Source organism: Mycobacterium intermedium (genome assembly GCF_002086275.1).
Lineage (GTDB): Bacteria > Actinomycetota > Actinomycetes > Mycobacteriales > Mycobacteriaceae > Mycobacterium > Mycobacterium intermedium.
Window position 1 is genome coordinate 1 of record NZ_MVHT01000008.1, and the last position, 114,588, is coordinate 114,588.

General features: G+C 66.2%; 96 protein-coding genes, 1 tRNA gene, 6 pseudogenes and 1 riboswitch. Of the genes and pseudogenes, 54 read left to right on the forward strand and 49 right to left on the reverse strand.

The annotated features are described in order from the left end of the window. Together pks2 and BST27_RS04645 are read right to left on the reverse strand one after the other, a co-directional pair. Positions 1 to 4,691 (reverse strand): sulfolipid-1 biosynthesis phthioceranic/hydroxyphthioceranic acid synthase (pks2, locus tag BST27_RS04640; RefSeq protein ID WP_083148394.1); only part of this gene is annotated, 4,691 nt, incomplete at its 3' end. A gap of 374 nt (positions 4,692 to 5,065) precedes the next feature. Next, complete coding sequence (locus BST27_RS04645) at positions 5,066 to 5,443, reverse strand: hypothetical protein (RefSeq protein ID WP_069422574.1); 378 nt, start codon at positions 5,441 to 5,443, stop codon at positions 5,066 to 5,068. 489 nt (positions 5,444 to 5,932) lie between these two features. Between BST27_RS04645 and BST27_RS32295 the strand changes: the two genes are divergently transcribed. Continuing rightward, positions 5,933 to 6,190 carry a hypothetical protein gene (locus tag BST27_RS32295; protein ID WP_170062268.1) on the forward strand — a complete coding sequence of 86 codons (258 nt, stop codon included), beginning with the start codon at positions 5,933 to 5,935 and terminating at the stop codon, positions 6,188 to 6,190. A gap of 125 nt (positions 6,191 to 6,315) precedes the next feature. Here the strand turns inward: BST27_RS32295 and BST27_RS34940 are convergent. The 4 genes and pseudogenes from BST27_RS34940 to BST27_RS34950 form a co-directional block, all read right to left on the reverse strand. After that, positions 6,316 to 6,690 (reverse strand): annotated as a pseudogene (locus BST27_RS34940) (acyl carrier protein); the annotation flags it as partial. Next, positions 6,609 to 6,833 carry an acyltransferase domain-containing protein gene (locus BST27_RS34945; RefSeq protein WP_372515539.1) on the reverse strand — a complete coding sequence of 75 codons (225 nt, stop codon included), beginning with the start codon at positions 6,831 to 6,833 and terminating at the stop codon, positions 6,609 to 6,611. The gene BST27_RS34945 and the pseudogene BST27_RS34940, both read right to left, overlap by 82 nt. Before the next feature lie 28 nt (positions 6,834 to 6,861). Beyond that, positions 6,862 to 7,266, reverse strand: a pseudogene (locus BST27_RS33510) (beta-ketoacyl synthase N-terminal-like domain-containing protein); the annotation flags it as partial. Then, a pseudogene (locus BST27_RS34950) lies at positions 7,173 to 7,415 on the reverse strand (beta-ketoacyl synthase N-terminal-like domain-containing protein); the annotation flags it as partial. The pseudogenes BST27_RS33510 and BST27_RS34950, both read right to left, overlap by 94 nt. A gap of 66 nt (positions 7,416 to 7,481) precedes the next feature. On the opposite strand from BST27_RS34950, the gene BST27_RS04655 reads away from it, so the two are divergent. From BST27_RS04655 to ileS, 5 genes are all read left to right on the forward strand, one after another. Further along, entirely contained in the window at positions 7,482 to 9,230 is a 1,749-nt protein-coding gene (locus BST27_RS04655; protein WP_069422578.1) for an AMP-binding protein, read from the forward strand. 26 nt (positions 9,231 to 9,256) lie between these two features. Continuing rightward, the gene (locus tag BST27_RS04660) at positions 9,257 to 9,832 is read left to right on the forward strand and encodes a carboxymuconolactone decarboxylase family protein (protein ID WP_069422577.1); all 576 of its coding nucleotides are present in this window, start codon (positions 9,257 to 9,259) and stop codon (positions 9,830 to 9,832) included. A gap of 266 nt (positions 9,833 to 10,098) precedes the next feature. Beyond that, entirely contained in the window at positions 10,099 to 11,223 is a 1,125-nt protein-coding gene (locus BST27_RS04665) for an NAD(P)H-dependent flavin oxidoreductase (protein ID WP_069417041.1), read from the forward strand. A 105-nt stretch (positions 11,224 to 11,328) separates the two neighbouring features. After that, positions 11,329 to 11,498: riboswitch (M-box (ykoK) riboswitch) on the forward strand. Between the two features lie 294 nt (positions 11,499 to 11,792). Continuing rightward, a complete protein-coding gene (locus BST27_RS04670; protein WP_069417042.1) occupies positions 11,793 to 12,032 on the forward strand; it encodes an Rv1535 family protein in 240 nt (79 codons plus the stop codon). A 381-nt stretch (positions 12,033 to 12,413) separates the two neighbouring features. Beyond that, positions 12,414 to 15,551, forward strand: coding sequence for an isoleucine--tRNA ligase (gene ileS, locus BST27_RS04675; protein ID WP_069417043.1), 3,138 nt, complete (start codon positions 12,414 to 12,416; stop codon positions 15,549 to 15,551). Positions 15,552 to 15,962: 411 nt separating this feature from the next. Here ileS and BST27_RS04680 read toward each other — a convergent pair whose 3' ends face one another. Beyond that, positions 15,963 to 16,403 carry a class I SAM-dependent methyltransferase gene (locus BST27_RS04680; RefSeq protein WP_069417044.1) on the reverse strand — a complete coding sequence of 147 codons (441 nt, stop codon included), beginning with the start codon at positions 16,401 to 16,403 and terminating at the stop codon, positions 15,963 to 15,965. A gap of 47 nt (positions 16,404 to 16,450) precedes the next feature. Here BST27_RS04680 and BST27_RS04685 point away from each other — a divergent pair, with 47 nt between their 5' ends. Further along, the gene (locus BST27_RS04685; protein WP_069417045.1) at positions 16,451 to 17,890 is read left to right on the forward strand and encodes a DNA polymerase IV; all 1,440 of its coding nucleotides are present in this window, start codon (positions 16,451 to 16,453) and stop codon (positions 17,888 to 17,890) included. On the opposite strand, the gene BST27_RS04690 is transcribed toward BST27_RS04685, so the two are convergent. After that, a complete protein-coding gene (locus BST27_RS04690) occupies positions 17,846 to 18,781 on the reverse strand; it encodes an asparaginase domain-containing protein (protein ID WP_069417224.1) in 936 nt (311 codons plus the stop codon). The two genes, BST27_RS04685 and BST27_RS04690, sit on opposite strands and share 45 nt — an antisense overlap. 74 nt (positions 18,782 to 18,855) lie before the next feature. Here BST27_RS04690 and lspA point away from each other — a divergent pair, with 74 nt between their 5' ends. Continuing rightward, complete coding sequence (gene lspA, locus BST27_RS04695) at positions 18,856 to 19,500, forward strand: signal peptidase II (protein ID WP_069417046.1); 645 nt, start codon at positions 18,856 to 18,858, stop codon at positions 19,498 to 19,500. Between the two features lie 14 nt (positions 19,501 to 19,514). Beyond that, on the forward strand, positions 19,515 to 20,426 hold the full coding sequence (locus BST27_RS04700) for an RluA family pseudouridine synthase (RefSeq protein ID WP_069417225.1): 912 nt from the start codon (positions 19,515 to 19,517) through the stop codon (positions 20,424 to 20,426). 1 nt (position 20,427) lies between these two features. On the opposite strand, the gene BST27_RS04705 is transcribed toward BST27_RS04700, so the two are convergent. From BST27_RS04705 to BST27_RS04715, 3 genes are all read right to left on the reverse strand, one after another. Beyond that, positions 20,428 to 21,198: a class I SAM-dependent methyltransferase gene (locus BST27_RS04705; RefSeq protein ID WP_069417047.1), complete on the reverse strand. Its 771-nt coding sequence runs from the start codon at positions 21,196 to 21,198 to the stop codon at positions 20,428 to 20,430. A gap of 19 nt (positions 21,199 to 21,217) precedes the next feature. Next, positions 21,218 to 21,829 carry a lysozyme inhibitor LprI family protein gene (locus BST27_RS04710; RefSeq protein WP_069417048.1) on the reverse strand — a complete coding sequence of 204 codons (612 nt, stop codon included), beginning with the start codon at positions 21,827 to 21,829 and terminating at the stop codon, positions 21,218 to 21,220. Between the two features lie 79 nt (positions 21,830 to 21,908). After that, the gene (locus BST27_RS04715) at positions 21,909 to 22,331 is read right to left on the reverse strand and encodes a group I truncated hemoglobin (protein WP_069417049.1); all 423 of its coding nucleotides are present in this window, start codon (positions 22,329 to 22,331) and stop codon (positions 21,909 to 21,911) included. Between the two features lie 184 nt (positions 22,332 to 22,515). Between BST27_RS04715 and BST27_RS04720 the strand changes: the two genes are divergently transcribed. The 5 genes from BST27_RS04720 to BST27_RS04740 all read left to right on the forward strand — a co-directional run bounded on the left by BST27_RS04720 (position 22,516) and on the right by BST27_RS04740 (position 29,681). Next, entirely contained in the window at positions 22,516 to 23,544 is a 1,029-nt protein-coding gene (locus BST27_RS04720; RefSeq protein ID WP_069417050.1) for an SDR family NAD(P)-dependent oxidoreductase, read from the forward strand. A gap of 4 nt (positions 23,545 to 23,548) precedes the next feature. Beyond that, positions 23,549 to 24,352: an SDR family NAD(P)-dependent oxidoreductase gene (locus BST27_RS04725; protein WP_069417051.1), complete on the forward strand. Its 804-nt coding sequence runs from the start codon at positions 23,549 to 23,551 to the stop codon at positions 24,350 to 24,352. A gap of 71 nt (positions 24,353 to 24,423) precedes the next feature. After that, on the forward strand, positions 24,424 to 24,861 hold the full coding sequence (locus tag BST27_RS04730; protein ID WP_069417052.1) for a type II toxin-antitoxin system Rv0910 family toxin: 438 nt from the start codon (positions 24,424 to 24,426) through the stop codon (positions 24,859 to 24,861). Positions 24,862 to 24,953: 92 nt separating this feature from the next. Beyond that, positions 24,954 to 28,526, forward strand: a complete 3,573-nt coding sequence (gene dnaE / locus BST27_RS04735) for a DNA polymerase III subunit alpha (protein ID WP_069417053.1) — start codon at positions 24,954 to 24,956, stop codon at positions 28,524 to 28,526. 144 nt (positions 28,527 to 28,670) lie between these two features. Beyond that, on the forward strand, positions 28,671 to 29,681 hold the full coding sequence (locus BST27_RS04740; RefSeq protein WP_170062269.1) for a helix-turn-helix transcriptional regulator: 1,011 nt from the start codon (positions 28,671 to 28,673) through the stop codon (positions 29,679 to 29,681). 75 nt (positions 29,682 to 29,756) lie between these two features. On the opposite strand, the gene BST27_RS04745 is transcribed toward BST27_RS04740, so the two are convergent. Continuing rightward, a complete protein-coding gene (locus BST27_RS04745) occupies positions 29,757 to 30,062 on the reverse strand; it encodes a YdhR family protein (RefSeq protein ID WP_069417055.1) in 306 nt (101 codons plus the stop codon). 1 nt (position 30,063) lies between these two features. Then, complete coding sequence (locus BST27_RS04750) at positions 30,064 to 30,678, reverse strand: carboxymuconolactone decarboxylase family protein (RefSeq protein WP_069417056.1); 615 nt, start codon at positions 30,676 to 30,678, stop codon at positions 30,064 to 30,066. A gap of 469 nt (positions 30,679 to 31,147) precedes the next feature. Here BST27_RS04750 and BST27_RS04760 point away from each other — a divergent pair, with 469 nt between their 5' ends. Next, positions 31,148 to 32,443, forward strand: a complete 1,296-nt coding sequence (locus tag BST27_RS04760; RefSeq protein WP_197518046.1) for a lipase family protein — start codon at positions 31,148 to 31,150, stop codon at positions 32,441 to 32,443. Between the two features lie 176 nt (positions 32,444 to 32,619). Here the strand turns inward: BST27_RS04760 and BST27_RS04765 are convergent, their stop codons facing one another. Together BST27_RS04765 and BST27_RS04770 are read right to left on the reverse strand one after the other, a co-directional pair. Further along, a complete protein-coding gene (locus BST27_RS04765; protein WP_079219787.1) occupies positions 32,620 to 34,587 on the reverse strand; it encodes a PE domain-containing protein in 1,968 nt (655 codons plus the stop codon). A 198-nt stretch (positions 34,588 to 34,785) separates the two neighbouring features. Then, a complete protein-coding gene (locus BST27_RS04770; RefSeq protein ID WP_069417060.1) occupies positions 34,786 to 35,631 on the reverse strand; it encodes a class I SAM-dependent methyltransferase in 846 nt (281 codons plus the stop codon). Between the two features lie 116 nt (positions 35,632 to 35,747). Between BST27_RS04770 and fadD11 the strand changes: the two genes are divergently transcribed. Next, positions 35,748 to 37,574: a fatty acid--CoA ligase FadD11 gene (gene fadD11 / locus BST27_RS04775; protein WP_069417061.1), complete on the forward strand. Its 1,827-nt coding sequence runs from the start codon at positions 35,748 to 35,750 to the stop codon at positions 37,572 to 37,574. A 14-nt stretch (positions 37,575 to 37,588) separates the two neighbouring features. Further along, positions 37,589 to 39,490, forward strand: coding sequence for a lysophospholipid acyltransferase (locus BST27_RS04780; RefSeq protein ID WP_139805013.1), 1,902 nt, complete (start codon positions 37,589 to 37,591; stop codon positions 39,488 to 39,490). On the opposite strand, the gene BST27_RS04785 is transcribed toward BST27_RS04780, so the two are convergent. After that, positions 39,462 to 39,671 carry a hypothetical protein gene (locus BST27_RS04785; RefSeq protein WP_069417063.1) on the reverse strand — a complete coding sequence of 70 codons (210 nt, stop codon included), beginning with the start codon at positions 39,669 to 39,671 and terminating at the stop codon, positions 39,462 to 39,464. The two genes, BST27_RS04780 and BST27_RS04785, sit on opposite strands and share 29 nt — an antisense overlap. 108 nt (positions 39,672 to 39,779) lie before the next feature. Between BST27_RS04785 and BST27_RS04790 the strand changes: the two genes are divergently transcribed. Next, entirely contained in the window at positions 39,780 to 40,217 is a 438-nt protein-coding gene (locus BST27_RS04790; RefSeq protein WP_069417064.1) for a nitroreductase family deazaflavin-dependent oxidoreductase, read from the forward strand. Between the two features lie 44 nt (positions 40,218 to 40,261). Continuing rightward, complete coding sequence (gene ilvA, locus BST27_RS04795) at positions 40,262 to 41,551, forward strand: threonine ammonia-lyase (RefSeq protein ID WP_069417065.1); 1,290 nt, start codon at positions 40,262 to 40,264, stop codon at positions 41,549 to 41,551. Positions 41,552 to 41,629: 78 nt separating this feature from the next. On the opposite strand, the gene BST27_RS04800 is transcribed toward ilvA, so the two are convergent. Next, positions 41,630 to 42,286: a pyridoxamine 5'-phosphate oxidase family protein gene (locus tag BST27_RS04800; protein WP_069417066.1), complete on the reverse strand. Its 657-nt coding sequence runs from the start codon at positions 42,284 to 42,286 to the stop codon at positions 41,630 to 41,632. A gap of 40 nt (positions 42,287 to 42,326) precedes the next feature. On the opposite strand from BST27_RS04800, the gene BST27_RS04805 reads away from it, so the two are divergent. From BST27_RS04805 to BST27_RS04815, 3 genes are all read left to right on the forward strand, one after another. After that, positions 42,327 to 43,652, forward strand: coding sequence for an aminotransferase class I/II-fold pyridoxal phosphate-dependent enzyme (locus BST27_RS04805; RefSeq protein ID WP_069417067.1), 1,326 nt, complete (start codon positions 42,327 to 42,329; stop codon positions 43,650 to 43,652). Between the two features lie 359 nt (positions 43,653 to 44,011). Next, positions 44,012 to 44,398: a hypothetical protein gene (locus tag BST27_RS04810; RefSeq protein ID WP_139805014.1), complete on the forward strand. Its 387-nt coding sequence runs from the start codon at positions 44,012 to 44,014 to the stop codon at positions 44,396 to 44,398. Further along, positions 44,395 to 44,787 (forward strand): hypothetical protein, encoded by a 393-nt coding sequence (locus BST27_RS04815; protein WP_069417069.1) that lies wholly within the window; start codon positions 44,395 to 44,397, stop codon positions 44,785 to 44,787. The genes BST27_RS04810 and BST27_RS04815 overlap by 4 nt, the downstream gene beginning before the upstream one ends. 407 nt (positions 44,788 to 45,194) lie before the next feature. Here the strand turns inward: BST27_RS04815 and BST27_RS04820 are convergent, their stop codons facing one another. The 7 genes from BST27_RS04820 to BST27_RS04850 form a co-directional block, all read right to left on the reverse strand. After that, on the reverse strand, positions 45,195 to 45,626 hold the full coding sequence (locus BST27_RS04820) for a hypothetical protein (protein ID WP_079219786.1): 432 nt from the start codon (positions 45,624 to 45,626) through the stop codon (positions 45,195 to 45,197). 65 nt (positions 45,627 to 45,691) lie between these two features. Further along, positions 45,692 to 47,443 carry a malto-oligosyltrehalose trehalohydrolase gene (gene treZ, locus BST27_RS04825; RefSeq protein ID WP_069417226.1) on the reverse strand — a complete coding sequence of 584 codons (1,752 nt, stop codon included), beginning with the start codon at positions 47,441 to 47,443 and terminating at the stop codon, positions 45,692 to 45,694. After that, positions 47,436 to 49,733, reverse strand: coding sequence for a malto-oligosyltrehalose synthase (treY, locus tag BST27_RS04830; protein WP_069417071.1), 2,298 nt, complete (start codon positions 49,731 to 49,733; stop codon positions 47,436 to 47,438). Before treY ends, treZ begins: the two co-directional genes overlap by 8 nt. A gap of 3 nt (positions 49,734 to 49,736) precedes the next feature. Further along, entirely contained in the window at positions 49,737 to 51,917 is a 2,181-nt protein-coding gene (gene glgX, locus BST27_RS04835; RefSeq protein ID WP_069417072.1) for a glycogen debranching protein GlgX, read from the reverse strand. A gap of 36 nt (positions 51,918 to 51,953) precedes the next feature. After that, a complete protein-coding gene (locus tag BST27_RS04840) occupies positions 51,954 to 54,119 on the reverse strand; it encodes an acyltransferase family protein (protein WP_069417073.1) in 2,166 nt (721 codons plus the stop codon). A gap of 108 nt (positions 54,120 to 54,227) precedes the next feature. Then, the gene (ripD, locus tag BST27_RS04845) at positions 54,228 to 55,229 is read right to left on the reverse strand and encodes an NlpC/P60 family peptidoglycan-binding protein RipD (protein WP_069417074.1); all 1,002 of its coding nucleotides are present in this window, start codon (positions 55,227 to 55,229) and stop codon (positions 54,228 to 54,230) included. 347 nt (positions 55,230 to 55,576) lie between these two features. Next, positions 55,577 to 56,035, reverse strand: coding sequence for a hypothetical protein (locus BST27_RS04850; protein WP_069417228.1), 459 nt, complete (start codon positions 56,033 to 56,035; stop codon positions 55,577 to 55,579). Positions 56,036 to 56,116: 81 nt separating this feature from the next. Here BST27_RS04850 and BST27_RS04855 point away from each other — a divergent pair, with 81 nt between their 5' ends. The 4 genes from BST27_RS04855 to BST27_RS04870 are packed head-to-tail and all read left to right on the forward strand — an operon-like array spanning position 56,117 to position 59,776. Then, on the forward strand, positions 56,117 to 57,421 hold the full coding sequence (locus BST27_RS04855; RefSeq protein ID WP_069417227.1) for an adenosylmethionine--8-amino-7-oxononanoate transaminase: 1,305 nt from the start codon (positions 56,117 to 56,119) through the stop codon (positions 57,419 to 57,421). Between the two features lie 6 nt (positions 57,422 to 57,427). After that, positions 57,428 to 58,582, forward strand: coding sequence for an 8-amino-7-oxononanoate synthase (locus BST27_RS04860; RefSeq protein ID WP_069417075.1), 1,155 nt, complete (start codon positions 57,428 to 57,430; stop codon positions 58,580 to 58,582). 10 nt (positions 58,583 to 58,592) lie between these two features. Then, complete coding sequence (gene bioD / locus BST27_RS04865; RefSeq protein ID WP_069417076.1) at positions 58,593 to 59,267, forward strand: dethiobiotin synthase; 675 nt, start codon at positions 58,593 to 58,595, stop codon at positions 59,265 to 59,267. Continuing rightward, positions 59,267 to 59,776: a 2'-5' RNA ligase family protein gene (locus BST27_RS04870; protein ID WP_069417077.1), complete on the forward strand. Its 510-nt coding sequence runs from the start codon at positions 59,267 to 59,269 to the stop codon at positions 59,774 to 59,776. The genes bioD and BST27_RS04870 overlap by 1 nt, the downstream gene beginning before the upstream one ends. 4 nt (positions 59,777 to 59,780) lie before the next feature. Here BST27_RS04870 and BST27_RS04875 read toward each other — a convergent pair whose 3' ends face one another. The 5 genes from BST27_RS04875 to BST27_RS34425 form a co-directional block, all read right to left on the reverse strand. Further along, a complete protein-coding gene (locus BST27_RS04875) occupies positions 59,781 to 61,478 on the reverse strand; it encodes a PE family protein (RefSeq protein ID WP_069417078.1) in 1,698 nt (565 codons plus the stop codon). A 49-nt stretch (positions 61,479 to 61,527) separates the two neighbouring features. Continuing rightward, positions 61,528 to 62,886 carry a hypothetical protein gene (locus tag BST27_RS04880; RefSeq protein ID WP_069417079.1) on the reverse strand — a complete coding sequence of 453 codons (1,359 nt, stop codon included), beginning with the start codon at positions 62,884 to 62,886 and terminating at the stop codon, positions 61,528 to 61,530. Continuing rightward, the gene (locus tag BST27_RS04885; protein ID WP_069417080.1) at positions 62,883 to 63,242 is read right to left on the reverse strand and encodes a hypothetical protein; all 360 of its coding nucleotides are present in this window, start codon (positions 63,240 to 63,242) and stop codon (positions 62,883 to 62,885) included. The genes BST27_RS04880 and BST27_RS04885 overlap by 4 nt, the downstream gene beginning before the upstream one ends. Positions 63,243 to 63,246: 4 nt before the next feature. Next, entirely contained in the window at positions 63,247 to 65,031 is a 1,785-nt protein-coding gene (locus BST27_RS04890; protein WP_069417229.1) for a hypothetical protein, read from the reverse strand. Between the two features lie 127 nt (positions 65,032 to 65,158). Continuing rightward, positions 65,159 to 65,284 carry a hypothetical protein gene (locus BST27_RS34425; RefSeq protein WP_264000801.1) on the reverse strand — a complete coding sequence of 42 codons (126 nt, stop codon included), beginning with the start codon at positions 65,282 to 65,284 and terminating at the stop codon, positions 65,159 to 65,161. Positions 65,285 to 65,565: 281 nt separating this feature from the next. Here BST27_RS34425 and bioB point away from each other — a divergent pair, with 281 nt between their 5' ends. From bioB to BST27_RS04905, 3 genes are read left to right on the forward strand one after another with little or no spacing between them, the layout of a single operon-like run. Continuing rightward, positions 65,566 to 66,618 carry a biotin synthase BioB gene (bioB, locus tag BST27_RS04895; RefSeq protein ID WP_069417230.1) on the forward strand — a complete coding sequence of 351 codons (1,053 nt, stop codon included), beginning with the start codon at positions 65,566 to 65,568 and terminating at the stop codon, positions 66,616 to 66,618. Positions 66,619 to 66,643: 25 nt separating this feature from the next. Then, on the forward strand, positions 66,644 to 66,871 hold the full coding sequence (bsaP, locus tag BST27_RS04900) for a biotin synthase auxiliary protein BsaP (RefSeq protein WP_079219785.1): 228 nt from the start codon (positions 66,644 to 66,646) through the stop codon (positions 66,869 to 66,871). A 26-nt stretch (positions 66,872 to 66,897) separates the two neighbouring features. Further along, the gene (locus BST27_RS04905; RefSeq protein ID WP_197518050.1) at positions 66,898 to 67,575 is read left to right on the forward strand and encodes a DUF2567 domain-containing protein; all 678 of its coding nucleotides are present in this window, start codon (positions 66,898 to 66,900) and stop codon (positions 67,573 to 67,575) included. 10 nt (positions 67,576 to 67,585) lie between these two features. Here BST27_RS04905 and BST27_RS04910 read toward each other — a convergent pair whose 3' ends face one another. From BST27_RS04910 to BST27_RS04925, 5 genes and pseudogenes are all read right to left on the reverse strand, one after another. Beyond that, positions 67,586 to 68,929 carry a lipase family protein gene (locus BST27_RS04910; RefSeq protein ID WP_069417081.1) on the reverse strand — a complete coding sequence of 448 codons (1,344 nt, stop codon included), beginning with the start codon at positions 68,927 to 68,929 and terminating at the stop codon, positions 67,586 to 67,588. Positions 68,930 to 69,174: 245 nt separating this feature from the next. Then, positions 69,175 to 70,308, reverse strand: coding sequence for a hypothetical protein (locus BST27_RS04915; RefSeq protein WP_232007110.1), 1,134 nt, complete (start codon positions 70,306 to 70,308; stop codon positions 69,175 to 69,177). A gap of 192 nt (positions 70,309 to 70,500) precedes the next feature. Then, positions 70,501 to 71,139 (reverse strand): annotated as a pseudogene (locus tag BST27_RS34955) (hypothetical protein); the annotation flags it as partial. Positions 71,140 to 71,250: 111 nt separating this feature from the next. Then, positions 71,251 to 71,520 (reverse strand): annotated as a pseudogene (locus BST27_RS34960) (PE family protein); the annotation flags it as partial. Positions 71,521 to 71,673: 153 nt separating this feature from the next. Next, a complete protein-coding gene (locus BST27_RS04925) occupies positions 71,674 to 72,393 on the reverse strand; it encodes an NUDIX hydrolase (RefSeq protein WP_069417083.1) in 720 nt (239 codons plus the stop codon). A 47-nt stretch (positions 72,394 to 72,440) separates the two neighbouring features. Between BST27_RS04925 and nadA the strand changes: the two genes are divergently transcribed. Genes nadA through nadC form a run of 3 tightly spaced genes read left to right on the forward strand, consistent with a single transcriptional unit; the run spans position 72,441 to position 75,945 of the window. After that, positions 72,441 to 73,499 carry a quinolinate synthase NadA gene (nadA, locus tag BST27_RS04930; RefSeq protein ID WP_069417084.1) on the forward strand — a complete coding sequence of 353 codons (1,059 nt, stop codon included), beginning with the start codon at positions 72,441 to 72,443 and terminating at the stop codon, positions 73,497 to 73,499. Continuing rightward, complete coding sequence (locus BST27_RS04935) at positions 73,496 to 75,088, forward strand: L-aspartate oxidase (protein ID WP_069417085.1); 1,593 nt, start codon at positions 73,496 to 73,498, stop codon at positions 75,086 to 75,088. The genes nadA and BST27_RS04935 overlap by 4 nt, the downstream gene beginning before the upstream one ends. After that, complete coding sequence (gene nadC / locus BST27_RS04940; protein ID WP_069417086.1) at positions 75,088 to 75,945, forward strand: carboxylating nicotinate-nucleotide diphosphorylase; 858 nt, start codon at positions 75,088 to 75,090, stop codon at positions 75,943 to 75,945. The genes BST27_RS04935 and nadC overlap by 1 nt, the downstream gene beginning before the upstream one ends. 95 nt (positions 75,946 to 76,040) lie before the next feature. Here nadC and BST27_RS04945 read toward each other — a convergent pair whose 3' ends face one another. Further along, positions 76,041 to 76,625, reverse strand: a complete 585-nt coding sequence (locus BST27_RS04945) for a TetR/AcrR family transcriptional regulator (RefSeq protein WP_069417087.1) — start codon at positions 76,623 to 76,625, stop codon at positions 76,041 to 76,043. A 40-nt stretch (positions 76,626 to 76,665) separates the two neighbouring features. Here BST27_RS04945 and BST27_RS04950 point away from each other — a divergent pair, with 40 nt between their 5' ends. Further along, entirely contained in the window at positions 76,666 to 77,694 is a 1,029-nt protein-coding gene (locus BST27_RS04950) for a zinc-dependent alcohol dehydrogenase (RefSeq protein WP_069417088.1), read from the forward strand. A gap of 43 nt (positions 77,695 to 77,737) precedes the next feature. On the opposite strand, the gene BST27_RS04955 is transcribed toward BST27_RS04950, so the two are convergent. Continuing rightward, positions 77,738 to 78,151, reverse strand: coding sequence for a nitroreductase family deazaflavin-dependent oxidoreductase (locus BST27_RS04955; protein WP_069417089.1), 414 nt, complete (start codon positions 78,149 to 78,151; stop codon positions 77,738 to 77,740). 61 nt (positions 78,152 to 78,212) lie between these two features. Here BST27_RS04955 and hisD point away from each other — a divergent pair, with 61 nt between their 5' ends. Genes hisD through hisI form a run of 8 tightly spaced genes read left to right on the forward strand, consistent with a single transcriptional unit; the run spans position 78,213 to position 84,652 of the window. Beyond that, the gene (hisD, locus tag BST27_RS04960; protein ID WP_069417090.1) at positions 78,213 to 79,556 is read left to right on the forward strand and encodes a histidinol dehydrogenase; all 1,344 of its coding nucleotides are present in this window, start codon (positions 78,213 to 78,215) and stop codon (positions 79,554 to 79,556) included. Beyond that, a complete protein-coding gene (locus tag BST27_RS04965) occupies positions 79,553 to 80,707 on the forward strand; it encodes a histidinol-phosphate transaminase (RefSeq protein WP_069417091.1) in 1,155 nt (384 codons plus the stop codon). The genes hisD and BST27_RS04965 overlap by 4 nt, the downstream gene beginning before the upstream one ends. Then, positions 80,704 to 81,336: an imidazoleglycerol-phosphate dehydratase HisB gene (gene hisB, locus BST27_RS04970; RefSeq protein WP_069417092.1), complete on the forward strand. Its 633-nt coding sequence runs from the start codon at positions 80,704 to 80,706 to the stop codon at positions 81,334 to 81,336. The genes BST27_RS04965 and hisB overlap by 4 nt, the downstream gene beginning before the upstream one ends. Further along, the gene (gene hisH / locus BST27_RS04975) at positions 81,333 to 81,953 is read left to right on the forward strand and encodes an imidazole glycerol phosphate synthase subunit HisH (protein WP_069417093.1); all 621 of its coding nucleotides are present in this window, start codon (positions 81,333 to 81,335) and stop codon (positions 81,951 to 81,953) included. Before hisB ends, hisH begins: the two co-directional genes overlap by 4 nt. 2 nt (positions 81,954 to 81,955) lie before the next feature. Beyond that, positions 81,956 to 82,690 carry a bifunctional 1-(5-phosphoribosyl)-5-((5-phosphoribosylamino)methylideneamino)imidazole-4-carboxamide isomerase/phosphoribosylanthranilate isomerase PriA gene (gene priA, locus BST27_RS04980; protein WP_069417094.1) on the forward strand — a complete coding sequence of 245 codons (735 nt, stop codon included), beginning with the start codon at positions 81,956 to 81,958 and terminating at the stop codon, positions 82,688 to 82,690. Positions 82,691 to 82,696: 6 nt separating this feature from the next. Then, positions 82,697 to 83,512, forward strand: coding sequence for an inositol monophosphatase family protein (locus BST27_RS04985; RefSeq protein ID WP_069417095.1), 816 nt, complete (start codon positions 82,697 to 82,699; stop codon positions 83,510 to 83,512). Position 83,513: 1 nt separating this feature from the next. Further along, positions 83,514 to 84,308: an imidazole glycerol phosphate synthase subunit HisF gene (gene hisF, locus BST27_RS04990; protein WP_069417096.1), complete on the forward strand. Its 795-nt coding sequence runs from the start codon at positions 83,514 to 83,516 to the stop codon at positions 84,306 to 84,308. Then, positions 84,305 to 84,652, forward strand: coding sequence for a phosphoribosyl-AMP cyclohydrolase (gene hisI, locus BST27_RS04995; protein WP_069417097.1), 348 nt, complete (start codon positions 84,305 to 84,307; stop codon positions 84,650 to 84,652). Before hisF ends, hisI begins: the two co-directional genes overlap by 4 nt. A gap of 261 nt (positions 84,653 to 84,913) precedes the next feature. Here hisI and BST27_RS05000 read toward each other — a convergent pair whose 3' ends face one another. Next, positions 84,914 to 86,440 (reverse strand): serine/threonine-protein kinase, encoded by a 1,527-nt coding sequence (locus BST27_RS05000; RefSeq protein WP_069417098.1) that lies wholly within the window; start codon positions 86,438 to 86,440, stop codon positions 84,914 to 84,916. 255 nt (positions 86,441 to 86,695) lie between these two features. Next, positions 86,696 to 87,151, reverse strand: a complete 456-nt coding sequence (locus tag BST27_RS05005; RefSeq protein ID WP_069417099.1) for a peroxiredoxin — start codon at positions 87,149 to 87,151, stop codon at positions 86,696 to 86,698. A 54-nt stretch (positions 87,152 to 87,205) separates the two neighbouring features. On the opposite strand from BST27_RS05005, the gene BST27_RS05010 reads away from it, so the two are divergent. From BST27_RS05010 to BST27_RS05060, 11 genes and pseudogenes are all read left to right on the forward strand, one after another. Then, positions 87,206 to 88,747 carry an anthranilate synthase component I gene (locus tag BST27_RS05010; RefSeq protein WP_069417100.1) on the forward strand — a complete coding sequence of 514 codons (1,542 nt, stop codon included), beginning with the start codon at positions 87,206 to 87,208 and terminating at the stop codon, positions 88,745 to 88,747. Continuing rightward, positions 88,737 to 89,405, forward strand: coding sequence for a TIGR02234 family membrane protein (locus BST27_RS05015; RefSeq protein WP_069417232.1), 669 nt, complete (start codon positions 88,737 to 88,739; stop codon positions 89,403 to 89,405). Before BST27_RS05010 ends, BST27_RS05015 begins: the two co-directional genes overlap by 11 nt. A gap of 79 nt (positions 89,406 to 89,484) precedes the next feature. After that, positions 89,485 to 90,303, forward strand: a complete 819-nt coding sequence (gene trpC, locus BST27_RS05020) for an indole-3-glycerol phosphate synthase TrpC (RefSeq protein ID WP_069417101.1) — start codon at positions 89,485 to 89,487, stop codon at positions 90,301 to 90,303. A gap of 33 nt (positions 90,304 to 90,336) precedes the next feature. Beyond that, on the forward strand, positions 90,337 to 91,635 hold the full coding sequence (gene trpB, locus BST27_RS05025) for a tryptophan synthase subunit beta (protein WP_069417102.1): 1,299 nt from the start codon (positions 90,337 to 90,339) through the stop codon (positions 91,633 to 91,635). Further along, positions 91,629 to 92,441 carry a tryptophan synthase subunit alpha gene (gene trpA, locus BST27_RS05030; RefSeq protein WP_139805015.1) on the forward strand — a complete coding sequence of 271 codons (813 nt, stop codon included), beginning with the start codon at positions 91,629 to 91,631 and terminating at the stop codon, positions 92,439 to 92,441. The genes trpB and trpA overlap by 7 nt, the downstream gene beginning before the upstream one ends. Then, positions 92,438 to 93,284, forward strand: a pseudogene (gene lgt, locus BST27_RS34965) (prolipoprotein diacylglyceryl transferase); the annotation flags it as partial. The gene trpA and the pseudogene lgt, both read left to right, overlap by 4 nt. A gap of 1,248 nt (positions 93,285 to 94,532) precedes the next feature. Next, complete coding sequence (locus tag BST27_RS05040; protein WP_079219509.1) at positions 94,533 to 94,970, forward strand: DUF2752 domain-containing protein; 438 nt, start codon at positions 94,533 to 94,535, stop codon at positions 94,968 to 94,970. Between the two features lie 78 nt (positions 94,971 to 95,048). Continuing rightward, positions 95,049 to 96,053 carry a phytanoyl-CoA dioxygenase family protein gene (locus BST27_RS05045; protein WP_232007111.1) on the forward strand — a complete coding sequence of 335 codons (1,005 nt, stop codon included), beginning with the start codon at positions 95,049 to 95,051 and terminating at the stop codon, positions 96,051 to 96,053. Positions 96,054 to 96,219: 166 nt separating this feature from the next. Further along, entirely contained in the window at positions 96,220 to 97,638 is a 1,419-nt protein-coding gene (gene pyk / locus BST27_RS05050; protein ID WP_069417105.1) for a pyruvate kinase, read from the forward strand. Beyond that, complete coding sequence (locus tag BST27_RS05055; protein WP_069417106.1) at positions 97,639 to 98,502, forward strand: acyl-CoA thioesterase II; 864 nt, start codon at positions 97,639 to 97,641, stop codon at positions 98,500 to 98,502. It abuts the gene before it with no gap. 89 nt (positions 98,503 to 98,591) lie between these two features. Further along, on the forward strand, positions 98,592 to 99,992 hold the full coding sequence (locus BST27_RS05060) for a bifunctional lysylphosphatidylglycerol flippase/synthetase MprF (RefSeq protein WP_069417107.1): 1,401 nt from the start codon (positions 98,592 to 98,594) through the stop codon (positions 99,990 to 99,992). Here BST27_RS05060 and cydC read toward each other — a convergent pair. The 8 genes from cydC to BST27_RS05095 form a co-directional block, all read right to left on the reverse strand. Further along, complete coding sequence (cydC, locus tag BST27_RS05065; RefSeq protein ID WP_069417108.1) at positions 99,967 to 101,616, reverse strand: thiol reductant ABC exporter subunit CydC; 1,650 nt, start codon at positions 101,614 to 101,616, stop codon at positions 99,967 to 99,969. The two genes, BST27_RS05060 and cydC, sit on opposite strands and share 26 nt — an antisense overlap. After that, positions 101,603 to 103,210, reverse strand: a complete 1,608-nt coding sequence (gene cydD / locus BST27_RS05070) for a thiol reductant ABC exporter subunit CydD (RefSeq protein ID WP_372515540.1) — start codon at positions 103,208 to 103,210, stop codon at positions 101,603 to 101,605. The genes cydC and cydD overlap by 14 nt, the downstream gene beginning before the upstream one ends. A gap of 71 nt (positions 103,211 to 103,281) precedes the next feature. Further along, positions 103,282 to 104,322 carry a cytochrome d ubiquinol oxidase subunit II gene (gene cydB / locus BST27_RS05075; RefSeq protein WP_069417110.1) on the reverse strand — a complete coding sequence of 347 codons (1,041 nt, stop codon included), beginning with the start codon at positions 104,320 to 104,322 and terminating at the stop codon, positions 103,282 to 103,284. A gap of 16 nt (positions 104,323 to 104,338) precedes the next feature. Then, positions 104,339 to 105,796, reverse strand: coding sequence for a cytochrome ubiquinol oxidase subunit I (locus tag BST27_RS05080; RefSeq protein ID WP_069417111.1), 1,458 nt, complete (start codon positions 105,794 to 105,796; stop codon positions 104,339 to 104,341). 95 nt (positions 105,797 to 105,891) lie between these two features. Next, a complete protein-coding gene (locus BST27_RS05085; protein ID WP_069417112.1) occupies positions 105,892 to 106,479 on the reverse strand; it encodes an HdeD family acid-resistance protein in 588 nt (195 codons plus the stop codon). 65 nt (positions 106,480 to 106,544) lie between these two features. After that, the gene (locus BST27_RS05090) at positions 106,545 to 107,897 is read right to left on the reverse strand and encodes an adenylate/guanylate cyclase domain-containing protein (RefSeq protein WP_069417113.1); all 1,353 of its coding nucleotides are present in this window, start codon (positions 107,895 to 107,897) and stop codon (positions 106,545 to 106,547) included. Between the two features lie 265 nt (positions 107,898 to 108,162). Beyond that, on the reverse strand, positions 108,163 to 108,399 hold the full coding sequence (locus BST27_RS31225) for a hypothetical protein (RefSeq protein ID WP_139805016.1): 237 nt from the start codon (positions 108,397 to 108,399) through the stop codon (positions 108,163 to 108,165). Then, positions 108,372 to 108,448: transfer RNA gene (locus BST27_RS05095), tRNA-Leu, on the reverse strand. Before BST27_RS05095 ends, BST27_RS31225 begins: the two co-directional genes overlap by 28 nt. 103 nt (positions 108,449 to 108,551) lie before the next feature. On the opposite strand from BST27_RS05095, the gene BST27_RS05100 reads away from it, so the two are divergent. Then, on the forward strand, positions 108,552 to 109,172 hold the full coding sequence (locus tag BST27_RS05100; RefSeq protein ID WP_139805017.1) for an ANTAR domain-containing response regulator: 621 nt from the start codon (positions 108,552 to 108,554) through the stop codon (positions 109,170 to 109,172). A gap of 279 nt (positions 109,173 to 109,451) precedes the next feature. Here BST27_RS05100 and BST27_RS05105 read toward each other — a convergent pair whose 3' ends face one another. Beyond that, the gene (locus tag BST27_RS05105; RefSeq protein ID WP_069417115.1) at positions 109,452 to 110,657 is read right to left on the reverse strand and encodes a lipid-transfer protein; all 1,206 of its coding nucleotides are present in this window, start codon (positions 110,655 to 110,657) and stop codon (positions 109,452 to 109,454) included. Further along, positions 110,654 to 111,094, reverse strand: coding sequence for a Zn-ribbon domain-containing OB-fold protein (locus BST27_RS05110; RefSeq protein ID WP_069417116.1), 441 nt, complete (start codon positions 111,092 to 111,094; stop codon positions 110,654 to 110,656). The genes BST27_RS05105 and BST27_RS05110 overlap by 4 nt, the downstream gene beginning before the upstream one ends. 134 nt (positions 111,095 to 111,228) lie before the next feature. On the opposite strand from BST27_RS05110, the gene polA reads away from it, so the two are divergent. Further along, positions 111,229 to 113,892 (forward strand): DNA polymerase I, encoded by a 2,664-nt coding sequence (gene polA, locus BST27_RS05115; protein WP_139805021.1) that lies wholly within the window; start codon positions 111,229 to 111,231, stop codon positions 113,890 to 113,892. 31 nt (positions 113,893 to 113,923) lie between these two features. On the opposite strand, the gene BST27_RS05120 is transcribed toward polA, so the two are convergent. Then, the coding region (locus tag BST27_RS05120) for a YncE family protein (protein WP_139805018.1) at positions 113,924 to 114,588 on the reverse strand (665 nt) is incomplete at its 5' end.

Sequence of the window (114,588 nt, forward strand, 5' to 3'; positions counted from 1 at the left end):
TTGTCCCCGGCCTTGATCCGGGCCAGGTCCTGCAGCCCGTACCAAGCGGTCGCCGTCGCGGTGGTCACCGCCGCGGCGTCGCCGTCGCTGAGGCCCTCCGGCAACTTGGTGGCCAGCCGCGCGTCGCAGGTGAGGAACGTGGACCAGCAGCCGTTGGGGGACAGCCCGCCGACGTGGTCGCCGACCTGGAGATCGGTCACGTCGGGCCCCACCGCGGTCACCACACCCGCGAAGTCGGTGCCCAGCTGCGGTTGCTTGCCGTCGACGGTCTTGTACAGGCCGAAGGTCACCAGAACGTCGGCGAAGTTGATGCTCGACGCGCTGACCGCCACCTCGATTTCGTTCGGACCCGGCACAACCCGGTCGAACGCGGTGAATTCCAGCGTCTGCAGGTCTCCCGGGTTACGGATCTGCAGCCGCATGCCGTCCTGGTCGTGCTCGACGATGGTGGTGTGGCGCTCCTCTGGGCGCAGCGGCGCCGGGCTAAGCCGCGCGGTGTACCACTCGTCGTTACGCCACGCCGTCTCGTCTTCATCGGACTCGGCCGCCAGCAGGGGGCGCGCCACCTGCTCGACGCCGGTCTGCTCGTCGACGTCGATGTGGGTGACCTTCAAATGCGGATGCTCGGCACCGATCACCCGCAACAGACCGCGTAACCCACCCTGCTCGAGGTTGACCTGATCCTCGGAGACCACCTGCTGTGCATTGCGGGTCACCACGTACAACCGCGGCACCTGGCTCGAGATCTCCGGCAGTTCCCGCGCGATACGCACCACGTGCTCGACATATTCACGGCCACGGGTCGGTACTGCCGACGCATCGCCATCCTTGGTGCTCGGCGGTGGGGTAAGCACGACGATCCCAGTGAAGCCACCGGCCTCGAGCTCACTGCGCAGCTTGGCGGCACGCTCGGCATGGTCGTCCTGGAGAGGCCAGGACAAGGTGAAGGACTGCGCGTCGTGCACCTTCAACGCGTCGGTCAACTCGGCAGCGGCCAGGTCCGCGGCGTCGCCGGTGCTGATCAACAGCCACGTCCCCGCCTCGGCGTGGGCCGTTTCCGGCAGTTCGCGCTGGTGCCACTCGATGGTCAACAGCCGCTCGTTCAATATCCGGTTCCGCTCGGCGTCGGGGGACGCGCCGGTCCCCAACTGCAGCCCGCGGACGGTGAGCACGACAGCGCCGTTTTCGTCCAGGATGTCCAGGTCTGCTTCCACACTCGAGCCCGCCCCCGAGCCGGCTCCGTTCACCGTGGTCAGGCAGTACCGGGCGGTGCGCGGCGGGCCGTAGACGCGCAGCCGGCGTACGCCGAGGGGCAGCATCAGGCCGCCGCCGCCGGCGTTGCGGACGATCGGATGCGCGGCCACCGACTGGAAACACGCGTCCAGCAACGCCGGGTGCACGCCATAAGCGCCCTGCTGGGCGCGGATCGAGCCCGGCACGCCCACCTCTGCGAGCACGGTGCTGCCACCGGACTCCGGAGCGGTGTGCGTCGTTCCCAGCCCGCCGAACGCCGGACCGTACTGAATTCCGTGCTGGTCGAACCCCTGGCGGAGGTCATCGCCGTCGATGGGTTCGGGGTGCTCGGCCAGCAGGGCGGCGATGTCGTGCGCCGCCGGCTGCTCGCGGTCGTCTTCCGGGATCTCATGCAGCGACGCGGACGCCCGACGCAGGCGTTCGCCTTCCTGCTCGGTCTCGACCGCGAACGTGACTACACCGGGTGCCTCAACGGTCGCCGACGCGGCAACGGGGGTCTGCTCGTCCAGCAACAGCAGCTGTTCGAAACGGACATCGCGGATCTCCGAGGCGTCACCGAAGACTTCGCGGGCCGCGGCCAACGCCATCTCGCAGTAAGCGGCGCCGGGAAGCGCTGCGGCACCGTGGATTTGGTGATCGGCCAACCACGGCAGCGCGTCGGTCCCCACCTCGCCCTGCCACACGTGCCGTTCCGGCTCCTCGGCCAGCCGCACATGCGCGCCCAGCAAGGGGTGCACGGTGATGGTGGAGGTGCCGTAAGTCCGCGACTCCTGGTTGGCGTCGGGATTCAGCAGCAGCTGACGCTGGGTCCAGGCCGGCAGTGGTGCATCGACCAGTCGGCCGGTGGGGTAGAGGACCGAGAAGTCCACTGCGGCGCCGGCCGCGTACAGGTCACCTATCACGCCGCGCAGCCCATAGGGCAGCGGCTGCTCGCGGCGCATGCCCGCCAGTGCCACGGCAGACATGTCCAGGCTGCGGGCGGTCTGACTGACGGGGTGGGTCAGCAGCGGGTGCGGGGTCAGCTCGGTGAAGACGCGGTAGCCGTCCTCCAAGGCGGCCTGCACCGCCGCGGCGAACCGGACCGTGTGGCGCAGGTTGTCCGCCCAGTAGTAGGCGTCGCAGTAGGGCTCTTCCCGCGGGTCGAACGACGTCGCCGAGTAGTAGGGGACCTCCGGTTCCAGCGGGCTGAGGTCTTCCAGCGCCTCGGTCAGGTCATCGAGGATCGGCTCCACCTGCGGCGAGTGCGAGGCCACATCCACGGCAACCTCGCGGGCCATCACGTCGCGCTCTTCCCAGGCCTTCACGAACTGGCGAACCGTCTCGGTGGCACCGCCGATCACCGTCGACTGCGGCGATGCGACCACCGCGACCACGACGTCGTCGACGCCGCGGGCCATCAATTCCGTGATCACCTTTTGGGCGGGCAGTTCCACCGACGCCATGGCGCCGGCGCCGGAGATGCGCGTCATCAGCTTGGAGCGCCGGCAGATCACCTTCACGCCGTCTTCGATCGACAGGGCACCGGCCACCACAGCGGCGGCGGACTCGCCCAGCGAGTGGCCGATCACCGCACCGGGCGTCACGCCGTAGGCCTTCATGGTCGCCGCCATGGCGACCTGGATGGCGAACAGCGTCGGTTGCACCCGGTCGATACCGGTGACCACCTCGGGAGCGGTCATCGCCTCGGTCACCGAGAACCCGGACTCCGCGGCGATCAGCGGCTCGATCTCGGCGATGGTCGCGGCGAACACCGGCTCGTTGGCCAGCAGGTCCGCGCCCATGCGGGCCCACTGCGAACCCTGCCCGGAGAACACCCACACCGGGCCCTTGTCGTCCTGCCCGACCGCCTCTGGGTGCGGGACCTCGCTGCCGGCGACCTCGCGCAGAGCCGCTACCAGGTCTTCCCGCGTGCTGGCCAGCACGGCGGTGCGCACCTGCCGGTGCCCGCGCCGCAGGGCCAGCGTGTAAGCCAGGTCGCGGAGCGCAAACTCGGGGCCCTGTGCCTCGACCCAGTCGGCGAGCCGCGCGGCGGTCCGGCGCAGTGCGTCCTCCGAGCTGGCCGACACCGGGAACACCAGGCCGCCCTCGATGCCCGCACCCGTCGAGGCGTCGCCGGCGTCTTCGGCTGGCTCGGGGGCCTGCTCTAGCACGGCGTGGGCGTTGGTGCCCGACATGCCGTACGAGGACACCGCTGCCCGGCGCGGCCCGTTGTCGCTGGGCCACGGCGTAAGCTCCTGCGCGACAAAGAGATTCGTCTCGACTTCGGCCAGTTCATCGGGCAGCTTGGTGAAGTTGGTGTTCTTCGGGACCTCACCGTGCTGCAGCGCAAGAACGGCCTTCAACAGGCCGAGCGCGCCCGAGGCCGACTGGGTGTGCCCGAAGTTGGTCTTCAGCGAACCAAGCACGCAGGGGCCGTCGGTGCCGTACACCTCGGCCAGGCTCTTGAATTCGATCGGATCGCCAATGGGGGTACCGGTGCCATGCGCCTCGACCATGCCCACGGTGGCCGGGTCCACGCCACCGGCGGCCAATGCCGCCCGGTACGCCGCGACCTGCGCCGGGCCCGACGGTGTCGCGATGTTGACGGTGTGGCCGTCCTGATTGGACGAGGTGCCGCGAATGATGGCCAAGATCCGGTCACCGTCGCGCTGGGCGTCCTCCAAACGCTTGAGCATCACCACGACGCAGGCCTCGCCCATGACGAACCCGTCGGCCGCGACGTCGAATGCGTGGCAGCGACCGGTCGGCGACCCCATACCCAGCAGCGACCCGGAGACGAATCGGCGCGGGTCCTGCGTCAACGAGACGCCGCCTGCCAGGGCAACCTCGCATTCGCTCTCATGCAGGCTCCGGCAGGCCAGGTGGACAGCGGTAAGGCCAGACGAGCACGCGGTGTCGATGGTCATCGCCGGGCCGTGCAACCCCAGCGCGTAGGAGATGCGACCGGAGGCGAAGCTGTAGTTGTTGCCGGTGAAGCCGTAGGGTCCGTCCAGCGCGTTGGCGTCGGCGGTCCGCAACGTGTAGTCGCCGTTGGTCATCCCGACGAACACACCGGTCTGCGACTCGGTCAGCTTGCTCGGGGTGCACCCGGCGTGCTCGATCGCTTCCCAGGAGGTCTCCAGCAGCAACCGGTGCTGCGGGTCCAGTGCGGTCGCCTCCTGCTCGCTGATCCCGAAGAAGTCCGAGTCAAAGCCGCCGATGTCCTCGAGGAAGGCGCCCCATTTCGATACCGACCGACCGGGCACGCCGGGCTCGGGGTCGTAGTACTCGTTGACGTCCCAGCGGTCGGCGGGAACCTCCGTAACCAAGTCGTCGCCGCGCAGCAACGCCTCCCAAAGCAGCTCGGGGGAGTCGATGCCCCCCGGCAGCCGGCACGCCATACCAATGACAGCAACCGGAGTTACGCGCGAATTATCCACGGTGGTTCTTCTCTCCATAAAAACTTCGGGTTCTTATCTCTGGCGTCGAGCTCGTATTAACGCTTCGAGGATCATGGCCGATTTGGTCACGTGTGCGGGCGAAAACCGCAGCAACCGGCACACACAACCCATCGACCCCCATCGAAGCCAATCAGTAGTTCTTGGCGTCATCAGAGCCTAGCGGCTTGGCTACCCGCGCGTGGAAAAATCGTGCGTACGTACAAAAAAACTTGCTGACAACGGCGGATGCGGCACCCGGGTGCACGGTGTGACGAATTCGTCAGTTAGCTACATAAACGCACCGTAAGGGCTGTTTTCGGCGATTCCAGGGAAAGCGGCAAGTCGCCGAGTGCCCGGCGGTCGAAAAACGGCTTCCCTACCTGACCGTCGGGTCAAGGAAGTGTCTGAAGAGGAGTCCGAACGTGCGGGACGGCAACGTAGTCCGGCGGGACGGTACGGCCCTCGGCGACGCGGGCGTAGACCGATTTCATCACCTGCAGGTACTGCGTCACCGATTCGTGCGCGATCGGATTGTTGGAAAACGACGCTGTGACGGTGGTCTCATTCTGAAATTTGTTGACCCACATGCACACCCATGCGGCTATCCGGCCATCGCTGAAGGCCTGCAGGTTCTTGCGTTCCAGATGCATGGCGATTACGGCGGAGAGTGGGGGCACGCCGGCGTCGAGGAATGACAGCATGGGGAAGCCACCGCCGGGCGGAGTCTTGGGGAGCCAGGGCGCCAACTCCAGGACTCGCTCGAACGGCACCTTGGCCGACTGCGAGTTGTCGTCGAAGGACCGCTGGGCGCTCCGCGCGGTCTCGGCGAAGGACGGGTGCCGGTCGGGTCACCGCGTGGTAGGTCGCCGAGCCGGTGAGTTCGTATTCGGTAGAGGCCGCGCACGCGAACACTCCGCCGCTGAACCGGGCGCTCGCACTGTTACACGCGGCCTCGGACCGGTCGGTTTGGCGGGCATCCATGAGCTGCAGCGACAACAACTTCCCGGTGGCCGCCAACGTGGTGTCGCCAAGCGGCAACGGGAAGGACGGCAGGGTGCCGTCGTTGGACTTGAAGAACTCGAGCCACCGCTGTTTCTCCGGGATTGCAGGGTCAGGGCGTAGGTATACGCGCGCTCGCGCCGGCAGTAGTCGTCATAGCTGCCCGGCGCGGGCAGCGGAATGGGCCCGGCACCGTCCATGAGCGCCTCATACATGGACTCGATCTCCCAGAACACGGCGCTGATGAACATCGCGTCCACGTGGCGATGATCCACGCTGATGCACACGGTGAAGTGGTCGTCACACTGAATGACGGCGAACCGGAAGCAATCCCACTGCAACGGGTCCGGCGTGGCCAGTATGTGGTCCTGCCACTGCTTGGTCGTCATCTGGCCGTCCTCAACCGGAATCAGCTCAATATCAGCGGGATTGGTGATCGTGTGCCGGACGATGTGCGCGTCGTCGGTGAGTTCGAACCAGCTGCGGTACGTGTCGTGCCGGGCGCAGATGTGAATTGATGACGTACGTCATCGCCCGAATGTCGCACTGGCCTCGGATGTCCAAGGCAGCCACCACAAGTCGCGACATGTCGATACCGCGGGCCGCCTGGTTGCGATAGCCGCGCGGGTGGCGCGCCTGGATATAGCTTGGCGGCATGCAGGCGCACCCCCGTTTCGGTCTCGATACGGGTGCGCAATTCGAGGTTGCCCAGCGAGTCGAGGCCGTACTGGGACAGCGGGCGGTCCGGGTCGACCGTGCGCCGCAAACACAGGCTGACGTGGTCAGATATCAGCCGCCGGAAGCGGGTGGGCCACTCGTCGAGCGGGAGTTCTTCGAGTTCGGCACGGAATTTGGTGTGGCCGGACGGGTTTTGGTCCGCGCAACCCGACCCGGAGCGGAACGCGGCGGCGAAAGCACTGCGCTGCGCCAGTGCGGTCAGCCAAGGCGAGCCGAGGATCGGGATATACCCGCTATGAGCGCGGTTGTGGCGCAACAGGGTTTCGAAGGCATGGGCGCCTCGGTGAATACCGGTTCGGTGGCCAATAGGTCCGCGCCAATGCCCGCCCATTGCGACCCCTGTCCAGAGGAAACCCACACCGGGCCGCGGTCGTCCTGTCCGACGGCAGCGGGATCCGCGAAGTCCCATCGAGTAGGCCACACGTCCGGAGGTCATGCTGTACGCGGTGCCGGTGACCGCGTATGCGTCGCCCCGGGCTCCGGCTTCGCCGGTGACAAAGGCGTAGTCGTCGTGGCAGACGCCGACGAACACACCCGTCAGCGAGCCGGCCAGGGAGGCCGGAGCCTGGCCGGCTTGCTAGACGGCCTCCCACGACGTCTGCATGAGCAGGCGGTGCTGGGGGTCGATCGCCGTGGCCTCGCGCTCGGTGATGCCGAAGAATTCCGGGTCGAATCCGGCGACGTCGTCGAGGAACCCACCCCAGCGCGACACCGAGCGCTGCCGCACACCCGGCTCGGGGTCGTAGTACTCGTCGGCGTCCCAGCGGTCGGCCGGAATGTCCGGATCAGGTCGTCGGCCCGCAGCACGGACTCCCACAACCTTTCGGGGGAATCGACACCGCCGGGGAGCCGGCACGCCATGCCGATGACGGCCACCGGCGTGACGGGCGTCCGATTCACGGCGAACGCGCCCCTTTCCAACGTTGTTTCAAGGTCGCGAGGGTTCAAGCCATCTTCCGTCGTCAGGACCACCCGCAGGGGACCAACGCGCCGCGGGTTCTGCATCGATCAGGCCAGCTTCGTTTGCCAACCGGAGCCGCGGAGACAGCGAAGCCGGTAGTGTTGCTGCACGTGGTCAGCTCCTCCATTCCCGCTGTGCTGCGCGAACGCGCCAGCCTGAACCCCAACGACACAGCCATCACGTACGTCGATTACGAGCAGGATTGGGACGGCGTTGCCGAGACGGTGACGTGGTCGCAGCTGTATCGGCGGGTGATCAATGCCGCTGAACAGATCAGGCTCACCGGATCGGTCGGCGATCGTGCGATCATCCTGGCGCCGCAGGGCCTTGACTACATCGTCGGGTTTCTCGCCGCGATGCAGGCCGGACTCATCGCCGTCCCGCTGTCGGTTCCGTATGGCGGCGCCCACGACGAGCGGACGATTTCGGTGTTGGCCGACACATCGCCCACCGTCCTGCTCACCACGTCGGCCGTCACCGACAACGTCGCCCCGTACGCACAGCCGCAGTCCGGGCAAGTCGCGCCGGCGCTGATTGAGCTTGATTTGCTGGATCTGGAATCGCGGCAGCGGCCCGGCCCTGGGTCACGTTGGCCCGGCAAGGATGCGCCCGAGATTCAGTACCTGCAGTACACGTCGGGATCCACTCGGACGCCGGCCGGCGTGGGGATCGCAAACAAGAATGTCTTCACCAACTTCACGCAGATGATCGCCGACTTCTTTCGTGTCGAGGGCGGCGTCGTCCCATCGGACCTGACCATCGTGTCGTGGCTGCCGCTGTATCACGACATGGGTCTGTTGCTGGGATCCATCATGCCGATCCTCATCGGCGTGCCCACCGTGCTCACCAGTCCGGTGGGCTTCCTGCAGCGTCCGGCCCGCTGGATGCACCTGATGGCCAACAAGCCCTGTGTGGTGTCCGGCGGACCGAACTTCGCCTTCGAGCTGGCGGTGCGCAAGACGTCCGACGACGATATGGAGGGTTACGACCTCAGCGGGGTGCACAGCGTGCTCAACGGCAGTGAGCGTGTGCAGCCCGCTACCCTCAAGCGCTTCGCGGATCGGTTCGCCCGCCACAACTTCCGTCCCGAGGCGCTGCTGCCCGCGTACGGCATGGCCGAGGCCACCGTGTACATCGCCTCCCGCAAGGTGGGGGAGCCACCCAAGATCGAGTACTTCGAATCGGAGAAACTGCCTGCCGGGCAAGCGATTCGGAGCACGAACGGTAGCGGCACCCCGCTGGTCAGCTACGGCAAGACGGAGACGATGCTGGTGCGCATCGTCGATCCGGACACCCGGATCGAATGCCCGGAGGGCTCCGTCGGTGAGATCTGGGTGCAGGGCGACAACATCGCATCCTGCTACTGGCAGAAGCCCGAGGAGAGCGAAAACACCTTCGGCGCAAGGATTGTCAATCCTACGGAGGGCACTCCGGAGGGTCCCTGGCTGCGGACCGGAGATTCGGGTTTCCGTTCCGACGGGGAGCTGTACATCATCGGGCGCATCAAGGATCTGCTGATCATCTACGGGCGCAACCATTCTCCCGACGACATCGAGGCAACGATTCAGGAGATCACCGCGGGCCGCTGCGTGGCGATCGGGGTGCCGGACGGTGGCGTCGAGAAGCTCGTCGCCATTGTCGAAGTCAAGAAGCGGCCCGACTCCGACGACGCGCTGGACAAGTTGCGCCTGATCAAGCAGGACGTCAACGCCGCCATCTACAAGTCGCACGGTCTGAGCGTGGCCGATCTGGTGCTGGTATCGCCCGGTTCGATTCCCATCACCACCAGCGGCAAGGTCAGGCGGGCTCAGTGCGTCGAGCTCTACCGACAACGTGAGTTCACACGCTTGGACGTGTGACCGGCCCTTCCGCACGGAGTGTCCCCATGACAGAACCGCCTCGCGTGCCCCTACTGCCGGTCGACGAGGCCAAGGCCGCCGCCGACGAAGCCGGCGTGCCCGACTACATGGCCGAGTTGAGCATCTTCCAGGTGCTGCTGAACCACCCGCACCTGGCCCGAAGCTTCAACGACATGCTGGCCACCATGCTGTGGCACGGTTCCCTTGATTCGCGTTTGCGCGAACTGGTGATCATGCGGATCGGGTGGCTCACCGAGTGCGACTACGAATGGACCCAACACTGGCGCGTCGCGTCCCGACTGGGGGTGTCGGCCGAGGATCTGCTCGGCGTGCGGGATTGGCAGCATCACAACGCATTTGGCCCCGTGGAACGGGCGGTGCTGGCCGCCACCGACGACGTGGTGCGCGACGGTTCCATCGGGCCCGAGAGCTGGAGCGCGTGTGAGCGTGAATTGGGTGGCGACACAACGGTTCTCATTGAACTCACGACCGCCATCAGCGCGTGGCGGATGGTGGCGTCGATCCTGCACAGCCTGAAGGTCCCGTTGGAAGAGGGGGTGTCCAGTTGGCCCCCGGACGGACAGGGGCCGCAGCGCCAGTAGGTCGCGTCGGCGTTGGCGGTGCGTGTGGGGCGCATTCCACCGGTCGTGTTGATTCTGCGTGTGGGGCGGGAAAGTGCGAGTAGATGCCGCCAATTTCGCAGTGTCACTGCCGCCTGCCCGGGTGGTCGTGTTGATTCTGCGTGTGGGGCGGGGAAGTGCGAGTAGATGCCGCCAAAAGCGCAGTGTCAATGCAGCGTGCCCAGGCAGTGTCGGCGTAAATAGGGGTCGGTTGCGGCTACTCGCGGGGCTGCCGTACCGTCGGCGAAATGCGGACCAGAGTCGCCGAAATGCTTGGTGTCGAGTTCCCGATCTGCGCCTTCAGCCACTGCCGCGATGTGGTGGCGGCGGTGACCAACGCCGGAGGTTTCGGCGTCCTGGGCGCCGTCGCGCACAGCCCCGCGCGGCTGGAGAGCGAGTTGACCTGGATCGAGGAGCAGACCGGCGGCAAACCCTACGGAGTCGACCTGCTGTTGCCTCCCAAGTACGTCGGCGCGGAAAAGGGCGGCATCGAGTCCCAGCAGGTCGAGGAGCTGCTGCCGCCGGAGCACCGCGCGTTCGTCGACGACCTGCTGTCCCGCTATGGCGTGGCAGCCCAACCCGAAGGTCGTCGCACGCTGGCTCCCGGTGGGCTCAACATCTCACCCAAGGGCTATGAACCGCTGCTGGACGTGGCTTTCGCCCACAACATCCGACTGATCGCAAGCGCACTCGGGCCGCCGCCGCAGGACCTCGTCGACCGCGCCCACGGTCAGGACGTACTGGTGGCCGCGTTGGCAGGCACGACGCGGCATGCGCAACGCCACGTGGCCGCGGGCGTAGACCTGATCGTCGCGCAGGGCACCGAGGCCGGCGGCCACACCGGCGAGGTCTCGACGATGGTGCTCGTTCCGGAGGTGGTGGATGCCGTCGCTCCCACACCGGTACTGGCTGCCGGCGGGATCGCCCGGGGTCGTCAGATCGCCGCGTCTCTGGCGCTGGGCGCCGAGGGGGTGTGGTGCGGGTCGGTGTGGCTGACCACCGAAGAAGCCGAAACACCTGACGTCGTCAAGGACAAATTCCTGGCAGCCAGCTCGTCGGACACGGTGCGGTCGCGCTCGTTGACGGGTAAGCCCGCGCGCATGTTGCGCACGGCGTGGACCGACGAGTGGGAGCGGCCCGACACGCCCGCGCCGCTCGGAATGCCGCTGCAAAACGCGCTGATCAATGAGCCGCAACTGCGGATCAACCAGGCGGCCGTACAGCCGGATGCCAAGGCTCGAGAGCTGGCGACCTACTTCGTCGGGCAGGTGGTCGGGTCGCTCGACCGGGTGCGTAGTACCCGCTCAGTCGTGCTGGAGATGGTCGAGGAATTCATCGACACGATCGGAAAACTCGACGGTCTGGTCGAATAAACGCCTGGTCAAGCCAGCTCAGTCGGTACGGCGTGGGCGTGAAAAAGGCGACACGCGGCCCGGGCTGGTTGACCTACTCGAGCCGGTGGTGCATGATCGGGCGGGTATGCACCTCGTTAGGTGAGGCGGCTACACGAACATAGGCCACTGACCCCGAACGTCGAAAGACGCCCCGGGTCAGGACAGCTCCTCCCGGATTAAGGGTTGAGCCCAGGTGGCTTCCGGATTGCCGGACACGTCGTGTAGTGCCGAAGCTCTGACGAGAGGGGTGCGGTTTTTTCGGCGCCGTTGTTGGAATGCCGGAATTTTCGTACTCCGTCGTGCACTGTAGATCGTGCGGGTAACCGCGCGCGGTAGTGACCGAAGGGAGGTGAGGGACGCATGAGTTCCAGTGACAGTCCGGGTCGATATCCGGACGTTTCGTCCCGAACCGGTCTTCGGCGCGACGTTCTCAGCTGAGCCGTCACACCTCCTTCGCCTTCGGCGGAACGGACCGGAACGGGACGGGACCACACCAGTTCGCTTGTCCTCGTTTGATTTCCGTCTGCAATCCTGCTTAGGAGGCGATCATGACCGCTGCTCTCTGCAACGACGAAGTTGGCGCCGTAACCACCGCACCGCAGTTGCACCTCGTGCGCGACGACTCCCCGATCCAGGCCGCCCCGAAGAAGGCATCGCGCCGGGTCAACACCCAGCCGTTCGGCGGTGGAGACCCACTGGTGGAAGGCGCCGCGCGCTTGCTGTGCGTTCCGCTGCGGCACGTGTACGCCGCGCTCTGGCGCATCGGTGTGCTCGAAGTCCAGGCCTGAAGGTAGGCGAGTCTTCATGGATACCGAGCCAATCTCGGCTCCAAGGGGCTACCCGACGGCAGACGTGCTGACCAGCGTCTGCGGCCAGGTAGCCCCTTGGGGCCGGCCGGCGCCGTGAATCGGATTTGCGGCGCTTCGTAGAATCTCTACTAGCACCACAACATCGGCGACGATCCGGCCATCACCGGGGAGCCTTCGGAAGAACAGCCAGTTGGCCCAGTAGAACCGAACGGGTTGGCCCGTCACAGCCTGACTTCGAGTGGTCACGCAATTGCGTGGCAAGCGGGGTGGTACCGCGGCGTTCGCGCACCAGCGCAGCGTCGTCCCCGTGCCTGACGTGACAACGCGCGCAAGCGCCGTAAGGCACAGGAGACGACGCACGTGACCGACAGTCCGCACCTCGGGGGCGCACCCAGGACGTACCCGAAGCAAGCCGGCGGGGCGCCCGACTTTCCGGCGCTCGAACTCGAGGTGCTCCAGTACTGGTTCGACGACGACACATTCCGCGCCAGCATCGCCCGGCGGGACGGCGCCCCGGAATACGTGTTCTACGACGGGCCGCCGTTTGCCAACGGGCTGCCTCACTACGGCCACCTGCTCACCGGCTACGTCAAGGACATCGTGCCGCGCTACCGGACCATGCGGGGTTACAAGGTCGAGCGTCGCTTCGGCTGGGACACCCACGGGTTGCCCGCCGAACTGGAAGTCGAGCGCCAGCTGGGCATCACCGACAAATCCCAGATCGATGCCATGGGCATCGCCGAGTTCAACGACGCCTGCCGCAAATCGGTGTTGCGCTACACCAACGAATGGCAGGAATACGTGACCCGCCAGGCCCGTTGGGTCGACTTCGACAATGACTACAAGACGCTCGACATCAGCTACATGGAGTCGGTGATCTGGGCGTTCAAACAGCTGTGGGACAAGGGCCTGGCCTACGAGGGCTACCGGGTGCTCCCGTACTGCTGGCGTGACGAGACCCCGTTGTCCAACCACGAATTGCGGATGGACGACGACGTCTACCAAAGCCGCCAGGACCCCGCGCTCACGGTCGGGTTCAAGGTGGCCGGCGGTGACCTGGACGGTGCCTACCTGCTGATCTGGACGACGACGCCGTGGACGCTGCCGTCCAACCTCGCGGTGGCGGTCAACCCTGAGGTGACGTACGTCCAGGTTCGGTCCGGCGATGACCGTGTCGTGTTGGCCGAATCGCGGCTGGCCGCGTATGCGCGGGAGCTCGGTGAGGAACCCGAGGTTCTCGGCACCTACCGCGGCGCGGATCTGCTGGGCGTTCGTTATCTGCCACCGTTCCCGTTTTTCATGGACACGCCCAACGCTTTTCAGGTGCTGCCGGGCGACTTCGTCACCACCGAGGACGGTACCGGCATCGTCCACATGGCACCGGCCTACGGCGAGGACGACATGGTCGTCGCCGACGCGGCCGGAATCGCGCCGGTCACGCCGGTGGATGCCAAGGGCCGCTTCGATGCCACGGTCCCCGACTACCAGGGCCAACACGTCTTCGACGCCAACCCGCAGATCATCCGCGACCTGAAGACCCGCAGCGGCCCGGCGGCGGCCAACGGCGCGCTGTTGATCCGTCACGAAACCTACGAGCACCCGTATCCGCACTGCTGGCGGTGCCGTAACCCGCTGATCTATCGCGCGGTGTCGTCGTGGTTCGTCGCGGTGACCCGGTTCCGCGACCGCATGGTGGAGCTGAACCAGCAGATCACCTGGTACCCCGAGCACGTCAAGGACGGCCAGTTCGGCAAGTGGCTGCAGGGCGCCCGGGACTGGTCGATCTCCCGAAACCGCTACTGGGGCACGCCAATCCCGGTGTGGAAGTCCGACGACCCCGCCTATCCGCGGATCGACGTCTACGGCAGCCTCGACGAGTTGGAACGCGACTTCGGGGTGCGGCCGGACAACTTGCACCGGCCGTTCATCGACGAACTCACCCGTCCCAACCCGGACGACCCCACCGGCAAGAGCACGATGCGCCGGATCCCCGACGTGCTCGACGTGTGGTTCGACTCGGGCTCGATGCCGTACGCCCAGGTGCACTACCCGTTCGAGAACGAGGACTGGTTCGACAGTCATTACCCCGGTGACTTCATCGTGGAGTACATCGGCCAGACCCGCGGCTGGTTCTACACGCTGCACGTGCTGGCGACCGCGTTGTTCGACCGGCCGTCGTTCAAAACCTGTGTGGCGCACGGCATTGTGCTGGGTTCCGACGGGCAGAAGATGAGCAAGTCGCTGCGCAACTACCCGGACGTGTACGAGGTGTACGACCGCGACGGCGCCGACGCCATGCGCTGGTTCCTGATGGCCTCGCCGATCCTGCGCGGCGGCAACCTCATCGTCACCGAGCAAGGCATCCGCGACGGTGTGCGCCAGGTGCTCCTGCCGTTCTGGAACGCCTACACCTTCCTGGCCCTGTATGCGCCGAAAGTCGGTACCTGGCGGGTGGATTCGACGCATGTGCTGGATCGCTACATCCTGGCCAAGCTGGCGGTGTTGCGTGACGATCTCACCCAGTCGCTGGAGGTCTGCGACATCTCCGTGGCCTGCGAGCAGCTGCGTCAGTTCACCGAAGCGCTGACGAACTGGTATGTGCGGCGGTCCCGTTCGCGGTTCTGGGAAGAAGACGCCGATGCCATCGACACCCTGCACACCGTGCTGGAGGTCACCGCGCGGCTCGCGGCGCCGCTGCTGCCGTTGATCACCGAGATCATCTGGCGCGGTCTGACCGGTGGGCGTTCGGTGCACCTGACGGATTGGCCCGAGGCGTCCGAGTTGCCCGCCGATGCCGAACTGGTGGCCGCCATGGACCAGGTGCGTGAGGTGTGCTCGGCGGCGTCGTCGCTGCGCAAGGCCAAGAAGCTGCGGGTGCGCCTGCCGCTGCCGAAACTCACGGTGGCGGTGGAAAACCCGGAGCGGCTTGCGCCGTTCACCGACCTGATCGGCGACGAGCTGAACGTCAAGCACGTCGAACTGACCGACGCCATCGACACCTACGGCCGTTTCGAGCTCACCGTGAACGCGCGGGTGGCCGGGCCGCGGCTCGGCAAGGATGTGCAGGCGGCCATCAAGGCGGTCAAGGCTGGCGAAGGCGTGCTCAATCCGGACGGCACCTTGACCGCGGGGCCCGCGGTGTTGCAGCCCGAGGAGTACAGCTCCCGGTTGGTGGCGGCCGATCCGGAGTTCACCGCCGCGCTGCCCGGTGGCGCCGGCCTGGTCGTCTTGGACGGCACGGTGACTCCCGAGCTGGAGGCCGAGGGCTGGGCCAAGGACCGCATCCGCGAGCTGCAGGAGCTGCGTAAGTCGACCGGACTCGACGTCTCCGACCGCATCCGCGTGGTGATGTCGGTGCCCGCCGAGCGGGCGGACTGGGCGCAGACGCATCGCGAACTCATCGCCGGCGAGATCCTGGCCACCAGTTTCGAATTCGGTGAGCCGGTCGATGCGGCCGAGATCGGCGACGGGGTGAAGGTGAGCATCGTCAAGGTGTGAGCGGTCGGCCTTGGCCGGGGTGGGGCGTTTCGTCCCAGCCGTTACGCAGGTCGGGTTGTGCGCGGTCTGTTGCCGCCGGGTCCGCGGTAAATCACATTTGTCACTTGCGTCTCCGTTCCGGGCGGGTGGCTTCGTGCCCGGCTTGGAGCGACAGGCGCGCGGTCTGTTGCCGCCGGGTCCGCGGTAAGTCACATTTGTCACTTGCGTCTCCGTTCCGGGCGGGTGGCTTCGTGCCCGGCTTGGAGCGACAATGCTTGTTTCCCAACGGGTGTCGCTGCAACCTGGGCAACAGCGCACATGGTCCGGCCTAGAGATCAGAGTGACGCCTGTGACAGCGCGGCGGAACCCGCCCGTCGCTGCCGAACCCGGGCGTCGCCGCCGAACCCCGCCCGCGTCCCGACGCGCCGCCCGCTACGGTTTGACCGCGCGCCACCGCTGCTCGCCGTGCTTGACCTCAACCTCGACATCGACAAATCCGGCCCGCGCCAACCGATCCGGCAGCAGCTGCGGGTCTAGCGGGTTGCAGGTGTCTCGAAAGTGCGCGATGCGGAAGGGGATCGAGTCCACGCCGTCGCTACCTGCGAAGATGCCGCCCGGTTGCAGCACCCGGAACGCCTCGGCGAACAACTGATTCTGCACCGGTGGCGTGGGCACGTGATGCATCATGGTGAAGCACACCACCGAGCTGAAATCCGCTGTGGGAAGGCCGGTATCGGCACCGTCGCCATGGATGATGCGGGCCCGGTCGCCGTACTTGGACTGCAGCCGCTGAGCCAGGGCCCCCTGCGGCTCGACCGTCTTCGCCCAATACCCGGAGCTGCAACACAACCGGTGGCAGATGTTCATTGCCATACGGCAAAACCCTAGGCCACGAGACCAGGGTCCTAGTATCGGCAGTTGTGGAGTCCCGTTGGGTGCTGCACCTGGACATGGACGCGTTCTTCGCCTCCGTCGAACAGCTCACCCGCCCCACCCTGCGGGGGCGGCCCGTGCTGGTCGGCGGCCTGGGCGGACGGGGTGTGGTCGCCGGTGCCAGCTACGAAGCGCGGGTGTACGGCGCACGGTCGGCCATGCCCATGCACCAGGCGCGCCGCCAGATCGGCGTGACGGCGGTGGTGTTGCCGCCCCGCGGGGTCGTGTACGGGTTGGCCAGCCGGCGGGTCTTCGACGCGGTGCGCAGCATGGTCCCCGTTGTCGAGCAACTGTCCTTTGACGAGGCATTCGGGGAGCCGCCCCAGCTCGCCGGGGCATCGGCCGACCAGGTCGACGAGTTCTGCGAGGAATTGCGGCGGGTGGTGCGCGAGGAGACCGGTCTGGTCGCCTCGGTGGGCGCCGGTTCGGGCAAACAGATCGCCAAAATCGCCTCCGGCCTGGCCAAACCCGACGGCATCCGGGTGGTGCGGCGGGAAGAGGAACAGCACCTGCTGCACGGACTGCCGGTGCGGCGACTGTGGGGGATCGGACCCGTCGCGGAGGAGAAGCTGCATCGGCTCGGCATCGAGACGATCGGACAACTGGCGGCGCTGACCGATGCCGAAGTGGCCAACATCCTGGGCGCGACCATCGGCCCGGCGCTGCACCGGCTGGCCCGTGGTATCGACGACCGTCCCGTCACCGAGCGCGCCGAAGCCAAACAGATCAGCGCCGAGTCAACCTTCGCCGTCGACCTGACCACGCTGGACCAGTTGCGGGAGGCGATCGACCCGATCGCCGAGCACGCCCACCGTCGCCTGCTGCGCGATGGCCGCGGCGCGCGCACCGTGACGGTGAAGCTGAAGAAGTCCGACATGAGCACGCTGACCCGGTCCGCAACGCTGCCCTATGCGACGACGGAGGCCGGGGCGTTGACCGCGCTGGCCCGACGGCTGCTGCTGGATCCGCTCCAGATCGGCCCCATTCGCCTTCTGGGCGTCGGGTTTTCGGGCTTGAGCGACGTGCGTCAGGAGTCGCTGTTTCCCGATCTGGAGTTATCGACCGAGGCCGAGGAGGCTCATCAGGCGGTCGAAACGACGGCGCTACCACTGCAAGACGCGGCCCAGTGGCGAATCGGCGACGACGTCGCCCACCGCGAATACGGGCACGGCTGGGTGCAGGGTGCTGGCCACGGCGTGGTGACCGTTCGCTTCGAGACCCGCGCGTCCGGACCGGGTCCGGCGCGCACTTTTCCGCTCGACACCGCCGAGCTGACCGCGGCTAACCCCGTCGACAGCCTGGACTGGCCGGACTACGTCGGCGCGCTGCGGGACCTTGAGGCCGACCAACCGGAAGAAGCGACAGAGCCAACCGGCGAAACCTCAGCCCCAACGCTCGATGAGGTCGGCGACCTCCGCGGCCGGTAGATCCGCGGCCAGCGCCGCCATCAGCAACACCCGCGCCTGCGAGGAGGGCAGGTTGGGCACCATCAGGGCGCCGGCGCTCACCAGGTCGTGCCCGGGGCCGTAGGTGGCGCCGACCCGCCCGCCTGGCACTCGGGTGGTGACCCCGACGACGATGCCGTCGCGGCACAGGCGACGAACCCCCTCGACGACGGCGGCGCAGGCATTACCCGAGCCCAGCGCTTCCAGGACCACCGCCCCTGCGCCGGCCGCGGCAAACGCATCGAGCGCCACCGCGTCACTGCCCAGATACGCCGCCGCGATGTCGACCCGTGGCGCGTATGCGGCGCTCAGATCCCCGAGGTAGGGGCGGGTCTTGCGCTCGGTGAGGCTCGGGCCGTCGGCGACCGTCCCCAACAGGCGTCCGGCGTAGCCGCTGAGGTCCTCGGTGGCCACCTTGCGCAAGCCCAGCGGCTGCAACACCCGGCCGGCGAAGCACACCAGCACGCCCAGGTCCCGTGCCGACGCACTGGCGGCCACCGTCAGCGCGTCGCGAATGTTGGCGGGCCCGTCGGCGTCGGGTGCGTCGGCGCTGCGCATGGCACCGGTCAGCACCACCGGGACTTCACCCGCGTAGGTCAGATCCAGCCAGAGCGCGCTTTCCTCCATGGTGTCGGTGCCGTGCAGCACCACCACACCGTCGGCGCCGGCGTCGGCGGCCGCGCGCACGGCGGCGCCGATTCGATCCCAGTCGGGCACGGTCAGTTCGGAGCTGTCGACCGCCATCAAATCAACGACCTCGACGTCCAGACCGGCGGTCAGGTCCGCGCCACTGTGGGCGGGTCGGCGCACGCCGTCGGCGCCGGTACTGCTCGATATCGTCCCTCCGGTGGTGATGACGGTAAGGCGGCCCATGCTCGGATCATCCCGCACGTCGAGACTGGTATCCGCATGCGGTGTCGATCCGGCATCTGGGGGATGATGGGAGGGTGCCTGACGAACCAACCGGATCTTCCGATCCGTTGACCGCAGCAGGGGCCGGGGATGAGGGCGCTGGCCAGCCCGAAACTTCCGCACCGCCCCGGCGTCTGCGGCTGTTGTTGTCGGTCGCGGCGGTCGTGCTGACATTGGACATCGTCACAAAGGTGCTGGCAGTCAAGTTGCTGCCGCCCGGACAACCGGTCTCGATCATCGGTGACACCGTCACCTGGACGCTGGTGCGCAATTCGGGCGCAGCATTTTCCATGGCCACCGGGTACACCTGGGTCCTGACGCTGATCGCCACGGGTGTGGTGGTCGGCATCTTCTGGATGGGCCGGCGGCTGGTATCGCCCTGGTGGGCACTGGGCTTGGGGATGATCCTCGGTGGCGCGATGGGAAACCTGGTGGACCGGTTCTTCCGGGCGCCGGGACCGCTGCGCGGGCATGTCGTGGACTTCTTGTCGGTCGGGTGGTGGCCAGTGTTCAACGTTGCCGACCCGTCGGTCGTGGGCGGGGCGATCCTGCTGGTCGTCCTGTCGATTTTCGGGTTCGATTTCGACACGGTCGGACGGCGCACGGACGACGACGACACCTCGGCCAACCCCGAGGCGGACGGCGACTCGGTTGACCGAAGTAAGGCCGACAAACGGTGAGTTCGCACCGTTCGATGCCCGTTCCGGAGGGTTTGGCGGGCATGCGTGTTGACGCGGGTGTGGCCCGCCTGCTTGGGCTGTCGCGGACCGCCGCCGCGGCGCTGGCCGAAGATGGCGGGGTCGAACTCGACGGCGTGAAGGCGGGGAAGTCTGACCGCCTGACCCCCGGCGCCTGGTTGGAGGTCCGGCTACCCGAGCCTCCGAAACCTCTGGAGAACCCGCCGGTCGAGATCGAAGGCATGACGATCCTGTATTCCGACGACGACATCGTCGCGGTCGACAAGCCGGCCGCCGTGGCCGCACATGCATCGGTGGGGTGGACCGGACCGACGGTGCTGGGCGGCCTGGCCGCGGCGGGCTACCGGATCAGCACGTCGGGTGTGCACGAACGGCAGGGGATCGTGCACCGCCTGGACGTGGGCACCTCCGGAGTGATGGTGGTCGCCCTCTCGGAACGCGCTTACACCGTGCTGAAGCGCGCGTTCAAACAACGCACGGTCGACAAGCGCTATCACGCGCTGGTGCAGGGACATCCGGACCCGTCCAGCGGAACGATCGACGCCCCGATCGGCCGGCACCCCGGCGGTGAATGGAAGTTCGCCGTCACGAGGAATGGCCGGCACAGCTTGACCCACTACGACACGGTCGAAGCCTTCGTCGCCGCCAGCCTGCTCGATGTGCACCTGGAAACGGGTCGCACCCACCAGATCCGGGTGCACTTCGCCGCGCTGCATCACCCGTGCTGCGGTGACCTCGTCTACGGGGCCGACCCGAAACTGGCGAAAAGGCTTGGGCTGGAACGGCAATGGCTGCACGCGCGGTCGCTGGCGTTCGCGCACCCGGCGGACGGCCGCCGGATCGAGATCGTCAGCCCCTACCCGCCCGACCTGCAGCACGCCCTGGACGTGCTGCGCGCCGAAAGTTGATTCAGCGCACCGGCTTTCGGGCCTCGACCAGGACCCGCACGGCGTGCGCTACGAAGGGTCCGTCGGCCTGGATGCGCTCGTGCAGCTCGCGTAGCCGGGAACGATAGCGCTGCACCGTGAAGTCGGGGACCGCCCAGATGACCTTGCGCAGAAAGTAGACGACGGCGCCGACGTCGAAATACTCCTGGCGCAGCCGTTCCAGCCGCATCGTCACCACTTCCAAGCCGGCGGCCTGCGCCTGTGCGCTTTCGGTGTCGGGGTGGCGGCGGGCCCACGCCTCGTTCTGGGGGCCCTGGGGGCCTCTGAAGAACTCCACCAATTCCGCCACCGTGGCGGGCCCGATGTGCTGCGCCAGGTAGGTGCCGCCGGGGCGCAGCACCCGGGCAATCTCGTGCCAGCACACCGTGTTCGGATGCCGACTGGTCACCAGGTCGAACGCCTCGTCGGCAAACGGCAGGACCGATTCGTCGGGTGGGGTCACCACGACCACTCCGCGCGGATGCAGGCGCTGCGTCGCCAACGCGGCGTTCGGAGGCCATGCTTCGACGGCCGCCATCGTCGGTGGGAACTTCGCTGCGCCGGCGAGCACCTCGCCACCGCCGGTCTGAATATCCAGCGCCGCTGATGCTTTCGCCAGCCGGTCATTCATCAATCGCTGGTAGCCCCAAGAGGGGCGCTGCTCAGTGGCCCGGCCGTCCAGCCAGGAGAAGTCCCAACCAGCCACGGGTGCCGAATCCGCTTCTGCGACCAGCTCTTCGAACGTGCGCGACATGTCAAACCGCCTCACGAACTCAAGAGGGCGTTTTGCAGACGAACTTGGTGCCGCCCGGAATGCCGGTGAAGTCGAGCCGCACCTCGCCCTGGTGTTCCCAATACTCGATGCCCTGCCGCCCGTAACGGGAGCCGCTGCCGGACGGCTGGGCGAAAAGGATGTGCTGCTTGCCTTTCCATTCCAGCACCGCCGCCGGGGGTTCGAATTGGTTGAAGAACTGCGCGGTCAGGGGACTGTCCTCGGCCGGGCAGCGGAAGGTGACGACCGGCGGGATCGCGGTGGCGGGGTCGGACATGGCCAACTGGACAAGGCGGGTCTGGTATGCCTCCCGTACGCACAGCGGAACGTCGGCGTTCTGCGAACAGGCGTCGCGCTCTGCGGCCCACTTGTTCTGCGCGTCGGTGAGCGCCGACTTGTCCGCGCCCGTCCGGTCTAGTGCCCGCTGGTAGCCGTCCGCGACTCGGTTGTCCAGATCACGCAGCACGAGGTCCCCGCAAACCAATTGTTGGGCGGAGTTCGCGGGTTTGGCGCAGTCGAGCGTCGGGCCCGAGTTGGCTGCCGGCGGCGGCGTGGTCTTTGAGCTACAGGCGCCCAGCAGCAGGGCCGTCAGGACGATGGCGATCAGTCGCATACGTGCTGACTACAGCTCGCGCCTCGGACTCGACACCCGACACGCCAGCGGACGGGGCAGTTTCTCGATTACCCGCGATTCAGACGTGACTGTCCTCGGGTGCCGCCTTGGCTTCCCCGGATGCGATGTCGGCAGCGAGCGGCGCGATGGCGCCCAGGATCTCGGTCACCGTCGTCGCAGGCACCCCCGCCGCCGTCAACGCGTCGCCCAAGTGCCCGGCGACCAGGCTGAAGTGGTGCATTGTGATGCCGCGTCCTTGATGCACCTGCTTCATCGGTGCGCCGGTATACGGCTCGGGTCCGCCGAGGGCGGCGGCGAAGAACTCCACCTGTTTGCCTTTGAGACGGCTCATATTGGTGCCGGTGAAGAAGCCGGACAGCTGGTCGTCGGCGAGCACTCTGTCGTAGAAGTCGTCGACGACGGCTTCGATTGACTCGTACCCGCCGATCTTGTCGTAAATGCTGAGCTGCTCGCGCCTCAGCAGGCGTGACAATAAACCCATGTTTCAGCTGACCATCGAGCAGTTGCGCCACCGTTAGGCCGCGGTCACGCGCGGATTGCTCTCCGTAACAGCTCGATTGCTTCGAAACCGGGGACGCCGTATCTATTCGGGGGCCGATGTCCTAGGTTGGCATCATGATCTGCGTCACACCCACCGCACCGCCATCATCAGGAGCAATCTGCCAATGAATCTTGGTGACCTCACGAACCTGGTCGAAAAGCCGTTCGCGACGATGTCGAGCATCCTCAATACGCCGAACTCGGCCGGACGATACCGGCCCTTCTATCTCAGGAATCTGCTCGACGCGGTACAGGGCGTCAAGCTCAGCGACGTCGTCGAGGGCAGGACCATCCTCATCACCGGTGGCTCGTCGGGCATCGGTGAAGCCACGGCCAAGAAGATCGCGGAATCGGGCGGCTCGATGGTGCTCGTCGCGCGCACGCTGGAGAACCTCGAACGGGTCGCCGACGAAATCCGAGCCAATGGCGGGGAAGCCCACGTGTACCCGTGCGACCTGGCGGACACCGAAGCCATCGCCGAGATGGCCGACAAGGTGCTTGCCGACCTCGGCGGGGTGGACATCCTGATCAACAACGCGGGACGGTCCATTCGGCGTTCATTGGCGCTGTCCTACGAGCGGATCCATGACTATCAGCGGACCATGCAGCTCAACTACATCGGTGCGGTTCAGCTGATCCTCAAATTCGTCCCCGGGATGCGCGAACGCGGCTTCGGGCACATCGTCAACGTCTCCTCGGTCGGGGTGCAGACCCGCGCACCGCGGTTCGGCGCCTACATCGCGAGCAAGGCCGCGCTGGACAGCCTGTGCGACGCTCTCCAAGCCGAGGTCGTGAAGGACGGCGTCAAGTTCACAACCGTGCACATGCCGCTGGTGCGCACGCCGATGATCAGTCCGACCAAGATGTACGACAAGTTCCCGGCGCTGACGCCGGACCAGGCCGCCGGTGTGATCACCGACGCGATCGTGCACCGGCCTCGGCGGTCCAGCTCACCGTTCGGGCAATTCGCCGCCGTCGCCGACGCCGTCAACCCGGCGGTGATGGACCGGTTGCGCAACCGCGCATTCGGCATGTTCGACGACTCCGCGGCAGCGAAGGGGGGCGAATCCGGCAGCGGAACCAGCACTGACACAACGGAATTGGACAAGCGAGCCGAAACATTCGTGCAGGCGACCCGAGGGATACATTGGTGACATCATGAGCCTTCCGAAACCGAGCACCACGTCTACCGTCGTCATCACCGGTGCCTCGTCGGGAATCGGGGTCGAGCTCGCGAAGGGGTTGGCCGGTCGTGGCTTCCCGCTGATGCTGGTCGCGCGGCGCCGCGAGCGCCTGGACGAGCTCGCCGACGGGCTGCGCGCGGAGCACCAGGTCGAGGTGGAAGTGCTGCCGCTGGACCTGTCCGACACCCAATCGCGCGCGCAGCTGATCGATCGTCTGCGCAGCGATCCGATTGCCGGCCTTTGCAACAGCGCAGGTTTCGGCACCAGCGGGTACTTCTACGAATTGCCGTTCGAACGGGAAAGCGAGCAAGTCACCCTGAACGCGCTCGCGCTGACCGAACTCACGCACGCCGCGCTGGGCGGCATGGTCGAGCGTGGCGCCGGCGCGGTGCTCAACATCGCCTCGATCGCGGGCTTCCAGCCGATCCCGTACATGGCGGTGTACTCGGCCACCAAGGCGTTCGTCCTGACGTTCTCCGAAGCGGTCCAGGAGGAGCTGCATGGAACGGGCGTGTCGGTCACCGCGCTGTGCCCGGGTCCGGTGCCCACCGAGTGGGCGCAGATCGCCGACGCGGAGCGGTTCAGCATCCCTATCGCGCAAGTCTCCCCGCACGACGTCGCCGAAGCGGCGATCGAGGGCATGCTGGCCGGCAAGCGCACCGTCGTGCCCGGAATCGTGCCGAAGTTCGTCAGCACCAGTGGACGGCTCATCCCGCGCAGCGTGCTGCTGCCCGGGATCCGGATCGGCAACAAGCTGCGCGGAGGGCCCGGGCGCTAGGCGTCGGTGCCGACCGGGCGGCTGGGCCGTAGTGGTCCTGCGATGCCCGACGCCGGGATACGCTCACGCGTATGGCTTCGGTGAACCTCACCCTCGACTCGCCCATGACGCCCCAGGAGATGTGGGAGCACGTCTCGGATCTGTCGACGCTGGGCGACTGGCTGGTGTTGCACGAGGGTTGGCGCAGCGACGTGCCGCCCGTCGAAGAAATGACGGAGGGCACCCAGATCGTCGGTGTGGCCCGTTCCAAGGGGCTGCGAAACCGGGTGACCTGGACGATCACCAAGTGGGATCCGCCGCACGAGGTCGGGATGTCCGGGGACGGAAAGGGCGGCGCCAAGTACAAGGTCACGCTGACCGTGACACCCACCGAGGCGGGGTCCACCCTGGGTTTGTCCGTCGACTTGGGCGGGCGCGCGTTGTTCGGTCCGGTCGGTGCCGCGGCGGCCCGTGCCGCCAAGGGTGACGTGCAAAAGTCGCTCGACAATTTCGTCAAGCTGTACGGATGAGTTCGTCGTTCTGTCACGGATAAAAACGTCTTGAGACACGGTTCGCGACACGCCGATAGTGTGTCGGTGGGCGGTCATAGACTGGCGTCCCTATGACAGATTCGTTTCCTCCCGGGTCGGGCGTCCCCCGCGGGTCGTCGTTCGTGCACCTGCACAACCACACCGAGTATTCGATGCTGGACGGTGCCGCGAAGATCACGCCGATGCTCGCCGAGGTGGAACGGCTGGGCATGCCCGCGATCGGCATGACCGACCACGGAAACATGTTCGGCGCCAGCGAGTTTTACAACACCGCGACCAAGGCCGGGATCAAGCCGATCATCGGCGTTGAGGCCTACATCGCTCCCGGCTCGCGGTTCGACACCCGGCGGGTCCTCTGGGGTGACCCCAGCCAGAAGGCCGACGACGTTTCCGGCAGCGGGTCCTATACCCACCTGACCATGGTGGCCGAGAACGCGACCGGCCTGCGCAACCTGTTCAAGCTGTCGTCGCTGGCGTCGTTCGAGGGCCAGCTCGGCAAGTGGTCGCGGATGGACGCCGAACTCGTCGCCGAATACGCCGAGGGCATCATCGCCACCACCGGCTGCCCGTCGGGGGAGGTGCAGACAAGGTTGCGGCTGGGCCACGAGCGCGAAGCGCTGGAGGCCGCGGCCAAGTGGCGGGAGATCTTCGGGCCCGACAACTACTTCCTCGAACTGATGGACCACGGGCTGTCGATCGAACGACGGGTCCGCGAGGGCCTGCTCGAGATCGGCCGCAAGCTGGACATTCCGCCGCTGGCCACCAACGACTGCCACTACGTCACCCGCGACGCCGCCCACAACCACGAGGCGCTGTTGTGCGTGCAGACCGGCAAGACCCTCTCGGATCCCAACCGGTTCAAGTTCGACGGCGACGGCTACTACCTCAAGTCGGCGGAGGAAATGCGCCAGCTCTGGGACAACGAGGTGCCCGGCGCGTGTGACGCCACCTTGTTGATCGCCGAGCGGGTCCAGTCCTACGCCGACGTATGGACGCCGCGCGACCGGATGCCGATCTTCCCGGTGCCCGAGGGCCACGACCAGGCATCCTGGTTGCGTCACGAGGTGATGGCGGGGCTGCAGCGGCGGTTCCCGTCGGGAGTCGGCCAGAACTACCTCGACCGGGCCGACTACGAGATCAAGGTCATCTGCGACAAGGGATTTCCGTCGTACTTCCTCATCGTCGCCGACCTGATCAACTACGCACGTTCGGTGGACATCCGGGTCGGGCCGGGTCGAGGGTCGGCGGCGGGTTCGCTGGTCGCGTATGCGTTGGGTATCACCAACATCGACCCGATCCCGCACGGTCTGCTGTTCGAGCGCTTCCTCAACCCGGAGCGTCCGTCGGCACCCGACATCGACATCGACTTCGACGACCGTCGGCGCGGCGAGATGGTGCGCTACGCCGCCGAGAAATGGGGCTCCGACCGGGTTGCGCAGGTCATCACCTTCGGCACCATTAAAACCAAAGCGGCGCTGAAGGATTCGGCCCGAATCCACTACGGGCAACCCGGCTTCGCGATCGCCGACCGGATCACCAAGGCGCTGCCGCCGCCGATCATGGCCAAGGACATTCCGCTGTCGGGCATCACCGATCCGGCCCACGAGCGGTACAAGGAAGCCGCCGAGGTCCGCGGGCTCATCGAGACCGATCCCGATGTCCGCACCATCTACCAGACGGCGCGCGGGCTGGAAGGCCTGATCCGCAACGCGGGCGTGCACGCGTGTGCGGTCATCATGAGCAGCGAACCGCTGACCGAGGCCATCCCGTTGTGGAAACGACCCCAGGACGGGGCGATCATCACCGGCTGGGACTACCCGTCGTGCGAGGCCATCGGCCTGCTGAAGATGGACTTCCTGGGCCTGCGCAACCTGACGATCATCGGCGACGCGATCGAGAACATCAAGGCCAACAAGGGAATTGACCTCGACCTGGAATCGGTGCCGCTGGACGACGGGCCCACCTACGAGCTGCTGGGTCGCGGCGACACCCTGGGCGTGTTCCAACTTGACGGCGGGCCGATGCGCGACCTGCTGCGCCGGATGCAGCCCACCGAATTCAACGACATCGTCGCCGTGCTGGCGCTGTACCGGCCGGGGCCGATGGGTATGAACGCCCACAACGACTACGCCGACCGCAAGAACGGCCGCCAGCCGATCAAGCCGATTCACCCCGAACTGGAGGAGCCGCTGCGCGACATCCTCTCTGAGACTTACGGCTTGATCGTCTACCAAGAGCAGATCATGTTCATCGCGCAAAAGGTGGCCTCCTACACGATGGGCAAGGCCGACGCACTGCGCAAGGCGATGGGTAAGAAGAAGCTCGAGGTGCTAGAGGCCGAGTACAAGGGCTTCTATGAGGGCATGACCGCCAACGGCTTCTCCGAAAAAGCGGTGAAAGCGTTGTGGGACACCATCCTTCCCTTCGCCGGATATGCGTTCAACAAGTCACACGCCGCCGGCTACGGCCTGGTGTCGTACTGGACCGCGTACCTCAAGGCCAACTATCCCGCCGAATACATGGCCGGGCTGCTCACCTCGGTCGGCGACGACAAGGACAAGGCCGCGGTGTATCTGGCCGACTGCCGCAAGCTCGGCATCACCGTGCTGCCGCCCGACGTCAACGAGTCCGGGGTCAACTTCGCTTCGGTGGGCCAAGACATCCGGTTCGGACTCGGCGCGGTGCGCAACGTCGGCGCCAATGTCGTCGGATCGTTGATCAGCACCCGCAACGCCAAGGGCAAGTTCACCGACTTCTCGGACTACCTGAACAAGATCGACATCTCGGCATGCAACAAGAAGGTGACCGAGTCGTTGATCAAGGCCGGTGCGTTCGACTCGCTCGGGCACGCCCGCAAGGGGCTCTTCCTGGTGCATACCGATGCGGTCGACAGCGTGCTGGGCACCAAGAAGGCCGAGGCGATGGGGCAGTTCGACCTGTTCGGCGGCTCCGATGGGGACGGCGGGGGAGACGCGGTCTTCAACATAAAGGTGCCCGACGACGAGTGGGAGGACAAGCACAAGCTCGCGTTGGAACGAGAGATGCTGGGCCTCTACGTATCCGGGCATCCGCTCAACAAGGTGGCGCACCTGTTGGCCACTCAAGTGGACACGGCCATCCCGGCGATCCTGGACGGCGACGTGCCCAACGACACTCAAGTACGCGTCGGCGGCATTCTGGCCTCGGTGAACCGGCGGGTCAACAAGAACGGAATGCCCTGGGCATCAGCACAATTGGAAGACCTCACCGGTGGCATCGAGGTGATGTTCTTCCCGCACACCTACTCCAGCTACGGCGCCGAGATCGCCGACGACGTGGTGGTCCTGATCAACGCCAAAGTGGCGGTGCGCGACGACCGTATCTCGTTGATTGCCAACGAACTCGTCGTGCCCGACTTCAGCAACGCCCAGGCCGACCGACCGGTCGCGGTAAGCCTGCCCACCCGACAATGCACCTTGGACAAAGTGACCGCGCTCAAGCAGGTGCTGGCGCGCCATCCGGGCACCTCGCAGGTGCATCTTCGGCTGATCAGCGGCGACCGGATCACCACGCTGGAGCTCGATCAGTCGCTGCGCGTGACACCGTCTCCGGCGCTGATGGGGGACCTGAAAGCGCTGCTCGGTCCGGGGTGTCTGGGCGCCTGACCGACGGGTCAGGTTAGGTCCACCCGCACAATCACGCTGCCCGCCCACCCCGACCGATATCTTCCTGGTGCGCCTAACGCTCGCCGGATGGCGGATGAGCGGCCTATTCTGCGACAGCAATTGTCTACTGGATTCGAGGTGGTTATGACGACGGGGCTCGGTACTGGAGACGAAGCCACCGATGCTGAGCATGCAGAGTGGACATTTGAGTCCAGCGATGCCGGCACTGCGCACCGTCATCTGACCGCTTCACTGGGGCGACATGCGTTCAAGGTGTCCGGCAATGGTAGGGGTTTGTGTGTCAGGCACTCTGTGGCGGCGATGCGGGGTATCGGCGTGCATCGGCTCACCTACGGCGCGGCCAGTGTGGACTTGCAGCCAGACCCCAGTGCGAACCATATCGTTGTCGTGCAACCGCGGCGGGGTCGAATTTCTGCGGTGGGTGGATCGATCGGAGTTGTTGCCAAGCCGGGGATTCCGATCGTTCTCGATGTTGGACGTCAGTACCGTCTGCACTGGGCAGAGCGTGCGTTGGCATCGAAGTTGGTCATTGACAAGCAGTTCGCGCGCGCCGTCGCGGCCGATAGGCATGGCGTTCCCGAAACCCGGTTGACGTTGAGCTTCGATCTCAGCTGCCCGACCTCAGCTCACGCCACCATTGTGTGGTCGCGCTTGGTGTCGCTCATCTCGGCCCAGGCCGAGGCGGCCAACTCGGCCGAATTGTCTACCCTCACTGAGTATCATCTCGCCCGGTCAGCGGTGGCCGCACTACTGGATTGCTTTCCCGCAGCCGTTCGCGTTGACACCCAGCGACGCAGTCCACAGGCGTCCGCCGCTTCGGTGGCCAGGGCCATCGCATATATCGAGACCCACGCCGCGGCTCCAATCACGCTGCGAGACATCGCTGATTCGGTGGGACTGAGCCCGCGAGCGTTGCAGATCGCCTTTCGTCGGTATCGCGATATGTCACCTATGGAGTACGTCCGCGCGGAACGCCTTCGACGCGCATACGCCGACCTCCGCGACGCCCATCCGGATAGCACAACGGTCGCGGCCGTCGCCGGCCGCTGGGGCTACTACAACCCTGGCAGATTCGCGACCGAGTTCCGCCAGGCATTCGGTCGGTACCCGCGAGAGATCCTGGCCTCAGAATGACCTCAGAATGACCGAGAATGACCTTTGATGCCGGGCCACCTTGTGCGGCACCGGCATCAAAGGTCAGCCAGTCGGTCAGCGCCCCGGAAGTCCTCGCGTGCGAGCGCTCAACGCTTCGTCAACATCGAAGCGCTGCACGGTGAAGTCACTGAACTTGGGGTGCGAACGCAGTTGCGCGACCAAGGGTCCCGCCAAGTAGGAATCCACTGCTGCCGCGTCACGGAAGACGTAGAAGCCGCCACTTCCGCCGTCGACGTTCAGCCACGTCTTGCCGAGTAGTCCGTCCACGTCGACGAGTGCATCAGCGAAGGTATCAGCGATCGCAGCCAGTTCGTCCGGCTCCGCCGCACTTGAGAATGTCACCAGAATCGCCGTGGCCATATCACCAGATCTCCACGTTTAGCGCCGAAAAGAACTTGGACAGCGCCGACATGTGCGCCGCAAGCTCGGTGAGCTCGGCTATCTCCGGATCGGAATACCACCGCCGGAGGTTGTCGACGTCTTCGTCGGTGACCTTGTAGGCGTGCAGCGCGATCTTGCGTGCATAGTCGAACACCGCCAAGACGCGTTCGTCGAACGCATCCCTGTGCTCGTCATAGGCGTGGACCTTGGCCACCAGACTGTCTTCGGCACCTTCAAATCGTGAGGCCGCCGTGTGCCAGGCGATGCAGTACGGGCATTCGAGGGCGAAAGCGACCACGAGACCGACGAGTTCGGCCAATTGCGGGTCTTTCTTCGAGATGAGGCTTTCGCGAACGACGTACCAGTCCTTCTCCAGCCACGCCTTGAGCAAACCCGGGCTCAGCCCGAGTACACGAACGAATTGACTGACCCACTCGTGATGTTCGGGAGTGCCCTTCTCCCGGAATGGATGATCGACAGTTGGTGCGATTTGGAAGTACTCACCGTTGGTCTTCTTCACATAGTCGTCGAGGACCTGCTTCGCTTCGGGTGAGAGGCTGTCTAGATCAGGGACCAACTTCAAGCGGGGCGTCACGGATACTCCTCTGTAGTGTGATGCAGGATCTGCTCCCATGTAGTCAAGCCGACTGTGACGAACTCCGACAGTCGCTGAGCGCACCGTCAATGTACAGATCGCGCATCCGACGGCCGGCGGTCGGATGCGATTCTCGGCGCCGTCCGATGATGGTCTGCGACAGCTGTTTTAGTACCAGGAACACGACAAGCGTGCCTCGAAGGCGTTGGTACACCGTGTGATCCACGATCATGCACGGGCTGTTCACCGGTTCAGGGTCTGCCCTGAGCGATCTCAGCGACTCCGATGCGACGGGATTTTTCTCAGCCCGATTGCATGAAGTATCCGCTGGTGGTTGCGATTTCATAACGAACTTCCGGCCGGCGGCTACGCGGGACCTGCCTAGCATTTCGACCCACCGAGACAAATCGAACGAAACGGGGCGTGTGTGAGCCGAAAGTCAGGAGTCGTTAGAACGGCATTCCGTTCAGTGACGGCGGTCCTCGCCGTCATACTGGGGTTTCCAGCAATCGCCCTCTCGCCGTTGGCATCTGCCGACGAGACGAAGTACCTCGCGTTTTACACACCCCCCGACTCCCTGCCGCACGGAACCCATGGTGACCTCATCCGTTCGGAGCCGGCAAATATCGTCTACGAGCCATCCGGCCAACTGGGCAGTTGGACGGCCACCGGAACCCGGATCATGTACCAAACCACCAACGCCAAGGGGCAATCGGTGGCGGCCACCGGCGTCTACCTCGAGCCCGACGTACCGTGGCAGGGTAACGGCCCACGCCCGCTGATCGGCTACGCGCCGGGACCGTACGGCATCGGCGAACAGTGCGCACCGTCGCGACTGATCGACCGGGGAATCCACTTCTCTCAGGGATTCGACCTGACATTCAACTACGAGGAGACCTTCCTCGCCACATTGGTGGCGCGGGGATTCGCAATAGTGGTGGCCGACGGTGTCGGTATGGGTGTGCACATCCCCGGCGGGCCCGAGTTCGGCAACCGATTGTCCGCCGGCACAGGCCTTCTCGACGCAGTGCGTGCCGCCAAGAAGCTGCCCGGTACCTCGCTGACCCCCGACGGCCCGGTCGCGTTGTGGGGCTGGTTGAGTGGCGGGCAGGCGGCCGGATCCGCGGCCGAGCAGGCGGCGACTTACACCCCGGAGCTGAACATCGTCGGTACGGTCCTCAACACTCCGCTGGCCGACCTGTCACTACTTCCACCTTTCGTCGACGGGAGTCTCCTCGCGGGCGCCTTGGCCTACGTGCTCAACGGGGTGGTGTTTGCCTATCCCGAGACCAAAGACCTTCTCGTACAGGCATTAACACCGCGGGGTCTGCACTACGTCGAGTGGTCAAGCTACATCTGCCTGGTACAGTCGGTCGCCGACTTCGGATTCCGACACCTCTACTTCCCCGACGGCACCGGCTGGTTCAAGGCGCCCCCCGAGGAAATCTTCGGTAGCGAACCCGTTAAAAGCCTGCTCCTCGCTCAGAATCTGGGCAATGCCCGCCCGAAGGGGCCGGTCTACATCTCCGCCAATAGATTCGACTCGTTCAACCCCTACCAAGCGTCGATCGATCTGGCTGCGCACTGGTGTGACCGAGGCGCAGATGTCCAGCTATGGACCAATGAAGAACCTCCATTTCTGAACAAGACGGGCATCAACACTCTGCTGCCGTACTTCGTCGACGGCGAGCGGTCGATGCAGTGGCTGGCGGACCGCTTCAACGGCGTGCCGACCACGCCGAATTGCCATGACGCCGCAGCGTAATCCGTGAAAACCGGACCTGGTTGACAGCCGTGCCTCCCGAAAGCCGAGCAAGACAGCTTCTGTGACCGGGCGTGCGAGGTCATCGAATCGGGGATGCGGTGCACCTGTTCCTGATCGACGCCCGCACGTGCGGGATTCACCCCTGCTGAACAGTGCGAGTTCTGCCCGTTACGGGATTACGGGTAGAACGGGTTCAGGTCCGGCGGAATGATCTGGTTGCCCGTCACGCCGGTAAACCGGATGAAGATCTGCGCGGGAATGTTCAGCGTCTGGTAGATGCCGGCGCCGATCCACGAGACCGGCAGCTGCAACAAGCTGGGCACCGACTGGACAATGCTGTCGATGGGCCCGTACACCAGGTAAGGAATCGTGGCTGCGATCGTGCGCGCCGTCAGGGTTACGTTCTCTGGGATGTCGGGATAACCCTGGGTGGCGAACGTCTGGTTCAGCAGGGGGAACAGGTTGGAGCCGGGGTCGTAGTAGTAGTTGTCGAAGACGGGGGACGTGAGGGGAGCGCCCTGCATGTACGACGCCGGGGTCAGGCCGAATGCATCCAAAATGGTTGGCGTCGTGCTGTTGATCTGCCATTGGTTGTTGATCCAACCGTCCATCATGTCGTTGCCGGCCTGATCCCACATCAGGAATGTTGCTGTCTCCAGCGGTGATTGGAAGCCGTGGCCGCGACCGAACTGGTCGGGGGAGATGTGACCGTGGTCGGTGACCATGAGGATGTCCCATTCCTCGCCGGTTGTGTTCTCCCAGTCCCACACCGCTCCCAAAAGGCCTCCGCCGCCGTTGGTTTGGGTGCCGAGTTGGGCGTCCATGATCTGCAGGGCCTGCACGTACTGCGGAGAACCGCCACCGAATGCGTGCCCGACCTCGTCGACTCCCACGTAGTACGCGAAGATCAAATTGCCCTTGTTGGGATCGGCGGCCATGATCGCGGCCGTGGCCTGCGAGGTGACTTGGGCCTGCGACGCTGCCCAGAGCACGTCGTTCGGGTCATGGCCAACGAATTGGATGTTGTCGGCGGGGAACGCGCCAGCACCGGCGATGTCGGTGATGACTTGCCAGTTGCCGATCACCGTGGTGTTGACATCGTCGCCGTAGAAGCCCTCGAGTTGGTTGAACACCGTGGGCCACATGTCGTACGTCCATGGAGTGAAGACGTTGTTGGTCACACCGGATTGCTCGCTCCACACACCGGTCGTGATCGCCGTCCACGACGGGTTGGAGATGCTGGTGTGTCCGATGATTGTCGACGCGGAGGTGGTGCTCTGCTGCATGAACGCGTGGAAGTTCGGGGTACCGGCTGGGTCGGACAGAATTCTGCTCAGATTCGTGCCGTCCGTGCCGATCAGCAGGAAGTTGCGATCGGGTGCGGCCGCGAGCAGATTGGCGACGGTCATTGCATCGGACGGCACGAACAGCACGTTCCCCATGCCGAACCCGCCCTCGCCGTTGGCGCCTGGGGTGCCGAAGAAGGACAATGCTCGGCCCCCGAGCCCACCGAACCCGTAGGTGACCGCGCCAACCCCGCCGGTGCCGCCGGCCCCGCCATTGCCCCACAGCAGCCCGCCGGTGCCGCCGTTCCCGCCGACGCCGCGTCCGATACCGCCGGCGCCGCCCACGCCGCCGTTACCGATCAACCCGGCGTCGCCGCCGCGTCCGCCCCGGCCGCCTGGCGCGCCCGAGCCGCCATTGCCGCCGTTGCCCCAAAGGATGCCGCCGGCCCCACCGTTCTGGCCGGTGCCGGGTGTGCCGTCGGCTCCGTTGCCGATCAGCGGACGGCCTAACAGCAGGTTGGTGGGCGCATTGATCACACCCAGAACTTGGTCGCCGACGGCCTGCAAAGGACTGGCCGCGGCCGCTTCTGCCGCCGCATACGCCCCACTGGCGCCGTTCAATGCCTGTACAAAGCGCTCATGGAACGCCGCCGCCTGCGCGCTGATCGCCTGGTACTCCTGGGCCTGCCCGGAAAAGAGCGCGGCGATCGCCGTCGATACCTCGTCAGCGGCGGCAGCCAACACCGTGTTGGTCGGAGTTACCGCCGCTTGGTTTGCTGCCTGAATCGAGGACTCGATAGCCGCGAGATTCACGGCTGCAGTCGTCAGCAGGTCGGGTGTTGCGAGTACAAACGACATGTGGTCCTCCAACCAGGCAACTGTGACCATCGGAAGATTAACGCTGCCAATAATTGCACGACTCCGAGCAATTTTCGGCGTATCTGCCAAGCAACTCGCGCGTCACTGTACCCGAGGGCGCGGTGCACACTGAGATTGCCGTCACGGTCGTGGATCGCCGCCAACCCACAGCCACCAGGGCAATCTCGCCGGCGCGGACTAGAAGCGGTAGCGCAGGATGCGGGCCTTCCGGGCGCCGGCCTTGAACTTGCCAGATGCCTTGGTAGCTAATCGAATCCACCCGGGGAACAGCTCGACCTCCGGTGCGTGCGCCAGGCTGGCCTCCTCGACCAGCGTCAACCGGGGATTCCAGGCCTCCGGCACCCGGGCGTCTTTGAAGCCCGCGTACCCCCATTGGGTGCCAACGTTGGCGAACATCCGCTGCGGGGCCAGCTTCACCGCAACCCGACTGACCCAGCCGATGCGTCCGTAGTCGTTGAAGGCCAACTCGCCGGAGCCGAAGTGGTCGGTGATGCGGCGAAAGATGCCGACGATCACCGGCTTGGACAGGAACGCGAACAGGCCGTCGGCAATCAGGATGGTGGGTCGGTCGGCCGGGATCCCGGACGGCCAGCTGTCGTCGGCGAGCGACACCGCGATGGAATGCGCGTTGTCGGGGCCGGGCATTACCTGCTCACGCAGTGCGATGACGCGTGGCAGGTCGATGCTGTACCAGTCCACCGTGGCGGGCGGCCTGACCCGGAACACGCCCGTGTCCAGCCCGGCGCCCAGATCCACCACGACGGCATCGGGGTGCTTGGAGATGAAGGCGCGAAGGCGGTCGTCGAGCATCTTGGCGCGCAGCGCCGTCTGGCAGACAACGCTGACGGTGACCCCGAGCCCGGCGAAGTCGTAATCGATCTTGCCGACGATGTCGTCGGCGAGTGTGTCGCCGAGAATCGGCCGGGACCAGCGACTATCCAGCGCGCGGGCGTACTGGGTCAAGAATGCGGTCTGTTCGAGCGGGGAGAAGCCGCTGACATCGATTCCGGAATGAGAGGCCACTGTCGCCAACGTACGCTGAGTGAGGCAGGTATTTCGTACGCCGAGTCGGCGGACGTACGCTCTGGGCGAGGCGGATCCGGTGCCGAGGAGTGCCAAGGAGTGCCGAGGAGTAAGAAATGACCACGACCGACCGAGCGGTCACCATGTGCGAGGCGTTTCAGCGGACAGCGGCGATCCAGCCGGATGCGGTCGCGCTGCGGACGGTCGGCGGCGGGCAGACCTTGACCTGGCGCGAGTACGCGGAACAGGTGCGCCGGACCGCGGCCGGCCTGTCCGGCTTGGGGGTTTCGCGCGGTGACACCGTGTCGCTGATGATGGCCAACCGGGTCGAGTTCTACCCGCTAGAGGTGGGCGCGCAACACCTTGGGGCAACGTCGTTTTCGGTCTACAACACGCTGCCGGCCGAGCAGTTGACGTACGTGTTCCAGAACGCCGGCACCAAGGTCGTGATCTGCGAGGAGCGGTACGTCGACCGGATCCGCGCCAGCGGCGCACCGATCGAGCACATCGTTTGCATCGACGGTGCCCCTGATGGCGCGCTGTCCGTGGCGGACCTGTACGCAGCCGCGGCTGACGATTTCGACTTCGAGCAGACCTGGCGTGCGGTGCAGCCCGACGACATCCTGACTCTGATCTACACCTCCGGGACCACGGGCAACCCGAAGGGCGTCGAGATGACGCACGCCAACATCCTCTTCGAGGGCTACGCCATCGACCAAGTGCTCGGTCTCGAGTTCGGGGACCGGGCGACGTCGTTCCTACCGACCGCGCACATCGCCGACCGAATGTGTTGCCTCTACGGCCAGGAAATGTTCGGCACCCAGATCACCACGGTGTCCGATCCTCGCGCGATTGTGACGGCGCTTCCTGAAGTGCGGCCAACAGTGTGGGGCGCCGTACCGCGAATATGGGAAAAGCTCAAGGCCGGAATCGAATTCACAGTCAGTAACGAGACGGACGAGATGAAGCGGACCGCATTGCAGTGGGCGATGTCAGTGGCCGACAAACGCGCCCGGGCGCTGCTCTTGGACGAACCGATGTCCGACGAACTGGCCGCCGAATGGGCCCGCGCCGACGAGTTGGTGTTGTCCAAGTTGCGCGAAAAGCTCGGTTTCGGCGAGTTGCGGTGGGCGATCTCGGGCGCGGCGCCGGTCCCGAAGGAAACGCTGGCCTTCTTCGCGGGCATCGGCATCCCGATAGCCGAGGTGTGGGGCATGTCGGAGCTGAGCTGTGCGGCCACCGCCAGCCATCCGCGCGAGGCACGCCTGGGCTCCGTCGGAAAGCTGTTGCCGGGGATAGAAGGCCGGATCGCCGAGGACGGCGAATTCCTGGTGCGGGGGCCGCTGGTGATGAAGGGCTACCGCAAGGAGCCGGCGAAGACCGCCGAGGCGATCGACGCCGACGGATGGCTACATACCGGCGACATCATCGAGATGGACCCCGACGGCTACCTGCGGGTGGTGGACCGCAAGAAGGAGCTGATCATCAACGCGGCCGGAAAGAACATGTCGCCGGCCAACATTGAGAACACGATCCTGGCGGCGTGCCCGCTGATCGGCGTCGTGATCGCGATCGGGGACGGCCGTCCTTACAACACGGCGCTGCTGGTGTTCGACGCCGATTCGGTCGGCCCCACCGCGGCCCAGCGCGGGCTGGAAGCGTCGCCCGCCGCCCTGGCCGCCGACCCGGAGATCGTGGCGCAGGTGGCCGCCGGCGTCGCCGCGGCCAACGAGAAACTGTCCCGGGTGGAGCAGATCAAACGTTTCCGAATCTTGCCCACCCTGTGGGAGCCGGGTGGCGACGAGATCACCCTGACGATGAAGCTGAAGCGCAAGCCCATCGCCGCCAAGTTCGCCACCGAGATCGAAGAGCTGTACGCGACCGAACCCGGGCCCGATATCCACGAGCCCGCCAAGTCGGCACCCGCGGCAGCCTTGGCGTGACGGGAGGTGTGGCGATGACCGCAGGGGAGATCGGCCGGATCAGGGCGCGAAAGCTGTTGCAGCGCACTGGAATTATCGGAGAGGCAACGACGGCGCTGGCCACCGACCCGCCCGAGGTGGCTCAGCTGCTGCAGGCACAGTGGTTCAGCGAGCGACTGGATGCGCTGGCGGACGAGCTTGGCCGCGATAGCGCCGATGTTCGAGCGGAGGCCGCGGGTTACCTGCGCGAGGTGGCCGCGACGCTGGATGAGCGCGCCGTGCATGCGTGGCGTGGGTTCAGCCGATGGTTGATGCGCGCCTACGACGTGCTGGTGGATGAGGACCAAATCGCACACCTGCGCAAGCTTGACCGCAAGGCGACACTGGCGTTTGCGTTCTCGCACCGGTCCTACCTGGACGGCATGCTGTTGCCCGAAGCGATTGCGGCGAACCGACTTTCGCCGGCGCTGACGTTCGGCGGGGCGAACTTGAACTTCTTTCCGATGGGCGGGTTCGCCAAACGCACCGGCACGATCTTCATCCGGCGACAGACCAAGGACATCCCGGTCTACCGATTCGTGTTGCGCGCCTACACCGCCCAGCTGGTGCAGAACCACGCCAACCTCACGTGGTCTATCGAAGGTGGGCGGACCCGGACCGGCAAACTGCGGCCGCCGGTGTTCGGCATCCTGCGCTACATCACCGACGCCGTCGACGAAATCGACGGCCCCGAAGTCTATTTGGTGCCGACGTCCATCGTCTACGACCAGCTGCACGAAGTGGAGGCGATGACCACCGAGGCCTACGGTGCCGCCAAGCGGCCGGAGGACCTTCGGTTTCTGGTGCGGCTGTCGCGCCAGCAGGGTGAACGGCTCGGCCGGGCCTACCTCGACTTCGGCGACCCGCTGCCGCTGCGTCAACGCCTCGAAGAATTGCGGGCCGACCCGTCGGGCACCGGCACGGTGGTCGAGCGCATCGCGCTGGACGTGGAGCATCGAATCAACCGCGCCACGCCGGTCACACCGACCGCGGTGGTGAGTCTGGCTCTGCTGGGCGCGGACCGCTCACTGTCCATCAGCGAGGTGCTGGCCACGGTGCGGCCGCTGGCCAGCTACATCGCGGCTCGCAACTGGACGGTTGCCGGCGCCGCCGACCTGACCAACAAGTCGACCATCCGCTGGACCCTGCATCAGATGGTCGACTCGGGCGTGGTCAGCGTGTACGACGCGGGTACCGAAGCGGTCTGGGGGATCGGCCACGATCAACACCTGGTCGCGGCCTTCTATCGCAACACCGCAATCCACATCCTGGTCGATCGCGCGATCGCCGAGTTGGCGCTGGTGGCGGCAGCCGAAGAGTCAAGCGATGGCACGGTGGCCCCGGCGGCGGTCCGCGACGAAGCGCTGCGGCTGCGCGAGCTGTTGAAGTTCGAGTTCCTGTTCTCGGGTCGCGCGCAGTTCGAGAAGGAACTTGCCGACGAGGTGCGCCTCATCGGGCCGGCGGTGGACACCACCAAGTCCGCGAGTGTGGCCGACGTGCGGCGGCTGCTGGAATCGGCCGACCTGCTGCTGGCGCACCTGGTGCTGCGTCCGTTCCTGGACGCATATCACATCGTGGCCGACCGACTGGCGGCGCTGGAGGATGAAGAGCTCGACGAGAACGCCTTCCTGACCGAATGTCTCGAGGTCGGCAAGCAGTGGGAGCTGCAGCGCAGGATCGCCAGCGCCGAGTCGAGGTCGATGGAACTGTTCAAGACGGCGTTGCGGCTGGCTAGACACCGGGAGCTGGTTGACGGCTCAACCGGTCCAGACGCCGAAGACATCGCGAAACGTCGTCAGGAATTTGCGGACGAGATCGCCGCGGCGACGCGACGGGTCAACGTGATCGCCGAAATTGCCAGGAGGCGCGTCAGCGGCGCGGATGGGCCCGCGTCTTAAGCGCGACCCCCACCGCAACGCCGATACCGGCACCGATCAGGACCGCTGGCGCCGCACTGGTGGTCACGACCCCGACGACCAGAAAAGCGACAAGGCCCGCGATGATGGCGTGCAACTTGTGCCGCGGCCATGGAACACCCGCGATCGGCACATCCGACGCGTTGAGGGCGGGCAAAGTCATAGTTTCACCATACCGAACACTTTATTTTTCGCCCAAACGAACTCTCTGATGTGAACGTGCTGATCTAAAGGTGCGGGGCACGCGCATAGAGCGCATAGAGTTGGTGGCATGCCGCTAACAGGTGAATACGAACCCAGTCCCTCCGATTGGGCCCGCGAACAGGCCGAGAAGATCATCGCTTCCGGTGGTACCGAGGCCACGGAGTTGCAGGGGAAGCCCGTCATCCTGCTCACGACCGTCGGGGCCAAGACCGGCAAGCTTCGCAAAACCCCGCTGATGCGGGTCGAACACGACGGTGAGTACGCGGTGGTCGCCTCACTGGGCGGGGCGCCGAAGCACCCGGTCTGGTACCACAACGTGAAGAAGAATCCGCGGGTGGAGTTGCAAGACGGTCCCGTGACCCGTGACTACGAAGCGCGCGAGGTGTTCGGCGACGAGAAGGCCACGTGGTGGGAGCGGGCGGTGGAAGTCTGGCCCGATTACGCCAAGTACCAGGAGAAGACGGAACGCCAGATTCCGGTGTTCGTCCTCACCCCGGTGAGCTGACCTTCCCGCTGAGCCAGTAGCTGCGGGCATGGCACCATTGACCGGTGACCGCTGAACTGAGCCCAACCCCGATGTCGCCGCTGCCTGTGCTTTCCGCAGCCGACATTGACGAGGCGGCGAAGCGCATTTCCTCGGTGGTCACGCCCACGCCGTTGCAGTTGAGCGATCGGTTGTCGGACATCACCGGTGCCACGGTGTACCTCAAGCGCGAAGACCTGCAGGTCGTGCGTTCCTACAAGCTGCGCGGCGCCTACAACCTGCTGGTGCAGTTGTCGGAGGAGGAGTTGGCGGCCGGCGTGGTGTGTTCCTCCGCCGGCAATCACGCGCAAGGCTTCGCCTACGCCTGCCGGTCCCTGGGCGTGCACGGCCGGGTCTATGTGCCCGCCAAGACGCCCAAACAGAAGCGCGACCGAATCCGCTACCACGGCGGCGAGTTCATCGAGTTGATCGTCGGCGGCTCGACCTACGACATGGCCGCCGAGGCGGCGCGCGCCGACGTCGAACGCACCGGGGCCACGCTGGTACCGCCCTATGACGACGCGCGGACCATGGCAGGCCAGGGCACCATCGCCGTCGAAATCCTGGCCGAACTCGACGAAGAGCCCGACGTGGTGATCGTCCCGGTGGGTGGCGGCGGCTGCATCGCGGGCATCACCACCTACCTGGCGGAGCGGACCGTCAACACCTCGGTCTTGGGCATCGAGCCCGCAGGAGCGGCCGCGATGATGGCCGCCCTGGCCGCCGGCGAGCCGGTGACTCTGGATCATGTGGACCAGTTCGTCGACGGCGCGGCGGTGAGCCGGGCCGGGACGCTGACCTACGCGGCGCTGGCAGCGGCCGGTGACATGGTGTCGATCACCACGGTCGATGAGGGCGCGGTCTGCACGGCAATGCTCGACCTGTACCAGAACGAGGGCATCATCGCCGAACCGGCCGGCGCGTTGTCGGTCGCGGGTTTGTTGGAAGCCAATGTCGAACCCGGGTCCACCGTGGTCTGTCTGATCTCGGGTGGCAACAACGACGTGTCCCGCTACGGCGAGGTGCTCGAGCGCTCGCTGGTGCACCTGGGCCTCAAGCACTACTTCCTGGTGGACTTCCCGCAGGAGCCCGGCTCGCTGCGCCGCTTCCTGGACGAGGTGCTCGGCCCCAACGACGACATCACCCTGTTCGAATACGTCAAACGCAACAACCGCGAGACGGGCGAGGCGTTGGTCGGTATCCAGCTGGGATCGGCGGCCGATCTGGACGGCCTGCTGGCCCGGATGCACGCGACGGAGATTCACGTCGAGACCCTGCATCCGGGCTCACCCGCCTACCGCTATCTGTTGTTCTAGTTCGGCCCGTCGCGAGCGTGCGCAGTTGTACGCGCTGCGCCGCGTGTCGGCGGGCAGACACGCACGCTCGGCGAGGGGTTACTGCAGGTAGGTCGGCAGCGGGGTAGCCGGGTCGAGGTCGGCGGCGGGCTGCGGTGCCCCGGGCGTGAGTTTCAGCGGTATCACTCCCGCCCAGTGCGGCAGAGCCATGTCGTCCGGGTCGTCGGCCACGCCGCCGGTGCGCACCTTGGCCGAAACCTCACGAAGGTCGAGCGCGAGCACCGCGGTCGCGGCGAGCTCACGGGCATTCGGAGGCCGGCAATCGGCGGCACGGCCGGGTCGGATGTGGTCGAGCAGGGCGTTCATGGCCCGCAGCTTCTCGGCCGGGTCTTCGACCAGCCGGGCCGTGCCCATCGCGACCACCGACCGGTAGTTCAGCGAATGGTGCATGGCGGACCGGGCCAGCACCAGCCCGTCGACCAGCGTCACGGTCACACAGACCGGCAGCCCAGCGGGCTTGGCGGTGAGCATGGGATTGCTCCCGGTCGACCCGTGCACGTAAAGGGTTTCGCCGAGGCGGGCGTGGGTGGTGGGCAACACCGCGGGCCGGTCGGCGTTGAGGAAGCCGAGGTGGCAGACGAGCGCTTCGTCGAGGATTCGATGGACCGTCTCACGGTCGTAGCGGGCGCGCTCTCGGTAGCGGGTCGGTGTGGTGTGCGGTGTCGGGCGATATGCGCTATCGGTGCTGGTCTTCATCGGGTTGCCTCGGATTTTGTACTAGTACATAATTATCTGTGTGCCAGTACAATACCGGATCGAGGGGACCGGCGCGGAATCCATCGCCGCCAACATCGAAGAGGCCATCTCGCGGGGCGCACTAGCGCCCGGCGCCACGCTGCCCCCGATCCGCGAGGTTGCCGCCGACCTGGGCGTCAACGCCAATACCGTCGCCGCCGCCTACCGCCTGCTGCGCGAACGCGGAGCGGTGGAGACCGCGGGCCGGCGCGGGACCCGGGTGCGGGACCGGCCCGCCACCACCCCGCGCTCCGCCCTGGGCGTCGGCGTCCCACCGGGCGCGCGCGACCTCTCGACGGGCAATCCCGACCCCCATCTGCTGCCCATCGCCGTCGCCAACTGGTCGCTGGGCTCCCGATCGCCGGTGTTGTACGGGGAGTCCGGCATGTCGCCGCAGCTGCTCAAGCGTGCGCGCGCCACCCTGGCCGCCGACGCCGTCCCGGCAATCCATCTGACGCTGACCAGCGGGGCGCTCGACGGCATCGAGCGGGCGCTCAACGCACACCTGCGACCGGGTGACAAAGTCGCGGTCGAGGATCCCGGGTGGGCCAACCTGCTGGATCTGCTTGCCGCACTGGGGCTTTCCGCCGAGCCGGTGCGCGTCGACGATGACGGGCCGCTGCTGCTGGACATGGCCCGGGCGCTGCGACGTGGCGTGCGGGCGGTGATCGTGACCACCCGGGCGCAGAACCCGACGGGAGCCGCCTTGTCCGCGGAACGGTGTGCCGCGTTGCGCAGCCTGCTGGCGAGCCGCACCGCGGAGGTGTTGGTGATCGAAGACGATCATTGCGCCGAAATCGCCGGTGCACCACTGCACCCGTTGGCGGGTGCGACGCGGCGCTGGGCCTTTGTCCGGTCGGCGTCGAAGGCATACGGCCCGGACCTGCGTCTGGCCGTGATGGCCGGAGACCGCCGCACCATCGAGCGGGTACACGGGCGCCTGCGCTTGGGCCCGGGTTGGGTCAGCCACCTGCTGCAGGACCTCGCCGTCGACCTGTGGTCGGATGACGCGGCCACGACCCTGGTCCGCGAGGCCGAACAGCATTACGCCGCCAACCGCGAGAGCTTGTGCGCGGCGTTGGCCAACCGCGGTGTGGTTGCTCACGGTCGATCGGGCCTCAACGTGTGGATTCCGGTTCCCGACGAGGCGGTGGCCTGCACCCGGCTGGTCAACTCGGGCTGGGCCGCGGCTCCGGGCACCCGGTTCCGCATGGGCACGCCACCGGGGATCCGGGTCACCATCGCGGACCTGGCCGCCGACGAGATCGACACCCTGGCCGACGCCATCGCCGACGCGGTACGGAGCAATGACCGCCGCAGTGTGTAGCGGTCACCCGTAGCCCCGAGTGGACGCGAACGCCCCCGATTTCACCACCCCGCATCTGTAACCCACATGTGGATATGAGAACTGGCCCATTGAATTGCGGAGGACTCACGCGCACCATAGTCCGTGGGATAGGCCCCCAGGGGAGCCCAGCCAGCGACCGAACCGACTAGGAATTGGGGCGATAGTTGAGCGCGCACCAGCAGGAGGAACCCGAAACAGTCAGAGAGGCGTGGGAGAGAACCCGTCTCCGCTGGAAGAATTTGAAATGGCCGAGGCTATGGATGCGGCTGGGCGGTTGGTTTATTTTCGGAGTGCTTGTTTCCCTCGTCCCGGTAGGACTTATCTGGACGCTTCGCGCCTTGACCTCGCAAGACCACGACTTGGGTCACATCGTTTCTGACGGCGAACTCCTTCTGATTTCGGCCGTAATAGCGGCAGCCGCCGCCGGCGACCTTCTCAGCCGTAAGCGCAAGAGATTCAACTTGTCTGCCGGCGAAATGGCCGTCGTGGGGGGCGCCATGCTTTTGCTCTTCGGCGGTGGCGGCACGTACGCAGGCATCGCGGCTCTAAATCACTTGAAGGTGACAGCGCAAGCTGGAACGAATGACGAAGTGAAGAAATATCTAACAACCATGATAAGTGCTGATAACGGCTGGCCAGAGATTTGGTGCTGGTCAGCGTTCGGCGCGAGCCTTCTCCTCGGCGCATGTAGCATATTTGTCATAGCACTGGAGGAAGCTGGATGATCATCGAGTTGGTTCCCTTAGTGCCCATTGCGGCTGCGGGCCTGGGCGCCTTATCGGGTGTGGTCGGCGTCGCCGTGACTAGCTTGCGTCGTCCGACGAAAAAGCACTTAGGTTCGGGGCCAAGGTCGCTCGTGTCAGCGGAAGAACCGTCGCAAGCGTCGGCGCAGGATGGTCAGATTGCAATCTACCGGCCTGCTTCTGGCGAAGTGGCCCACATCGTCGACCTAAATCTCGATAAGTTCCGGGAAATAGCGAGCGCCGTGTCGCGGGGTGCCGAGGACGCTGCCATGTCCGCATTGCGCGCAGAAGCGCCGCCCGACGCGCACCTTCAGGTGGAGAAAGCCGAAGCACCTCTACTCGAGACCCCGCTTGAGATGAAAACCGGATAACTAGTCGCGCTGGCTTCCTTCTAGGTCTTTGCCCCGGGAAGGCCCGGATCAGGCACACGCCCATCATTTTCGGCGTATTGGTGTGTTGTAAGCGCGCCTCAGAGGACTGGGGCGGGTTACATCTGCTGTTCTTAAGCCGGGCAATCGCCTCCGCGATCTGCGCCGCCACTTCCTCATAGGGCCGGGTCACGTCGTGGTGGGGTTCGTCGGTCTGGCGGTTCGGGTGCTCGCGGCCCTCCGCGCGCTGCCGGTGGCCAGTCACGGCTCGCGAACCCAATTTAGTCCCTTCGCGCACAACGTGCTTCGGAGGCGTAGGCGAGGGACGTCAACTGCGGGCTCATCGTCGTCATGAGAAGAGCGTCGTGCGCGGCGCTTGGCGGATCCTTGGAAGATCCTTGATTCGGCCGTCAGGCCGGCTCGATCTGGATGACGGCTTCGTCGTTGGCGCGAAATATGGGCAGCAGGGGCACGTCGTATTGCGCGGCCGCGTCCGTCAGCGCCTTCGCCCACTGCCGATCCGACGGCGAGATCCCGCCCCGTCCCGGACCGGTCAACAGCAGCGCCACCGTGCTTTCTGCCGGCAGGTCGTCGAGCCGGCTCTGCAGACCCGACATCACGCCCCTCGAGACCAAAGCCCGCGGCGAGGGGCCGATCGGTACCTGAGTCAAGGTCTTGATGAGGCGGCGATCCGGTCCCAGGAAGCCGATCCACAGCAGCCGCTCGCCGAATCCCAGCGGCCCCATCAATGCGCGCCATCGTTCGCGCAAATCGGACGCGGAATGGACTGGGTCGGTGGCGGTTTCCATCGGCGGGATGGGTAGCGATTCGTTGATAGTCACGGGCGGAATCATCGACGTACCCGCCCTGCGGGCGCTATTCAGTCATCCCCAACCTGGAACGGCGCTTACCCCGTCACCGCTGCCTCGGTGCCACCGTCGGCGGTCAGAATGGCGAAAGAATGCCCATCCAGCTCGGTGGCCGCGCCGTCAACTCGCGGGCCGCCCCAGGCCAGCACCACCTGGCCCGCGACCGGCACACTGACCGGCTCGGCGCCTAGGTTGCAGGCGATTGCAAATCGGCCGCGGCGCAACACAATCCAGCGTTGCTCCTCGTCGTAATCGACGACGAGGTCGTTCAGCCAGGGATCGGCCAGCTCGGCTTCGTTGCGGCGCAACGCGATCAGGTCGCGGTACACGGCGTACAAGCGGGCGTGTTCCTCATCGCCGAGCTCATCCCAGTTCAGCTTGGAGCGCGCGAAGGTCTCCGGGTCCTGCGGGTCGGGGATGTCGTCGGCATCCCAGCCGTGCTCCGCGAACTCCGCCTTGCGTCCTTCCCTCGTGGCCTGCGCCAGCTCGGGTTCGGGGTGGGAACTGAAGAACTGGAAGGGGGTCGAGGCTCCCCACTCCTCGCCCATGAAAAGCATTGGGGTGAACGGGGAGGCGAGCACCAGGGCGGCCTTCACCGCTAGTTGGCCGGCGGTCAGATTCTGCGAAGGCCGGTCTCCGAGGGCGCGGTTGCCGACTTGATCGTGGGTACAGGTATAGGCGAGCAATCGGGTAGCGGGGATCACGGAGGTGTCGATGGGACGTCCATGACGCCGGCGTCTGAACGACGAATAAGTGCCGGCGTGGAAGAAGCCGTGCCGCAGGGTGTGCGCCAGGGTGGCCAGGGAACCGAAGTCGGCGTAATAACCCTGGCGCTCCCCGGACACCGACGTGTGGACCGCGTGATGGATGTCGTCGGCCCACTGTGCGGTGATTCCGTATCCACCGCGCTCGACGGGAGTAATCAGTCGCGGGTCGTTGAGGTCGCTTTCGGCGACGAGGGACAGCGGACGGCCCAACTGCTCCGACAGCCAGCGTGTTTCGGTCGCCAACTCCTCGAGGATGTGCACGGCCGTGGTATCCACCAGCGCGTGGACGGCATCCAGTCGCAGTCCGTCAGCGTGGAAGTCGCGCATCCAGCGCAACGCGCAGCCGATGATGTAGCGCCGAACCTCGTCGGAGTCGGCGTCGGCGATGTTGATGCCTTCGCCCCACGGATTGCTGGCCGACGACAGGTACGGCCCGAACCTGGGCAGATAATTGCCCGACGGACCGAGGTGGTTGAACACCGCGTCGATCAGCACTCCGAGACCGCGCCCATGGCACGCATCGACGAATCTGACCAGACCGTCGGGTCCGCCGTAGGGCTCGTGGACGCTGTACCAGAGCACACCGTCGTATCCCCAGCCGTGGGTGCCGGCGAAGGAGTTGACCGGCATCAGCTCGACGAAGTCGACCCCGAGATCGACAAGGTAGTCCAGCTTTTCGATGGCGGAATCGAACGTGCCGGCCGGGGTGAAGGTGCCGAGGTGCAACTCGTAGATCACCGCTCCGTCCACCGCGCGCCCCGCCCAGTCGTCGTCGGTCCAGGTGGCGGCGGCCGGGTCCCACAGCTGCGAGCGCTCGTGGACCCCGTCGGGCTGACGGGCCGAGCGCGGGTCGGGCAACACCTTGGGGTCGTCGTCGAGCAGGAACCCGTAGCGGGCGTCCGGCGGTGCATCCACGGTGGCGTGCCACCAGCCGTCGTCGGTGCGCCGCATCGGGTGTACCGAGCCGGCTACATCGAGGCGCACCAGCTCGGGTTTGGGCGCCCAGACCCGGAATTCAGCCACGATCACGCTCCAGCAGGACGACGGGCAGGTCGGAGAACAGTTGCGCGGCGGCGGTCGGTCCGCTGGCCACGGCGCCGCTGAGGGTGTCGGTCCACGATCCTTCGGGCAATGGCACCACGGTGTTGCCCCAGCCGATGTCCTTCAGCCGCACCGTCCACCGGGTCACCGCGACCAGGATGTCCTCGCCGCGGTGGAAGGCCAGCACATGCTCGCTGGCGTCGCCGTGGGCGAGTACCGGGATGTAGTCGCCGTGCAAGAAGGTATCGGGGTGCGCGCGCCGCAGCCGCAGTGCCGTGGTGACAACCCGAATCTTGGGATGCTGCAAGTCATTCAGGGCCGCCCGCCGAACCTCATAGTCGACCTCGCGGCGGTTGTCGGGGTCGACGAGGCTGTCGTCCCACAATTCGGTGCCCTGGTAGACGTCGGGTACCCCGGGCACCGTCAAGGCCAGCAGCTTCTGGCCCAGCGCATCGCTGGCGGCATGCGGGTTGAGTTGTCCGACGAGCTTGGTCAACTCGTTGGCCACGGGTCCGTCGAGCACGCGGTCGAGCCAACCGTGCACCGCGTCTTCGAACTGGGTGTCGGGGTCGTTCCAGGTGGTGTGCCAGGCGGCCTCGCGGATCGCCTTCTCGGCGTAGCCGTGCAGTCGGTCACGTAGCTGCGGCGTGACCTCGCCGGCGAGCGGCCAGACGCCGAATATGTTCTGCCACAGGAATTGTCCGGTCGCGCGGTCGGGAGGCGGCGCTAGCGATTCCCACCGCGAGACGAACTCGGCCCACAGGGAGGGAACCTGGGACAGCACACCGATGCGGGCACGCACGTCTTCGCCGCGCTTGGTGTCGTGAGTGGTGAGGGTGGTCATGGTCTGTGGCCACAACCGTGCGCGGGTCGCGGCACTGTGGTGAAACTCGGCCGCGCCGACACCGAACCGGTGCGGCTCGCCACCCACCTCGTTGAGCGAGACCAGTCGGGCGTCGCGGTAGAACAGGCAGTCCTCGACGGCTTTGGCGGTCACCGCCCCGCACAGCTGTTGCAGACGGGTGGCCGGTTCTCCGCCGCGGGCGAGCGCCGCGGCGATGATTTGTAGCGCGGGTCCCAAATGTGGTTGCGCAGCTTCGGTTTCCGCGAGCGCGGCGGGCAGCAGGGCGGCTAGGCCGGGGTAGTCGGAGCGGTACACGTCAATGTTCGTCAGCAGTGCGGCGACAGCGACGGGCAGCAGGGGATCATCGGCGCCCGCTGCTGCCGCGATGCCGCGACGTAGCCTGCTGAGCTCACTGCCCAGGGTGTCGGTGGCGGCTTTGATCTTCAGTTCGGCCAGCATCGCGGGCATGGCGTCATAGTCCACGCCCGCGGACTCGACCAGCTCGGTCAGCGCCGGCTTTCCCTGCGGGTCGACAAAGACACCGCCCACTTCGCGCAGGACGTCATAACCGGTGGTACCCGCTATCGGCAGTGTCGGTTCGAGCGCCTCGTCGACGCCCAGGATCTTTTCGATCACGATCCAGGCCCGGTCGCCGACCAGCTCCCGCAACCAAACCAGATACCCGCTGGGATTGGACAATCCGTCGGGATGATCTATGCGGACGCCGTCGACCAGTCCGTCGCGGAACCAGCGGGCGACCTCAGCGTGACACGCGTCGAACACGGCGCGGTCTTCCTGACGCAGCCCGGCCAACGAGGTGATCGAAAAGAAGCGGCGGTAACCGACGACACCGTTTTTCCAGCCCACCAGTCGGTAGTGCTGGCGCTCGTGCACCTCCGGTCCGGTGCCGTCCCCGGTGCCAGGGGCGATGGGAAACGCCAGGTCGCCCAGGCGCAGCAACTCACCGTCAACCGTCAGATCGGCGACGTCGTCGTCGGAACCCAATACCGGCAACACGATTCGGCCATCGGCCAGCTCCCAGTCGATGTCGAAGTAGCGCGCGTAGGCCGACTCCCGCCCGTGCTGAAGGACATCCCACCACCACCGGTTCTGCTGGGGCTGGTCGACACCGACGTGGTTGGGCACGATGTCGACCACGAGTCCCATGCCGCGTGCCCGCGCCGCCGCCGAAAGTCGAGCCAGGCCCTCGGGCCCACCCAATTCGGCTGACACGGTGGTCGGATCGACGACGTCGTAGCCGTGCGCGGATCCCTCCGTCGGGCTCAGGATGGGGGACAGGTACAGATGCGAGACCCCGAGGTCATCCAGGTAGTCGAGTAGCTTTTCGGCGTCGGCGAAGGTGAACGCGAACCCGCTGGACGCGCCCCGCAGCTGCAAGCGGTAGGTGGATAAGACCGGAAAAGCCATGCGCTACAGCGTCTTACGCAGTATAAGTACGGATCTTCCGGGCAGTGCGAGTTCCTCTTCGGCCTTGACCACTCGGCTCGCGTCGCCGGTGGGACTGGTCGTGTCCAGCTCGACCGTCCATTCTTCGGCGTAGTCCCTGGACGGCATGGTGAACGCCACGTCTTGATCGTGGGCGTTGAAGCACAGCAGGAAAGAGTCGTCGACGACGCGTTCGCCGCGACGGTTGGGTTCGGGCAACGCCTGCCCGTTGAGGAAGACCGCGATGGACTTGCCGAAGTCGTTGTCCCAGTCTTGAGCAGTCATCTCCTGGCCGGACGGCGTCAGCCAGGCAATGTCGTGAGCATCGGCACCGCTGCGTACCGGTTTTCCCTTCAAGAAGCGGCGCCGGCGAAACACCGGATGCTTCTTGCGCAACGTCGTCACCTTGCGGGCGAAGGCCAGCTGATCGGCATTCTTCTCGACCAACGACCAGTCCATCCAGGACAACTCGGAGTCCTGGCAGTAGACATTGTTGTTGCCCAGTTGGGTCCGTCCGATCTCGTCGCCGTGCGAGATCATCGGAGTGCCCTGGCTGACCATCAGCGTCGCCCAGAAGTTACGCATCTGCTGGCAGCGCAGCTCGGTGATGTCGGGGTCGTCGGTGGGCCCCTCGACGCCGCAGTTCCAGGACCGGTTGTGGTTTTCGCCGTCGCGGTTGTCCTCGCCGTTGGCCTCGTTGTGCTTCTCGTTGTACGACACCAGGTCATTCAGCGTGAAACCATCATGAGCGGTAACGAAATTGATGCTCGCACTGGGACGTCGCCCAGTCGCCTCATAAAGGTCCGACGACCCGGTCAGCCGGGAAGCGAACTCGCCTAGGGTTGCGGGCTCGCCCCGCCAGTAATCGCGCACAGTGTCGCGGTATTTCCCGTTCCACTCGGTCCACAAACCTGGGAAGTTGCCAACCTGGTAGCCGCCCTCTCCGATATCCCACGGCTCGGCAATCAATTTGACCTGGCTGACCACCGGATCCTGCTGCACCAGGTCGAAGAACGCCGACAGTCGGTCGACGTCGTAGAACTCACGGGCCAGGGTGGCGGCGAGGTCGAACCGGAAACCGTCGACATGCATTTCCAGCACCCAGTAGCGCAGCGAGTCCATGATCAGCTGCAAGGTGTGCGGGTGTCGCACGTTGAGGCTGTTGCCGGTGCCCGTGAAGTCCTTGTAGTAGCGCAGGTCCCCGTCGACGAGTCGGTAGTAAGCGGCGTTGTCGATGCCGCGGAAGTTGATCGTCGGGCCAAGGTGATTGCCTTCGGCGGTGTGGTTGTAGACCACGTCGAGGATGACCTCGATGCCGGCCTCGTGAAAGGTGCGGACCATCGACTTGAACTCGGCGACCGCGGCCCCGGGCTTGCGGCTCGCCGCGTACTGGTAGTGCGGGGCGAAGAAGCCAAATGTGTTGTAGCCCCAGTAGTTTCGCAATCCCAGGTCCAGCAGCCGGTGATCGTGCAGGAACTGGTGCACCGGCATCAGCTCGATGGCGGTGACATTGAGCGACTTCAGATGGTCGATGATCACCGGATGGGCCAGCCCGGCATAGGTGCCGCGCAGTTCGTGCGGGATGGCCGGGTGTGTCTGCGTCATGCCCTTGACGTGCGCCTCGTAGATGATGGTCTCGTGGTAGGGCGTGCAGGGCGCCCGGTCCGATGCCCAGTCGAAGAACGGGTTGATCACCACGCTGGTCATGGTGTGGCCCAGCGAGTCGACCATCGGGGGAGTCCCGGTCTGGGAGGGGTCCTGGTCGGCAACTTCTAGGTCATAGGAGTACAGCGCCTGCCCGAAGCGGAAATCGCCCACGAAGGACTTGCCGTAGGGATCGAGCAGCAGCTTGCTGGGATCGCAGCGGTGACCCCGGTCCGGGTCGAACGGCCCGTACACCCGAAACCCGTAGCGTTGGCCGGGCGTGACGGCGGGCAGGTAGCAGTGCCAGATATAGCCGTCGACCTCATCGAGATTGATTCGCGTTTCGGTCCCGTCCTTGGCGATCAGGCACAGCTCGACCCGCTCGGCGACCTCGGAGAACACCGAAAAGTTCGTGCCTGCACCGTCATACGTGGCGCCGAGCGGAAACGCGGTCCCGGGCCACACCATCGCCAGCGCCGGGGACGTGTCTGTGGTCTCGGGATCGTGCTGGCTCGAGGACATCACTTGACCTTAACCGCGTCCGTTCGCCGTCGCGTGTCACCACCAACCGGTAGCCGCCGCAATCTGGCGGCCGAGGGCAGGTGCCATTGTCCGCATGTAGGTGGGGGTGATGTGGTGCGCGTCGCGGTAGATCAACACATTCCCTTCGACCGAGCGGCACACGTCGGGCCGGCATATCGCGTCGGACAAGTCCAGCGGCTTCAGCTGCGGGAACTGAGCGATGAAGTCCAGGGTCTGGTTGTACTCGGACAACAGGTCGGACCGCTTGAGATCGCACTCGTCAACGTCGCTGCCGCGCTTGGCCAGACAGTCCGCGGGGGTGAACGGTTGGCCGTCCTTGACCAGCCACGGCGTGTCCCGCATGCCCAGGACTGGAATGTTGTTGTCGGAAAACGTTTGCCAGATCCCGATGTAGGTGGCGGGCATCACGTCGCCGGGCTTGATGTTCCACGGCCGCGTGGTGGTGGTGAACACGTAGTCAGGGTGGTCGGCCACCAGCTTGGCCATCGTCGTCTCCACCCACTCCCGGCACTGTGGATAGGGCGCGTTGTTGCCCATGATCAACGGGACCTGTTCGGTGGACAGCGCGCAGCCCATCTTGAGGTACGTCACCACCCTGAAGTGGTGCAGGCGACCGAGCAGATCCAGCGCGGGCAGCCAGTGTTCGGCGTGCGAGCCGCCGGCCAGAGCAATAGTCCGCGTCGCATCCGTGTCGCCGTACGTGCAATTGACCAGCGCCGGGTTGACGAAGTCACTGATGCATCCCTCGCGGGTGGACAGTGGAAGGTCTTCCTTGACCTCCAGTACCGTCGGCCGCATCCGCAACTTGGGCACCCGCACGTGGTCGGTCAGCGCCCGCGCGCCGGGATAGTCCTGAGCGCTCAGGCCGTTGAGTTCCTTGCCGGCGGCGCGTAGCACCGTGATGTGCTCGCGCCAGCTGAATGACGTGGCGGTCAGTGTGACGCCCAGCAGGACCACGGCCGAACCCAGTGTCATCGTCGGACGCCGCATGCGCAGTCGCAGGGGAATCTGCGGCGTCGCCCCCTGCTTCGCCCCTGCGGCGGGTGCGCGATACCGCAGCGGTTCCTCGACGTGGCGCATGGTCACGTACGCCAGCACGCCCGACACCAGCAGCACCGCCGTGCCTTCGATGAAGTTGGCTTTCTTGTGTCCGGTGAACGACAGCCAAAAGATCAGCAGCGGCCAGTGCCAGAGATACAGCGAGTACGCCATCGCGCCCAGCGTCACGAGTGGCGGGAGTGCCAGCAGCCGGGCCGGCAACGTCATCCGGTCGCGGGTGTCGGGACGGCTCTGCATGTTCGCCCCGGCCAGGATCATCAGCATCGCGGCGCCGACCGGGACCAGCGCCCACGGGCCGGGGAACTCATTGACCCCGTCGATCAGGGCGCCGCACGACACGATCGCTGCCAGCGCGATGGACGCGATGACCGTGCGTAGCCACATCGGCCAGCGGATGTAGGGCACCAGCGCCCCGACCAGCGCGCCCAGCAGCAACTCCCACGCGCGGGCAAAGCTGTTGTAGTACGCGGTGGACTGGTAGGTCTGATGCGCACTGATCGCGAAGCAGAACGACGCCACGGTCAACACGCTGAGCAACACCACGAACATCGTGCGCAGGTGACGGCCGAGCACGTCCCGAAACAGGTAGGCACAACCGGCGATCAGAGCAAGGAACGCGATATAGAACTGGCCCTGCACTGACATGGACCAGATGTGCTGCAGCGGGCTGACGGCCTCGCTGGCCCGCAGGTAGTCCGACGCCGTGTTGGCCAGCTCCCAGTTCTGGTAGTAGCCCAGGCTGGCCAGGCTCTGGTCGGCGTACGTCTCCCAGCGGGTCTCGGGCTGGATCAGCACGGTGAGCAGCGCACAACCGGCCAACACCACGACCAGGGCGGGGACCAGCCGTCGGACCAGCCGCACCACCTCGGTGCCCGGGGAAAGGGAGCGATTGAACGCCGCCCGCAGAATCTTGCCGCCGAAGAAGAAGCCGGACAGCGCAAGAAAGACGTCGACCCCACCGGAAACCCGGCCGAACCAGACGTGAAACATCGCCACGAGGGCAATCGCCACGCCGCGCAGGCCGTCGAGATCATGCCGGTAGAAGCCGGAACTGCGGGTCCCCATGGCGGGGCCGGCAGCCGGCTTTGCGGCGGTGACGGAGGGGGCTGACGGGTTGGGCATCGTCAGTTAATTTACCCAAAAGCCACCGCCCGCTCCTGCCGCTGAGCTGCGCAGTCAGCGGGGAAGCGGGCGGTGGAGGCTGGAAATGCTTTGCTCGGGCGTCCGAACTCAGTTTGTCGGAGCGAGGTAGGTCGGCGCCTGCGGGACCGTCTGCCCCGGGACCGTCTGCCCCGGCACAGTCTGGCCCGGGACCGTCTGACCTGGGACGGTCTGCCCCGGCACGACCTGGCCCGGGACGGTCTGACCGGGGACCGTCTGACCTGGCACGGTCTGGCCTGGGACGGTCTGGCCCGGCACGGTCTGACCTGGGACGGTCTGGCCCGGCACGGTCTGCCCGGGCACCGCCGCTTGAGCCGGGGCCTGACCCGGTATGGCGGCCTGGGCGGGCGCTTGGCCGGGGACGGCGGCCTGGGCGGGCGCCTGGCCGGGGACGGCGGCTTGGGCGGGCGCCTGGCCCGGCACGGCCGTCTGCCCCGGCACGGTCTGCCCTGGCACCGTCTGGCCGGGAACCGTTTGCCCGGGCACCGTCTGGCCAGGCACTGTCTGGCCGGGCACACTCTGTTGGATCGGCGATTGCTGCAGGGGCGTCTGCTGCGCCGGCGTCGTGGTTTGTGCGCCCAGGATCCGGACCAGGTACGGCGCCATGCCGCTGGTGCGCACCGGCGAGACCTGGACGACGTCACCCACCTCAACCATCTGACCGTTACCGAGGAACAGCGCGACGCTCTGCGTGCCCTCGGGGCCATAGAAGATCAGGTCAGCCTTGCGGGCTTGGGACGGCAGCACCCGCTGGCCGACCTTGTACATCTGGCCCGAAGACCGAGGCAGCTTGAGCCCGGCTCCGGCGTAGGCGTATTGCACCAGCCCCGAGGCGTCGAACCCGACGATGTTGGCGCCAGTGCCGGTGCCCCGGGTGGGGCCGGTGACGCCGCCGCCCGCCCAGGAGAACGGCACGCCGCGCTGTGACAGGGCCCGCTGGATCACGATGTCGGCGGCCTGCTGGTAGTCCATCGTTCTGTTGACCGGGTCGGCGAACGCGACCGCTGGTTGGGCCACCATCGGCGCCGCCAGGATCGCTGCACCGACGGCGAAAGCGTAGATGCGTTTCATGGGGTTCCAACCTCCTTGGCCCTCGCGGGCGCTGTGTGCCTTGACGGTGTGCCTCAACGCGGTGACTTCGCGCCGCGGCGGCCGCTCATGACTCCCGCGCCGGCCGCCGCACTGGGGCCTGAAGGAGCGCATGACACGTGGCAACGTGAATTGGCCCGGACTATCCGTTGTATTCACACCAGTCACTACAGACACTCTGACAACACAAAAGAGGGGTTGCCATAGCCGCAGGGGATTATTTGTCGGAACGTGACCGGACGGTTACTGGTGCACCCAATCTCATGCGGGCAGTTGTGATTTCGATCTCACAACGATTGCGTCCGGCAACACTGGGCCCGCGCTCGTCGTCAGAAGCGTGCGCTGAAGCCGGCCAGCGCGGAACAGAGCACCGACGTGATGGTGAGGACGGCGACGCTGATGAACGGCCAGAAGGACATGTACCAGCCCCTGACCATCGACACGAACGGGCCGAGGACGGCAGCCGTGATGGCGCCACCGATTCCGCCCCACATGAACGGATAGATGTAGAAGTTGACGCCGTAGGGAACCGGCGGGCAATCGTCGGTGACACAGACGGTTTCAGTGAATCCGAACAGCTTTGACGACCAGCTGGTGAGCGAGAGCAACAGCAGCAGCGCACCCAACAACGCCATCGTGAAGACCAGGTCCCACGGCTTGATTCGCAGCCGGATGATCTGCGGTCCCGGCTCGGTGACCTGCTCGGGCATCGTCTCGGGGACCTCTTCGGGCATGACCTCGGCGTCCGCGGCGGCGCTGGTTTCTGGCGAGTGATTCGGCAAAGCCATGCCTTGCATGCTCCCCGATGGCCGCGGTTTGCGCGACCGACACGGTGTTGTGCTGCATTAGTGTCGGTCTCCATGGCGTTCATGCCAGAGGCCGCACCGGGGTTGACCCCCGACCAGATCCTTGCGATCGACGCGGCCCACCTCTGGCACCCCTACAGCACCATCGGCGTCGAATCGCTGCCGCCCGTGGTGGTGGTCGCGGCTCACGGCGCCTGGCTGACGGCGATCCGTGACGGACGGCCGGTCGAGGTGATCGACGCCATGAGCTCGTGGTGGACCGCGATCCACGGTCACGGCCATCCGGTCCTGGATGCGGCGATGACCGCCCAGCTGGGCACGATGAACCACGTCATGTTCGGCGGCCTGACCCACGAGCCGGCGGCCCGGTTGGCGAAGCTGCTGGTGGACATCACCCCGGCGGGTTTGGAGACGGTGTTCTTCAGCGATTCCGGTTCGGTGTCGATCGAGGTCGCGGTGAAGATGGCGCTGCAGTACTGGCGCAGCCGCGGACTGCCCGCCAAACACCGGCTGATGACCTGGCGGGGCGGATACCACGGCGACACCTTCACCCCGATGAGCATCTGCGACCCCGACGGCGGCATGCACTCGCTGTGGACGGACATCCTCGCCGCGCAGGTGTTCGCCCCGCAGGTCCCTCGCGACTACGACCCTGAGTACAGCGCGGCGTTCGAAGCGCAACTGGCGCAGCATGCCGCGGAGCTCGCCGCGGTGGTGGTCGAACCCGTCGTGCAAGGCGCGGGCGGCATGCGTTTCCACGATCCACGCTTCTTGACCGATCTGCGCGACATCTGCAGCCGTCACGACGTGCTGCTGATCTTCGATGAGATCGCGACCGGGTTCGGCCGGACCGGAGAGCTGTTCGCCGCGGACCACGTCGGCGTCAGCCCCGACATCATGTGTGTCGGCAAGGCGCTGACCGGCGGATATCTCAGCCTGGCGGCCACCCTGTGCAGTACCGAGATCGCGCACACGATCAGCACCGGCGAGGCCGGCGCCTTGATGCACGGGCCCACGTTCATGGCCAACCCGCTGGCGTGTGCGGTGTCCGCGGCCAGCGTCGAGCTGCTGCTCGGCCAGGACTGGAAGGCGCGTGTCGACGAAATCGCCACCGGCCTGACCGTCGGACTGGAAGCCGCCCGCGCGCTACCGGCGGTCACCGACGTGCGGGTACGCGGCGCCATCGGCGTCATCGAGTGCGACCGGCCGGTCGACCTCGCCGTGGCCACGCCCGCAGCGCTGGACCATGGTGTGTGGCTGCGCCCGTTCCGCAACTTGATCTACGCCATGCCGCCCTACATCTGCCCTCCCGAAGAGATCGCGCAGGTCACCTCCGCGATGGTCGAGGTCGCGCGACTCGTAGGCTGAACACCCATGAAGGGCGTGCGGGTACCGATCGAGACGTCACCGCTGGCCTGGCTGGACGAGGTGGAGCAGCAACGGCGCGCGGCGGGATTACGGCGCTCGCTGCGGCCGCGTCCGGCGGTGGCGACCGAGCTGGACCTGGCCTCCAACGACTACCTCGGCCTGTCGCAGCATCCCGACGTCATCGACGGCGGGGTCCAGGCGCTGCGGGTGTGGGGTGCCGGTGCCACCGGTTCTCGTCTGGTCACCGGCGACACCGAGCTGCACCAGGAATTCGAAGCCGAACTGGCCGAGTACGTCGGCGCGTCCTCGGCGCTGGTGTTCTCCTCCGGCTACACCGCGAACCTGGGAGCAGTCGTCGGCCTCACGGGTCCCGGGTCGCTGCTGGTGTCCGACGCCTACTCGCACGCATCCCTGGTGGATGCATGCCGGCTGTCGCGGGCCCGGGTGGTGGTGACGCCCAATCGCGACGTCGGCGCCGTCGACGCGGCCTTGGCGGCACGCGACGAGGAGCGCGCCGTCGTCATCACCGATTCGGTGTTCAGCGCCGACGGCTCGCTGGCCCCCGTTCGCGAGTTGCACGACGTGTGTCGCCGCCGTGGCGCGCTGCTCATCGTCGATGAGGCGCACGGCCTCGGTGTGCGCGGCGGCGGGCGCGGGTTGCTGTACGAAGCGGGCCTGGCGGGTGCGCCGGACATCGTGATGACCACCACGCTGTCGAAGGCGCTCGGCAGCCAGGGCGGTGCGGTTTTAGGGCCGGCGCCCGTTCGTGCCCACCTGATCGACGCTGCCCGGCCGTTCATCTTCGACACCGGGCTGGCCCCGGCGGCGGTCGGCGCCGCCCTGGCCGCGCTGCGGGTGCTGAAGGCAGAGCCGTGGCGGCCCGACGCGGTGCTGCGGCACGCCAGTGAACTCGCCCAGATCTGCGACGTGCCCGAAACACCGCAGTCGGCGGTGGTTTCGGTGATCCTCGGCGATCCGGAGGTGGCGCTGGCCGCCGCCACCGCGTGCCTGGACGCCGGCGTGAAGGTGGGGTGCTTCCGGCCACCGACCGTGCCCGCCGGGACGTCTCGGTTGCGTCTGACCGCGCGCGCTTCGTTGAGCGGCGACGAACTCGAGCTGGCCCGGCGGGTCCTGACGGACGTGCTGTCCAGGTCCTCGTGAGGCGCGCCCTTTGAGCGTCCTGGTCATCACCGGGACCGACACCGGCGTCGGAAAGACCGTCGCCACCGCCGCGCTGGCCTCACACGCCCGGCAGGCCGGCATCGATGTCGCGGTGTGCAAACCCGCCCAAACCGGTACCGACGACGGGGATGACGACCTCGCCGAGGTGGGCCGGCTGTCCGGGGTCACCGAACTCGTCGGACTGGCGCGGTACCCGCTGCCCATGGCGCCCGCGGCCGCCGCGGAGCGGGCTGGCCTGTCGTTGCCCACGCGTGCGGAGGTGGTGCGGGTGATCCGGGAGCTGGACCGTCCCGGCCGGCTCACCCTGGTCGAGGGCGCCGGCGGCCTGCTCGTCGAGCTCGCCGAGTCGGGCGTGACGTTGCGTGATCTCGCCGTCGACCTGCGCGCCGCCGCGCTGATCGTCGTAGCAGCCGGTCTCGGCACGCTCAACCACACCGCGCTGACCATGGAAGCTCTTGTCGCGCAGGGAATTTCATGCGCCGGGCTGGTGATCGGCAGCTGGCCGGCGCGGCCCGGGCCGGTGGAGACCTCCAACCGCAGCGCGCTGGCGCGGCTGGCTCCGGTGCGGGCCGTCCTGCCTGCGGGCGCGGCCGTGGCGCCGGACTTCGCGGCCCTGAGCGCGGCGGCGTTCGACCGCGACTGGGTAGCGAGTCTGGTCCGCTGATGGTGCATTCGATCGAGCTGGTCTTCGACGGCGACACCGAGGCGACCATCCGTCGCATCTGGCAGGACCTGGCCGACGCGGGCATACCGAGCCAGGCCCCGGCCAGTCGCCCGCACGTGACGCTGGCCGTCGCCGAACGCATCGACCCGTTGGTCGACGAGTTGCTCAGGCCGGTCGCCGAACGCCTGCCGCTCAACGCCGTGGTCGGCGCGCCGGTGCTGTTCGGACGGGCGAACGTCGTGTTCACCCGGCTCATCGTGCCGACCACCGAGTTGCTGGCCCTGCACGCCGAAGTCCATCGGGTGTGTCGTCCCCACCTGTCGCCCGCGCCGATGTCCAACAGCCTGCCGGACCGTTGGACCGGGCATGTCACGCTGGCCCGCCGGGTCGGTGGCCACCAGTTGGGGCGGGCGCTACGCATCGCCGGCCGTCCGGCGCAGATCGACGGCCGTTTCGCCGGCTTGCGCCGCTGGGAGGGCGACAAGCGCGCCGAACACCCGATCGGTTGATTTTCTAGCCCGGTTGGCCCGCCTTGCCCGGCGATCCGGGCGTGCCGTCGGCGCCCACCTGGCCGGGGGTGCCGTCCAGGCTCGGGTTGAAGCCTCCGACCCCGAGACCAGCTTCGCCTCCGGCGCCGCCACCTCCCGCGGTCGCGCCGCTACCTGCACCACCGCCCGCGCCGAATCCGCCCGCAGTGCCGAATAATCCGCTCTGACCTCCTGCGCCGCCGTTGCCGCCGTCGCCGCCGTCGCCGCCGTTGCCGCCGGTACCGCCGTCGCCGCCGTTGCCACCGTTGCCGTTGGCTACGTTCGAGGTCCCGCCGTTTCCACCATTTCCACCGGCGCCACCCAGAGCGCCAGCGCCGCCGTCGCCCGCGCCGCCTCCGATGCCGCCGTGTCCGCCGTTGCCGACCAGCAGGCCACCGCGACCACCGGCACCTCCGTCGCCTCCGGCCCCGCCTGTGCCACCAGTGGCGCCGACGCCGCCGGTGCCGCCGTTGCCTCCGCTTCCGGCGACGCCGACGGTTGCACCGGTGATGCTCGCGAAGCCGCCGGTTCCCCCGTTGCCGCCGGCGGCACCGATGCCGCCGGCTCCGCCATCACCGCCGTTGCCGCCGAAAATCTGCTGCGCGGATGTTAAGAATTCGGAGGCAGCGCCTCCCCCTTCGCCTCCGTCGCCGCCCGGCGCACCAGCGCCGCCAGCGCCGCCGGTCCCACCGGTCCCTCCAATCGCCTGGCCGCCGGCGCTAATGGCGAGCCCTCCTTCGCCCCCGGTGCCGCCGGGGGCACCGGGGCCGCCGGTTCCGCCCGTGCCGCCGGTGCCACCCCACGCAGCGGTGTTAGCATCACCGTTGCTGGCACCGCCGAAGCCGCCGTTGCCTCCGGTCACACCCGTAGCGTTGCCGGGAGCGCCGGTCTGGCCGTCGGCCCCAGGGCCGATAAAGTTCTGGCCGCCGTTCGCCCCCTCGGCCGCCTGGCCGGTGGGGGTGACGGGGAGGGGATTGCCGGTCGTGCCGGTCGCGCCTTGGCCGCCAGCCCCGCCGGCCCCGCCATCGCCGAACCACCAGGCGTTGCCGCCGGCACCGCCGTTCCCACCGAAACCGCCGGCGACTGTCGCGGCCCCACCGGCGCCACCAACCCCGCCGTTGCCATACAGCCACCCGCCGCTGCCACCGGTCCCGCCCGGCGCACTGCTGCCGCCGACGCCGCCAGCCCCACCGTTGCCGAGCAGCCCGGCCGAACCGCCATTGCCGCCGCGCTGGCCCGGGTCGCCTGCCGCACCGTTACCGCCGTTGCCCCACAGCAGCCCGCCCGCTTCGCCGGCCTGGCCCGGTGCTGTCCCGTTGTTGCCATCGCCGATCAATGGGCGGCCCAGTAGCGCCCGAGCGGGCGCGTTGACGAGATCCAATACCGGCTGCAGCGGCGACGCAGCGGCCGCCTCGGCACTGGCATATGCATTCCCGCCGGCGGTCAGGGCGCGCACAAACTGCTCGTGAAACGCCGTCACCTGGGCACCGATCGTTTGATAGCCCTGTCCGTGCGCGCCAAAGGCCGCGGCAATGGCCGCTGAGATCTCATCGGCGCCGGCGGCGAGTACCTCGGTAGTTTGGGTCGCCGCCGCGGCATTGGCCGCGCTGATCGTCGAACCGAGTCCCGCTAGATCTGTGGCCGCGGCCAAGACCCCGTCGGGCAGGGCGATTACAAAGGACATGGCCGACCTCCCGCGCAGATCGCCAGATCGTATCGCTACTTTGGGGCCGCTACCCGCCGAACAGCAGATACAGCCCGGTGAAGGTGTAGCCGACCATGACCACCATCATGGTGAGCTGCCCGGTGAGCTGATGAGCCTTCGGCAGCAGCCGCAGCGCCTTGTCGTGCGCGGCGATCACCGCGACGATGTGGCCGGTGACGACGCACGCGACCTTGGTCGTCGACAAGACCGCGGGGTGCATCGACAGCACGTACGCAACGTGTTGGTGCGCCAGGCCGAACAGATTCCATCCCCGCCCGAACGGATCGGCCAACGCGATGATGGTCTGCTGTCCGCGCTCCACCAGATAGGTCAGGTAGTGGGCGAAGATGTAGCCCACCACGATCGGGATCAGCGAGTGCGCCATCTGGCCCGGCAACGCGCGGCGTTGCTCGGCGTCGACCCCGCCCGTCGCCCGAGCCGCCAGCGAAAAGGTCACGGCGACAACCGAAATGAACAGCAGGAGACCGAGGGTGCGCAACGTCGAGGACGTCACCGTCTCGGGCACCGCGTGCATGTCCCGCACGATTCCGTCGGAAAAATTGCGCCAGCTCGGTGACGCCGAATAGCTGTCGAAGGCGGTCGACCCGAGCAACACCGACAGCAGCACCACCACCCCCGGTCGGACGGGCAACGACGGCAGGTGGTCGAAGGGGTTGCCGATGGCGATCCGGCCCGTGTCCGCGTTCCGCCGGAACGGGCTGAGCCGAGAGACCGCCATGCTGTAGACCCCGAACGGGTCCGCTCGCGCCAGCCAGCGCTGCCCGCACAGCCACGCCCCGATGAGCATGGCAAGGGTGTAGATCAGCAACCAGCCCTTGACCCAGGTCAGTGCCGCGGGATCGGGACTGGCCAGTTCCATCCACACGAACGCGAACAGACCGAGCGCGGCGGGCCGATATCCCCAGGATTCCGGGTAGGAGAACCGTGCCTCACCGAGGCGGCGGGGCAGTACGCGACGTAACAGCAGGTACACCGTGCGGACGGGGGAAATGACTCGCCATACCGGTCCGAGAAGTAACGACAACGCCACCAACCCGACCCACAGCAGCACGTAGAACGCACCGAGGAGGCCGTTCGCCGTCGTTTGCGGTCCCCAAATGGCGGCCGCGACAACCCAGAGGGCGAACAGCAAGGCCAAGCCTGCCGCGGTCCAGCGGGCGACGGGGGAGTCCACCACTGTGGTCACCGCCCGCGGTAACGGTCGGCCCGGTTTGGCGGGGTCGAAGCGCGGCTTTCGCCATGCCAACGCGACCACGGCGAACGTGAAGGTCAGCGCCCAGGCGGCTCCGATCAGGGCGAAGGTGTACGGGATCGGAAGATCGTTCGATCCGCCCAGGCCGTGCGCCAGGGTGCCCGCGTCGGTCACGCGTTTACTTGGATCGTGACAACCGTCCGCTTGAGGTGGTGCAATTCCACGTCGACGTTGCCGGGAACGTCGACGCTGAACTGGAACTGCTGGTTGGGGGAGGCGGCCACCTCGAACTTGTGATCCGGCACCGAGTGCACGTGCAACTCATCCTTGACGTCGCTGGTGACATGCAAGGTGATCTGCTCGCCCACCGTGGCATTCATCTTGGCGTTCGTGGGCGTGACCTGACCGTTGGCGATCGTCACGTCGATCGTCAAGGCTTCGGCGGCCGGTTTGGGCGCCGAGCCGCCGCAGGCGACCAGGCTGGACAGCGCCAAGGTCAAACCCCCCGCGAGGAATGCACGACCAAGCATCGGGTTACGCCGCATGTGGCTGTGGCAAAGGATGCTTGTCCTCCTCTACTTCCTGGGGCGTGGTTTCCAGGTTGATCCTGCCAGCACCCCAGCTCAGCCCCGCGATCACCATCAGCGTGAAGATGGCCACCAGGATGGAGCCGACCGTGAACAACCATTCCGGCGCGTTCGGGTCGCGTTCGCGCTGCAGGATGGTGTTCTCCAGGACGAACGGGCGGGTCATCTCGGGCTGGGCCGGCACTTCGGCCGCCGGAATCGCCTCGTCGGCCGGTTCGAAAATCGGCACAGCCGTCATGGTGTAGCCGTCCTGCACGCGCAGCAACGTTTTCCACGTGCCCCAGACCGGGATGGGTTCGGTGGTGCGGTAGTGCCCGGGGCCGATCTTCTCGAGCCGGTCGATCACCAGCCCGCGGTTGTTCTCCATCTTTCCCTGCCAGGACGTGATCGACACCCAGTCGGGGTTGTCCCTGATCAGGTCCGGGGGGTTGATCTGGATGTCGGCGGACACCATGCGCTTACCGGGCTCGCTGGGTAGTTCCGTCAGCTTGATGGTTGCGGTGTTCTGGCTCGGGATGACGATGTGCAGGCCATTGGCTATCGCACCGCCGATCACCAACACCGTGGCGACGACGACCGAGACGCTGATCGCGCGGCGGGGTAGCCGTTGCCCGGTGAGCACCATCCCGGCCAGCGCTCCGATCAGGCCCATCATGACCGCCACCGGGACCGCCATGGCCAGGGACTCACCCCACATGCTGGTCGGCCACGGGTATTTGTAGACCGCACCGATCCACAGCGATTCCAGCCAGAGGCCGACGGTGCCCACCAGCAGGCCGGAAACGGCGCCGAAGACGATCGGGCGCTTGAACAGGGGAGTCAGCGCTACTAGTTCGACCACCAGCGCGGGCCCGAGGTACAGCGGGAACCAGTTGATCGGGGCTCCCAGGATCGGTCCCACGACAAGGGCGACGCCGCCGCGCAGCGCGATGGCGAACAGCGCCGCGATGATCGCTGCGCCGCGGCCCAGCGTCATGCGGGCAACGACCAATGCACACGCTGCGACGCCGGCGATCATCATCGGGTGGAAGGCCAGCCGGAACTGCTGCACACCGAAGTCGAATTCGATCTGGTAGACCGACAAGCCGATCAGCAGGCCGCCGCAGGACAGGTAACGCAGGAACTTGACGAACGGACGCTCGGGCGGCGCATCCGGCAGGGCTCGCCCGCCTTCGTACTCCAGCATCAGGACGGCGAACAGCGAGAGTCCCGCCCCGCCGATCATCATCAGGTGCGTCGGGCCCCACAGGGTGACGTCCTGGCCGAAGATGCGATGCCAAATGTCATCGAGCGGGAATCCGAACAGCGCGTACATCCCGCAGCCGGCCATCAGGATGCCGCCGACGGGTGCGTGCCACGTCTTGGTGATCCGGACGGGCGAGGGACCAGGCTCGTCGAACGGCAGCACGATCGCGATCATGCCGCCGAGGAAGATGCCGAACAGGCCGATGATGATGAAGTAGTGCGCGGGGTTCGCCAGGGGGCCGGGGTCGCGGCCTTCGCCGATATGCCAACTCACATCCCAGATGAATCCGAACAACGCGCAGATGATCGACGTGGTGTACACGAGCACCGGAAGCGCCACCCAGTTCGGGCGCCTGAATTTGACGCCCAGCCAGTCGGCGAATCGCTCCAGCCACGTGATTCGGCGAGTCCGGTGCGCATAGCCGATCGCCAGCATTACCAGGCTCAACACCATTGCGGCGACGGACAAGCCGATCACCTGGCTCAGTTCGGCACCACGCGCCGCGGGTGCCTCCGCAACAACAGTTAGTCCCACTGCAACCGCCTCTCAGCCGGCCTGAAACCTGACGAAGCACGAATGCCCACCCGGAGGGCTCGTCAATCCTGCAAATTCGTCAGCTGCGTCGGTCGCGCATAGCCAGGTACAAGATCACGCAGACGACGATCACCGCGGGCAGCAGTGCGGGTATCGCCAGCCATACTCCGTGGTCAGCCAGATACACGGAATGCTGATCGCTCATGTGATCACGTCTCCGGACCGCGAGTTGTGGGCGCGACCCTGTCTTGTTGTGCTGGCCCCCCGCGCTGGAGCCGGACGGATAGTGGCGCTGACTGCAACGTACCCCAGAGGCCACAGGTGAAACCCGCGGCGCATGGCCCGGTGGGCGTGGAGCCGCGTCAGGGCCGCTACCCTAACTTGAACACTTCTTAAGACCCCGCCGCCGATTGTGTTTGCGCGGCAGACGCAGTCCATGGCTCGGACGGTCCACGACGAGTCTGGGACAAGATGCAGGAGTACCTGGTGACGCAAGCTGCAACGCGACCTGTTGACACCCCTCAGGGGGGTCCTGGCCTGGACGAAACCGACATCCTGGCGGTGGCTCGCCGGCAGGTGCTCGAGCAGGGCCAGGGACTGAATAAGGACCAGGTGCTGCAGGTGCTGCAGCTTTCCGACGACCGCCTCGAAGAATTGTTGGCGTTGGCCCACGAGGTGCGGATGCGCTGGTGTGGTCCCGAGGTCGAGGTGGAAGGCATCATCAGCCTCAAGACCGGCGGGTGCCCGGAGGACTGCCACTTCTGTTCCCAGTCCGGGTTGTTCAAGTCGCCGGTGCGCAGCGCGTGGCTCGACGTTCCCAGCCTGGTCGAAGCGGCCAAGCAGACCGCGAAGTCCGGGGCCACCGAGTTCTGCATCGTCGCCGCGGTGCGTGGCCCCGACGAAAGGTTGTTGTCCCAGGTCGCCGCGGGCATCGAGGCGATTCGCAACGAGGTCGAGATCAACATCGCCTGCTCCCTGGGCATGCTGACCGAGGAGCAGGTGGACAGGCTGTCGGCGATGGGGGTGCACCGGTACAACCACAACCTGGAGACGGCGCGCTCGTTCTTCACCAACGTGGTGACCACGCACACCTGGGAAGAGCGCTGGCAGACCTTGTCGATGGTGCGCGACGCCGGTATGGAGGTGTGCTGCGGCGGCATCCTCGGCATGGGTGAGACGCTCGAGCAGCGGGCGGAGTTCGCCGCCGAACTGGCCGAACTGGGTCCCGACGAGGTCCCGCTGAACTTCCTCAACCCGCGACCGGGGACGCCGTTCGGCGATCTGGAGGTCATGCCGGCCAGCGAAGCGCTCAAATCGGTGGCGGCCTTCCGGCTGGCGTTGCCACGGACCATGCTGCGGTTCGCGGGTGGTCGCGAAATCACCCTCGGCGACCTGGGTGCCAAGAAGGGCATTCTGGGCGGGATCAACGCGGTGATCGTCGGGAACTACCTGACGACCTTGGGCCGGCCCGCAGAGGCAGATTTGGAGCTGCTTGACGACCTGCAGATGCCGATCAAAGCTCTTAACGCCACCTTGTAATCAAGTGGGGTCAGAAGTAGGGATCGTGGTTGCAAACCTGGGCGCTCCGGTCGGTGCCGGGGTGTACAACGTCTACACCGGGGAACCGGCGGGCACAGCGGTGCCGACGGCAGCCCAGCTGGGGCTTGAGCCCCCCCGTTTCTGCGCCGAGTGCGGACGCCGCATGGTGGTCCAGGTTCGTCCCGACGGCTGGTGGGCGCGGTGTTCACGCCACGGTCAGGTGGACTCGGCCGACTTGGAATCTCAACGGTGACCGAGGAAGTCGGGGCCACCGGGCCCATTACTGAACCAGAGCGACCAGCCGGGCAGCTCGACGCACCCGCCACATCCCGGTACCGTGCGATCGCCACTGTGGTGCTCGGTTTGGCGGGGTCAGGTGCATTCGTCGGCGCGCTATGGGCATGGATTGCGCCCCCGGCCCATGCGGTGGTGGCGGTCGCGCGGTCCGGCGAGCGTGTCCACGAATACCTGGGCGCCGAATCGCAGAATTTCTTCGTGGCCCCGGTCCTGCTGCTCGGGTTGCTGGGCGTGGTGGCGGTCGTGTCCTCGGTGCTGGTCTGGCAGTGGCGCGAGCACCGGGGGCCGGAGATGGTGATCGGGCTGTGTGTCGGGCTGATCGCAGCGGCGGCGGTGGCCGCGGGTGTGGGCGCGCTGTTGGTCCGAATGCGTTACGGCGCATTGGATTTCGATACGGTCACGCTGGCCAACGGTGACCACTCGGTGACCTACGTCAGGCAAGCACCGCCGGTGTTCTTTGCCCGCGACGAATTGCTGGTGGCCGCGACACTGCTGTCGCCGGCCGCCACCGCGTCACTGGTGTATGCCCTGATCGCGGCCGGCAGTGCACGCGACGATCTGGGCGCCTATCCGCCCGCAGGTCCACCGGGAGGGCCCGGGGGGCCCCCGTCAAAGCCTTCGACGCAGACTCCGTCAGCGCCCGAACCCTCGGTGTCCTAACCGTCCTGGGTCAGAGCGGATTGAACCGCACCTTCCGGCCGGTGACCACCTTGGCGGCGATCCTCGCCAGCCGTGCCATGCCGATGTAGGTCATGGGATTGAACATGGTCGGCCACTTGGTCCTGATGATGTGTTCATCGAGCGGCCGACGGTTGAAGCGGTCGGTGAGCCAACGCAGAGTCATCGGGGCGGACAGCGGGTGCAGCAACATGTGTTCGTTGAACGCGTCCCGGTGGTAGGTGACGTCGGCGCCCCCGGCCGTGTAGGCGTCGGCCAGTTCGTCGATGTCGTCGACGGAGATGAGGTAGTCGTGCACGGCCTGCACGATCAAGACCGGTGGTACCGGCACCGCGCTGCCCAGCTTGATGTCGTGGAAGACGTGCGAAACCTCCGGAGTCGACAAGATGTCCTCAAGGGGCTCGTCCAGGTATTCGCCCATGTCCTTGCCGGCCATGTGAATGACGGCGGCGGCCGTCGTCAATTTCTCCAGTCGATCCAGCAGGGCGCGGCCCTCTTCGTTGGTGTGTTCCTTGATCACCCGGTCCAGGCCGGGGTAGCTGTGGGTGAGCGCGGCCACGACCAGCCCGGGCAGGCCTGCAAAGAGGCCACCGTTGAGTCGGCGGAAGGTGTTGCCCAAGTCGCCGACCGGTGAACCCAGCACGGCGCCGACGATGTCCAGCTCCGGTGCGTAGTCACCGGACACTTCGGCGGCCCAGGCGGTGGCCAGACCGCCGCCGGAGTAACCCCACAGGCCGATCGGGGCAGACGGAGGCAGGGAGATCCGCTCGGAGCTCAGGACGGCGCGGACGCCGTCAAGGATGCGGTAGCCAGGTTCGTAGGGGACCCCCCAGGCGCCGTGCAGACCTTCGTGGTCGGGCACCGAAACCGCCCAGCCCTCGGCCACCGCAGCGGTGATCAGCAGCAGCTCGAGCTGGGCCAGCGAACCGATGGCCTTGGTCGCGCCTCGACGCAGGGCATACGACGGGAAGCAGCGCGACGACACGGCGTCGATCGCGCACTGATATGACAACAGCGGGATGGCCCGTCCCGGCTTGGCTTCGGCCGGAAGGAACACCGTGGTGGCCGTCGCCTCGGGATTGCCGTTCTTGTCGGTCGTCCGATACAGCAACTGCAGGGCGGTGATGGTTTGCGGGATAAGCCCCAGGAACGCCACCTCGACGTCTCGCGAGCGCAGCACGGTGCCGGGCGCGGCGTGGTGGAATCCGGCGGGTGGCTCGTAGAAGGGGTCGTCCAGCGGGAGCAGCGGCTTGACCTTGCGTTGTAGCTCCTCATGCGGTGGACGGGCCAGCCATTCCGCACCCGTTGCACCCGCTAGATTGCCTGCCTCCATCATCGGAGCTCCCTTCGTGGCGCCTTCGGTCTCCTCGCGCCCCTAATACCCGTGGGCGACACAGCGAGCCCTAGTCACGGCCCTAGTCACAGCAGGGCGCCGGCACACGGTGGGCGGCCAGCGCCTCTTAGGTTTCTCTTAATCAACCTTATCCAACTCTTACTGAAAGTACGGCATCGGCCGCCGTTGGAGCGACAACTACTTCGCGTGCCGCTTGTCACAATGTGGTTCCGCCTGCGTTCTGGGTCTCATCCGCCGAGGTTGTTGGCCGCTCCGGTCGGTAGAAACGCGAGGGCGACGATCACCCAACCGAAGACTTTGGTGGTTCTTGCGCGGGGTCGCCGCTCGATTTCCGGGCGGTCGATCGCGGCGAGGAGGTAGACGCCGGCGACGTCGAAGGTGATGAGGATCCACCAGCGGGTCCAGTCGGCGCCGGTCGCGAACAGCGGCACCAGCAGTGATCCCGACAGCATCGGTAGGACGCGATGACTGCGCAGGTCGCTGACGAAGATGCCGAGCGGTACCGCGGAGCAAACGCGGATCAGGCCCAGGGTGGCGGCGAAGAACAGCATGCCGAGGCTGAACGAACCGAGGAGCCGGGCCGGACCGAACTGCATCACGAAGTGCACCGCGGCGCTCGTGTCGGCGTCGAAGATCGGGATGGCGTTCTCGCACGCCCAGTCGTGATAATCCGAGCTGCTTTCGATGCGGCCCAGCATGTAGTCGAGGGCGCGCTGCGGTGTAGTGGCAACAGCCCACGGATTGTCGAGCCTCCCGTGCGGGATTTGCGCGCACAGCTTTGCCGCGATGTCGCGGCGTCCCAGCACAGCTACCACCAGCACCGAGACGACGCCCGGGGCTACCGCCAAAGCGGCGCAGAGACGCCGTTGCGCGCGCGTCGCGTCCTTCACCAACACGATGATGGCGAGGGTTGCGCCCAGCGAGAGCGCCAGTGGGATCGCTTCGTGTAGCAATGCCAGGACGGCCATCGTGAGGCCGTACAGCGCGCAGGCGAGCACTCTGCAGCGGTGGCCGTGCAACTTGGTGAGCGAGATCGTGAAAAGCAGCAGGGCGGCCATTCCGAACAGTTCCGGGTGCGGCGTGAAGACAGCGTAGGAAAGCGAAAACGGCAGCACCGGAGCCAGCAGAGCCAGCATGACCCTGCGCTCGGACCGGGCGCCCTTGTGCAAGATGTGTCGCATCAGCACGCCCACGGCGATCAGCCACGCGCCGACGGAACTCCAAAGGACCGTGTGAGCCGCGGTGAAATAGTTCTCGACGGGAATCAGATCAATGAGTTCGCCGCCGAGGCCGCGGCGTACGAACCCGGAATCGTAATCGGCGACGTAGTAGGTCAGCCAGAAGATATTGTTGGAAAACAACGCTACGACGATGTATACGTGGCTGGCGGCACACATTGCCATCCAGATGGATATGCCCACGTACTTTCCCGCGAGCCGATCTGGATTCGCGGCAATGCGGAGAGCGGTTGTTTGATGCGCTTGCCGGAAGGGAATCGGGGCCGCGAATAAACTGTGCACTTCTCGCCGCCAGTGCCGTCGTCGACCTGAATGTCACCAGTTTGAGGAGTAGCCGAAGCCCAGGTTGTTGTTGCCTGAGTTCCCTGTCCCCGAATTGTTGCTGCCAGAGTTGAAATGGCCTTGGTTATTGCTGCCCGCGTTCCCGAAGCCGATATTGTTCCGCCCCACGTTCCCCGAACCGACGTTCTGCGAACCTGCGTTGCCAAACCCATTGTTGTGGCTACCAGAGTTGCCGGCACCCGAGTTGTTGTCGCCGGAGTTGAAGAAACCGTAGTTGCCCGTGCCGGAATTACCGAAACCGATATTCCCGGACCCGGAATTCAACCCGCCGAAGCCTATCTGGTTATTCCCGGTTAGTCCGATGCCGATGTTTCCGTTTCCGGTATTGCCAAACCCGAAGTTGTAATTCCCCGAGTTCCCGCCGCCGAGGTTGAACCAGCCGTTGTTTCCCAAACCGATATTGAGAAAACCACTGTTGCCGCCGCCGAATTGAAGGACTCCGATGTTGCCGCTACCCAAGGCGATGTCGGCTCCGTTTCCCACGCCCAGGATGAAGGCGCCGGAGTTTCCCCCGCCCACGTTGAGCAGGCCCCAGTTTCCGGTGCCCAGCATTCCGCTGCCGTCGTTGCCGAATCCCAACAAGAGCGAGCCGTGGTTTCCGAAACCGAGGTTCCCGCGCAGTAACCCGCCGACCGTGTCCGCGGCGAGGAATAGGGGCTCGCGCCCGAAGGGCGATCGGACGGCGTCCAGCAGTGGCTGCAGAGGCGAGACGTTGGCAGCTTCTGCGCTTGCGTAGGACCCGGCGCTTGCTGCCAAGGTCTGAACGAACTGTTCGTGAAACGACGCGGCCTCGGCGCTGAGGGCCTGATAGGCCCGGCCGTACGCATTGAACAAGTCAGCGATCGCGGCTGATACCTCGTCGGCCGCGGGGGCCAGTACCGCCGTTGTCGCCGCGGCCGCGATTTCGTTTCCTGAGCTGATGACCGCTCCGATGTCAGAGAGGTCGGTGACGGCCGTTGCCACCATCTCCGGCAGAACGCTTACGTGCGACATGAGAGGTCCCTTCCGGCCAGGCGGGTGTTCCTCAAGACCGATCTCGGTGCAGGTATCCGCCTGTATGACTCGATATTAAACCTCACGTTTCAAATTGGGAACAATAATGGACAATGTGATGCGTAACGTGCGTCACACGGGACCATCACTCATCTATGAGCCGGGAGGGCGCAGCGCGGCGAACTCGTCGGTGACCCTCAATTGGGAGTCGGCGAACCGATACAGCGCCGCCGGGCGGCCACCGCTGCGCCCGGATTGCGCGATGGTGCCGGTCTGCGTGATCACCTTGCGACGAACCAGGACCCGCTGCAGATTTGTGGCGTCGACCTGGTAGCCCAACGCGGCGCCGTAGATGTCGCGCAGCGTGGAAAGTGCAAATTCTTTGGGCGCCAAGGCAAATCCGATGTTGGTGTAGGACAGCTTGGCGACCAGTCGCGCATGCGCGTGCGTCACCATCGGCCCGTGGTCGAAGGCCATGGGCGGCAGTGAGTCCACCGGATGCCAACGAGTGTCCGCCGGCAATTCGGGAGTCGCGGGGGAGGGCACCAGCCCCAGGAAGGTCGACGCAATGATCCGGGCACCCGGGACCCGATGTGGGTCGGAAAACACCGCCAACTGCTCGAGATGGGCCACCTCGCGCAAGTCCACCTTCTCGGCGAGCTGCCGGCGAACGGACGTCGTCATGTCTTCGTCGTCGCCAAGCCGACCGCCCGGCAGCGACCATGCGCCCTTTTGCGGATCCCGGGCGCGCTGCCATAACAGGACGTTCAGCTGCGGTTTTCCGGCGCGGCGGTCTCCCTTAACCGACTCGGTGGCCATCCGAACCTGGAACACGACGGCAAGCACTTCGTGCGAGGTGCTACTATGGGGCATGTTTTCGATTATAAGTCGAAAACCTCCTGGGTGCGAAAGGAGCCGCCATGACGGTCTTGACACGCATGGACACGCCCGCCAGTGACATCTCCGCCATGACTGCCCGCATCACCAATTCCGAAACCGGATACGGGGGAATCGAGGGCGACGAACAGTGGGCCGCCGAAATCCGCCGCCTGGTGGAGATGCGCGGGGCCACCCTGCTGGCGCACAACTACCAGCTGCCGGCCATCCAGGACGTCGCCGACCACGTGGGGGACTCGCTGGCACTGTCCCGGATCGCCGCCGAGGCGCCGGAGGACACCATCGTCTTCTGCGGTGTGCACTTCATGGCTGAGACGGCCAAGATCCTCAGCCCGGAAAAAACCGTGCTGATTCCGGATCAGCGGGCCGGGTGTTCGTTGGCCGACTCGATCACGCCGGAGGAGTTGCAGGCGTGGAAGGACGAGCACCCCGGTGCCGTCGTCGTCTCCTACGTCAACACCACGGCCGCCGTGAAGGCGCTGACCGACATCTGCTGCACGTCGTCCAACGCCGTCGACGTCGTGGCATCCATCGACCCCGACCGCGAAGTGCTGTTCTGCCCGGACCAATTCCTCGGCGCACATGTTCGCCGGGTGACCGGTCGCAAGAACCTGCATGTCTGGGCCGGTGAATGCCACGTGCACGCCGGGATCAATGGCGACGAATTGAGCGACCAGGCGCGCGCCAACCCCGACGCGGAACTGTTCGTGCACCCCGAATGTGGTTGTGCCACATCGGCTCTGTACCTGGCGGGCGAAGGTGCCTTTCCTCCGGACCGGGTGAAGATCCTGTCCACCGGCGGCATGCTGGACGAGGCACACAAGACCCATGCCCGAAAGGTGCTGGTGGCCACCGAAGTCGGCATGTTGCACCAACTGCGTCGGGCCGCACCGCAAGTCGATTTCCAGGCCGTCAACGATCGCGCGTCCTGCAAGTACATGAAGATGATCACCCCGGCGGCGCTGCTGCGTTGCCTGGTGGAAGGCGCCGACGAAGTCCATGTCGACCCGGACGTTGCCGCGGCTGGCCGGCGCAGTGTTCAGCGGATGATTGCAATCGGACAGCCCGGAGGTGGCGAGTGACGGCCGGGCCGGCGTGGCGGGATAGCGCCGATGTCGTCGTAATCGGTACGGGCGTCGCCGGATTGGCCGCGGCACTCGCCGCCCACCGTGCCGGTCGCAAGGTCGTCGTACTCAACAAGGCGTCTCACACCCGCGGGGTGACCGCGACCCACTACGCGCAAGGCGGGATCGCCGTGGTGTTGCCCGACAACGACGATTCGGTGGAAGCGCACGTCGCCGACACCGTGGTCGCCGGTGCGGGCTTGTGTGACCCCGACGCTGTGTACTCGATCGTCGCCGACGGCTACCGCGCGGTTGCCGAATTGGTCGGCGCCGGTGCCCGATTCGACGAAAAGTCAGCGGGGCGTTGGGATTTAACACGCGAAGGGGGGCACTCGCGCCGGCGCATCGTGCACGCCGGAGGTGATGCCACCGGTGCCGAGGTGCAGCGGACGCTCGATCATGCCGCCGCTGCGCTGGACATCCGCACCGCTCACGTGGCCCTGCGCGTGTTGCACGACGGCAGCGTGGTGACCGGGGTGTTGGTGCACAATCCGGTCGGGACCGGCATCATCAGCGCGCCGTCGGTGATTTTGGCCACCGGCGGCTTGGGGCATCTGTATGCCGCGACCACCAACCCCGAGGGCTCCACCGCCGACGGCATCGCGTTGGCGTTGTGGGCCGGGGTGCCGGTCAGCGATGTCGAGTTCATCCAGTTTCACCCGACGATGTTGTTCGCCGGCAACGGCGACGGCAACGGCAGTGGTGGCCGGCGGCCGCTGATCACCGAGGCGATCCGCGGTGAGGGTGCGATATTGCTTGACCGGCAAGGCATGTCGGTGACTGCCGGCGTCCACCCGATGGGCGACCTGGCTCCGCGCGATGTTGTGGCGGGCGCGATCGATGCCCGACTCAAGGCGCTCGGCGATACGTGCGTCTACCTCGACGCGCGCGGCATCAACGGATTTGAGACACGGTTTCCCACGGTCACCTCCGCCTGCCGGGCTGCGGGCATCGACCCTGTCCACCAACCGATTCCGGTCGTTCCCGGTGCGCACTACAGCTGCGGCGGCGTTGTCACCGACGTGTACGGCCAGACCGAGCTACCAGGGTTGTTCGCGGCGGGCGAGGTAGCGCGGACCGGCATGCATGGAGCTAACCGGTTGGCTTCCAACAGCCTGCTCGAAGGGTTGGTGGTCGGTGGACGCGCTGGACGTGCCGCCGCCGCCCACGCGGCGGCAGCCAAGCCGTTGCCTGCGGCCTGGCCGGAGCCGATCGGCCACACCGCACTCAAACGCCCCAAGTTGCAACGGGCGATGAGTCGCGATGCCTCGGTGGTGCGTAACGCCGCTGGGCTGCAACGACTTTCCGACGCGTTGGCCGACGCGAAGGTGCGCGATGTGATGAGTCGTGAGGACTTTGAGGACGTGGCCTTGACGGTTGCCGCGCGGACTGTGGTCGCTGCCGCGCTGGCCCGCAACGAAAGTCGAGGCTGCCACCACCGTGCCGAATTCCCGGATCAGTCGAGGGATTATGCGCGCAGCAGCCTGGTCCGGTTGGTCGGTGACGAATGCCTGGTGCAGGTAGAGGCACTGGCGGCGGTGGGCTGATGAAGCTGACCGAAGCGGAGCGGGTTGCGGCTTACGAGACGATCCGGCGCGGTCTCGCCGAGGATCTTTGCTACGGGCCCGACGTCACCACCATCGCGACGGTGCCCGCGGGCGCCGTGGCAACCGCCTCGATGGTGCCGAGGGAAGCCGGCGTCGCTGCCGGGGTGGACGTCGCATTGATGGTGCTCGACGAGGTGATCGGCGCGGCTGGCTACGAGGTGCTGCACCGGGTCGAGGACGGAACCCGGGCGCAGCCTGGCCAGCCGTTGCTGACGGTGCGGGCCGAAACTCGCGGGCTGTTGACGGCGGAGCGGACCATGCTCAACCTGGTGTGCCACCTGTCGGGCATCGCCAGCGTGACCGCGGCCTGGGTCGCGGCTGTGGAGGGAACCAAAGCCAAGATCCGCGACACCCGCAAGACGCTGCCCGGTCTGCGCGCCGTGCAGAAGTACGCGGTGCGCGTCGGCGGTGGTGTCAACCACCGGATGGGTCTCGGCGATGCGGCGCTGATCAAGGACAATCACGTCGCGGCCGCGGGATCGGTGCTTGCTGCGCTGCGGGCGGTGCGCGATGCGGCGCCCGACCTGCCGTGCGAGGTCGAAGTGGATTCACTCGAGCAGTTGGACGAAGTGCTGCCCGACAAGCCCGAACTGGTTCTGCTGGACAACTTTCCGGTATGGCAGACGCAGATCGCGGTGCAGCGAAGGGATGCCCGGGCGCCGTCGGTGTTGCTGGAGTCATCGGGCGGGCTCAGCCTGGAAACCGCTGCGGCGTACGCGGGAACGGGTGTGGACTACCTCGCGGTGGGGGCATTGACGCATTCGGTGCGGGTGCTCGACATCGGCCTGGATATGTAGGTGGCGGCTCGGGACCCGGTGCCGGCGCCCGACACGCCCGCAGCTTGATCTAGGGAAGCGCTTACCGGACGACCAGCGAGGTCAACCGCGCGGAATCACTGCGGGCCCCTCGTCTGGCGGTCAAGCAGCGAGCGTGCCGCGAGCTTTGCGGCATCGAGTGCCGCCGTATCGCTGGCGATCCGTGACAGGATCAGCGCCCCCTCGATCAAGGAGACCACCGCGAGCGCGGCGTGCGCCGCATCGGCCGCCGGCCAGTCCTCGGCCCGCAGCCGCTCCTCGATTGCCACGCACCAGCTCTTGAAGGCGCGCGCAGCCGCGGCGCGGACTTCCGGGGCGGCGTTGACCGACTCGGTGGCGATCGGCTCGATCGGGCAGCCGTCGCGCTGGTCCCCGTTCAGCCCGGCGACCAGTAGGTCGATCCATCGGTCGACGATGTCGGCCACTGGCCGACCGCTCGCGAGGAAGGTTCGCAGCAGCTGTTCGATGGCGGCTCCGGCGGTGTCGACGACCGCGGTGGCCAACTGCTGTTTGCCCTGCGGGAAGTGGTGATACAGCGAGCCGGGCTTGACACCTGCCTCGTCGAGGATCTGATTCAGCCCGGTCGCCGCGTATCCCTGACGTCGGAACAGGAGGGCGGCCTTCTCGAGCAATGCGGTGCGACTGCGATCGGGTCTCGGCATGTCCTTGACAATACTTGAGTAATCACTCAAGAATAACGCGATGGAGCAGTTGACTTATGAAGAGGCCGGTCGCTACGCGTGGCGAGAGGTGCCGGATCCGACGATCAGTGCGCCGGTACAGGCACTTGTCCGGCCGTTGATGGTGGCGTGCTGCGACCTCGATGTCGCGGTCTGTCACGGCCGGTTGCCGCTGCCGCCCGGCTATGCGGTGGGGCACGAAGGGCTGGCGGAGGTCGTCGCCGTCGGGGACGACGTCAGCACCGTTCGGGTAGGCGATCGGGTGGTGGTGCCCTTCCAGATCAGCTGCGGGACCTGCCCCGAATGCAGGCGCGGCGTGACCGGGTCATGCAGCGCCGGACCCCTCATGGCGACGTACGGGATGGCCCCCATCGCCGGGCTGGACGGCGGTGGGTTCATGTCCGACCTCGTGTTGGTGCCCTACGCCGATGCGATGTTGATTCCCGTGCCTGATGGCGTCGACCCGGTTTCCATCGCCTCGCTGTCTGACAACATCCCGGACGGTTGGCGGGCGGTGGCGCCGTTTGCCGATGAATTGGCGGCCCTTGACCCCGTTGATCGCCGGGTTCTGGTCGTTGGCAGGCTATCGATAGGGCTCTACGCGGCAGCTTTCGCCGCGGCCCTGGGCGCGCACGTCGACTACGTCGACACCGACCCGCACCGACTGGCGGCCGCCGAGAAGCTCGGGGCCGTGGCCCACGACGTCGCCAAACCGGACAAGTCCTGGGACCCCTATCCCGTGACCGTGCACACCTCCGCCGATCCGGCGCTCCTGGCGGCGACCTTGCGTGCGACCTGGGCGGACGGCGTGTGCACCGACACCGGGATCTATCCCGAGTACAAGGTGGAGATGCCGTTGTTGCCGATGTACACCCGCGGGGTCCGCTTCGTCACCGGGCGCGTCAACGCGCGGGTGGTGATTCCGCAGATTCTCGACCTGCTGGCCGACGGATGTGACCTGTCGCCGGCCGTCGACAACGTGGTGCCGTGGGAGGACGCGCCCTCGGCCTGGCCGGCAATGACCGGGAAAACCGTCTTCACCAGGTCGTAGGTGGGCTGCGTCGGGAGCGGAGCTGTAAGTCGCAGCAGCCCAACTACGCGATGTCGGCGACGAACACCGCCATCTTGCGCAGCTGGACGCGGGCCGGCCAGGGCAGACCCGCACCCTCCGACCCGGCTGGCAGAATCCGCGGGTTCGTCAGATGTATCGACCTGCGGGTGTAGTGGACGTCGGCCTCGCCGGCGGCCAGCACGTTCTTCACCCAGTCGGTCTTGCCGTGACCGAGCGCGATCGCCAGCGTGTTGCCCTTCCGGAAGGTGGACACGATCGTCTTGTACGGTTTGCCCGACTTGCGGCCGCGGTGCTCGATGGTGGCGGTTCCGGGCAGGTAGCGCACGATCGGCTTCAGGGCGGGGTTGAGGTACTTGACTTGGATGTTCTCGAACCACACCGGGTAAACCATCGGGATGCCCGGCGCGTTGTTGGGGTGTTGATCCTTAGCGGACATGGCTGGCTCCTCTTTTCGGGCACTGTACCGGCCGGATATCGATTTGAGTTGCTCTGGGACAATGGTCCATGTGACCACATCACCCGCCCTATTGGCCCGTGTTGATTTGCGGGGTGCGGAGTTGACGCCTGCCCGGCTGCGGGCGGCCCTGCCGCGTGGTGGTGCCGACGTGGAATCTGTGCTGCCGAAGGTGCGGCCGATCGTCGAGGCGGTTGCTGAGCGCGGCGCCGAAGCCGCCCTCGAATTCGGCGCATCCTTCGACGGTGTGCGCCCGTCCAGCGTCCGGGTGCCCGCCGCCGCGCTGGACGCTGCGCTGGCCGGACTGGACGCCAGCGTGCGCGACGCCCTGCAGGTGATGATCGAGCGGGCTCGCGCCGTGCACGCCGACCAACGCCGCGCAGATGTGACCACCACGCTGGGCCCGGGTGCGACGGTCACCGAACGATGGGTCCCGGTCGAACGGGTGGGTTTGTACGTGCCCGGGGGCAACGCCGTGTACCCGTCCAGCGTGGTGATGAACGTCGTGCCGGCGCAAACCGCAGGCGTCGACTCGCTCGTGGTCGCCAGCCCGCCGCAGGCCCGGTTCGACGGGCTCCCGCATCCGACGATCCTGGCCGCCGCACGACTCCTCGGGGTCGACGAGGTGTGGGCGGTCGGCGGGGCTCAGGCAGTGGCGCTGCTGGCCTACGGCGGTACCGACACGGACTCGGGCGAACTCGCACCCGTCGACATGATCACCGGCCCGGGCAATATCTACGTCACCGCCGCAAAGCGGCTGTGCCGCTCCCAGGTCGGAATCGACGCCGAAGCGGGACCGACCGAGATCGCGATCCTGGCCGACCACACCGCGGACCCCGCGCACGTGGCCGCCGACCTGATCAGCCAGGCCGAACACGACACGATGGCCGCCAGCGTTCTCGTCACCCCCAGTGACGAGTTAGCCGATGCCACCGATGCCGAACTGGACGCCCAGGTGCGTGCCACGGTGCACCGGGAGCGAGTTACGACGGCCTTGAGCGGTCGGCAATCAGCGATCATCCTGGTCGACGATCTCGATGCCGGTGTCAAGGTCGTCAACGCCTATGCCGCCGAACACCTGGAAATACACACCGCCGACGCGGCGCAGGTTGCCCGTCGGATACATTCGGCTGGAGCGATTTTCGTCGGCCCGTTCGCGCCGGTCAGCCTGGGTGACTATTGCGCCGGATCCAACCACGTGCTGCCTACCGCCGGCAGCGCCCGTCACTCGAGCGGTCTGTCGGTTCAGACGTTTCTGCGGGGCATACACATCGTGGACTACACCGAGGCTGCCCTCAAAGACGTTGCTGGACACGTGGTAACGCTGGCGAAGAGCGAAGACCTGCCGGCCCACGGCGAGGCGGTGCGTCGGAGGTTCGAAAGATGACCGCGCCACGCGAGTCCAGGCCCCTGCCCACGCTGGACGATTTGCCGCTGCGTGAGGATTTGCGCGGCAAATCCCCTTACGGGGCACCGCAACTCGCGGTACCCGTACGGCTCAACACCAACGAGAACCCGCATCCGCCCACCCAGGCCCTGATCGACGACGTGGTGCGGTCGGTGGCAGCGGCGGCCGGTGACCTGCACCGCTATCCTGACCGCGACGCGGTGGCGCTGCGCACCGATCTGGCCAACTACCTGACTGTCCAGACCGGTATCCCGGTTGGTGTCGAAAGCGTCTGGGCCGCAAACGGTTCCAATGAGATCCTGCAGCAGCTGCTACAGGCTTTCGGCGGGCCTGGACGTTCCGCGATCGGTTTCGTCCCGTCTTATTCGATGCACCCCATCATCTCCGACGGCACCTACACCGAGTGGCTCGAGGCGGCGCGCGCCAACGATTTCAGTCTCGACGTGACCAGTGCGGTCGCGGCCATCGTGGACCGCCAACCCGATGTGGTGTTCGTCGCGAGCCCGAATAATCCGTCCGGACAGAGCATTTCGCTGGCTGATCTGCGCAGGCTGCTCGACGTCGTGCCCGGGATACTGATTGTCGACGAGGCATACGGTGAGTTTTCCTCGCAGCCGAGCGCGATAGCACTGGTCGGGGAGTACCCCACCAAGCTCATCGTCACCCGCACCATGAGCAAGGCCTTCGCCTTTGCCGGTGGTCGGGTTGGATACCTGGTGGCCACGCCGGCGCTCGTCGAAGCGATGCTGCTGGTGCGGCTGCCGTACCACTTGTCGTCGGTAACGCAGGCCGCGGCACGCGCAGCGTTGCGCCACGCAGATGACACGCTCCGTAGCGTCGCCACCCTGATCGCCGAGCGTGAACGGGTATCGGCCGCGCTGGCGGGCATGGGTTTTCGGGTAATTCCCAGCGATGCAAACTTCGTGCTGTTCGGTGAGTTCGCCGACGCGCCGTCGGCGTGGCAGCACTACCTGGACCGTGACGTCCTGATCCGAGACGTCGGAATCCCCGGCTACCTGCGCACCACCATCGGATTGGCCGAAGAGAACGATGCGTTCCTCAAGGCTAGCGCTCAGATCGCTGCTACCGATCTGGCCTCCGCACCTCCGAGCCCTGTAGGAGCATCGTGACCGCTACCGAGATAGCAAGAGCCACTCGACGTGCGCGCATCGAACGTCGCACACGCGAATCCGACATCGTCATCGAACTCGACCTCGACGGCACCGGTCAGGTGAGCGTGGACACCGGTGTTCCGTTCTTCGACCACATGTTGACCGCGTTGGGCAGTCACGCCAGTTTCGACCTGATGGTGCGGACCAAGGGTGATGTGGAGATCGAAGCGCATCACACGGTCGAGGACACCGCGATCGCGTTGGGGCAGGCCTTGGATCAGGCCCTGGGCGACAAGAAGGGCATTCGGCGGTTCGGCGATGCCTTCATACCCATGGACGAGACGCTGGCCCATGCCGCTGTCGACGTGTCTGGGCGGCCCTACTGCGTGCACACCGGCGAGCCGGATCATCTGCAGCACACCACGATCGCCGGCAGTTCAGTGCCGTACCACACCGTCATCAACCGGCACGTCTTCGAGTCGCTGGCGATGAATGCCCGCATCGCACTGCACGTTCGGGTGCTGTACGGTCGCGATCCGCACCACATCACCGAGGCGCAGTACAAGGCGGTCGCCCGTGCCTTGCGGCAGGCTGTCGAACCCGACCCGCGCGTCTCGGGTGTGCCGTCCACCAAAGGTGTTCTGTGACGGCGAAATCAGTCGTAGTCCTCGACTACGGATCGGGTAACCTGCGGTCCGCCCAACGAGCCCTGCAACGCACGGGTGCCTCGGTAGAGGTGACCTCCGACGCGCGGGCCGCGTTGGCGGCGGACGGGTTGGTGGTGCCGGGCGTCGGCGCGTTCGAAGCCTGCATGGTGGGCCTGCGCAAGATCGGCGGTGAGCGAATCATCGCCGAGCGGGTAGCCTCCGGACGCCCGGTGTTGGGTGTCTGCGTTGGCATGCAGATCCTGTTCGAGCGGGGGGTCGAATTCGGCGTCGAAACGCAGGGCTGCGGACAGTGGCCGGGCGCCGTCACCCGCCTGGATGCCCCGGTGATCCCGCACATGGGCTGGAACGTGGTGGACGCACCCGAGGGCAGCACCCTGTTCAAGGGTCTGGACGCCGACACCCGATTCTATTTCGTGCACTCATATGCCGCTCAGCAGTGGGAAGGCCGGCCCGAAGCACTGCTGACATGGGCTACCCACGAGGTACAGTTCTTGGCCGCCGTGGAAGATGGACCGTTGGCCGCTACCCAGTTTCACCCGGAAAAGAGTGGGGACGCCGGCGCTGCGCTGTTGAACAACTGGGTCGAGGGACTATGACGATGCCACTGATTTTGTTGCCCGCCGTCGACGTCGTCGAGGGCCGTGCCGTGCGCCTGGTACAGGGAAAAGCCGGCAGTGAAACCGAATACGGCTCGGCGTTAGACGCCGCGCTGACCTGGCAGCGCGACGGAGCCGAGTGGATTCACCTGGTCGACCTCGACGCCGCGTTCGGTCGCGGCTCCAACCGGGAACTGCTCGCCGAGGTCGTGGGACAACTCGACGTGCAGGTCGAGTTGTCCGGTGGCATCCGCGACGACGACTCGCTGGCGGCGGCGCTGGCTACCGGCTGCGCTCGAGTCAATCTGGGCACCGCGGCGCTGGAGAATCCGCAATGGTGCGCGCGGGCGATCAGCGAACACGGCGACAAGGTTGCCGTCGGGTTGGACGTGCAAATCGTTGACGGGGCCCATCGGTTGCGCGGGCGTGGCTGGGAAACCGACGGCGGCGACCTGTGGGAGGTGTTGGAACGCCTTGACAGCGAAGGGTGTTCGCGCTTCGTCGTCACCGACGTCACCAAGGACGGCACGTTGGGCGGGCCGAATCTTGAACTGCTCGCTGGAGTCGCCGAACGCACCGAGGCGCCGGTGATCGCGTCGGGGGGCGTGTCGAGCCTGGACGACCTTCGCGCCATCGCCACGCTCACCGATCGAGGCGTCGAAGGCGCCATTGTCGGCAAGGCCCTCTATGCCGGGCGGTTCACCCTGCCCGAGGCGCTCGACGCGGTACGAGAGTAGGCCCGCATGGAGTTGAGCGCAGCCGACCTGAACGCGTTGGTAGCCGAGGCGTCAGCGGTCCTCGATGCCGCCGTGACGCCGTTTCTCGAGGGGCACCGCGCGGCTTCGGCGGTGCGCAAGAAGGGTGACGACTTTGCCACCGAGGTCGACCTGGCGATCGAACGTCAGGTGGTGGCGGCGCTGGAGTCGGCGACCGGAATCGGGGTGCACGGCGAAGAATTCGGTGGCCCGGATGTCGACTCACCATGGGTGTGGGTGCTGGACCCCGTCGACGGCACGTTCAACTACGCGTCCGGATCGCCAATGGCCTCGATCCTGCTGGGCCTGCTTCATCACGGTGAGCCGGTGGCCGGACTGACCTGGCTGCCGTTCATGAATGACCGCTACACCGCCATACAGGGTGGCCCACTGATGAAAAATGGCGTGGCGCAACCACATCTGACGCCGACCAAGCTCTCCGACACTTTGGTTGCGGCCGGATCGTTCAGCGCGGATTCGCGCGGGCGGTTTCCAGGGCAATATCGCGTACGGTTGCTGGAGAACCTGAGCCGGGTATCCTCGCGGCTGCGTATGCACGGTTCCACCGGGATCGACCTTGCCTATGTTGCTGACGGAATCCTCGGTGGTGCAGTAAGTTTCGGAAGCAACGTATGGGACCACGCCGCCGGCGTCGCACTGGTGCGAGCCGCCGGCGGCATCGTCACCAACTTTGCGGGCGACCCATGGACGCCAGCGTCCCGGTCGGCCCTGGCCGCGGCACCCGGCGTGCACGGCGAGATCCTCGAGATCTTGCGCAGCACAGGCGAACCGGAGGATTACTGAGATGTATGACGGTCAAGGTGTGAAGGGCCTTGCGGTACGGGTGATCCCCTGTCTTGATGTCGACGCCGGGCGCGTGGTCAAGGGAGTCAACTTCGAGAACCTGCGTGACGCGGGTGATCCGGTCGAACTCGCCGCCGCCTACGACGCCGAGGGCGCCGACGAGCTCACCTTTCTCGATGTCACCGCGTCGTCCTCAGGCAGATCCACGATGTTGGAGGTGGTGCGGCGCACCGCCGAACAGGTCTTCATCCCGCTGACGGTGGGCGGCGGCGTGCGCACCGTGGCTGACGTCGACACCTTGCTGCGTGCGGGCGCCGACAAGGTGTCGGTCAACACCGCCGCCATCGCACGCCCCGAGCTGCTTGCCGAGATGGCAAATCAGTTCGGCTCGCAGTGCATCGTGCTGTCGGTTGACGCGCGCACGGTCCCCGACGGTTCGCCCCCGACGCCCTCGGGCTGGGAGGTCACCACCCACGGTGGTCGTCGTGGCACCGGCATCGACGCTGTGGAGTGGGCGGCGCGCGGCGCCGAGCTCGGAGTGGGGGAGATCCTGCTGAACTCGATGGACGCCGACGGCACCAAAGCCGGTTTCGACCTGGCAATGCTGCGCGCGGTCCGGGCGGCGGTCACGGTTCCGGTCATCGCCAGCGGCGGTGCCGGCCGGGTGGAGCACTTCGCGCCCGCTGTGGCTGCCGGAGCCGACGCGGTGTTGGCGGCCAGTGTCTTTCACTTCAGGGAGTTGACCATCAAGGAAGTCAAGGCTGCCATGGCCGAACAGGGGATCACCGTCCGATGACGCTGGATCCGAAGATCGCCGAGCGGCTGAAGCGCAACTCCGACGGACTAATCACGGCCGTGGTTCAGGAGCGAGGCAGCGGTGACGTGCTGATGGTCGCTTGGATGGACGATGACGCCTTGGCCCGCACCCTGGAAACCCGTGAAGCGACCTACTATTCGCGTTCACGCGGCGAACAGTGGATCAAGGGGGCGACCTCGGGCCACACCCAGCACGTCCACTCGGTACGCCTGGACTGTGACGGAGACACGGTGCTGTTGACCGTCGACCAGATCGGGGGAGCTTGTCACACCGGCGATCACAGCTGCTTCGATGCCGCGGTGCTGCTGGGCCCCGAGCACTAGCCCGCCGGCCCCGGGATCGCTTCGACAACGCTTCAGCCTGCGCCGAGTGTGGGGCTTTTGGGCCCCGCGACGTCGGGGGTGGGTGCGTAGGCCCCACAGTCGACGACATTCGGCGACGCTTCAGCCTGCGCCGAGTGTGGGGCTTTTGGGCCCCGCGACGGCGGGGTGGGTGCGTAGGCCCCACAGTCGACGACAGTCGACGACGCCGGGAAGCGACGGGCGACGAAGGGCTACGAAGGGCTGGCTACGAAGGGCAAGGGACTAATTGGGCCCCCGGCGCTGGCCGCCGCCCAGACCCTGCACGGCCTCGAGGGCGGCGTCCCGCCAACGCTTCTCTCGAACAGCGGGTCTGATGTGGTCGCGGTCGATCTTGCCGACGTCGATGTTGCGGGGCTCGGCGACGGAGGGCGGCACGTAGAATTCGTATTCCCGGTCGTCGGTTGCGACCACCAGTATCGCGGCGGCCTCGTCAAGACGGTTTTCGTAAATGAGTTTCCCGGCAAACACGTCCGGCGGCACACCGTCAAAGGTCTTGACATACACCACATACAGTCGAATGCCGCGATCCTGCAGCAAATCGGTCAGTCGACCCATGACAACGTCCTCGTCTTGGGGCCGCAAGACATCCGCCGCGTCGGTGAGGATGCTGGCCACCACCAGCGGCGCGGCTGCCGTGGAGGTACTGGGCGTCTGCGCGGCAGTTTTCGAGGGAAGGGGGGCGGGGGCGCTGGCCTGCGGTGCGTCCGACTTCGTGCTGAGCAGCAGGAGGCCCAGAACAAATGCCAAGACGACAAGCGCCACGGCGATCAGCGACGCGATCAGCGTCCCCTGTCCGATCCGGCGCCCGGTGGGCGGGGGCTGGTGCGGATGCAAAGGCGCCTGCGGATGTGGCAGTCCTGGCGCCTGGGCCACCGGGACCTGCACGGTGGCGCCTGGCTGGCCCGCGAGTGCGGCGGCGAAATCCGAGCACGTCGGATAGCGATCTCCGGGGTTCTTGGCCAGCACCTTGACGATGACCGGATCGAGTGGAGCCAATTCGGGTCGCCGCTGACTGAGCAGTGGCGGGGGCCCGGACAGATGCTGCGAGATCACCACGGCCGGGTTGGTGTGTTCGAACGGCGCCGTCCCGGTCAGCAGGTGAAAGGCCGTGCATCCAAGCCCGTACTGGTCGGCGCGCCCGTCCAGGTGTGCCCCCCGCAATTGCTCGGGCGAGCAATACGCGGTGGTGCCCATCAGCACGTTGGTGACGGTCAGGCCGCTGATCTCGCCCGCCTCGCGTGCGATGCCGAAATCGGCGAGCAGGATCCGCCGTCGTGGCTTGGGCTCGCTCAGCAGAATGTTGGCCGGTTTGACGTCGCGATGAAGCAATCCGCGGGAGTGGGCGTAATCGAGCGCTTCGGCGACGGCCGAAATGATCTCGACCACCTCCGCATGCGGCATACCCGCCGGGTATTTCTCGTTCAGCAAATGGGCGGCGTCGGTTCCCTCCACGTAGTCCATCGACAGCCACAACTGTCCGTTGAACTCGCCGCGGTCGTGGATTCCGACGATGTGCTGGTTGTACAAGCTGGCGGCGAGGTCGCACTCCCGGTCAAACCGGCGCCGATACTCGACGTCCGCGGTGTATTCCGCGGACAAGATCTTGAGCGCATCGTGCCGGGGCAGCCGGGGATGTTTTGCCAGATAGACCTGTCCCATGCCGCCGGCCCCGAGCAATCGCACGATGGTGTAGCCGGCGAACAGCTCGCCTTCTTGCAAGCTCCCGCTGTCGCCAGCATTTGTTGGCATGTGAGCATGCTACTGACGCTTTGGCTGAGCAACGACCTAACACGACCTATTGGGCCCAAGGCCTCGCGTGAGCTCGCAGCGCCCTCTATTTCCCGACGCCATGCCTTAGCCGAGTACCGCTGACCAGGGCGCGGTTCCGTCGGCGTAATCGCTTGTGAGTCGCATTCTTTCGGCTGGCCGCTGCTTGACGGCGGTCACTGGAGATGGCACACGGCAGACCCGCGTCGCACGCGCGTAGCCTTGCGGCCCAAGGTATTACCGGGTGCGTAGCGTCGCCAGAGCCTTGTCGGCGTGGGTGTCCATGCTCAACTCGCTGGAGATCACCTCGAGCACCGTGCGGTCGGTGTCGATGACGAAGGTCGTCCGCTTGACCGGCAGCAACTTACCTAGCAAGCCGCGCTTGACCCCGAACTGTGTGGCGACAGTGCCGTCGGCATCAGACAGCAGCGGGTAGTCGAACCCCTCCTTGTCGGCGAATTTCGCCTGCTTCTGTACCGGATCGGTGCTGATGCCGACCCGATTGGCACCAACTGCGGCAAATTCCTGGCCCAGGTCGCGAAAGTGACATGCCTCTTTGGTGCATCCGGGCGTCATCGCCGCCGGGTAGAAGAACAACACGACGGGTCCGTCGGAAAGCAGCGAGCTGAGCTTGCGCGGCGTCCCGGTCTGGTCGGGAAGCTCGAAGTCGGGCGCAGTGTCACCTTTTTTCATGGTCGTCACGCTACGCCGGGCAGCCTGGAACGGCGTGTCTGGTTGGATGGTTCAGTGCATCTCAACCTCGCAGCAACCACCACACGGGAGGATTTCCGTGCGTTGGCGGCCGAACACCGGGTGGTGCCGGTGACACGCAAGGTTCTGGCCGACAGCGAGACCCCCCTGTCGGCCTACCGCAAGCTCGCCGCCAACCGACCTGGAACCTTCCTGCTCGAATCGGCGGAAAACGGCCGGTCGTGGTCCCGATGGTCGTTCATCGGCGCCGGTGCGCCGACGGCGTTGACAGTGCGGGACGGCGAAGCGGTGTGGCTGGGCACGGTACCCAAGGACGCCCCATCCGGCGGCGACCCACTGCACGCACTCCGGGCCACCTTGGAGGTGTTGGCGACCGCCCCCATCCCGGGGCTTCCGCCGCTGTCCGGCGGGATGGTCGGCTTCTTCGCCTACGACATGGTCCGACGGCTCGAGCGCCTGCCCGAACTGGCCGTCGACGACCTCGGGTTACCCGACATGCTTTTGCTGCTGGCGACCGACGTCGCGGCCGTAGACCACCACGAAGGCACTATCACGCTGATCGCCAACGCCGTGAACTGGAACGGCACCGACGAGCGGGTCGACTGGGCGTATGACGACGCAGTCGCGCGGTTGGACGTCATGACGGCCGCCCTCGAGCAGCCGCTGCCGTCGACGGTCGCCACCTTCAGCAAGCCCGAGCCGCGACACCGGGCACAGCGGACCGTCGACGAATACGGCAAGATCGTCGACTACCTGGTGGAACAGATCGCGGCCGGGGAAGCCTTTCAAGTGGTGCCCTCGCAGCGCTTCGAGATGGACACCGACGTCGACCCGATCGACGTGTATCGAATCCTGCGGGTCACCAACCCGAGCCCGTATATGTATTTGCTGCACATCCCGAATAGTGATGGTGCAACGGACTTTTCGATCGTCGGATCGAGCCCGGAGGCGCTTGTCACCGTCCACGACGGCCGCGCGACGACGCACCCGATCGCCGGCACCCGGTGGCGCGGCGCCACCGACGAAGAAGACCAGTTGCTGGAAAAGGACCTACTGTCCGACGAGAAGGAATTGGCCGAGCATCTGATGCTGGTCGATCTTGGGCGTAATGACCTCGGCCGCGTTTGCACGCCGGGGACCGTTCGTGTCGAGGATTACAGCCACATTGAGCGCTACAGCCACGTGATGCACCTGGTGTCCACCGTGACCGGGCTGCTCGACGAGGGTCGCACCGCGCTGGACGCGGTGACCGCATGTTTTCCGGCCGGCACCTTGTCGGGTGCGCCGAAGGTGCGGGCGATGGAGCTCATCGAAGAGGTCGAGAAGACCCGTCGCGGCCTGTACGGCGGCGTGGTCGGTTACCTCGACTTCGCCGGCAACGCCGATTTCGCGATCGCCATCCGCACCGCGCTGATGCGTGCCGGGACGGCCTACGTCCAGGCCGGTGGCGGCGTCGTGGCCGACTCCAACGGGCCCTACGAGTACAACGAGGCCCGGAACAAGGCAAAGGCCGTGCTCAACGCCATCGCCGCCGCCGAGACATTGTCCCCTCCCGGTGTTGGTCCCCGTGGCTCCTGACGCCGAGTCCGTCCGGCCAGAGCGCCGGGCCCGGCTCCGGATAGGCATCGCGCAAGCGCTGCTCGTCGTCGCTGCGGCGGCGCTGTGGACCGCGTCCCGGCTGCCCTGGGTTGTCATCCGGACGTTCGACGAACTGGGTCCGCCCAAGGAAGTGACGCTGTCGGGTGCGACGTGGTCCACGGCCCTGCTGCCGTTGGCGATGTTGATGCTGGCCGCAGCGGTGGCGGCGCTCGCCGTGCGGGGCTGGCCACTGCGAGTCTTGGCGTGCCTGCTCGCCGCCGCGAGCTTTGCGGTCGGCTATCTCGGCGTCAGCCTCTGGGTGATCCCGGACGTCGCGCCGCGCGGTGCCGAGTTGGCGCACGTCTCGGTGGTGACGTTGGTCGGAAGCGGGCGCCATTACGCGGGTGCGGTGGTCGCCATTGTGGCTGCGGTGTGCACGTTGGTTGCCGCCGTGCTGCTGATGCGTTCGGCGGCGGACGCGGGCAGCGCGAAGTACGCTGCGCCCGCCGCGCGCCGGTCACAGCGAACCAGAACTGAGACCGACACGGAGACTTCAAAGTCCGTTTCCGACATGTCCGAACGGATGATCTGGGATGCTCTTGACGAGGGACGCGACCCTACCGATCGGCCGCACGGGTCGGACACCGAGGGGCGGTGACGGACAGCACGTTGACGGTCGCTACCCTCATGAGCGTCGTCGAAATCGACTGCGAAGCGTCGGAAGGGAAACAGCAGGCATGAGTCCGGCCAACGTGCTTGACTCCATCCTCGAGGGAGTCCGAGCCGACGTTGCCGCGCGCGAAGCCCTGGTGAGCTTGTCGGAGATCAAAGCCAAGGCAGCCGCGGCACCGCCGCCCCTGGACGTCATGGCCGCGTTGCGCGAGCCGGGCATTGGGGTCATCGCCGAGGTCAAGCGGGCCAGCCCGTCCAAAGGTCAGTTGGCGCCCATCGCCGACCCGGCCAAGCTCGCCCGGGCTTACGAGGATGGCGGCGCGCGGATTATCAGCGTGCTCACCGAGGAGCGTCGGTTCCACGGCTCGCTCGATGACCTCGACGCAGTGCGGGCAGCGGTCTCAATTCCGGTCTTGCGCAAAGACTTTGTGGTGCAGCCGTATCAGATCCACGAGGCGCGTGCGCACGGCGCCGACATGCTGTTGCTCATCGTCGCCGCGTTGGATCAATCCGCGTTGGTGTCGATGCTGGACCGAACCGAGTCGCTGGGGATGACCGCGCTCGTCGAGGTGCACACCGAGCAAGAGGCGGACCGCGCGCTGAAGGCCGGGGCCAAGGTAATCGGCGTCAACGCCCGCGATCTCACCACGCTTGAGGTTGACCGGGACTGCTTCGCGCGGATCGCGCCCGGGTTGCCCAGCGAGGTGATCCGGATCGCCGAGTCCGGCGTGCGGGGCACCGGTGATCTCTTGGCGTATGCCGGTGCCGGCGCCGACGCTGTGCTTGTGGGTGAGGGATTGGTGAAGAGCGGCGACCCGCGTGCGGCCGTTGCCGACCTCGTCACCGCGGGCACCCATCCGTCCTGTCCAAAGCCGGCTCGCTAGGCGTTGCTGAGTTGTGCGCGTTGAGCCGTAGTAATGGCTGATATATCCCGCCCGGACCTTCCGCGCACGAGTGCGGCGATTGCCGAACGGACCAGCCACGACCCCGATGCCGGCGGCCATTTCGGGGGCGCTGGTCGTTGGGGCGGGCGCTATGTCCCCGAAGCGTTGATGGCGGTGATCGAAGAAGTCACGGTTGCCTACGAGAAGGAACGCGTCAACCAAGATTTCCTCGACACGCTGGACAAGTTGCAGACCCATTACGCCGGAAGGCCTTCGCCGCTCTATGAGACCAGGCGACTCGGCGATCATGCCGGGTCGGCGCGCATCTTCTTAAAGCGAGAAGATCTGAATCACACCGGTTCTCACAAGATCAACAATGTGCTCGGTCAAGCCTTGCTGGCTCGCAGGATGGGCAAGACCCGGGTGATCGCGGAGACGGGCGCCGGCCAGCACGGCGTGGCCACCGCGACGGCGTGTGCGCTACTCGGCCTGGACTGCGTCATCTACATGGGCGCGGTCGACACCGCACGCCAGGCACTGAACGTCGCACGGATGCGCTTACTCGGGGCCGAGGTCGTCTCGGTGGAGACGGGTTCGCGGACACTCAAAGACGCCATCAACGAGGCTTTCCGCGACTGGGTCACCAACGCCGACGACACGTACTACTGCTTCGGCACCGCCGCCGGACCGCATCCCTTCCCGACGATGGTTCGCGACTTCCAACGGATCATCGGCCTGGAGACGCGCGTGCAGATCCAGGAACAGGCGGGCCGGTTGCCCGACGCCGTCGTGGCGTGCGTCGGGGGCGGGTCCAACGCGATCGGCATCTTTCACGCGTTCCTCGACGACCCTGGCGTGCGGTTGGTCGGGTACGAGGCAGCAGGCGACGGCGTCGAGACCGGGCGGCACGCGGCGACCTTCACCGGAGGGTCGCCCGGCGCGTTCCAGGGATCGTTCTCGTACCTGTTGCAGGACGACGACGGCCAGACGATCGAGTCGCATTCGATCTCGGCGGGCCTCGATTATCCGGGGGTAGGTCCCGAACACGCCTGGCTCAAGGAGACCGGACGTGTTGACTACCAGCCGATCACGGACTCCGAAGCAATGGAAGCATTCGGCCTGCTGTCCCGGATGGAAGGCATCATCCCAGCCATCGAATCCGCGCATGCGGTGGCGGGCGCCCTGAAACTGGGCGTCGAATTGGGAAGGGGCGCGGTCATTGTGGTGAATCTGTCGGGTCGCGGCGACAAGGATGTAGAGACTGCCGCGAAATGGTTCGGCCTGCTTCCCCCGGGTGAGCAGGAGCGGAGTTCGGACACCAGCAAATCATGACGGTGGAGCAAGGCGAGATCAGCCGACTAGGGCCACTTTTCGACGCTTGTCGGGCGAATAACCGAGCGGCGCTTATCGGTTACCTGCCCACCGGCTTCCCCGATGTGTCGACCTCGTTGACGGCGATGACGGCCTTGGTCGAGTCCGGTTGCGACATAGTCGAAGTCGGAGTGCCCTATTCCGATCCGGGGATGGACGGTCCGACCATCCAGCGGGCAACCGAAACCGCGCTGCGTGGGGGAGTGCGGGTGCGGGACACGTTGGCGGCGGTCGAGGCGATCAGTCGGGCCGGTGGACGTGCGGTGGTGATGACGTATTGGAACCCGGTGTTGCGCTACGGGGTCGATGCGTTCGCGCGGGACCTGGCGTCGGCCGGTGGCCATGGCATGATCACCCCCGACCTGATTCCCGACGAGGCGCAAGACTGGTTCGCGGCATCCGACGAACACCGATTGGATCGCATCTTCCTGGTGGCGCCGTCGTCAACGCCCGAACGATTGGCGATGACCGTCGAGGCGTCACGCGGCTTCGTCTACGCGGCATCGACGATGGGCGTCACCGGAGCGCGTGACGCGGTCTCGCAGGCGGCGCCCGAACTTGTGGGAAGGGTCAAGGCTGTGTCTGACATTCCGGTGGGCGTCGGGTTGGGTGTGCGTTCGCGCGAGCAGGCCGCGCAGATCGGCGGATACGCCGACGGAGTCATCGTCGGTTCGGCGTTGGTGTCGGCCTTGGGCGAAGGTTTGGCGAGTTTGCGCGCACTGACCGAGGAACTGGCCGCCGGTGTGCGCCAGAGGGTGTCGTCATGACTACGACCTGGGTCGCGTACATTCCCAGCCCCCCGCGAGGGGTCTGGCACCTCGGGCCGGTGCCTATTCGTGCCTACGCGTTTTTCATCATCGTCGGCATCGTGGTTGCGCTGCTCATCAGTGACCGGCGCTTTGCAGCCCGTGGCGGGGAACGCGGGGTCGTCTACGACATTGCGTTGTGGATCGTGCCGTTCGGGTTGGTCGGCGGCAGGCTCTACCACTTGGCGACCGATTTTCCGACCTATTTCGGCAAGAATGGCGCCGGCCTGGCCGCGGCGTTGCGCGTCTGGGACGGCGGGTTGGGCATCTGGGGGGCGGTCGCGCTCGGTGCCGTCGGCGCGTGGATCGGCTGCCGGCGCCGTGGAATCTCGTTCCCTACCTTCTTAGACGCCGGGGCGCCCGGCCTCGTTTTGGCGCAGGCGATTGGTCGGCTGGGCAACTACTTCAACCAAGAGCTGTACGGTCGGGAAACGACGCTGCCGTGGGGTTTGCAGATCTACTACCGTCGCGACCCCGACGGTTTCATCGACGTCCATTCGCTCGACGGCGTTTCCACCGGGCAGGTGGCCTACGTCGTGCATCCGACGTTCCTCTACGAGTTGCTTTGGAACCTGCTGGTTTTCGCTGCCTTGATCTACCTGGACCGCCGGTACACGATCCGTAATGGGCGTTTGTTCGGGCTCTACGTCGCGTTCTACTGCGTCGGCAGGTTTTGCGTCGAGTTGTTGCGTGACGACACCGCGACACACATTGCCGGCATCCGGATCAATTCGTTCACATCGACGTTCGTATTCATCGGCGCCGTGGTCTACGTGCTCTTGACCGCCCCTAAAGGCCCTCGAGAACCAGAGCTTGTACCAACTCGTCCTGGTGCCGCAGGTAAAGAACCCGAACCCGGGAAGGAACCAGCCGCCGAGCCCGCGGCCGTTGCAGCGGCCTCCGCGAAGACCGTTGCCGCGCCCATCCCTGAAGGGGAGACCGGTGAGGCGGGTTCCGCGGACACCGTGCAGGCTGGCGTCGGCTCCGGGGCCGACGGCGAAGACGTCGAGGGTGACGAGGCCGAGACCGCGCAGGCTGAGGCGGCGGAGGCTGAGGATGCCGAGGCCGAGGATGCCGAGGCCGAAGTTGAGGAAACTGAGGTCGCCGAAGCCGTCGCTGAAGAGGCCGTCGCCGAGGGTGACGAGGGTGGGGCTGTCGAGGCCGGAGAGGCGGTGGCCGCAGAGGCTGAGGTCGCCGAGACTGAGGTCGCCGAGGCTGAGGGGGAGGCCGCTGAGGAGCCCGTCGCCGAGGGTGACGAGGCCGAGGAGGCAGAGGCTGAAGCCCTCGACGAGGAGCCTGCCGCCGAAGAGGCCGTCGCCGAAGAGGCCGTCACCGAAGAGCCTATAGCCGACGGTGACGAGACCGAGACCGCACAGGCCGAGGTTGCGGAGCCGGAGACCACCGAGAGCGGCGCCGAGGATCAGCCCGACGACGAATCGAGCGTGACAGAGCCCGAACCGGCTGACGCGGAGCCCGGTGACGCCGCCGAGGCCACCGCTGAGGACGCTGTGGTAGACGGCGGTGACGAGGTCGCGCCCGAAGCCGCCGCCGAGCCCGGGCAATCGGACGTTGAGGCGGATGCGGTCGACGTCGCCCACGACGCCGAAGCGGAGACGCCCGAAGCCGAGGACGTCGCGCCGGAAGTGGCGGCGCCTGAAGTCGCTGAGGCTGAGGAAGCGTCAGCCGAGGAGCCCGATGAGTCCGATAGCGCCGAGGCCGGCAAGCCAGACGAAGAGGGAGATCAGCCCCAAACCGAGACGCCGACCGAGGCCGAGCCGGACGTCCTCGCTGAGCCGACCGAAACTCCGGGCGCCGCGGCAAGCGTCGAGGAAAGCACCGCGGAAAACGGTGAGGAAAGTACCGAGCCCGCGCCGAAAGGATGGCGGGCGCGCTTGCGCAGTCGACGGCAGCGGTCGGGCCGATAGCCACTCCACCGCGGCGATTACATGCGTCAGGCATGGCTGTCCCTTGTCTGGCATGCTGAAACGGTGACCTACCAGCAGTGGCCTGGCGACAGGACTCCTGGCTCGCCCGGTAACCGCCCGTTGCGCGATGGAACCTGATCGGCTTTCCCGACCAGCCGAAGCTGGCCAGTCCCAGCGTCGTCTCCGTTGGTACGGCGCCGCGGGATCTGCGTTGCTGCTCATCCCGGCACTCGTCTACGTCGGACTCGCGGACCCGCACAACGCCAGTTCGGTTTACCCGAAGTGCCCGTTCAAGTTTCTCACCGGCTGGGACTGCCCCGGCTGCGGTGGCCTCCGGATGGTCCACGACCTGTTGCACGGTGACCTGGTGGGCGCCGTCAACGACAACGCCTTCTTGCTCATTGGGATTCCGCTGGCTGTGTTGTGGTTCTTGGTGCGTCGCCACCGAGGACCCGCGTCGCTCTGGCTGCCCGCGACGATCTTCGTGGTGGTGGCCTCCGTTGCTTGGACGGTGGTGCGAAATCTGCCCGGATTCCCGCTGGTCCCTACGGTACTGAGCGGCTGAAGACCTAGGCTCGACCGTCCGCGCACGGCGACCGGAATGGGGTCACCGTCGCGCCTTGCTGCACTATCATCAATGCTCGTGGGTACGTCGTTATCAGCGCAGGATGCGGAGCTCCGCAAGTTCTGGCGCGAATTGTGTCCTTGGATGTCGATCGAGGGTGATGGGACGCCCGCCTTCGCAGGACTCGGCGACCCCGGAGCACTGATCCCTGACCTGAACCGCGAGGGCTACGTTCAGGTGCCCGGTGTCTTCTCGGAGTCGTCCATCGTCCCGCTGCGCAGTGCTATCGCCACGCTGGCCGAGCGGAAGATACCGCTGCCCTTCGCGTTCGTTTACGACGAGCTATGGCTGATGTTCCAGGGTCTTGCCAGTTTCCTTTCCACCGTCCTGGGTGAGGACTACCGCGCCCTGCCCGACTTCTGGGTCTGGCACCTGTACCCCAACGACATGTCAACGGGCTGGGGTCCGCACCGCGACCGCACGATCCCGACGCTCGGACCCGACAACTCGCCCCATTCGCTCACGGTCTGGCTTCCGTTCACGGACGCGACGCCGCTCAACGGCTGCATGTACGTGCTGCCTGCGCACCTCGACGAACGGTTTCAGATGCGTCGTTGGGACGGCCCCAGCAACACTGCCGTCCCAAACCCGCAGAACATCCGGGCGCTGCCGGCCACCGCGGGCAGCGTGCTCGCTTGGAACCAGGCGGTCCTGCACTGGGGTGGGCGGGCCAGTCGGTTGGGAACAGGCCCCCGGATCAGTGCCGCGTTTGAGTTTCAGCGCGGCGACCACGTTCCCTTCAACCAGCCGCTCCTCGATCCTGGCCGCGTGCCTCCGTTCACCGAGCGACTCGGGCTGATCGGGAAGCAGGTCCTGCAGTATCGGCATATGTATCCGCTCAGCGACGAAGTCGCCGCCATCGCGACATCGCTGTTCGAGCGCTACATGCCCGGCGGGGGACCGTTGCCGACGGCGCCCACTGCGACACCAAGATTCGACGATCCACCCGCACCGACTCAAGAGCGACCACCGCGGGTGTACGCGAGCAGCGCAGCCGATCGATTGATCAGCTTGGGCTGGTAGCCCTTATCTGCACCCAACAGCGTTGCATTGCAATGCTTTCTGATGGCGCAGCCGCATGCCTGCGCCCGTTGTCGCGCGTGCAACGTCGACCACTTCCTGGTGCAAGTTGCACGCGTTACACAGCGGGACACGCCAGATGGGGCCGAGCGCGACTATGGTTGTCGTCGTGACTAGACGCGGAAAGATCGTCTGCACTCTGGGCCCGGCCACGCAAAGCGATGACTTGGTCAAGGCTCTCGTCGAAGCGGGCATGGACGTCGCCCGCATGAACTTCAGCCACGGCGACTACAGCGACCACGAAGCCGCCTATAAGCGGGTACGGGCGGCCTCAGATGCCACCGGCCGCGCTGTGGGCATTCTCTGCGACCTGCAGGGGCCGAAGATCAGGCTGGGACGCTTCGCCACCGGCTCCACCTACTGGGCCGACGGCGAAACCGTCCGGATCACGGTCGACGACTGCGAAGGCACCCATGACCGGGTGTCGACCACGTACAAGAGGCTGGCGCAGGACGCGGCGCCCGGTGACCGCGTCTTGGTCGACGACGGCAAGATCGGGTTGCAGGTCGAACAGGTCGACGGTAACGACGTCGTCTGCAAGGTCACCGAAGGCGGTCCGGTCAGCAACAACAAGGGCATCTCGCTGCCGGGGATGAACGTGTCCGCACCGGCCTTGTCGGAAAAAGACGTCGATGACCTGACCTTTGCCCTGGAGCTCGGTGTCGACATGGTGGCGCTGTCGTTCGTGCGCTCGCCGTCCGACGTCGAACTCGTCCACGAGGTGATGGACCGGGTCGGGCGGCGGGTGCCGGTGATCGCCAAACTGGAAAAGCCCGAAGCGATCGACAATCTCGAGGCCATCGTGCTGGCGTTCGATGCCGTCATGGTCGCGCGCGGTGACCTGGGCGTCGAACTTCCCCTCGAAGAAGTGCCCTTGGTGCAGAAGCGCGCCATCCAGATGGCCAGGGAGAACGCCAAACCGGTCATCGTCGCTACCCAGATGCTCGACTCGATGATCGAGAATTCGCGGCCGACGCGAGCCGAAGCGTCCGATGTCGCCAACGCGGTGCTCGACGGCGCCGACGCGCTGATGCTGTCGGGCGAAACGTCGGTAGGCAAGTACCCGTTGCTGGCCGTGCAGACGATGTCGCGCATCGTGTGCGCCGTTGAGGAAAACTCCACGGCCGCACCGCCCTTGACACACGTGCCGCGCACCAAGCGGGGCGTGATCTCCTACGCCGCCCGCGATATCGGCGAGCGGTTGGACGCCAAGGCGCTGGTCGCGTTCACCCAATCCGGCGATACCGTGCGGCGACTCGCTCGCCTGCACACACCGCTGCCGCTGTTGGCGTTCACCGATCTGCCTGAGGTGCGCAGCCAGTTGGCGATGACCTGGGGGACCGAGACGTTCATCGTCCCGCACATGAAGTCCACCGACGGCATGATCCGCCAGGTCGACAAGTCGTTGCTCGAGCTCGGCCGCTACAAGCGTGGTGACCTGGTTGTCATCGTTGCCGGTGCACCGCCCGGCACGGTGGGTTCGACCAACCTGATCCACGTGCACCGGATCGGCGAGGACGACGTCTAGTTGTCGGATTTCCAGGAACTGCTGGCGGTACTCGATCTGCAGCGGGTCGCCGACGACCGCTTCATCGGATCCCACCCCAGCAAGAACCCGATGCGGACATTCGGTGGATTGCTCATGGCGCAGTCCTTCGTTGCGAGCAGTCGCACGCTGCGCCATGACATCCCGCCGAGCGCATTCTCGGTGCACTTCGTCAACGGCGGAGATACCGCCAAGGACATCGAATTCCACGTCGTAGGCCTGCGCGATGAGCGGCGCTTCGCCAACCGGCGCGTCGATGCGGTGCAGGACGGCGTGCTGTTGTCCTCGGCGCTGATCTCCTACATGGCCGGCGGTCGCGGGCTGGAACACGCCGTCGACCCGCCGAAGGTTCCAAAACCGCACGATCTCCCGACGATTGGCGAGTTGTTGCGCGGCTACGAGGAGACCGTCCCGCATTTCGTCAACGCGCTGCAGCCGGTCGAATGGCGGTACACCAACGATCCGGCCTGGGTCATGCGCGACAAGGGCGATCGGTTGCCCTATAACCGGGTGTGGCTCAAGGCGTTAGGTCCGATGCCTGACGATCCGGTCCTACACACCGCGACGATGCTGTATTCCTCGGATACGACGGTGCTGGACTCGGTGATCACCACCCACGGGTTGTCGTGGGGTTATGACCGCATCTTCGCGGCTTCGGCCAACCACTCGGTGTGGTTTCACCGGCAGGTCAATTTCGATGACTGGGTGCTGTATTCGACGTCGTCACCGGTGGCCGCGGATTCGCGTGGACTGGGGACGGGACACTTTTTCGATCCCGCGGGGCAGCTCATCGCGACGGTGGTGCAAGAGGGCGTCTTGAAGTATTTTCCCCCTCGGTCCCGATAGACACCGCGCAACGCGTGGGGCCGATTCCGCGCCCCACCGGCCGCGCAGGCGTAGCGTTTGTGGGTAGTGCACTCGTTCAGGAGCTGAGTGTGAGAGCGCCGCAGTTTGGTCTGATACCGCGCGCGGGTGCGCGCGAACGTGTTGTCGTGCACGTCGCTTCGCCCGCGGCGCGGTGGTTCGGTGCGCTGGCCGTGTTCGGCGCGGCTTGTTGGCTGGTAGTTCTGCTCGCCCACGATTACCGCCACAACGAGTGGCTTTCGGACGCCCGATTGGGCTGGTCGCTGACGTTATTGGGCGCGGTGGCGTTGATCGCTCGCGGAATCTTCCTCGGCCGTCCGGTAACCGCAGCGCACGCGGCGGCGGCCGCCGTGGTCGTCACCCTTGGCGTCGGTGCCCACATGCTGTCGTTCGGTGTGCTCGGCGATGTGCTGATCGTCGGTTCCGGCTTGGTGCTGATGTGGCCGATGCGAGCTCGTCCGCGGCCGGACGACCTGCCTCGGGTGTGGGCGTTGATCAGCGCCACCAGTGGGGATCCGTTGGCGCCGTTCGCGATGCAGACCGGAAAGTGCTACCACTTCAGTTCGGACGGCAATGCTGCCCTGGCATACCGGACGCGGATGGGATTCGCGGTGGTGAGCGGGGACCCGATTGGCGACCAGAGGCAATTTTCAGCGCTGGTGGTCGATTTCGCCGCGATGTGTCATGCACACGGTTGGCGGATGGTGGTGGTTGGTTGCGGTGAGCGCAGGGTGGCGCTGTGGCGCGATGCTGCCCTGATCGGTCAATCATTGCGACCCATAGCCATTGGCCGCGACGTCGTCGTCGACGTCGCCAACTTCGAGTTGGTGGGGCGCAAGTTCCGTAATCTGCGTCAGGCAGTCAAACGCACATACAACGCCGGCATCACGACCGAGATCGTTACCGAGCAGGATCTCGATGACGGGCAGCGCGCGGAGCTGGCGGTGGTGGTGCGTGCCTCCGCCAAAGGCGCCCACACCGATCGCGGCTATTGCATGAATCTGGACGGTGTGCTCGAAGGTCGATTCCCGGGCACACAGTTGATAATCGCCCGTGACGCATCGGGCCGGGCAGTGGGCTTTCATCGTTACACGACCGCCGGCGGCGGTAGCGACTTCTCCCTCGATGTGCCGTGGCGCCGACGCGACGCCCCCAACGGTATCGACGAACGGCTGAGCGTCGACATGATCACCACCGCGAAACAGGCCGGAGTGCAACGGGTTTCACTGGCATTCGCGGCTTTCAGTGACATGTTCGACGATCCTGGACGGGGCGGGCTGCGGCGGCGTTGCGCCTACTGGTTGATCCACCTCTTGGATCCGCTGATCGCGCTGGAGTCCTTGTACCGTTACGTATGCAAGTTCCATGCCATGGCAGAGCGGCGCTATGCCCTTGTGTCGCTTACTCAGGTCATTCCACTGATGTTTGTGCTGCTGTCGCTTGAGTTCATGCCGCGGCGACGACACCTGTGACGGCCAGTTCAGCACAGTGAATATCCGCGGGCCGATGGTGAATAGCTACCACCACCGTTTTCTGTGAGCCGAAGAGCCCGGGGCTGCTCAACAAGTCGCGCAGCACCACGTCGGCATCGGTTGCGGGCAGGTGCTCGGTGGGTTCGTCCAGCAGCACGATCCGGGCGGGGGAGAGGACCGCCCGCGCCAACAGCAGCCGTCGACGCTGTCCCGCCGAGATCGCTTGCGCGCCACCGACCAACACTGTGGACAGTCCCTCAGGCAGACCGGACAGCCATCCCCCAAGCCCAACCGCTTCCAGTGTTTCGATGAGTTCATCGTCCGTGCAGTCGCCGCGGGCCACCAGCAGGTTGTCCCGGACGGTGGTGGCGAATATGTGTGCGTCCTCTGCGAAAAAGCTGACGGTGCGGCGTAACTCGGCTTCGTCGAAGTCGGCCAAGGCGGTCCCGTCCAACGTGACCTCTCCCCGTAACGGCGGCAGCAGGCCGGCCAAGGTCATCAGCAGCGTCGTCTTGCCGGCGCCACTGGCACCGGTGACAGCGAGGCGGGATCCCGGCGGTAGATCGACCGCGGCGTGCTGCGATGGGGCGCCCGAGTGGCCGAAATGCACGTTGGCGACCAATCGGCTCGTCGCGACCGGCGGTGACATTCGCACCTGCGGTGGGGCGGCCGAGGGCGGCGCAAGATCCAGCAAGCGACGCAACGCAATCCGGGATCGGGTCAACTGGACGGCGGCCGCCGGCAGGGCAGTGGTCGCTTCGAACGCTGACAGCGGCAACAACATCAGCACCGCCAGGGTCGTCGGGGCCACGGTGGGCGCCATGGTGATACCGGCCAGCACCGCGCCGAGCACACTGACCCCGATGGCGGCCGTCGGTAGGGCTTGGGCGATGGCCGCCGGCTTGGCGGCCGCATCGAGGGCATCACCCCAGGCCCGTTGCCGCTGCTGCGATTCAGCGATGACCTGCGGCAAGACACCCGCGACGCGAAGCTCAGGAGCGTGCTCGAGAGCGAGCATCGCCGCCGTGTCCCGCTCGGAATGATGTCGGCTGGCAATCATTTCCTGCGTCGCGGCGGCCCTGCCGGAAAGCCACGGCGCGATGACTCCGGCGACGATCATGCAGATGGCCAGTACGGCGGCGGCCGCCGGTGAAATGGCGCCGACGACTCCGACCGCCGCCAGCGCCAGCACAGCGGCGACGCCGATCGGCACCACGGCGCGCACCAGCACGTCCGCGAGCGTGTCGACGTCGGCGCCCACTCGGGACACCAGTTCACCGCTGTGCAGTCGGACCACCACCGCCGCAGGGCCGTTGGCGAGCCGGTGATAAATCTGCGCCCGGGCCGTGCTGGCCGCGCGGAGCGCGGTGTCATGCGTGGCCAACCGTTCGCAGTAGTGCAGCACACCGCGTGATATCGCGAACGTTCGCACCAAGACGACGGCGACGGACAGATGAAGCACGGGCGGCATCTGTGCGGCGCGGGTGATGAGCCACGCGGAAACGCCCGCAAGTGCCAGGGCGCTGCCCAATGAGAGCACTCCAAGCACGATGGCGGCCAAAACGCGGGGCAGTCGCGGACGAAGCAGATCGATCGCCTGGCGCGCGAAATCAGACTGGCGCATAACCGACCTCGCTGCCAGCCGTGACCTCGACCACCTGGTCACCGATGGCGATGACTTGCTCGCGGTGGCCGACCACCACGACAGTCGCACCGCTACGGGCACGTTCGACGATGGCACGCAACACCCGGGTTTCGGTGCGAGCGTCGAGGTGCGCGGTGGGCTCGTCGAGCAGCAACACGGGCGCTTTGGATCCCAGCGTCCGGGCCAGGCCGAGCCGTTGCCGTTGCCCGAGCGACAGACCGACGCCTCCGCGGCCGAGCTCGGTGTCCAGGCCGTCGGATAGCTCGGCGAGCACCGAGTCGAAGCCCGATGCGACACAAGCTCCTTGAAGGTCTTCGAGGTCGCCGAACAAGGTCAGATTGTCGCGTACGGTCCCGGGAATCAGTACCGGGCGTTGGGCCAGCCAGGACAACTGGCGCCACCAGGTGGCGGGTTCCAGCTCGGCCACATCGACCCCGGCGACCGTGACCCGGCCCGCCGACGGCCGGGTGAGCCCGGCGATCACCTGCAGCGTGGTGCTCTTGCCCGCTCCGTTTCGTCCCGTCAACACGGTGACCTGGCCCGGCTCGACGGTCGCGGTCAGGTCTTGCGGTGCCGGGCCGTCACGGCCCGCGACGGTGAGGTTTTCGATGCGAAGCTGCGCACCGCGCGTGGCGACCGTCAATCCGCCACCCGACTCCGCCTCCGGCTCGCCGATCAGCGCGAAGGCCTTGTCGGCAGCGGCTCGACCGTCCTGGGCGGCATGAAATTCGACCCCGATGCGGCGCAGCGGCCAGTACACGTCGGGCGCCAGGAGGAGGATCGTCAAACCGACGACGAGGCTCATCTCGCCGAACACCAGGCGCAGTCCAATGCTGACCGCAATCAGCGCTACCCCGAGGGTGGCGAGCAATTCGAGCACCAGCGCCGACAGGAAGGCGATCCGCAGCGTCGCCATTGCCGAGCGCCGATGCGCAGCACCGAGTTCGGTGATGCGGTGTTCTGGGCCCGCGGCGCGGCCCAGCGCCCGCAGCGTGGGGATACCGGCGATGAGGTCCAACAACCGCGCCTGCAGGGTGGTCATGGCGGTCAGCGCCGTGGCCGAGCGCTCGGCCGTGGCCAGTCCGATCAACACCATGAAGATCGGGATCAGGGGCAGCGTAACCAGCACGATCACAGTCGAATTCAAATCGTAGGCAGCGATCACCGCGACCGTGGCCGGGGTCAGGATCGCGGCCAACAGCAATGTCGGCAGGTACCCGGTGAAGTACGGCCGCAGGCCGTCGAGACCACGGGTGACCACCACAGCCGCGTCGTCCCGCTGGGTAGCCAGTTCGCGCGGTTGCCTGCCGGTCACGGCGGAAAGCACCTGAACGCTGAGATCGGCGATCACCGCGCTGGCTCCGCGGTGGCTCAGACGGGCCTGTAGCCAATGCGTCACAGTGCGGGCAATCCACAGTGCCAGCAGCATTGACAGGGGCCCCAGTGGCTCAAGCCAGCAGCGCAAGCACCGCGCGGAAGGATTGGTGACGACTTCCGCGACGATGCCGGCCAGGACGATCGCCGAGCCGACCGCACAGCCGGAGATCACCACTCCACACGCGACCGTGGTCACCAGGTAGCGGCGCAGCGCGGCCGAGGCCCGCCACAGGCGCGGGTCTAACGGCGCTCGGGACTGTCTACCGCTCAGGATGGACGCCTCGTCAGACCGATCGACGGTGGTATCCGATCAGCCGAGATGCGTTGCCGGAAAACCCAGTACGTCCAGGCCTGATAAACGATCGTCAAGGGAGCGAATATCGCTGTCACCCACGTCATGATCTTGAGGGTGTACGGGGTCGACGAGGCGTTGAAGATCGTCACGCTGTATGCGTTGTCGATGGTCGACGGCACCAGATTCGGGTACAGCGAGCCGAACAGCAGCACCACCACGGATGTCACGACCACGGCCGCGAACAGGAAGGCCCACCCGTCGGATATACGACGCCACACCAGCACCACGGCCGCCAACTGTGCCACCACCGCCACACCCAGCACGGCCCAGGTCCACTGCTTGCCGTAGCTCAGTTGCGTCCAGATCCCAAAGCCCGCAACCAATGCCGTGGCTGGAACCGCTAGCCAAGTCGCAAAGCGATGGGCGTCGTCACGGATTGCGTCCGCTGTCTTCAAGGAAGTGAATATCGCCCCGTAGAACAAGAACAGGCTCGCGGTGGCCAAACCGCCCAGCAGCGTATATGGATTGAGCACGTCGGCAATTGACAGGGCGATGTGGCCATTGGCATCCACCGGTAGCCCGCGCACCAGAATCGCGAATGCAACGCCCCACAGCACGGCGGGCAACCAGGACCCCGCCCCGATACCGAAATCGGCCAGCGCCCGCCACTTGGTGTCGTCGACCTTGCCGCGCCATTCGATCGACACGACACGCACGATCATGCCGAAAAGGATTGCCAGCAGCGGCAAATAGAGCGTCGAAAAGACGGTGGCGTACCAGCCGGGAAAGGCGGCGAACATCGCTGCGCCCGCGGTGATCAGCCATACTTCATTGCCGTCCCACACCGGGCCGATCGTGTTCAGCGCAGCGCGGCGGTGAGCTTCCCGGTCACCCTTCCCGACTCGGGCGAGCGGCTCCATCAACATGCCCACCCCGAAGTCGAAGCCTTCGAGGATGAAGAAGCCGAGGAATAGCACCCCGATGATGCCGAACCATACTTGCTGAATTTCCACTGTCCGCTCCTTTGGGTCAGTAGGCGAACGAGAGCGGCGCCACCTCGTCGTCGCTGGGTTCTTGCGGCGCAGCCGGTTCGGCGTCGTGTTCTTGCGGGCCTTCAACGATGTAGCGCTTGAGCAGCCAGAACCAGATGACCGCGAGCACCGCATAGACCAACGTGAACGTGATCAGCGAGGTGAGGACGATGCCCGGCCCGTGGTTGGACACACCGTCCGCCACGGTGAGCCGGACGCTCTGGTCGCCGGTCGGATTCGGTACCACCACCCACGGCTGGCGGCCCATTTCGGTGAATATCCAGCCAGCGCTGTTGGCCAGGAACGGAGTCGGAATCGTCAGCAGCGCAAACCAGCTGAACCAGCGCTGGTTCGGAATTCGGTCCCCGCGGGTAAGCCACAGCGTGACCAGTGCGAACAGCACCGGTATCGCCAGCAATCCGATCATGATGCGGAACGACCAGTAGGTGACAAACAGGTTGGGGCGGTAGTCATTTGGCCCGAACTTCGCCACGTACTCCCGCTGAATGTCACGCACACCTTGCAGCGTGACGCCGCTGGTCTTGCCCTCGGCGAGAAATGGCAGCACGTAAGGCACTTCGATGACGCGGGTGAGGGCGTCGCAGTTGTTCTGCCTGCCGACAGTCAGGATCGAAAAGTCCGGGTCGGTTTGGGTGTCGCACAACGATTCCGCCGAAGCCATCTTCATCGGCTGTTGCTGAAACATCAGCTTGCCCTGGAAGTCACCGCTGATGAACAAGCCGACGGCGGAGACCAGCACCACCCAGCAGCCCAGGACGGTCGCCGGGCGGTACATGGCGCGAATGCCGGAACCATCGGGATTCTTCGTCGAACGCACCAGCCACCAGGCGCTGACCGCGGCGACGAATGTGCCCGCCGTCAGCAACGCACCCATGACCGTGTGCAAGAACGCCGTCCGGCCGGTGTTGTTGGTGAGCACGTCCATGATGCTGGTCAGCTCGGCGCGCTTGGTCCCGGGGTTGTAGTGCGTGCCGACCGGGTGCTGCATGAACGAGTTCGCCGAGATGATGAAGAACGCGGAGGCATTCACCCCGAAGGCGACGATCCAGATGCAGGCCAGGTGCACCAGTCGGGGGAGCCGGCTCCAGCCAAAGATCCACAACCCGATGAAGGTGGACTCGAAGAAGAAGGCCAGCAGGCCCTCCATGGCCAGCGGTGCACCGAAGATGTCGCCGACGAACTTCGAGTACTCGCTCCAGTTCATGCCGAACTGGAATTCCTGCACGATTCCGGTCGCCACGCCGATGGCGAAGTTGATCAGGAACAACTTGCCGAAAAACTTGGTGAGCCGATACCAGGCGACGTTGTCGGTGACGACCCACGCCGTCTGCATGATCGCCAGCAATGGAGCAAGCCCAATGGTCAGCGGTACGAAAAGGAAGTGGTAGACGGTAGTGATACCGAACTGCCAGCGCGATATGTCGACGACATTCATTGTCATCTCCCGGGGGCTACGGGGCGTTGCTAGCGAACTACGACAAAGTGTAGTAGTCGGCCGTGGCTAATGCCAGCGCCAAATTCCTGCGCAGGTCAGGCCAGGCGTCGGTCGAGATCCTGTGATGCCTTGCGGATGCGGATTGCGGAGACGATCTCAAACACGCCGATGACCACCAGCCAGACGCCGACGACGATGGCCAAGGTGATGATCGACTTGAACGGTGAACCCATGACCACCAGCCCGGCGAGCAAGCTGACGACACCGATGAAAATCGCCCACCCTCGGCCTGGTAGAGCGGGGTCGCTGATGGCCGACACCGTGGTTGCGACACCGCGGAAGATGAAGCCGATGCCGATCCAGATGGCCAGCAGCAACACCGCGTCCCCGAAATGACGGAACGCCAGCACAGCCAAGACCAGGGAGGCGGCACCGCTGATGAACAACAGGACTCGACTGCCGGCGGACACGTGCAGCGCGAACGCAAAGGCGACCTGAGCGGCGCCGGTGACTAACAGATAGACGCCGAAAACCAGTGCGGCAACCAAAACGGTTTGGCCTGGCCAGGCCAGCACGATAGCGCCGAGGATCAGCGACAGGACTCCGGACGCGAGCGTTGACTTCCAGAGATGCGGCAACAAGCTTGGGACAGGGAGGGGTTCCATGGCACCAGTGTGACGCATGTGACGATTCTGGTACAGAGGCCATTTATGGGGCCTTTTATGGGCCTTTTTACGGGTCAGACAGGTCAGACAGGTGCCGCGCTGGTTTCGGGGGTAGTTTCCGAGGTTTCCTCGGGGGCGAGCGGTGCGCTGGGCTTGGGCGCCGGCTTGCGGCCGAGCAAATACCACGTGCGCATGATGCCTTTGCCCTTGACGTCGATGTGCCCGCGCTCGCGCAGCAGGAACTCGTCCTTGAGGCGTTCGTAGACGTCATCGGGAACTTGGATCTGTCCCACCGAGTCGGTGGATTCCATCCGTGAGGCGACGTTGACGGCATCGCCCCAGACGTCGTAGAAGAACCGGCGCGAGCCGACCACGCCCGCCACCACCGGGCCGGTCGCCATTCCCACCCGCAACGGCACCGGCCGGCCGCTCGGATCCTTGAGAGCCGAAGCCGCAGCGACCATGTCGAGCGCGAAGTCGGCCAACGCCTGCACGTGGTCGGGCCGTGGTCGCGGTACTCCGCTGACCACCATGTAGGAGTCGCCGCTGACCTTGATCTTTTCCAGTCCGTGCTTATCCACGAGTTGATCGAAGGCGCTGTACAGCCGGTCCAGGAAACGCACCAGATCGGCCGGCGCGGTGGCGCTGGCTCGCTCGGTGAATCCCACGATGTCGGCGAACAGCACCGATGCCTCGTCGTACTTGTCCGCGATGACGTGGCGCTCGCCCTCTTTGAGCCGTTGGGCGATGCTGGGCGGAAGGATGTTCGTCAGCAGCGCTTCTGAGCGCTGGTACTGCGATTCCATGACCGCCTCGGCGCGGGCGGTGTCGCGCAGCGCAAACCACACGGTGACCACCACGAGCATGACGGACGAAACCGTGGTGATGACGAAGCCCGTCGCCGTGGCCCACTCGGGCTGCAGCCCGGTGTCCTGCGGGACCAGGAATTCCGACGCGATCACCAGGCCCGCGGCCAGCGCCGCCAGGCAGCTGGCCAAAACGATGTGTTCGATGCCCAGCAGCAGCACTGCCAAACAGGCCCCTACCAGGAAGAAAAGCTGACCGCCCGAATTGGTGCCGACGTCCCAAAGGCTGGCAAAGACCGTCATGAACGCCGCCCCAAAGAACGTCAGAGGACCCACCAGCTCCCCGAAGCGGTGCAGGAAGGGGACGATCATGAAGATGGTCGTGCCAATCAGGTTGATCGAGATCACCTGCCAGTACCAGGAGCCCATCAACAACTGGATGGCGATGAAGCTGACGCTGACCAGTACCGCCAACCAGGCGGCGACATTCAGGATCCGGGCCCGCCGCGCGGCGCTGGCCGCATAGTGCTGGCCGATGTCGCGGGTCTGTTCACGCACGACGGCTTTACAGTCCGGACGAGCGTTGCCGTCGAACTGGACGGGTGGGGCACCGCATTTCTTAGCCGCCACGTACCACAGCCTACTTGCCGAGCTCGATGTTTACCGCTTCCGGCGTTAGCTGACCACTGCCACCGTGCCGGGACCGTGACGGGGTAGATCACCGACACCCATTTGCGAGACATGATCCGCGATCCAAGGTATGCCGAAAAACCCCGGGTGTACCGTCAGCAGCACTGATCCGCCGCTACGCGTGCTAATCACGTGCCAATAGTTTCGCTGCGGGTTGAATTCCGCTCGCCGCTCTACTCCGTCGATGACCGCCGTAACAGTTCGGCTAGGTGGACGCTTTGTAGGCCAACCCCGCCTGTTCTAGCGTTGTTCCGCCATAACGCGCTCCTGTTTGCGACAGCGCCTCACTGTCCTGCGCCGCCAGACGGCCACCCTGACCCTGGACCGCAGCGGGCACCTTTTCCCTGATGCGGACGACAGACGTCCCGGAAGCTGCAGCGCCAGCGCGGTCACCCATTGTGACCTGCATCTTTCTGGTGCCCTCGGTGAGATTCGAACTCACACTGTACGGGTTTTGAATCCGTTTCCTCTGCCAGTTGGGATACGAGGGCCTAGCTTCAATGCTCTACGGCCTTAATACCTTAAAGCAGTCGCATCCCGACTCACCGCCCCCCAAGGTTTCTGTGTGTTGGCCGCCACGACACAATGTCCGTCATGACCGGGCCCACCAACGACGCCGAAGTCGCAAAACCACGCCGCGTCCTGATCGCCGAAGACGAAGCGCTCATCCGCATGGACCTGGCGGAGATGCTGCGAGAGGAGGGGTACGAGATTGTCGGCGAGGCCGGCGACGGTCAAGAAGCCGTTGAACTGGCCGAACTGCATAAACCCGACCTGGTGATCATGGACGTCAAGATGCCGCGCCGCGACGGGATCGACGCTGCCTCCGAGATCGCGAGCAAGCGAATCGCGCCGATCGTGGTGCTGACCGCCTTCAGTCAGCGCGACCTGGTCGAGCGCGCGCGTGACGCTGGGGCGATGGCATATCTGGTCAAGCCGTTCACCATCAGTGACCTGATTCCGGCCATCGAGCTGGCGCTCAGCCGGTTTAGTGAGATCACCGCGTTGGAAGACGAGGTCGCGACGTTGTCCGACCGTCTCGAGACCCGCAAACTCGTCGAGCGCGCCAAGGGCTTGCTGCAGACCAAGCAGGGGATGACCGAGCCGGAAGCGTTCAAGTGGATCCAGCGTGCGGCCATGGACCGCCGGACCACCATGAAGCGCGTCGCCGAGGTCGTCCTGGAAACCCTGGACCCCAAGGAGCCCAAGGAGTAGCCCCGCGAGGGCGCGTGTTTGTACGCGACACGCCGGGCGGGTCTGTACATTTGCGCACGCTCGCGCTGCGGCAACTGGGGCAGGCCCCGCGAGGGCGCGTGTTTGTACGCGACACGCCGTGCGGGTCTGTACATTTGCGCACGCTCGCGCTGCGGCAACTGGGGCAGGCCCCGCGAGCGCGCGTGTTTGTACGCGACACGCCGGGTAAGCCCGTGCATTTGCGCACGCTCGCGCTGCGGATAGTTAGCCTGCGCGTGCTGGGCGTTCGCCCCGAGGGGTTTAGCGCGCGACGATCACCGAAGAGCCGTGGCCGAACAGGCCCTGGTTCGCGGTAATGCCCACCTTCGCGTTCTCCACCTGCCGACCGGTGGCCTGCCCGCGCAGCTGCCAGGTCAGCTCGCAGACCTGCGCGATCGCCTGCGCCGGAATGGCCTCGCCGAAGCACGCCAGCCCGCCCGACGGGTTGACCGGGATCCTGCCGCCGACGGTGGTCGCGCCGCTGCGCAACAGCGCCTCGGCCTCACCCTTGGCGCACAACCCCAGGTGCTCGTACCAGTCGAGTTCCAGCGCAGTGGACAGGTCATACACCTCGGCCAGGCTCAGGTCCTCGGGCCCGATGCCGGCTTCCGCGTAGGCCGCATCAAGGATCTGGTCCTTGAACACCCGATCCGGCGCGGCCACCACCGCGGTGGAATCCGTTGCAATGTCCGGCAATTCGGGCAGATGCTGCGGATACCGCGGCGTCACGGTGCTGATGGCGCGCACCGACGGCACACCCTCCACCGAACCAAGATGCTTCTCGGCGAAGGACTTACTCGCCACGATCAATGCGGCCGCGCCGTCCGAGGTGGCGCAAATGTCAAGCAGCCGAAGCGGATCCGAGACCACCGGGCTGGCCAGCACGTCCTCGACCGAATTCTCCTTGCGGTATCGGGCGTTCGGGTTGTTGAGCCCGTGCTTGGAGTTCTTGACCTTCACCTGTGCGAAATCCTCAAGCGTCGCGCCGTAGAGGTCCATGCGCCGGCGCGCCAGCAGCGCGAAGTACACCGTGTTCGTCGCGCCGATGAGGTGGAAGCGCTGCCAGTCGGGGTCGTTCTTGCGCTCGCCGCCCACCGGGGCGAAAAAGCCCTTCGGGGTGGTGTCGGCGCCGATCACCAGCGCGACGTCGCAGAATCCGGCCAGGATGTGCGCCCGCGCGCTCTGCAGCGCCTGGGATCCGCTGGCGCACGCCGCATAGCTGGAGCTGACGGGTACGCCGTTCCAGCCCAGCTTCTGGGCGAACGTCGACCCCGCAACGAACCCCGGATAGCCGTTGCGGATCGTGTCCGCGCCGGCCACCAGCTGAATTTGCGTCCAGTCCAGTCCGGCTTCGGCAAGTGCGGCACGCGCGGCAACCACGCCGTACTCGGTGAAGTCACGGCCCCATTTGCCCCACGGGTGCATGCCCGCGCCGAGGATGTAGAGCGGTTCGGGCGTAGTCGTCATGCGATCCTCCACGCGTACACGATGTGCTCGACACCAAGGTCATCCGTATAGAGCGGCATCGTCGTCAGCTCCATCTCGATGCCGACCTTCAAGTCCGCGGCCAGCGTGCCTTCAACCACCTTGCCCAGCACGATCAGGCCCTCGTCGGCAAGTTCCACCGCGGCGACGGCGAACGGCTCAAACGGGTCCGGGGCCGGGTAGGGCGGCGGCGGTGCGTACCGGTTTTCGGTGTAGCTCCACAACTTGCCTCGGCGCGACAATGCGACGGACTCTAGTTCGTCGCCGGCGCAGGCCGGGTTGGGGCAATTGTTCTCTCGCGGGGGGAAGACGTAGGTGCCGCACTGGGGGCATTTTGCGCCGATCAGATGCGGGTTACCTGCGTCGTCGAATGCGAACCACCCGTCGATCGCGGGTTCTTGGCTGGTGACGTCTGGCACCCGGCCAGCGTACCCAGCGCGGGCGTAAAACTGAAACGTGTTCCAGTTTCTGGCGGCCGAGAGGCGCGTCGTACCCAGTGCCTAGAGTGTGATCCGTGAGTGCCGCGAGCGATTCTCAGGCCAAGCCGACGTTGATGCTGCTGGACGGCAATTCGCTGGCGTTTCGCGCGTTCTACGCGCTGCCCGCGGAAAACTTCAAGACCCGCGGCGGGCTGACCACCAACGCCGTCTACGGCTTCACCGCCATGCTGATCAACCTGCTGCGCGACGAGGCCCCGACGCACATCGCCGCGGCTTTCGATGTGTCGCGGCAGACCTTCCGCTCGGAGCGTTATCCGGAGTACAAAGCCAACCGGTCCTCGACCCCCGACGAGTTCCACGGCCAGATCGACATCACCAAGGAAGTCCTGAACGCGCTGGGTATCACCGTGCTGTCGGAACCAGGCTTCGAGGCCGACGACATCATCGCCACGCTGGCCACGCAGGCCGAGAACGAGGGCTATCGCGTGCTCGTCGTCACCGGTGACCGCGACGCGCTGCAGTTGGTCAGCGATGACGTGACGGTGCTCTACCCCCGTAAAGGTGTCAGTGAACTCACCCGCTTCACACCTGAGGCTGTCGTCGAGAAGTACGGACTCACTCCCCGGCAATACCCGGACTTCGCTGCGCTGCGCGGCGACCCAAGCGACAACCTGCCCGGCATTCCCGGCGTGGGGGAGAAGACCGCCTCGAAGTGGATCATCGAGTACGGCTCGCTGCAGTCGCTGGTCGACAACGTCGATTCGGTGCGCGGCAAAGTCGGCGACGCGCTGCGGGCGCACGTGGCCAACGTCGTCCTCAACCGGGACCTCACCGAGTTGGTCAAAGACGTCCCGCTGGCGCAAACCCCGGACACGCTGCGGCTGCAGCCCTGGGACCGCGACCAGATCCACCGGCTCTTCGACGACCTGGAATTCCGTGTGCTGCGCGACCGGTTGTTCGACACGCTGGCCGCCGTCGAGCCCGAGGTCGAGGAGGGTTTCGACGTACGCGGCGCCGCGCTGGAGCCCGGGACGGTGCGGCAGTGGCTGGCTGAGCACGTCGCGGATGGTCGCCGGGCCGGCCTGACGGTCGTGGGCACCCACCTGCCGCACGGGGGAGACGCCACCGCGCTGGCGATCGCGGCCGCCGACGGCGAGGGCGCCTACATCGACACCGCCACGCTGACGCCGGAGGACGACGCCGCTCTCGGGGCCTGGTTGGCCGATCCCGACAAACCCAAAGCCCTGCATGAAGCCAAGCTGGCCATCCACGACCTCGCCGGCCGCGGCTGGACACTCAACGGCGTCACCTCCGACACCGCCCTGGCGGCGTATCTGGTGCGACCGGGTCAACGAAGTTTCACCCTCGACGACCTGTCGCTGCGCTATCTGCGCCGCGAGTTGCGTGCGGAAACGTCTGAACAGCAACAACTTTCGCTACTCGATGACGTTGAAGGCGTCGACGAACAGGCCGTGCAGACCACGATCCTGCGGGCCCGGGCGGTAGTGGACCTGGCCGATGCGCTGGATGCCGAACTGGAGCGCATCGAGTCCACCGCGTTGCTGCGCGACATGGAGCTGCCCGTCCAACAGGTGCTCGCCGACATGGAAGCCGCCGGCATTGCGGTCGACCTGGACAAGCTGACCGAGCTGCAAAGCGAATTCGCCGACCAGATCCGCGACGCCGCCGAAGCCGCATACGCCGTGATCGGAAAGCAGATCAATCTCGGTTCGCCCAAGCAGCTGCAGGTGGTGCTGTTCGACGAGCTCGGCATGCCCAAAACCAAGCGCACCAAGACCGGCTACACGACCGACGCCGACGCCCTGCAGTCACTGTTCGACAAGACCGGTCACCCGTTCCTGCAGCATCTGCTGACCCACCGCGACGTCACCCGGCTCAAGGTCACCGTCGACGGGCTGCTCAACGCGGTGGCCGCCGATGGTCGCATCCACACCACCTTCAACCAGACGATCGCGGCGACCGGCCGGCTGTCGTCGACCGAGCCCAACCTGCAGAACATTCCTATCCGCACCGAAGCCGGACGGCGGATCCGAGACGCGTTCATCGTCGGACGCGGTTATGCCGAGCTGATGACCGCGGACTACAGCCAGATCGAAATGCGGATCATGGCCCACCTGTCACGCGACGAAGGACTGATCGAGGCGTTCAACACCGGCGAAGATCTGCACTCCTTCGTCGCCTCCCGCGCCTTCAGCGTGCAGATCAACGAGGTCACCGCCGAACTGCGGCGCCGGGTCAAGGCGATGTCGTATGGGTTGGCCTACGGGTTGAGCGCCTACGGTCTGTCCGCCCAGCTCAAGATCTCCACCGAGGAAGCCAAGGACCAGATGGACCAGTACTTCGCCCGGTTCGGCGGGGTACGCGACTACCTGCTCAACATCGTCGAGCAGGCCCGCAAGGACGGCTACACCTCGACGGTGCTGGGCCGCCGCCGCTACCTCCCGGAGCTGGACAGCAGCAACCGCCAGGTCCGCGAGGCCGCCGAGCGCGCCGCGCTCAACGCCCCGATCCAGGGCAGCGCGGCCGACATCATCAAGGTAGCGATGATCGAGGTCGCCAAGGCGCTCAAAGAGGCGGGGTTGGCGTCGCGGTTGCTGCTGCAGGTCCACGACGAGCTGTTGATCGAAATCGCGCCCGGCGAGCGTGAGCAGGTGGAAAAGCTGGTCCGCGACAAGATGGGCAGCGCATACCCGCTGGACGTGCCGTTGGAGGTGTCGGTGGGCTACGGCCGCAGCTGGGACACGGCAGCTCACTAGGGGATGTGCTGCGCGGGCGCGGGCCAGCGCGCTATCGCTGTGCGATAACCGACACGGTGCCGTCGTCTCTGTTCAGGACGTAGGCGGTGTGAGTGGTGGGGTCGGCCGCGACCATCCACGGATTATTGCCGACGCGGATGGTCGCGGTGCCAGTGTTCGTCGTGGTGTTGATCATCGACACGGTGCTGTCAATCCCACTGACGGTGTAAGCGGTGTGGCTGGTGGGGTCGAGCGCCATTGTCTTCGCACCTTTGCCGACGGGGACGGTGGCGGTGACGTTGTTGGTGGTGGTGTCGATTACCGACACGGTGGCTTCGCCATAATTCGCCACGTAAGCGTTGTGACTGTTGGGATCGACCGCCACGGTGATCGGACTACTGCCGACGGGAATGCTGGCAGTCACACGCGGCCCGGGTGCGCTCAGGGTCGGGGGTTTGTCGTGTTGGTTGGTTGTCCAGGGCTTGAATGCGACGATCACGGCCACGATGACGACTGTTGTGGCGGCAAGCGCCGCGATCCAGCCTCGCCGGCTCGGGCGGATCGACGGTGTTTTTGGAGTGTGTGGAGGGCTGGGCGGTGTGGACACAGATGGAGCCACTGCTGGGGTTGCAGGTGTGGCAGAAGCCGGGTGGATTGCGGCGAAAGCGGTGGGCGCGTCGGCGACCTGCTGCGAGGTCTCTTGCACGGTCTCTCGGA

Excerpts from the sequence above, each read along its gene's own strand:
- BST27_RS04840 (WP_069417073.1), bottom strand. The coding sequence starts at position 54,119 with ATGCCCAACCCGTCAGCCCCCTCCGTCACCGCCGCAAAGCCGGCTGCC.
- priA (WP_069417094.1), top strand. The coding sequence starts at position 81,956 with ATGCCACTGATTTTGTTGCCCGCCGTCGACGTCGTCGAGGGCCGTGCC.
- BST27_RS05040 (WP_079219509.1), top strand. The coding sequence starts at position 94,533 with ATGGAACCTGATCGGCTTTCCCGACCAGCCGAAGCTGGCCAGTCCCAG.
- trpB (WP_069417102.1), top strand. The coding sequence starts at position 90,337 with ATGGCTGATATATCCCGCCCGGACCTTCCGCGCACGAGTGCGGCGATT.
- BST27_RS05000 (WP_069417098.1), bottom strand. The coding sequence starts at position 86,440 with ATGCCAACAAATGCTGGCGACAGCGGGAGCTTGCAAGAAGGCGAGCTG.
- BST27_RS04925 (WP_069417083.1), bottom strand. The coding sequence starts at position 72,393 with ATGCCCCATAGTAGCACCTCGCACGAAGTGCTTGCCGTCGTGTTCCAG.
- fadD11 (WP_069417061.1), top strand. The coding sequence starts at position 35,748 with ATGACCACGACCGACCGAGCGGTCACCATGTGCGAGGCGTTTCAGCGG.
- nadC (WP_069417086.1), top strand. The coding sequence starts at position 75,088 with ATGAAGCTGACCGAAGCGGAGCGGGTTGCGGCTTACGAGACGATCCGG.
- BST27_RS04745 (WP_069417055.1), bottom strand. The coding sequence starts at position 30,062 with ATGGCCACGGCGATTCTGGTGACATTCTCAAGTGCGGCGGAGCCGGAC.
- hisD (WP_069417090.1), top strand. The coding sequence starts at position 78,213 with ATGGTCCATGTGACCACATCACCCGCCCTATTGGCCCGTGTTGATTTG.
- BST27_RS05085 (WP_069417112.1), bottom strand. The coding sequence starts at position 106,479 with ATGCGTCACACTGGTGCCATGGAACCCCTCCCTGTCCCAAGCTTGTTG.
- BST27_RS04945 (WP_069417087.1), bottom strand. The coding sequence starts at position 76,625 with ATGCCGAGACCCGATCGCAGTCGCACCGCATTGCTCGAGAAGGCCGCC.
- BST27_RS04850 (WP_069417228.1), bottom strand. The coding sequence starts at position 56,035 with ATGGCTTTGCCGAATCACTCGCCAGAAACCAGCGCCGCCGCGGACGCC.
- BST27_RS05105 (WP_069417115.1), bottom strand. The coding sequence starts at position 110,657 with ATGACGACTACGCCCGAACCGCTCTACATCCTCGGCGCGGGCATGCAC.
- BST27_RS04780 (WP_139805013.1), top strand. The coding sequence starts at position 37,589 with ATGACCGCAGGGGAGATCGGCCGGATCAGGGCGCGAAAGCTGTTGCAG.
- BST27_RS05005 (WP_069417099.1), bottom strand. The coding sequence starts at position 87,151 with ATGAAAAAAGGTGACACTGCGCCCGACTTCGAGCTTCCCGACCAGACC.
- BST27_RS04670 (WP_069417042.1), top strand. The coding sequence starts at position 11,793 with ATGACCGCTGCTCTCTGCAACGACGAAGTTGGCGCCGTAACCACCGCA.
- BST27_RS04950 (WP_069417088.1), top strand. The coding sequence starts at position 76,666 with ATGGAGCAGTTGACTTATGAAGAGGCCGGTCGCTACGCGTGGCGAGAG.
- glgX (WP_069417072.1), bottom strand. The coding sequence starts at position 51,917 with ATGTCCTCGAGCCAGCACGATCCCGAGACCACAGACACGTCCCCGGCG.
- BST27_RS04725 (WP_069417051.1), top strand. The coding sequence starts at position 23,549 with ATGAGCCTTCCGAAACCGAGCACCACGTCTACCGTCGTCATCACCGGT.
- BST27_RS04860 (WP_069417075.1), top strand. The coding sequence starts at position 57,428 with ATGAAGGGCGTGCGGGTACCGATCGAGACGTCACCGCTGGCCTGGCTG.
- hisI (WP_069417097.1), top strand. The coding sequence starts at position 84,305 with ATGACGCTGGATCCGAAGATCGCCGAGCGGCTGAAGCGCAACTCCGAC.
- BST27_RS04710 (WP_069417048.1), bottom strand. The coding sequence starts at position 21,829 with ATGCGACTGATCGCCATCGTCCTGACGGCCCTGCTGCTGGGCGCCTGT.
- BST27_RS04715 (WP_069417049.1), bottom strand. The coding sequence starts at position 22,331 with ATGGGTTTATTGTCACGCCTGCTGAGGCGCGAGCAGCTCAGCATTTAC.
- BST27_RS04885 (WP_069417080.1), bottom strand. The coding sequence starts at position 63,242 with ATGCTTGGTCGTGCATTCCTCGCGGGGGGTTTGACCTTGGCGCTGTCC.
- hisF (WP_069417096.1), top strand. The coding sequence starts at position 83,514 with ATGTATGACGGTCAAGGTGTGAAGGGCCTTGCGGTACGGGTGATCCCC.
- ripD (WP_069417074.1), bottom strand. The coding sequence starts at position 55,229 with ATGAAACGCATCTACGCTTTCGCCGTCGGTGCAGCGATCCTGGCGGCG.
- BST27_RS05100 (WP_139805017.1), top strand. The coding sequence starts at position 108,552 with ATGACCGGGCCCACCAACGACGCCGAAGTCGCAAAACCACGCCGCGTC.
- BST27_RS04955 (WP_069417089.1), bottom strand. The coding sequence starts at position 78,151 with ATGTCCGCTAAGGATCAACACCCCAACAACGCGCCGGGCATCCCGATG.
- BST27_RS04705 (WP_069417047.1), bottom strand. The coding sequence starts at position 21,198 with ATGTCGCGCACGTTCGAAGAGCTGGTCGCAGAAGCGGATTCGGCACCC.
- BST27_RS04785 (WP_069417063.1), bottom strand. The coding sequence starts at position 39,671 with ATGACTTTGCCCGCCCTCAACGCGTCGGATGTGCCGATCGCGGGTGTT.
- BST27_RS34425 (WP_264000801.1), bottom strand. The coding sequence starts at position 65,284 with ATGAGCGATCAGCATTCCGTGTATCTGGCTGACCACGGAGTATGGCTG.
- nadA (WP_069417084.1), top strand. The coding sequence starts at position 72,441 with ATGACGGTCTTGACACGCATGGACACGCCCGCCAGTGACATCTCCGCC.
- BST27_RS04690 (WP_069417224.1), bottom strand. The coding sequence starts at position 18,781 with ATGGGCCGCCTTACCGTCATCACCACCGGAGGGACGATATCGAGCAGT.
- BST27_RS04740 (WP_170062269.1), top strand. The coding sequence starts at position 28,671 with ATGACGACGGGGCTCGGTACTGGAGACGAAGCCACCGATGCTGAGCAT.
- BST27_RS04665 (WP_069417041.1), top strand. The coding sequence starts at position 10,099 with ATGCGGACCAGAGTCGCCGAAATGCTTGGTGTCGAGTTCCCGATCTGC.
- BST27_RS04965 (WP_069417091.1), top strand. The coding sequence starts at position 79,553 with ATGACCGCGCCACGCGAGTCCAGGCCCCTGCCCACGCTGGACGATTTG.
- trpC (WP_069417101.1), top strand. The coding sequence starts at position 89,485 with ATGAGTCCGGCCAACGTGCTTGACTCCATCCTCGAGGGAGTCCGAGCC.
- BST27_RS04985 (WP_069417095.1), top strand. The coding sequence starts at position 82,697 with ATGGAGTTGAGCGCAGCCGACCTGAACGCGTTGGTAGCCGAGGCGTCA.
- polA (WP_139805021.1), top strand. The coding sequence starts at position 111,229 with ATGCTGCTGGACGGCAATTCGCTGGCGTTTCGCGCGTTCTACGCGCTG.
- treY (WP_069417071.1), bottom strand. The coding sequence starts at position 49,733 with ATGGCTTTTCCGGTCTTATCCACCTACCGCTTGCAGCTGCGGGGCGCG.
- BST27_RS04720 (WP_069417050.1), top strand. The coding sequence starts at position 22,516 with ATGAATCTTGGTGACCTCACGAACCTGGTCGAAAAGCCGTTCGCGACG.
- BST27_RS04680 (WP_069417044.1), bottom strand. The coding sequence starts at position 16,403 with ATGGCAATGAACATCTGCCACCGGTTGTGTTGCAGCTCCGGGTATTGG.
- BST27_RS04875 (WP_069417078.1), bottom strand. The coding sequence starts at position 61,478 with ATGTCCTTTGTAATCGCCCTGCCCGACGGGGTCTTGGCCGCGGCCACA.
- BST27_RS04800 (WP_069417066.1), bottom strand. The coding sequence starts at position 42,286 with ATGAAGACCAGCACCGATAGCGCATATCGCCCGACACCGCACACCACA.
- BST27_RS04910 (WP_069417081.1), bottom strand. The coding sequence starts at position 68,929 with ATGATGGAGGCAGGCAATCTAGCGGGTGCAACGGGTGCGGAATGGCTG.
- BST27_RS04765 (WP_079219787.1), bottom strand. The coding sequence starts at position 34,587 with ATGTCGTTTGTACTCGCAACACCCGACCTGCTGACGACTGCAGCCGTG.
- BST27_RS05080 (WP_069417111.1), bottom strand. The coding sequence starts at position 105,796 with ATGAATGTCGTCGACATATCGCGCTGGCAGTTCGGTATCACTACCGTC.
- BST27_RS04730 (WP_069417052.1), top strand. The coding sequence starts at position 24,424 with ATGGCTTCGGTGAACCTCACCCTCGACTCGCCCATGACGCCCCAGGAG.
- BST27_RS04660 (WP_069422577.1), top strand. The coding sequence starts at position 9,257 with ATGACAGAACCGCCTCGCGTGCCCCTACTGCCGGTCGACGAGGCCAAG.
- dnaE (WP_069417053.1), top strand. The coding sequence starts at position 24,954 with ATGACAGATTCGTTTCCTCCCGGGTCGGGCGTCCCCCGCGGGTCGTCG.
- cydC (WP_069417108.1), bottom strand. The coding sequence starts at position 101,616 with ATGCGCCAGTCTGATTTCGCGCGCCAGGCGATCGATCTGCTTCGTCCG.
- BST27_RS04790 (WP_069417064.1), top strand. The coding sequence starts at position 39,780 with ATGCCGCTAACAGGTGAATACGAACCCAGTCCCTCCGATTGGGCCCGC.
- BST27_RS04700 (WP_069417225.1), top strand. The coding sequence starts at position 19,515 with ATGCCCGTTCCGGAGGGTTTGGCGGGCATGCGTGTTGACGCGGGTGTG.
- BST27_RS04870 (WP_069417077.1), top strand. The coding sequence starts at position 59,267 with ATGGTGCATTCGATCGAGCTGGTCTTCGACGGCGACACCGAGGCGACC.
- BST27_RS04855 (WP_069417227.1), top strand. The coding sequence starts at position 56,117 with ATGCCAGAGGCCGCACCGGGGTTGACCCCCGACCAGATCCTTGCGATC.
- BST27_RS04815 (WP_069417069.1), top strand. The coding sequence starts at position 44,395 with ATGATCATCGAGTTGGTTCCCTTAGTGCCCATTGCGGCTGCGGGCCTG.